We start from the raw sequence: 99182 nt of genomic DNA, 5'->3' as shown, positions 1-99182 counted from the left end.
AGCAAGACTAATTATAGTTTGGTCATTAAAAATTAAAATGATGTCTAAGTTTATTCCAATGATTACAGAATACAACAAATTTAGCGATCGGCTATTTAGTGGAAGATAATTTTCTGAATTATTATTTAAATTAATAATATCAATTTTTTTTATTTTCATTTTGGTTAAATTGTTTGAAATGTCAACTTTTAAGCTATTTAATTTTCTAAGCCATTCTGCTGTCTCAAAAGACTTTTTTAGATCTACAAAAGTCGAATTCATATTTTTCTGTTTTACTTTTTCGTCTTTTTTTTGCTTGTCCTGTTTTTTAAATTCTGGTTTTGGCTCCCCTACTCTATTGCTTTGCTTTTTAGAATGGTTATTATCACGAGAAATAATATTTTCGTTTTTTAATTCATCCCCTTTTTCCGTGTTGGCTAAATATTTTGTGATTACATAATGAAATTTGTTGTTATCTTCATGATGTTCTCTTAATAACTTATAGAGGTAACATTCATAATAGCTTGCTAAAGTAGACTTGCTGACTAAGTTCACAGTATCTCTCCCTAAATTTTTGGATTTAATACAGTGTAACAATTTTACACTTTAAATTTTTGTTTTCTAGAAATTTAAAAAATTACATACTAGAAATAATATAATTTTGTTATTCAAACTATAGAAAGAAAAGCATATGAAGGAAAGAACAAGAGTAGATATTAGATTAGATTCAAGAAGAGATAAAGATATCATAGACTTTCTAAATAAACAAAGAAGCTTAAATATAACTCAAGTTATAAAACTAGTTATTAGATATTTTATAAAGGATTATGGGAATAAAGATCTTCTTTTATCGACTATGTTTGCAGAAGAAATAACAAAAACTAATAAATTATATAGTGAAAAAAGAGAGAAAATAATTTCCAAAAGTCATACTAAAAAAGAAAACACGCATGCAAAAGAAATTTGGGATGAAAACAACACTGAAGAATACTAATGAGTAAGATAATATAGATTACGAAAATTTATTAACATTGATAGTTTATCCCAGTACTAAATAAGTATAATTGTAAACATCTGTGTAAGTATAAATGTAAGTATAATTATACGTGTAAGTGAGATAATTTTTTACAGATTATTAGCGTATCCTGCATCATTTGAAAATATAAAGGAACGTTTATTTTTTAAATTTGTAGCCACTTATATTCATAAAGTTATTCATACGTATAAATATAAATAAAAACTGGAAACAATTTAAGTATGAGTGCTAAAATGTTCTTAAGATTTTAAAGTTATATTATAACTTTAATCACTGTTAATTTTATTTAGAAGCAAATGAAAGGATAAGAAGAATGAAATTTATTACATTTTCAGCTATCAAAGGTGGTGTAGGAAAAACAACACTAGCGTTCAACTATGCAGAATGGCTTGCTCAAGAAAATAATAGTAATGTTTTACTAATCGATTTAGATCATCAATGCAATCTTTCTCAGATATATGATCATTATGAAACTGACGGAACAGTTGGTGGTATCTTTTTGGAAAATAGTACCGCAGTAATTAGAAAGGTTAAAGATAATATTAGCTTAATCACAGGAGATATGCATTTAGATCAGATTGAAACATCAATTGAAAATAAGACCAATAAAAACATGCTTTTGTATATGTGGCTGGCCGATAATTATGATGCTCTGCATTTAGATAAATTTGATTACGTGATTTTTGACACTCGTCCGGATTTTGATACTGCAATTAAAAATGCAATTATTGTAAGTGATATTATTTTAAGTCCGATCACCCCTAGTGAACACGGGTATAATGCAAAGTTCAATTTGGAAGAACGGATAAAGGAATTAAAGAAGGAGGCTATCGATTTTAGTACTAGAAAATCATATGTAACAGCTAATCTATTTTATATTGCTAATATGGTAAGGCACAATACAAAGTCATCTCATGAATTATTGAATGTCATTGAAAAGGAAAAAGATGTACTCGCGGTTATACCCCAAAAAGAATTATTTAATCGATCTACTTTAGATAAAATTTCAATTACATCGATGAGTAAGGACCATAAGACCTATATTAGAAATAGAAAATTTTTTGATGAGATAAATTCAACCTTTACGAAACTAACAGATAAAATAAGTCACACATAATTTGCTTTGTTATAAAATATCAAATATACTTACATTTATAAGTATAAAGATACTTATAAATATTATAATATGATTTAGCTATAATTAAGCTAAAGATCTTTGTTTGGTAATAAAAATTATAATTTATAAATATAAATTTATTTATAAGTACAAGTATAAATAACCTTATATTTATAAATATCTTTATAGTAGTACATATAAGGGGGAAAATTATGGGCTTCGATCCAAAAAATAAGCAAATACAAGAAACTTTAAAAGAGGGCAGTAAAAAAGCTGAACAACTAAAAAAAGATAAGAATAGTCAATTTTCAGTTATTCCACCGATTAACTCAGTAAAGATAGAAAATACAAAAAATTATACTTTCAGTCTTAAGCCAAGTGTAAGAAAAAAACTAAAAGAAGTTGCAAGTATGAGGAATTATAGATCTGATTCTAAATTTCTTTCTGATCTCATTGAGAACTTATAATTAAAAGTAAGCAATCAGTATATACAAACACTTTGCCACTATGAAATGTCCCATAAAAGTTAGACAATAATCTGACTATTAGGAGCACTTTTTTATGAGTAGATATTCGACTGCTTTGAAAATTGAAGTTGTTTGTAACTATCTAGCACGCCAAAATTCTTTGGCGGGGTTAAACGAAAAAAGGGAAGGCTGTTAAATCAGTCTTCCCTTTTGCTATACGGCTTCAAATTCACAAACAATTATTTGCTGCAGTTTTAAGCCGTACAGCTCTAAGTTTCGTAGTAACTTCGCTAAATGTACACTATGTTAAGCGAAGTTGCTTTGGTATATATGGAATTATTTTTTGATTGGGTATTTAATTTGCTTAATTTGTAATTAATTTGCGTATTTGGGTTGCTTATTTTTTGTTATTTCTGAAGAATATCATCCACTCATAAACACATGTAATAACTGTTATTAGATAATCATACCAATGAAAAGCTTTTGCAAAGCCCACTAGAGAGAGGAGAAACACGGCAATCAACGCTAAAGTAAAAAAGATAGGTATAGCAAGCGTCATATTATATCTGGCAAGCCAAGTATCGATTGGCAGAAGCTCTAGAGCCAAGATAATGATTATTATTAAAGTAGTATTCATGTTGTAGTCACACCTTTAGATTATTTATAGATAAATAAATACGATTGTTCGTGCCGTCCAGTAAGCGACTGTGCTGTTAAAGTGAAGATAATGAATTAGTGCATATCGTATACCATCTTCAGCTTTACCTTCATAATCAGTTAGAAAGTTTACAAAAGCTTTTAGTGATTTAGCTTTTAAACTGTTACCAGTGATTTTAGCAACATATTTGGCAATTTCTTTAATTGTTTCTAACTTTAAACCACGCGTCAGGTTATTGTTTTGTTCAGTAATTTTGTCTTGTAAGAGAGTATTCTGTTGCTCCTCATTAAGTCCAGCACCATTAACAATTTGATCAAACTCATCTTGTTGATCTTTAGTTAATGAACCGTACAATGCCTCATATGAACTGTCGTTTTGATTTTCATTGGAATTACTTACGGAGTTATCCGTAGCAGCAAATGTATTTACTACAGTTGTTGCCATAGTCGTTCCTATAAAACTTGCTGCCGCAAGAGAAATTCCCAATTTTTTAATGGTACTTTTCATAATAGTACGCCTTTCATAAAATTTTAGATCAATGTCGACATTGATATTAAAACTATAATTCAGTATAAAAATTTGTCAACAAATAATATTAAAAAATATTTATGTATATATAAACATATAGTTCATTAAATATCCAGTTAATTTGTGCTTGATAATATGAACTTATCAAATTTTTCAAAGATTAATAACTAGAAGATAAAATAAAAAATGACTCTTACGAGTCATTTGAAATATTGATTACTTATTTAAAAAAGACAGTGGAAATTAATATTATAGTGGGTGCAAATATTGCCAAAATAACTTTAAATACGTTACTTTTAAACGTTAAGTTCCCTATTGTTAGTGAATAATTATAAGCCAGTTAGAAGTGAACTTAATATGTCTCAAGGTCTTATGCCCAATTACTTAAAAATTTTTTGCCACCAGTGTTCATTTTTTCGAACTGGCTCTTTTAGGCCATTAGCAATATTTTTTCTTTATGTTTTAAAGAGCCCAGGCAGTTACCCAACTAAGACGTGAGCTTAAAGTCAGCGTACCTTTTATTCTTGATACCATTAATGCCAATTCCAATCTGCTGCACTTATCCCGCAGTAATTACTACTATAATTTTAGAGAAGAAGGACCAAGAGCGGGATAATCGAGAAATAATGGCTGAAATCAAAGCTATTTATGAAGAACACAAGCACCGCTATGGCTATCGCCGCATTACTGCAGAGCTTAATGAATAAGCTGAAATTATTTGACATAGTCAGTAAACGCTAGCACAAATACAGCAGCTATCGCAGCACCCAGGGTCCGATTAAGCCTGACCTGATTAAACGCAGCTTCAGTGCGGTTTATTCCAATCACAAAAGGTATTCAGATATAACTTAGTTTAAGTTTAAGGGTCAAAAGACCTATTTATCACCGATCATTGACGGCTGCACCCAAGAGATTGTTTCTTATACCATTTCCCGCAGTCCTAATCTTAACAGACTATGGATATGTTAAAAAGGCCTGGCAAAAATATCCAGCCTTGAATGGCTTGATATTCCATACTGATCAAGGCTGGCAATACCAAAATGGACAGTTTCAAGCGTGGCTGAAAAGCCATGGCATTGACCAATCAATGACACGCAAGAGCAATTCCCTTAATGAAGGGTTAATGGAAGGCTCCTTCGGCATGCTCAAACGAGAAATGTTTTATGGTTTTTAAAAGCAGTTTAACAGATTTTAGATTATTTAACTAATAGAAATTTGCGATAAGATTAAAGCCCACAGCTGCATCAGCATAATCTGTGTTCTTATCCCACGCTATGCCTACTCCCATTTTTGTATAATTGGGATTAAGCAATAAATCACGGTGTTGCCAGTTAGAAGCAGCATCATAATAAATAAAACAATCTAAAATTTCTTTTGCAGTTATTTCAGGTGAACCATAAGCACTCGCTGTGCCACCAGCTAAAACTTCACCAAACTTTGTTTTTTCACCGTTAGGTCGAACATGGCTATAGTTTCGAAGAGTTTCCTTAGCACGCAATTTGGCGTATGAGTGTAAAGCCTCATTGTAAATAAAAGGCCTCATTCCCTTATTATTTCGTAAAGCATTTAATTGGCTAAGAAAGCTGTCTTCAATAGCCTTTGTGTAACTATCATTTTTAATTTCAGTGATAGTTTTTTTAGGGCTACTAGACAATATAGATCTATTTTCTTGGTCTGCATCATCCTTATCTTTTTTACTTGAGTTTTCAACATCAGTTTTTAATAGCCAATTATCTTTATTTACTGCTAGCCATTCATTACCGTTTGAGTCCCTTTGTTTTTCATATATTTTCTGTTTACCAATAAAATCATTTCCAAACGCACTGTCTTTTTGCGGTATAACGTGCGCACTAACATAATTTTCGAGGTTAATAGTAAACAGATACTTTTTTATTTTTCTAACATTGGACTTTTTTATGTACTTATTTTTACCGATTCTAATAAACTTTTTTCCTTTTATTTTTTTCCTATTATAGACTTTTATTAATTTGCCCTTTTTTAAAGTAAAGTCAATTTTTCTTTTTCCTTTGTTATTGTAAATAAAGGCATTATGAGTAATCTTTGCTTTCTGATAGCTAGAAGCTTGGACAACATTATGAAAACTGTTTGTTTCCACATCAACACAACTAAATAATGCCAGGGATAAAGCAATACTACTGTTTAATTTAATCACTTTCCTTTTGAAATTCATTTTTCCTCCTTGTGATAGTTAAGAATATTGTTTACATGACTATCATAATAAAAGTAAAATTTTTATTCAGAAGTTTTCATGTAATGAATTTTATAAAAATATGAATGAATTTCTGTAAATTTAAAAAGTAAAGCATAAATTTAAATTCCCTCCTATTATGTTTCTATACAGACTAGTAAGTTTTTTCTGTATATTGAATAAAAGTGAAGGGAATTGTTGATGAAATTAAGCAAAGTAATTAGTGAGAATAACGTAAAACCTCACAAAAAAATAAAACTTTCTTCGGCTATTGGTTTAGCTTTATCTGTTTTTTTAGGATCAAGTGAACAAGCTTTTGCAGCTGGACATCATTATATGAGGCTTGATGCAAAAAAGCCACCATCTTCTGTACAGATAGTTAAAGATTCTTTTGGTACAAGATATTTTGCTGATGTTAATGGACCAGGAGGATTTGATGACCGACATGAAGCAATGCATTCAAGCAAAGGGTTTCGTTTTTATTGCATTAACCCGGGAAAATATACACCTTATGGAACATCAAAGAAAATAGCTACCCAAGCTTCTGTTGGTGTAAAAAAAGTTTTACGAGCAGGGTTTGGTGTAAATAGTGCAGAAGAAATGGGATTTAAGGGATATAGTTCTGAAGCTGAATATGCGACACAATTAGCTGTTTGGGTGGCTTGTGGTGCAACAACCCATATTACCTGGCACAACGATGCCCATGGTAAAAAAGTCCATGAAATTTATAACTGGATTCAGAAGCATAAGAACGATAAAAAATACAATACATCAGGTAAAACAACCTTAAAGATTAAAGCAACTAATGTTAATAAAGAAAAAGGTACAGCAACACTGACACCAATTGTCAGCGAAAATGGTTCTCCCATATCTGTGGATGTTACATTAGAAGCTGCAAATTTAACGACAGCTGATTTGAAACCGATTCCCAAATCAATTAAGTCTAATAAACCAATCAATGTTAAACTAAAAGAAAATGGTGAAAATTCGGATGATATACCTAAAGCTTCAATTACTGCAACTACACCACGTTTCGTTTTAATAACGCCAGTATATAAGTCATCTTCTGCTAATACCCAGAACACCGTAGGAATTGTAGGATGTAAATCGGGGAATGCACAAGACACATGGTCTTTTAGTAAAATTTTTGAACCTAATACACCGCCAACGCCGCCAGAAGTTAAAAAAATCAAAGCACAATTTGATCTGGTAAAAAAAGACGATGAAGGGAATCCTGTCAATGAGGCTAAATTTGATGTGTATACAGCAGATGAAGGTTGGTCGATGGATCGATTAATTGGCACTATTACCACTGATAAAAATGGGGTTGCTCGTTCGGGTATCATAGATCCAGGACATTATATCGCTATAGAAAAATCAACGGGAAAGAATCTAGATGTAGATGCGACTCCAGTAGAAATTGATCTAACTGAGGAAAACTTAACTAATAATGCCAAAATTACTAAGGAAGTGATAGATGGCGAAGAAATAATCGTCTATCACTTGACCGTGCAGGGTCCGATTAACAATCACAAAAAGCCGCTTTTGACCTCGCTTTTGACCAATTTAGAAGACAATACGAAATATAGTCAGCCGATTCATGGGCCTCAGATCTTAAACGAGCATTTGTATTTTAGTCACTTAGTCGGCACTGTTAGCTATAACGTGCATGCATGGCTGGTAGACAAAGCGACTGGTCAACCGCTGGTAATTAATGGGCAGAAAATTGAAGCTCATAAGACGATCGGTTCTCCTAATAATGACAGTAACGACGGTGGAATAGAAGCTGTAACTGACCTTCAATTAAGAATACCCAACGCCTCCTGCTTAGCTGGGAAAGACCTAGTAGCTTTTTCAGAAATAGCACGCAGTGATAAGCCCGAACATTGGACAGCTGTCCATGAAGACTTAAATGACAAAAACGAGACAGTGCATTTTTCTAATCCAAATATCCATACCAATGCTGTTAACAAGGAGACTTTAGGTAAGCAGCTACAGCCAACAGACGGCGAAACTATTACTGATGTAGTCAGTTATCGGGAACTAATTCCAGGTAAGCAGTATACCCTGAAAGGTATAATTATGGATAAGGATAGTGGAAATGCAGTGATGAATGATGGTAAAATGGTAAAATTCATACACAAATTCACTCCAGCGGCCTCTAATGGTCGAACTAGTGTCAAGGTTAGATTTGATGCGCATCATTATCGGAACCACAGGCTTGTAGTCTATGAAAGTCTGTATTACAACGACTATCTGCTTACAGACCACCGCGATTTAAATGATATTGGTCAGTCACTGGATACGACCAATCCACAGCTACATACGACACTAAGCGATAATACACAGAAAGTTCTAGCACCGAAGAAAGAAAACACAGTGGAAGATATTGTTCGTTACACAGACTTAATTCCAGGCGTGACATACAGCGTGCGCGGAAAACTGATAGATCAAGTAACAGGTATGCCTGTGGTTAAGCAGGGAGTACCAGTCATGGCAACAGCCACGTTCAAGCCCAACCTTGCTAACGGGACAATAACGCTGACCTTTGTATTTGACGGGACGCAATACAAGGGACACAATATTACAGCTTTTGAGAGTATATATACCAATGGTAGAATTGTCGCGGCTCATGAAGATTTGAGCGACGCAGCACAGACTGTTGCAGTAGATCATACAAGTGGCACAGTGATCCCATTGCCACAGCCTCGCCCGGATACCAGTCACAATAGTGCTCAAGTTATTGTTAACAACAATAACAACAATAATAACAATAACAATATTACGAATGAAAATAGTAATAACATCATAGATGACACGGGTAATACTGCCTGCAGGCAAACTGATAGCATTGCAGACATAGAAAGCAAATGTTTTGACACAAATAAAGTTTCAAGTTGTAGTGAAGGAACGGTGGGGAAAAATTGTCAAAAGAGCTCAATTGGAGAAGATCTATCCAAACAAAGTGAGACCGACGAACTAAATCGTGATAAACGGGTACCAATAGAGGAGAGCAAATCCCAAATGGATATCCATACCATATTGCCAGTAATGCGAAAGCAAGTAGCCACAAATAAAGCACAGCCGCTACAGACGCAGAAAGAAATCCTGCCACAAACAGGAATAGGAGAGGATAGGCCTCTGCAAGGGGTAGGAATAGCTATGTTTGTTACCGCTATGAGTAGCTTAGTATATGACGCAAGACGAAAACAAACTGTAGCATAAAAAGCGATAACATATAAAAAAATCTATATTATATACTATATTTTTTGAAAACCAGGTAAGTCAATAACTTGGTTTTTTTATGCTATTAGGAATCTAAATTGTAATTGAATCAATATATAAAATTTATAATTTTATGATTACAAAGATTTTTTACTTATTATGTTAAGTCTAGGCTAAAAACTTTTTGACAAGTAAACTTTGAAACTCTTTTGGATAACAATTAAGTAAGCATTTTGTACATTATTTCTGGATGCTTTTTTTATACAGTGAAAAATTAGAAAAGAAGCCATATAATTCTGGCTAGTATAAATATATTTATATTTATGCTTATATTAACATTTATAAATATAAGTAATTAAATATATAATTATCTGTAGTGGCATTCTTTTTACTTGTTTAAAATTTTTAGACCAGATTTAAATATATAATTTCCCCAAAGTTGATTTTATCGTTTTTGGAAGAAAAAAATGTATTTTGAAAAACTTTGATAATCTAAAAGAACAATTTTTGTATTTGTTAGAAGGAAAGTGGAAGCATATGAGCATAGATAATTTATCTGATGAGTTAGGTAGGGAAAGATTAGGAGACAATATTCAAGATATTCCATCTGATGGAGATGGTAAAAAAAGTGAAGAAAATAAAGTTAAAGGGAAGATAGCATATGAAAGTGGTGACAACACTATCCCAGACTTTTTAAGTAAAGCAGAAAAAATACCAAGTTATATGCAAGAAGAAGTTGCTGAACACCGTCGTCGAATGAATTCACAGAGTTCCTTAAGTGAAGAAGACTTAGTTGAAGCTGAGGGTGAATCTGTTAATACATTTAAAATTGGAACTAAAAATCTAACAATGTTGAAGATGAGAATCTACGAGAATAATGCTCCTATATATATACCTATGAACCATGCTGGGACGTATTATAGACATCTAGATGATTTAGTTGGACAACGAAAAAAAGTAGCGATTGATCAATTTGTTCAAACTAATGAAGGAGAGGCTGACTCCGAATATATTTTACTTGGATCAATTCAACAAGCTGAGTTCACTGTGGGCAATCCTCTTTATAATCAATACATTAAGGAACCTAAGCAAGTTACCTCAAAAGTCCGAGAAGGTGTTATAACACGAATTGTTGAAATTCCAGAAAAAATTATTGACTCTAATGGTGAGCGTAAAGTGGTACCACCTCGTGACATAGTTTTCTTTGATTATCACGGGATATCGTTAAGTATGCGTGGGAATGATTTTTGTTACTTGAGTAGAGTAGAACCGTTAAGTAAAAGAGCTTTTATCGGTCAAAAAATAAAATTTTCTATAACAAGAGTAATAAAATCTGACTATCGGGAATCTCAACGTGCAAAAGATGATGTGGAAACAGGTTTGTCTGTTCCACGTGGTATAAGATATATCATTAATACAACACGATTACCTTTTATTCCTGACCCAGCAGATGAAATAAGAAATAAATTAAATAGTAGGACAGTCTTTAAGGCTTATATTATTGGCGTTGATCCAGTTAAAGGAATTTTAGTAGAGGTAGCTCCAGGTTGGTCAATAAAGGGCGACTTATCGGGTAGATCTCCTTTCAAACCCACCTCTTTAGATGCAGCTAAGCACACCCCGGTAACAGTTATATTGACTGGCATAAACTTTAAGACACGAAGTGGTCGTTGTACAATAATTAAATTTCCACAAGGCGTTGCAAGAACGGATATTAGTAAGATGATGTAACAAATGAAAATGAATAAATTTTCTAAAAACAATTATTTTAAACCACCAGAAGATAGTATTCCAACCACAAATCTTAATGAAAATCCGTTTATTGATATTAATAATGGAAAGTTATTTTTACCGTCATTATTTACAAAGGAGGAAGAAGAACAATTTGAAATTCATCGAAATTTCATGCAAGAAGGCTTCGTTCGAATTCAAGATTCAGTAGCACATATTTATAGTTATGAAATTGCTGACGATTTTAATTATGTAATATGCCAATTAAATGACGAGGATTTATACTGGTTGAAATTTATTGGTCGATTTAAAAGCGTTCAAAAACTGCAAATCTATCGTCAAACTATTTTATATCCAGATATATTTACTCGTTCCAAAGTTGAAAAGTCACTAAAAAAACTATTTAGATACGGTCTAATTTGGCAATGGGACTTTAATAGAGATTTTTTGAAAAAAACAGTAAAGGTGTTTACGTTATCAGTGAACGGCTTTCGCTTTTTAGAGTACTTTTTTAGCAGCGAAAGACGTTATTTTCAACCGCAAAACTATTTTACAATAAAATCTATTTATCATATTCGTTTTTGGGAAACAGTTGACATATATCAGCTGTTATTAAGCTTACCGATATACAAAGGTTTTGAAACTTTTTTTAACTTAGGTAGGGTTGATGAAAATATGAAAAAAAATATGACATCCCCGTTGCAAATTGCAATTGAACTTGTTCCTAATCAGATTGAAAATTTGGTTTTTTTTCCAGCTTTGCAAAGCGACAGTATTGATTACTACAAAGACGTAATAATTCGTTGGAATAAGTTTACTGAAAATGGTAGTGATCTGACTAAGCCAATAAATAAACTAAGTGGAAACCAAAATATCTTGGTCTTTTATACTCCTACAGTGAAACTAGCTTCACAATTAAATGTTCAACTAAGTTTAGCAAAATTTAGATTTCCGATATTACTATTAGTAGGCTCGGTTATTCAAAAGGATGGGATTGTTAATGCATTCTATCTTTCCAGTGACGATAGTTCATCTGGGTTGAAGCAAATAATTTTACCTAATTTAATTGATACTAAAAGAAAGAAAGAAAATGATGGTTAACTTTCTAAAACTTCTCAGCACTTTGACTATGTTTGGATCAATGGTTCTATTTTTAACTGCATGTGGTGGTAGTAATGCAACTACTCCGGTTGCGCAGCAAAAAGTTAATACGAATGAAAAGCTAAAAAGCATTAGTTTAGATTTCTATATGGGTGATATAGCTCAAGCAGAAGGAGTTTTATCAATACCAGTAATTTTGACTAACTCCGGAACTGATAGAACCGTTATTAGTTCTCAAAATTTTTTTCTCAAAATTGAGAACCATACCTTTAAAAGTTTACAAGTACCAAATGAGCCAAGTGATTTTCATTATGCTCTGGGAAGTAATCAAACTTGGGGAAATACAATTTCATTTTATATAGGAACCGAATTATTAAATAAAGATTTAAAAAAAGTTTCTTTGGTCTATCGTAATGACAATGGCATTTATGTAAAAGCTAAATTTATTGATAGTGCAAATGCCCAACAAAAAACTCAAAATATAAATAATAGCCAATATCTATCTGTTGGAGACTACTATTTAAATGCTAAAAACTATATCAAACAAACTAAAGACATTGTAAAAAGTGGCGGAAATGCTAACTCTCTAATGTCACAATTTCAAGATTCAAAGTTTGACCAATTCCGATTATGGATAGTTGTATCAAGTAAATTTCCCGAATACATTATTATAAAAGCAATAAATAATACTAATTCGAATCTTATTTTTTCTTTTTCAGATATCGAACTTCGAGATAAAAATAAGAATGATTTTTTAGTTCATCCTACGTACCGTGATTACAATGCTTTAATTTCTCATGGAAAAGCAATTAATATTATTGTTCCAATGGAAAGCAAATTAAAAGCTAAGAATAAACCATATCAAATTTATTTAAGATCGTCTGAGGACAACGAATTCAATTCAACACAGAATAGTTTTAATCCTGCTGAATTTTCATATAACAATAGTAAAGACTTTTCCTCTGTATTATCAACAACGCCTGATCAATATCCCAAAAGTGGTATAAAATGGCTTTTACCAAAATTAGATAAAAACAGTTTAAAGATTCGTGTAAAACTCTATGACTATTTTTATGTAACATATACAAAATCTAGATTTGAACTGGTGGGATTAAATAATGATGGAACGGTAGGAGAAAATGTTAAGCCCTATAAAGTGACACCAACTAAAATTACTAATACTGGAAGTGATGTTGAATTTAAATTTAGTGATTTAACAGTTGTAAAAACGTATAAGAAAATAGCGCTTAGATACAATAATAAAACGCTATGTACAATCAAATAAACTTTTTACTAAGTAGAAGTAGTTACTTATATTTATATAATTGACATCCCGTATAGTATTGCTTATAATTTCTGTGAAAGTTTAAGTTAAAAATAATTAAGTTATAAGATGTGGAGCAATGCTATGGATACTTTGTATAAACGGAGAGCTATAACTTTCCTAAAGAATCTGCACAGGATAAAACTTGGGCCAAGTAGAGAACCTCTAATGCAACATGTTAAAACTTGCTCAGGATGTAGAGACTGCTTGATGTATCGACCGTTAATAAAAAAAAGGGAAATACTTTTAAATGCTACTGAAGTAGCAGCTGGTATAAGCGTTGCACAAGCAGAAGAATTAAGGGCTGTACATCCTATACATTATTTTTATCCTAATGGTGATGAAATCCGCTTATCAAATGGAGATTTGGATCCTGATGTGTATTTTTATCTGAAAAACGTTGATGGATATGACGGCAGAGGCTTTACAGATCAGCAAATTTGGGATTATTTTAATATTAATAAATCAGAAGCTCAGAAGTTTAAATCAAAGCTTTTTGACGGTATTAAAGAACCAAAAGAAGATTACATTAACGGTCAAGGACTTAAAGCAATTAATAAATATAAAGAACAACATGGTGGACATTTTGCTACAAAAATTAAGTATCATAGCAAAAGTAATAAGTGACATCAGTAAAAAAACTTGAATCACTACTTAGAAATAAGTAGTGGTTTTTTATTCAGAAAATATAGAAGATATGGATTTTTACTTTACTAATAATGAAACAAATGAGAACCCTATTGATCTTGGTCTCACAGATTTAGTCAGTTACAGTGTCAACACTCAACACTCAATAGAACATGTTAAGGTCATTTATGACCTTAAAAAAAATAATTGTCTTATTGATGCAAAGCTATCAAATAAAATTTTGCTCACCGAAGTATCGCCTAAACTGATTAATCAATTAGCCTATTTGATCAAAAGAATGTTAGATGATTGTTTAATGATCTACAAAAAAAATTTTTTAACGAAAATGATTTTTGAAACTGATTTGGATGTGCTGGGAGTTGTTTATGACACCGTTAAAGTCTCTTGTTTTATAAAAACAAATAACCTGCCAGTTTCAGTAACAAGTTGGCAGATACTGAAGAATGCTCTTGAAAAGAGTATACAAGCCGAAAGAGCAGAAATTATTGAAAGACCGGCAACATTGCTAATTTTAAATTTAAAACGTAAGAAATTGCGTAATTTTACTATTATTTATGATTTTGCAAAAGATTCGAATGTTTTTCAATTGCCTTTTTCAACAACTTTGACTGATGCTTTAAGGGGGTTAATAGAGAGGTATTGTAATTTTAAAGGCACACATGAAGTCAGTTTGTATTTGCAATTTGATCTTTTGCAGCGCAATACACTTCAAATTAAAAAAGGTAGATTATATCCATCTCGTAAAATTCGAGAATTATCAATACCAGAAACTAAGTTTATTATTTCTCAGGTTAACCAAATGATGTCGTTAGTTTCCAACGCAAAGATATCAAGTTTTGAATTATCTAGGCAAAGAGATGGAACATATGGATCAAATTTTGAAGTAATTAATGATGAGCATCTCTCAAAAAAATATTCAAATATGTTTTGTGTAGATTATTTTACCAGTTGTGAGATAGCACAAACATTTCAAAGGGTATTAGATAAATATTCTTTACCTAAGTTATACAGAGAATGGATAAATACAGTTGCTGTTAATATATCTGTTAAATCTGGTAAATGGATAGATACTTTCAAATATTATAAGTTGCAGCATCAATTTGATAAAGATGAGAATGCTGTGGACCATGCAAAACATTTGGTAAATATAGCAAACAAGGAAATAAAAAATTATGGTAAAATTTGTGACTTTGACGTGGTTACACATCACGGAATGTTAACAGAACTAGAACTGCTAGTAAGTGATATTAATAAACTGAATTATCGGCCATTTAAGCCCATGAAATTGCCCTTAAATGCTTTACTAACTATAGAGCCCAAAGTTTATTATCGATTTAGATTAAGCCCCAATGGATATTATTTACTATCAGAAAGGTATTTGGGTTGGTCTAAACTATGAAAAGACTGTTTATGTTTTTAGTTAACGGTACTAACAAACTACCAGGTTATTTTAGCCATAAATTTAATTCAAATACAGATCGAATAATTCACCACACAGTTGAAAAAAACCATTTTAGTTTAAAGCCAACTTTAGCGCTTGTTAAAACGTTAGGAAATATAGCTAGGTATGTTGACTGGATAAGTCTATTTAGTATTCTAGCTGGAGTAATTATAGTTTCTACTAGTTTAATTGGGAATAATGGTAAATGGCGAAAAAAGGGACGCGGTTTAATAATTGCTGGTTATATTTGGATAATAGGCGCTCACTTTATAATAATTAGTGTGCCAGCAATGGGAAACTTTGGAAATATGAGAATCATAAGTTTTGCCCTAATGCTTATTGGACAAATACTGTTCTATGTGGTTTCAGCTGTGTTATATGCAATAGGTTCACATCAAGCGGAACTTTATGAAATGTCTTCACAATCGTCTAATCGAAGAAATGCAACTTCAGCTTATCATTTTATGATTGTAGTAATGCTTATAGGTGCATCGTCTTATTTTGTAGCTGGAATGTTCTAAGGAAAATAAAATGATGAAAAAAACTCATAACTTGATTGATTTATTTACTGAATATGGCCTAATTTTATTTATTTTTGTTTTACTTGTAGGAATAATTATGGTGATTTTCAATATTTGATTTAACAATTTTTTTTAAAGTTTTATTCAGTTAGTACCGTGAAGTAATATAGAAATTTATATTGTAATCTATTACGATGAATTTAATTAACTTATGGAGGAGATATTGTTTAAAAATTTATTAACGAACAAATCATATGACAAGCTATTGCTAAACGTTGAGGGAACTGCGTTTGGCATAATGATTTTTTGTGTTTTAGTATTTTTTCCTATTGTCCACTTCTTTCCAAAATTTAAATTATTAATTGTTTTTATTTTTCTAATCGCGGGAATAATCGGGTTTAGTATTTTTTTACTATGGAAATTAAGAGATTTCAAAGATTTTAAAGATCATGCTTATCCGTTGATATTTGAAGCTAGAGAAAAGGAAAGAGAACAGAAAAAGGGAAAGAAAGATGAGCGAAGGGCAAATAATGAGTTTGAAAACTTATAAGTTATATAGAACTATTAAAACGTTAGTTTTTGGGATAATGTTATATGTGGGAATTACTTTAATGTTTCTTGGCTCTGGAATAGGTCAATCGTATATTGTAAGAGAGAATGCTCAACAGGCGAGTAAGAGGTTAACAATTAAGAGCGCAGATAAAAATAGAAGAGAAGTTACATCATATGATGCTTCAAAAACAAAGTCGATCAATATTACCGAATTATGGCGAGCAAAAAAATATCCTGCTAATCCAATTGGCAGGATGTCTATCCCTGTTGTAAATATTCATAATCCATTATTTCAAGGATTTGGCTCACATAATCAAAATTTGAGCTATGGTGTTGTTACTGCTGTTAATGGTAGGACATTAGGAGCTAAAAATAATTATGTTCTTGCAGGCCATTACATGGGTAATTACGGGCCAGCAATCTTAGATAATCTTCATTATATGAAAACAGATGATATAATCTATGTTACTGATATGCACAGAATCTATGCATATCAGGCAAAAGTGATATCCTTTACCGTGAACCCTAATCAAATTGAAGTTGAAAATAATCAACCTGGGAATAGTTTAATTACTTTGATTACTTGTTCTGATTTTAACATCCCAAAATATGGTTATGGAAAGCATAGAACAGTTGTACAAGGCCAACTTATTGGCTCTGTACCCGCAACTAAAAACAATATGGTAAGGTGCGAATTAACAGATCGGGATAACCAGGCTAATAAAATAAGAGCGAATCAAGCTAAAACAATTGATCCTGCTACTAAAAAGGTAGTTTTGGTAAGAAAACCTGCTAGAACGAAACTTTATCAAAATATTTCTTTTAAACATATAGCAGCTTTTTATACGGGAGCTTTTCTATTGATAATGATAGCTTTTTTAATAAAAATATGGTTACCATTAAATTAGAGTGGGTAATAGTTTTAGAAGTTTAATTTTTATAGCTTATATCAAACTAAATGATATAATTAATTTGTAAGCTATATAGGTATTGACATGCTACACAGATATAATTCTGTGTGAACTTCAAAATTGAAGTATAGATAGTTTATTTCAAAGAGCTTTTAATAAAGCATGAAAGTATAACGAATTTTGACCTAAGAGTCATGCGAAATAATAAAAATACGGATTATAAAGGGAAACATTGAACAATTTCAATGTTCCTTTTTTGTGTAGGAAAGAAGGTGATGAATATAAGATAACAACGGGAAGAATTGATTGGTGAGTTTTATTAGAAAGGGAAGAAATGTTGTCGAGTAAAAAAACAGAGTCGAAAATTACTGATTTAGAAAGCAAATATGGGCATCTCACGCCAAATGGAATGAAAGATAGTGACTATCCTAATGAAAATTGCGTTAGATTTCTTCGATTTGCTGGTGGACAATGTCCAATTTGTGGTTCGGATCATTGGTGCCAAATCAATGTGACAGGCACAAAGGTTGTTTGTCAACGGGTAAAAAACGAGACGGATGTCATTAACGGTTTTAAATATAAATATACCATCAAGAAAATTGAAGGATATGTTTATCAACTGGTAGATGACAGCAAAGCAATAAAACTTGATAAAACAATTTTTAAAAGAAATTCAGTTTTTGAATTAGCTCCTACGTTTAATTTAGATACTATGTATCGATTAGTTTTAGCAGCTTATCCTTTACAGGATAAGCATAGGCAAAATTTAATTAATCGTGGTTTAACTGATCAAGAAATTGAACTTCATGGAAGTCGTGGTTTTGGCTCCTTTTATTATGCTGATGAAGATGGAAAAAGTATATTTGTTCAAGTTAAAGGTACAAAAAATAAAGACGGTAAAAGCGTCGTTATTTCTAGATGGACAAAGGCCTTAGAAAAGCTGAATTTGCCAAAAGATTTATGGCATGGTGTACCAGGTTTTTATAATGGTCAAGCAAGAGTGAAGGACGAAATAATTAAGTTTCCTGTGTTTTCTACTGCTAATGGCAAAAATTTTGGTGTTCAAGGGATGCTTATTCCATACTATAATGAATATAATCAGTTAGTAGCATTTCAGATAAGAATTGATGAACCAAAGAAATATGGAAGAATTACTAAGCCTTTAGAACGTAACCAAGGCCACTTAGAAGTTTATATTAAGAGTGATAATTATAAAGTTAACTTATACTCGTCCTTTGAGCCCTCAGGCAAAGTGATAGCAAATGGAAAACTTAATGGTGAGAAAGAAATTACACTTCATTACGGTGAAGATGTAATGAAGGAGAAATATACTTTCAAAGTTTTAACTCAGCCAAAATATTATTGGGTTTCGTCTAGTAGTGCGTGTAATGGTGCGGATACATACGGTAAATTACCGGTTCAAGTAGCATACAATCCTCGCGTTGCGAAGCTGAACCCTGATAATCCTGACGAGAGAAAAGAACTTGAAAAATATATTAATAAGCCAAAAGCTATTTGGGTCACTGAAGGAGGATTAAAAGGCTATATTGCCGCAAATTATTTACCTAAAGTATTTTCTGAAAAAGAACTAGATATTTTTGGTCGTGATGTTCTAGCGGTAGCTGGCGTTAATTCATATCATAAATTTTTACCAATGCTTAAAAAGCTTCACGTTAATTCAGTTACTATAGCATATGACATGGATATGTTGACCAATGACCAGGTAGCTCAAAATTATGTTGACCTCTTAGACTTTTTAATTGAAAATAAGTTTGGAGTCAATTTGGCTGTATGGGGCCCAGATCTAGCAAAAGGTATTGATGACGCTTTAGTTAACGGTGTTGATATTGAAATCGTAGGTTATGAATGAATAAATATAAAAAATTATTGGAAAGATTTAATAGCAAACCAAATGATTTCACTTTTGAAGAAGCCAAAAAGTTATTATCATATTCTGATTTTAAACTGGTTATGAAGGGACATTCAAGTGGTTCACGTGTACAGTTTAGATGCGATAATGTTAAAATTGATTTACATAGACCACATCCTAAGAACTATTTAAAGAAATATCAGCTTGAGGATATTGAAGAGAGCTTAAAGAAAGCAGGTAAATTATGAGTTTATTATCGTACAAAGGTTATACAGGCTCGATTGAGTTTTCTGCTGAGGACAATATCATGTATGGTAGAGTTTTAGGCCTTAAAAACTCAATAATTTCATATGAAGGAAAATCATTTCAAGAACTTGAAAATGACTTTAAAGATGGAATTAATGATTATCTGGCTAGCTGTATTGCGGAACACGAACAACCAGAAACAAGTAGCAAAGATAGCGTAAGAAAAGATTGGAATGTATTGTTAGATCAAGAACTTGCCTAGACTACTTTGTTTATAGAAAATAAAATAATATTTAATGAGGGATTTACTTTTTAGTATTTCTCTTTTTGTTTGGAGAAAAATGGATAAGAAGAACTGTAAAGCAAAAAAAGATAAAGGAATTAAATATAAAAAAACTGTAGATTTGAACAATCTTTTGGCCATACCTTTTCCGTGTGACACAGAAAACTTCTGCTTTTACATTATAAAGACAAGGGTTTTTATTGATGAACTAAGGCATGACACTAGGCTGCAGAAAAAGAATATAGACAGTTGGAATAAGTATGATTTAGATTACGAATTTAGAATTTGTGATCCTGAAGAAGTGCTTCATAATATGCTAGATTTTAACTCCGAATATGGACTTTTAATAAGTTGCAATAAAGTAAGTGAAATGGAGCCTTCATGCTTTTTACTTACCATAACAACTACTCAATTAGACTTGTTTATTAAGAACAGTAATTTTGAAAATGACACTTCTGCAAAAGACTATTGCAAAAGGATTATGTCTATTTGCAATAATAATGCCAAAGCCTGCATAGTTGAGTGTGATGAAGCTATGCCTAACAAGAACAATAAATGTGTAATAAGAACGAATTTTTAAAGGAACTTAAAAAATGACAAAAAAAGATGTACTAATTTTGGCTTACCATTATCATTTTGAAATTTGGACGAATGAGGTAGCTAGACACATATATTCTATTAACTATCGTGAACTGTTTTTAAACGATATGGATTTGGATAACATTGATAGTTGGGATTTAATTGCTTGTGAAGACAATAGAGACCCTGAAACTCAAAAATATAATCTTGAAGGTATTTTTAACGATGAAAGCTTTACTTATAATAATTTAACTTACAAAGAGCTTTTCGAAAGATTGAATACCATTTTTAAAGATGTTTCACAAACTAAAATACAATTAGCTGATAAGTGAAGATTAGAGGAAATATGAAAAATTATTGTAAATATTGTGATCCTGATATATTTGCTGACTTATCAGGAGATGAAAATGACCCATACAGAATACAAATTTTTAAATATCAAAATGATAATAAAAATTGGTTAAATATTGTGGATAAATCAATAACTAAGTTCACAGAAGCTGCAATTGAAGCTTCTATAAATATTAATTTCTGCCCTATATGTGGTAGAAAGTTGAATTAGGTTAAATAAAAGAAAAGGAAGAAAATATGAACTTTGTTGAGAATAAGGCAACTATTATACAAAAGGATCTGAAAAAAAAGAATATAACAAGTGTTGATACATTGTTTGAAGAAATAAAAAAAGGGGACTTGTTTAGGAAGGCTTCGTTAAATATGCAGCAACTTTTTCTTGAATTTTTACGAGAAGAGCTCTCAAAAAACTCAGGAAATTTGCCGATGCTTTCTACAAGCGAGGTAGTAGGAAAATACTTAGCAAATAAGTATAGTGTGCTTAAACAAGAAGAATTACACATTATCTCAGTAAATAACCGATATAAACCTACTGCTGATTTTCTGATTAATATAGGTAAAAAAAACGCTAGCCAGGTCGATATTGGAGAGGTAATAAAAAAAACAGTACTAAGTAATGCTTCTGGCGTTTTTCTAGCACATAATCATCCATCGGGTGATTTAACACCTTCACATGCAGATATGGAAGTCTGTAATCTTTTGATAAGCATTTTTGATAAAATTAATGTTACTTTTTTGGATAACTTAATTATTGGTGAAGGCGAATATTTTTCTTTTCGAGAAAAAGGACTATTCATTGCCGATGAAAACTAGCATAAGCTTATTTCAAGATGTCAAAGAAAACTGGAAAATTATTCAAGCCAAATATTTTCCTATAAATTTTAATTCAGAAGTTTTTTCCTTTACTGACGTTAGTGAGGGGTTCGGCATTGAATTTACATTGCCAAATAGCCACATTCATCATTTTTTTATTAATGTTAAAATTACTCAGAGGAAGTTATTGACGTGTCAACGTAAATACTCTTTGCATAGAATTATCTTATTAGAAGTTGCAAAAAGTATTATCTATCAAATTGGAAATTATCAGATCGATGAAGCTATTGATCCAAAATTTTGCCAAATAAATCATTATGGTAGTTTTGAATTGAACTGTTTACATACTGATGAGGATTTTATACTTGAGATTGCCCAAGCAATGGCGGTTGGAGCAAAATTTTCTGAATATGATCAAAATGTCGATGCAAGGTTTAAGCTATTGGAGCCCTTTAATAATCATCAACTTTTTTTGATTAAAGAAATATATAGAAGAATTGCTGAAAAATTTAATTTTGTAGTTAAAGATCTAATATTAGGATCTTTTTATAAAGAAATGCAATTACAAAAGTATCAAATGGCTACACTTAGTTTGCAGTTTAAAAATGGAATTAATTCTATAAACATTAATATATTTAGAAATCAAATACAGAAACTTGTTAGAAATTATGAAATGGATGAAGATCAGGCAATTTATTTTATTATTAAAAATTTTTTTAAACAGAGGGTTTTGAATCTCGATACTACTCCACTAGCTAATCGAGAATGTAAAGAAAAAGAAGAAAGTAATGTATTGATAAAAATTGCAAATAATTTTCCGAATAATTTTTTCGAACTAATGAACTAAATTAATGAATGTGTCTATGGCTCGGTTATGTATGACTTATTAAATGGGGCATAGAACATGGAAACTAAAAATCATATTGAACAGCTGGAACTTTTTAGTTCGTTAATGGCCAAGACAAAGCAGAGAAAAAAATTGTTGGTTGATCAAAATCAGTTTGATAAATCCCCAACCCTTTTTCATAAGTTTAAGCAATTGGCTCGAGTTATATATCACTCTTATTTGTGGGATGATGAACAGATACTTAAAGCGGCTAGAATTTTATACCCATATATCGGCTTTAAAACGTGTGCATCCCAGGAAAATAGGAAAGTAATAGAAACACGATTTGTTTCAGATAAGACCCAAATGAAATTAAAATTATTTGGAAAAAGCGATCAAACTTATTGTCGTTCTATTTATTATAAATTAGAGAGGAATCAATATTACAAACGCTTTTTAATCTTATCTGATGCTAAAGAACTTGTCGCACATTATACTGACACTTATTATCGATGTAATAAGCCTTTTGTGCGTTACTCCTATATCTCAAAAGAATATTTACTAGGTTATGCTTATTTAATTTCGAATATTAAAGCAAAAATATATGGTAAAGACGCCCATTGGATAAGTCTTATAAATTTTGAACTTAAAGATGTATTTAAAGGATTGATTGCGGGGACAAGATCTAAAAATTATGCTTACTATGATTATGTATTGGCACATCTTAATATTGCTGATAAGCGACAGCAGGAGATTGTAAGGGATTATAAATTAATGCAGGAGCTATATCTTTCAATAGGTAAAGAAAATAAGTTGGTTAGATGGAATGGACTTGTAAGTTATAAGCAATTGATTGATTACATCCATAACTTTTTGGACAGCAACTTTATAGTTGTTCCTACTAAACGTAGCTTAATACCAAAACCAAAAGAAAGAGCATTCTTTTAAGTTGTTAAAATGAAGATTTATCTTTTATTATAAAAGATAAAAAGTTTATTTAATATCGTGGTTAAGAAAATTAATCACAAAAAGAGTCCTTAGAAAGGAGGCCATTAGCCTTACTTTTTGAGGACCCTTTTTATTCTATTTGAACAATGAGTATGTTATTAAAAAATTTTGACACACGACAGATTTGCTTGCTGTCTACTATTAAAACTTAAAAAAATATTTGATATTTGTCCAGAAAAATACTTAGAGGTTTGTAAATATTTTTGATTTTAATTGATAGATATAAAAAAGACTGTCCCACGAATAACTTTGGCGAGTTATGGAATCAGTCTAAAAATAGTCCAATAATGAAACTAACCAGCTTTAAAGCGGTTGTTTAACATTTAGAAGAGTCTTTTTTCAAAGATTCTTTTATAAACTTATTATATCATGTCTAGGTTAGCTTTGCCTAGATACTTGGCTGAAATTATATATTATATTTTTAAATCTGTAAATCTGACTTGTTTAATTCATTTTTATATTATTCAATGGGAAATAAAAATCTGTTATAATAAAAACGAATTGAAAGCGAATAGTTTTGAGGGCGACTGGCTGTTTACACACGAAAAAGGAGAGGTTGCTTATGGCAAGAAATTCTTTAAAGGGTTGTATAGCTGTTGAGCGTTTACGAAGCACTGAAATTAGCGCTAGAATTTGCAACGTTTATTATTGTTTTGCTAACCTATATAGGCAACAACAAGAAATAAAAAGAGCCGTCCTTCATTACTTTGGCGAGTTATTAGGATAGCTTTTAAAAAAGTCCAATAATGGAGCCGACCGCCTTTAAAGCGGAAGCTCGATATTCATTGAAGTTTTGTTTTTACAGAACTTCTTTTTTTATTTTACAAATATATTATATTATTTATTAATTGACTTTGCATATTAATCTGATTAATTTTTGAAAAAATTTTTAACAGTGGGCAAATGGTTTACTTCAATGATAACTGGATATTGGCTATTATACGTAAGTTAAGATACATAATATAACTAAAGTAGATGCAAATAATACTGACTATAAGAATTTGTTGCTGATTAGGCTTTCAATGAATAGAAATGATTAAGTTTAATTATCAAGAACCACGACTATTGGTGTATGCATAGCCGATTTTGTCAATAACGAAAAATGTAATAAAATAAAAAAGCTAAGTTTTTAAACTAAGCTTTTTTTGTATAATAAAGTTTTATTAGACGGAATATAGATGTGTATTAAACATGAGTATATATAAAAATAGATAGTTAATTAAATATATAGTTTCACAAGAAGGTTGGTAAATTTGAAAAAATAGCTATCGTTCATATCCACAATCTGTCTTGTATATACCGAATTAATGGTATGAAGATAGTATAACATTTAATAGATAATAGTGGAAGAAAAAACTAATAAATATTTTACTATAAAAAATTTAAATATTTGCATATATTGAATATTTTTACGCCTAATTCGTTAAAATAATAGATAATTTTTATTTAAAAAAATCTATAAATAACATGTGTTTTTAACAAAATATATCCTTGGAAGAAGTGATTTTGTTTTATTCTCTCAAACATTAGTATTTGTAACAATACTAAGAGTTTTTAGTGAGACTGTAGAATTAATAAAAATTATTATCGAACAAAACCATGTTCTATTTTGAGTGAAATGAAATTATTCAAATGTAATCAAATAAATTATCGTAGACTTTTATTTGACAATGCAAAGAAAGAAGGAAAGATAAGATAAGTATGGCTTATTTGAGACGAGCACCGAAGGTAATAGAAGAAGAACTACTTGATCGCACACGTAAAGTTAATCAAAGATTTAATTTTCCAACAGATAAAGATCTCAAAGTTTATTTAAGACTTAAACCAGATGGCTCAGTATTTCTAAATAAGGATAAATCAATAGGGATGATTCTTTTATCCGACCATGATTTATTACAAAAAATTTACTCTGGGATACCTTTTTCGATTGAAGAAAGAATATAAAGTTTTTTAGTTAGCATTTTCCAAAAAATGAACTTATCAATGTTAGAAGTCTTTAACTAGGTATTATTATAGGTAGCCTATTTATAAAAAGAAAATGTCCATCAATTCTTTTATTGACAAAAATATAAGGCTTATAGAGAGCTGCAATTCAATTTTTCTTTTGAAACATAAAGAGAAAAAGGATTTGTGGCTTTTCTTTTTGTTTATATGGTTGAAAGATAGGAAGGAGGAATAAATATGTCAGATACAATTAAAACCTCATATGCTAAATTTATAGAAACTCATGCCAAATCAATTAGATACTGGGCAGGCCTATTTGCTACTTATTTTGGAATGAAAGCTTCTACATTAATTACCCTGGCTGCTACAAAATATAATCCAGACCCACGCACTTCCGGCGATGCCGCAGGTGCCAATACTTTTGCTGATATATTTTTTGGCTTTTTAGCGCCAACACAAGATTTTGCAACGGTGATCTTAATTATAGCTGCAGTTATTTGTGGGATGAAAATTGGAGCTTCTGCTGTGACCAGTGATCCAAGAAGTCGTACTAACTCTATTGTTGGTTTGTTTTTTATCATAGTCGGAGAAGTAGTTGTTCTTCATGCACAAGCGTTAGTTGGTATGGCTACACACATTTCTGTTAATAATTCTTAGCTATGATTATAGATTTTCTAATTAGAAAGGAAGTGTACAGGTGGGAGTTACTAGACAAGAGCTAATAGTTAATCTTTCTGGACCGCAAAAAAAAGTATTAGGTTTTGCAACTTGGCTACAAGTAAGTATTTCAGCTGCAGGCTTAATTATTGGAAGTATCATTTATACAATTTTGAATAATATTTTGACTGCTATAGGAGTAAGTTCTGGAACTGCAATTGTATTTTCTGCAATGTTCTTTGTAGCTACAGTTGTACCTTTTGCCGTTATTGCTTTTAAACCAATTAGGGACAAGCAAGGGGATCTACTGTATTACGAAGACACTCAGCTACTTATTAATTACCGCTTTCTAAGACGGGAAGTAGGAACTTATATTAATATTCAACCTAACCGTCATTTTGTTAACGAGCGGTTGCCATATTTTAAACAGCATCCTATTGATTGAAAGAAAGGAAAATAGCATGTCAAACAAGAAAATACAACGATTAAATGGCAAGAATACTAAGCAGAACAAGGCAGGAATGGTTTTTGGATTGACTTTAGCTTTTTGGATTATTGCTATTTTAGATATGGTTTTTGTGGCACACGACAATATTTTTTTAATTATTATAGTTTCTATAGGAATATGGGCTGTTGGTTTAACCATTGCAAAGCCTGGCCAGATTGCTGTTAGTTTTCAAGAAAATGGATTTTGGAAAACCTTATTAGGTCAGGGCTCAAGCCAAAGTAGACTAGGACAACGTAGGAGACGTTAAAAACGCTAAATTTAGCAGCCAACCTTTATAGGTTGGCTGTTTGCTTTAACGTATTTTAAGAGAGGTGTTTAATATTTTATTACTTATATCTTTACTTGTTATTATGGTAGCTCTTATTGTAGGAGGAATAATTATTTACCATCATTCCCAGCAACAAGATTTTGATATGACGCCTAGAGATAAAGCTGGAGATAGCTTAGGTAACAGTGAAGAAGATGTGGAAAACAATCCTGCCGAATCACCTGTTTATGAAGAGGAAATTACATATGATGACTGGGTAAATTGGGAAAATTTATTACAAGAAGCAGGAATAATTGATATACGAGATGGAATGATTGAATACGAAACTGGTGATAATTCTAGGATGTTTATTGCCTTAGCAGAAATGCAACAATCTAATCCGTATTTAAAGACTCCAGAAGAATTACTACAGCAAAATGCTATTCAAGAGGTTTTTTTTAATAGTATTCGTGAGCCTTTAAAAATTACATCTCAAAGTCAACGAGTTGAGATGACTAATTTTTTAAATCAACTTAAGGAAAATTCACAAAAAATTATTGGTTCAAATACTCAAATGAAGAATTATGCGACTGAGGTAATTGAAGATACCCTTAATTATCAGCAACAGGCAGAGCGATTTGAAAATAAAGCTTATTTGCAGTTCATGGCAGTTATTAAGCCAGAAGAGGTTTATGGTGATTCTGTTGAGACATTAGAGGAACAAATCCATGAGAAAGCTTTTGAAAAATTATCTCGACAAATTGAACGAGCAAATGGTTTGTTGCGCAGAGCAGATCATGCGTTAGCACCCTTAGCATCTTTTGGATTAATTGAAGTTCTGTACAAAACTTTTAATCGAAAGTCTTCTGTAAAAATTCGTCTAGAAAATATTATAAAACAGCAAAAATACCAAATATTCACTAGTGCCAAGCAACCAGATAAGTTCTACAAAGAAGTGCAGCAGCGAATACATATTGAAGAAAAGGCGATAAATCATGCCCGAGATATACTTTTGAAGGAACAGAAAGAGAAAAATGACGAATTATTGGCGAAAGGTAAAGATTATTATAGTGAAGAAAATAATGAAAATAGCACGAATAAGGATAATGTATTAGAGACTTTTGATTTTAAAGATTTAAATTAATAAAAGAGGTAGGGTTAGTATGAGCTTAAGTTCATTTTTACGAAAAAATAAGTTTACTAAAGATGAAGTAGATAATAGCGAATCAGAAGTTAATGAAACCGCAGGTGAAACTGACAATGAAGATATGGATTACTCTTATGTTGATCTAAGCAACGAAGAGAATTCTGATGAGGAAATTGAACAAAATGAATATGATAAAAAACATAAAACTCCAAGTTCTATTCTGGGTCAGCCATCATTATTTAATATAATTGGTCCATCTTATTGGTCGACAGATGACTTTATGCAAGATGAATTCGTTATGCGAGAAAATATGAGGTCAAAGACGTATGGTATTGCAGCCTATGTGCCTCCATCTGGCTATCCACGAACCCTAGATACAACAGTTTTCCAAGACTTATTAGCACAAGGTAATGTAGATGTGACTCTGGACATAGTGCCTCAGTCACGTAGGTTTACCATGAGAAATTTATCAAATATGCTTAATATTATCGAAGCTAATGCCGAGTATCAAAAAGAAAAAGGACAAACATTTCAAGAGAGGGACAATATTGCTAAGTATAGCGATATTGATAATTTTCTTGACCAAGTACAATTTGATGAAAATAGAATGTATGATGTGGCAATTAGCGTAATAGTATATGGATCAAGCGATCGAGAAGTAAACCAAAATTTTGGAATTGTAGCTGATTTATTGGCCAATGAAAATTTGTCAATTACTCCTTATGCTAAAAGACAAAAAAGTGGTTATTTAACAACCATTCCAATCGGCGCAAGGATTAGCTATTTAAATGATACATATAGAAATGTTGATAGAAAAGCTTTAGCAGTTATGGATGTAGCTAGAAATGCATCAGGCAGATTTAATGGCGGCATCCCTTTCGGCAACAACCAGGCAACACCATCACAAAACACAGAATTTTTAAATATTTTTGGTACAGATACTCATCGCCCCATTAACTACAACATGGGTATAGTTGGAGAAGCAGGTAGTGGTAAATCTGCTGCAAACAAAATAAAAATGGCCAGAGAAATATCTATTTTGGGCTTGGAACACAGATCAATAGATCCAGACGGCGAATATATACTTTTAGCTAAGCGATTAGGACAGCTGAATCTGACAATAACTGCCAATGCTCAGTTTGTTATTAATCCATGTGCTCTGTCTTTGTTTGAAACTCCACTAGAAGAAGAAACTATGACAGACGAAAATGGACAACAATTAAGTATTGATGAAATGGAAGAAAGAATACGTCTAGACGACAATGATCATCGCATAGTTACAACTCACAAGGACGGTGGAAGATATATACAACAAGTGAATATTTCTCAAATGCTTGCAAACATTAAAGGCTTTGTAAATGTAATTCTTACAAGTAATGAAAGTGAATCAAAAATGAGCGTTGGTGAGGAGAAAAGACTAGAAGATGCTGTTAATTCAGTTGTCAATAGCATGGGAATAACTACGGACCCTAATAGCCTTTTTTCAAATAAAGCAGGCATGGTTGACGACGTATATCATGATAGATTACCTAAGCTTGAGCCAACTTTAACTGACATTTATAAAGAGTTAGAAATTCAAAATACAGATGAAAATGGAGAAATTGATCCTAAGGTTGAACGTCTGATGGATGCGCTTAAACTCTATTTGCGTGATGGAAAGCGTCCTATATTTGACGGTCAAACATATTTTGGTAAAGGACGATCTCAGTTACTCAATGATTATAAGTATGTAAATTTTAATATTTCCCAACTGGATGGCTCAATTAAAAGGGTTGCCTACTATGTTATTACGCAATATCTGTGGGAACGATGGATGAAAAATCCAGCCAAAGCAATGGTTAAAAAAGTTCTTGATGCAGACGAGATACTTCAATTTATTGATGATCCGGAAATGTCATCTTTCTTTGAAACTATTGTTAGACGAGATAGAAAAAGGAATGGCTCTATTACTTGGCTTACACAGGATATTGAACGTTTTCAAGGGAACCCGCAAGCTAAAGCATTAGTGACTAATTCAGAGTTTATGTTTGTTTTGGCTACAAAGCCTGAGCATAGAAGACTAATGAAAGAAACTGTTGATTTAACTGATGGAGCTCTAGACATTTTAACAGGTAACCCTGAGCCTGGTGAAGGAATTCTAAGACAAGAAGGGGAGAGTATATGGATTAGAACTAATCCAAGTCTTAAGGAAATGCAATTTGTTGAGTCGAATCGTGCTATTGGCCAAGCACGAAAACATAGAATGGAAATTGACGCTATAAATAAAGCCATTGGCTAGGGGATGCTAAAATGACTAAAAATAAGGTAAAAAAGAAATCGAAGGGGAGGTTATTATTAAGAATTACAGCTTGGCTAACTTCAATAGTAGTAATTCTTGTTGTGACAATTACAATTTCAGGTATTGTAACCTTAGCTTCTAATAATAGAAACCACCTCAATGTTACTGACGGCCATGGCAACATACAGTGGGGAGCTAACTTAATTGTTGAGGGTTGGAAGGAAGGTATTAATGGAATTAAAGGTAACTTTGCAAAATTTGGTAATCATTCCTGGGCTAATTCTTGGGGAAAAAATGCAGACGTTCTAAATGCTTGGTCTAAACGAAAAGGTAAGCTAACTTCGCAACAGTTACATGGCTTACGGGGCACAGGGATTAATGCAACTTCTGTTGAAAGTCAAGGATTATATAATTATGCGAAATCACTCGGGATTGATCCGAAAGCATTTAAAAGTAACAAATCCTTGCTTAAAGTACTTACAAAATACGTTAATAACAAATCTTTAGCAACTGACGGTGCGGGTAATCGACGAATTAGCAAATTTGGAAGCATGGGAAAGCAAGCAACTGCGGAAAAAAATGCGTGGAATAAATACACCAATAATCTGCTTAAGGCATACAACGATTTATCAGGCAGTGCAAAAGAGCAAGTTAGCGGCTATCTTAAAAAGTATGGTGGGACTAGAGGCTCAGAGAAATGGTATGAGGCTTTAAAAAATGCAATGCAAAAATATGCTACCGGTAAGGCGAAAAAAGAATTAGGTTCCGCCAATAAAAAATATGCCAAAGAATATGCCAATTCCGCTCAAGGCGATGAAAAGGTATCGGCAGATGAAGTTGAAAAGATGTTATCTAAAGGAGAAATGCCTGAGCCTACCACCTTTTGGGGGAAAATAGGAAGAGCGATAATGAATCTATTCTGGTCTTCATCAGTAGGTAGTTGGCTAGAAAAAAACGGAGCTGGTGCTTCAATTTTTGCAGGTGAAACGAATATAAACCATTTAGCGTCTGATATTCAGTCACAACCTCTAACTTTAATTTATCCCGTTTCTGGTAACTATAGTTCTATGAAAGAAATTTCCTCCTGGCTTCAACCCGCAATGATTGCATTAGGTGGAGCTTTAATAACTTTGGCATTGGTTATTACTACTATGAGAATGGGCGTAGGACAAGCCATCGATCCTGTGCGTTCTAGGATTAATTGGTATAGGAATGTAGTAGATACAGTAATTTCTGTTATAGGGGTTGCTGCATTTCCAACATTTGTAACAATGATTTTACAACTTGATGGAAGTATTTTATTGGCTTTTGCAAAATTTATGACTTCTGTCACTCCTTCAGGAGCGAGTGAAACAATTTTTAATACGGCATTAAAACTAGGTTTTGATAAAACAACAGTTAATGCAATATCAACTGGGATGTTACTGGGTGGATCAGACTTTTCTGGAGTAATATTTGAGATTATATATTTGTTGGCTTATGTAGGATTAGCAATTTATATTAAATATTTCTATTTTATACGAGCAGTAGCTTTCACAATTATTATTTCAATTGGTCCAATTTTTGTAGCTCTTTGGTCACTGAATTGGGGCAAAAGTAAATCAATAAATTGGATTAAAGATTTTATTGGAACTGTCTTCATACAATGTATTCATGCATTGACTTTAACCTTTATGGCAATGTTTATGGATTGGAATAATGGAAGAATAACAGGACAAACAGCACAGCAGATTGCGGCGATGATTAACTGGCAAAAATCTAATCCAGGGAAGCAATTTCTTAATGCAATTACTTTAGGCTTAGCTAATCAAGGTCCTGCTCAAACTACCAGTGGTGCCTCTGTCTTTGAAGTTTTGGTTGTTGGCTTTATCGTTATGATTCTGTTCCAGCCATTATCAAATTCACTTGCAAATTTATTTGGTATTAGTACAAATATGCTGGACAATATTCATCAAAGTACTTCAAGAACAGTTAAAGCTGGAGCCTTGGCAGGAGGCGCTGCTATTGGTGCAACTGCTTTAGCCCCTGCAGGCCTAGCCTTAGGTACTGGTAAGGGTATATTGGGTGCAGCAAAAGACGGAGTTAAGAATGCTGCTAAGGATTCAGATAATCTTAAGGAGTTTAAAAGCAACTTAAAGAATGGCTTTCATGAAGACTTTAAAAATAGTATGGCCAAGCGCATGCCTTTTCGTTCTTCAATTGCAAAACTAAATGGAATAGTTGGCCCAGGGGCGGGTCGCTTAATAGGTATGGCCCCTGGTGCAGGAGCAAGTGATGTGCAGGCTATGTTAGCTGGGAGTGCGGCTGGAGGAATTATTGGAAAAAGAGCTGCTCGATTGGCTAATAAGCCCTTGGCTGCTTTGGGGTTGGGAAGCTTAAATAAAATAAAAGAAGATTTTAGGAGAAATAACAATTCTGGCTTCACAGATTCAAAGATAAAGCAAGCGAATGCAAAAACAAATAAGACCTTATCTAGACAGAATAAAGCTGTATGGGATGCAGATAGTGGACATGAAGCAGTAGACCAAAATATAGCAAATATCCAGAAACAAAAAAAGGCAATTGAAGAAGCCTTTAATAATGGAAATATTACTGCAGATGATAGAGATGGTCAGATTGCAGAATTGAATGCTAAAACTGACATTGTAGATAAAGTGTTAAATGATGAAGACCTAGCTAATAGGATGGCTCAAGCGGATGCCAACAAACAGATAAATGGTTCCTATTGTAATGCTAATAAATTAGCTCGAGCATCCCGAAAAGCGCTAGGAAAAGAAGCTACAAAATTATCGTCAAATCGTAAAGGAGAGTCAGACCAAATACAAAAATCATTGGCTATAGCAGGTGCTGCTACCAATGGATCTAATAGATCAAGAATCGATGGTGATGCAATTAATACGGCAGCAAAAAACGCTAAACAAAAATATGCAGAAATTAATGGTGATAAATTTTCTGAAAATGGTTTTGTAAATAGAAAATCATGGATGGATTCTAATCAATATCGTCAAGGTGAGTCTGAAGCAATGAAAGCAGCTCGAGAGCATAGGGCTATTGAAACCAATGGTAAAATCTTTTCAATGCCTGATCAAACGGATAATCCAGCTTTTGGCAATTCGATGGTAAATAAGACTCTTTTTAAGCAGAGCCTTAGTGAACAAATGCAAAAGGCTGGAGTTTCTAAAGATGTTCAACAAGATACTCTTAATGCTATAGATGGGGTTTCAGGACAAGCATTAATATCAAATACAAAGATACATGGTTCAAATACTCCACTTGAAACACTAGATTATGGGCTAAACAACAGACTTATTAAACAACGGACTTTTTCAATCAATAACGAAGCAAACTCCGCAAAAGGGGCCATACCCATTTCAGCATATGAACTTGAAAAAGCTTTTAATGATGACACTAATCCCTCAACAATTATCGGTGGGCATTCTAGTGATATTTTTACCGCAAAAAGTTTTCAAGACTATTTAAGTCGAAATAATTCGAGAAAAAAATATCAGAAAATCCAGAAAGATTTGGCAGAAGGCTATGCAGACTACCAAAAATCCCAAGCTACACTTAATAATGAGTTTGATAAAGGTGCAGAAGTTTCTGGTATAAAAAATTGGCTTAACGTAGATAAGTCAACAATATCAAAAGGTGCTGATATAAATGATGGCACGTCATTAACTCCTAATGATTATATTGCATCTTCAAAAATTGCTAATTATAATAAAAATTTTGGCCCGTCTGGAATATCTCCACAGAAAGCCATAGAGGAGTTATCTTATAATGTCCAAAATTCAACAAGTGCTAACTTTAAAGATGGCTCAGGAATTAAAGCTGGGGATTTACAAGTTGTTACCAATAACACAGGGTCATATGTTAGAGCAAAAATAAAGGATGGTGAGTACCATCTAGTAGGTAATTATGGATTAGGTGATCCGAGCCTTGCTGGGGATGAAACTGTCTTTCAAAACCTTGATTTTTATCCTGATGGTAGTATAGGTCCGAGATATGATCCAGCTACTCATAGAATCGAAGAACCATACAGTATTTCTGATAATTTGAAAATTACTCGTTCATACACGAATGGAGGACCAGATCTGCACGATATGGTTGGAAACTATGCTTCTAAAGTTCCATCTACCTCTTTTGACATTTCTGATTATAGAACAATGCAACAAGCTCCAGAATTGATAAAATCAAAATTTGATGGGAGCCCAATTACTTTAGACAAATTATCTAATTATAGTGATTATCATTATTATTCTGATGGAAATCATGGTGTCATTGTTGGTAAAGATAAAAGTGATGATTTATATAAGCAAGTATCTAATATTGTGGATGACGATATTTTAGATACGCATGTTATCGGTCAACAGTATAGCATCCCACTTAAAGATACAGGTAACGGACTCATTCCCGATGATGTTAAAGAGCCGATAGTTTATTCTAAAAGTCCAATTACTAAACAAAGTGAAAAACAGGTTATCGATAACATAAAGATACATACTAATACGACTAAAAGTCGGTTAGAGTTTAATCAATATTTAAATGGTATTCTAAGTCCAACAGAAAAAAATCTGCATAATTATATTGCTGCTAATCCTGCTCATCTTTCTATAGATGACTTGGACATGACCAATTTATAATTAGGGAAAGTTACAATGAAAAGAAACCAATTATATCTAAAAGACACACTTTTTTCATTTATAGTTCGATGGGTAAGCCGTATAACCACAATGTCATGTTGGCTGGCAATTATACTTGATATTAGTTATTTTGCTAGGTCTAATAACTTGGGCTTAACTATTTTATTCAGTTTATATACACCTCTCAGATATTTTCTTTTTGATATTACTCGTGAAAAAATGCAAAAACGACCTCCATCATTAGACAGAATAATACCTTTAACTATTTTTGTTAGATATTTAAAACTCAAATTTCCTTTACCACAAGGAAATTTTTTGGCTAGCTTAGTTGGTCTTTTTCTTGCCTGTTGTAGAGCAATAGTAAACGGTTATGCATTATTGCTATTTGATACTTTTACTTTTTTTTATCAAATAAAAAATGATTCTTTTGGTAATCCTTTAGATTGTAAAGATACTATAAAAGAAAGATTTGAGTTTGTTGAAAATGATAGAAAAATTGATTTGTCAGATATGGACGAAAAGGCAATTGCTCACTTAAAAATTTCTTGGGAGCAAACAAGAAATTATGATTACTTAAATATATGGGATTTTCCAATTCAAAGATATCTGAATCATCCGACATTTTATTTTAAAAATAATGAAGTAGGTAATACTGTCATAGATAGAAAATGTTTAGTAGAGAATGAACAAATTGACGTTTGACCAATAATATCTAAAGTAATTTATACCAGTTATGGTGAATAAGTTAATTGGGCGTTATAATATACAAGCAAACTATATTCTATAAAATACAATGCAAGATAATTCTTGTAAGAGTCTCACGTTTGTGAAAAATGTAGTTTATTTCAGAATTACTTCTAATGAAGAACGAACACCGAAAAAATTGATCATAAAGATCATATGAATTAAGAAAAAGATTTTTAAAGAAGGAACATTGAGCAATTTCAATGTTTCTTTTTGTATGGAAGGGAGATGGTTTTAATAAGAAGACATCGGAGAAGTTGAGGATAAGCTAATAGGGAGTTAGCTATTTAGTTGTGTTATCAGAAAGGAAGAGTTAAATGAATACAAGAGAATAATGCTGCATAAGAAATTTTATTATTAATGGTTACTAACTTATGAAATAAAAGAAAAAGGTAAAAAGCAAATATTTTAATACATTCAATTAGTGGGAACATAAAAGCTATAATTTTATGTTCCCTTTTGTTTATAAAAAATACTATACAGGGAGATTAAGTAATAATGGAATTGTCTAAGGAAGATATACAAAAAGTAAAAAATAAGGCTAATGAACATTATTCTTTTTTTAATAGGATAATTGATTCAATGTCTAACGGAGTAGAGGCTGAAGAATTTATTATTTGTATAATAAATGATTATTTGTGGGATGTTAATCTTACTGTGGTTAGAAGTCTGGAATACCCTGAGAATGATATTAAAGATCTTTGGGACAATAGTGCCGATCAATATGTTAATGAACTAGCTAAGGAAGAACTGTTAGCTAGGGATTTTATTATTAATACTTTTATTGTTTACACTTGCATTAAAGAAAAAATATTAAACAACAACGAAAAAATTAATGATATTTCAAATGATTATTATTTGTCAGAAGAAGAAGTGGATCAACTTAATAGTATTCTACAAAAGGTTAAGCAACCGACGATTTCTAATGAAAAATTGAAGCTTATTAAAAGTCTTCTTTATAAAATTTAAAACTAAGTAAAAGGCTAAAAAATGGAATTACAAACACAATTATTTATTAATTTTGAAGACGAAAAGGGTCAACAAATTTTTGGTACAGTGGTTAACTACGATTGGATAGACGAACGAAAATTGTTAATGAATGTTTTGAGAATAGTATTGAATTTAACTGATTTCGAATCTTATAGTGACATTCAATATGGAAATGAAATGTTTAATGCAAGAGGATTAGAAGATTTTTATTCAATTCTTCGAAATGAATGTAATTTGCCATCTCCCACTACTGCTGTTGAAATTAGAACAAATATTATTAACAATTTTTTTACTGAAGGAGAAATGAATGTTGACACTTCATATTTGGAAACAGCTATCCTTAAAAAGGATGAGGGAATACATAAGAAGCTTTGTGAACATAATCGTTTATTTTCTATTGAGAGCTTAAAAGATGCTTATGCAGCAAATTTTTCAAACTTTAATCATCAATGGAGAATTGGTGAAAATTTTATAATTGTAAATATAACTTCTCCAGAGTCTATAAATAGAAGCTACTATGACTTTTCTTTAAGCAGTGAGATAAAACTTGGCTTTATTTTGGGTTCAGATTATGGTGAAGGTCTTTTTGCAGATTTCATTACTCCTGTTACGTTCACAGACTATATTACTAGAAAAGGAAATTGTGGCAGCATAGATAAAACTTTTATTGAAGGATATAAGAAGATTATTAACTCTTATGGAATTAAGATGTTTTCGGTAAGTGAACTAGAAGAACGAATCAAGTGATTACAGAAAACTTCTTGGTTCAAATAAATATAAGGTACCTGATTAAATGGAGAGAAAAGAAAAAAGTAAGATTTATGGATCTATAGAAGAACAAATGAAATTTTTAAAATTAATAAAAGGAAAGCATCTTAATTTATTTTTTGAAATTAGGAATTCTATTTCTACAGAAATAAAAGTTGGGAGATTTATTAGAAGCTTAATTAATGATTATCTATACGATATAAACTATGATAAGAATGCTGAACTAGAAATTAATCAATACATTGATGAGATATTTTGGTTTAAGTTGTATCATGCGGAGGCCGAACGATTAAAAATTGAAATAAATTTAGCAGATAATTTTGTAAAAAATGCATTCATTTTATATAAGGAAAATGAGTCTGATTTCGACGATATTGCAATTTTTGATATTAGTCTAATATCTCTTGATTACTACAATAGCGTAGGTTTGAATTTTTTCTTTAGCAAGTATTACACAAAAAGACTTAATTTTTTATCAAAAAAAGAATTAGAATTACTTAATTCTTTTAAAAGGAGCCAAACATAACTTTTAATAAGCTAAATTTTATGTTTTCTTTATTATAAGCAAAATACTTTAATTTAGACATGAGGTTAGTGTGAGAAAAACTAGTAATTGATCTTACTAAAAAGAGGACAAATTACAATTTTGATGGGACACCTTATTAGCTACTAAGTGAGGACTAACTTTCGATATTCAATCGGAGTTAGTCCTTTTATTTTGATATAATTCTTTATTTAAAAATCAGTAATACTGTCTCACAGAAATTAAAAATAATTTATTATAAATATTTTGATGAAGTATTAAAGCGCTTGCATTAATTAAAATAATATTTTAAAATACCATATAACAATTAATAACTATTTAATTGTTAAATAATTATAGGGAGGTAAGAACCCATGGAAGCTATTGACTTATCATCTTTAGAAGTTAGTTCCGCTATTGGACAAGCAGGTACTTGCTGGACACTTTGGAACTAAGTAACCTTTAATTTAAAGTGAGTCTTAGGGATAAGGCTCACTTTTTTAATTTGAAAGTGGTGAGTATAATATTTGTTATATGTGATGGGATTCATGTATTTGAATCATTAGATGGTAAAAAAATAATAATTAGAAATTATCCTTGTGGAACAAAAATTGAAATTAATAATCAACAATTATTAATGCAATTATTGATTTACTTAAAAAAGCAACATAGTTTTAAAGAAATTTGTACTAAGTTTTCTCAGATGGACAATCAAGAGCTAGAAAAAGTATTAAATACTTTAAAAAAATATGGAATTTTAACAAGTAGTAAGGAAATAAGTAAAACAATAAATGTTATGCTGATTGGTCTAGGAACAACAGGCAGTCATATAGCAAATGATTTAAAAAACTTGAGTTGCATTGATCAACTTATTGTTGTTGATCCCGATATAGTTGATTATTCAAATATTTATAGGCAAGATTACTTAGAAAAAGATGTAAATAAAAAAAAGATAGATGTAATTAAAGATAGAGGAAATAAATCTAATAAAATTATAGGAATAGATAAGGATATAAAAAATTATAAAGACATAACGGAAATTTGTAAAAAGTACTTCATAAATTTAATAATTCAGGCAGGAGATATTCCATCTACAAGGGAATTAGGAAAGATAACTGAAAAAGCTGCTAACATAATTGATATTCCATACATAATAAATTCTGGCTATGTAAGTGATGTAGTATCACTACCTGAGTTTTATTATCCTAATAATGATTATGATTTTAATTATAAACATGAAACTAATAATGAAAGAGAAATATTTCTTCAGTCTAATAAGAAAGTACCCTTCCGTATTGCTGCTAATGTGGGGCATATAGTTGCGCAGCAGGTAGTAGACTATAGCCTAGGGAAGGAACCTATAAAATATCGAGAACGTGGATTTTTCGATATGAAAAAATATGAATGGAGAGTACAAAAAATTGATTAAAGAAATTGAACTCAATTATAATAGCACAAAAGTATTTCAAGGATTTAGAGAAAATGAAAAGTTTATTTCGGCACATAAAAATTTGTTAACAGCGCTTTCTGATAAAAATTGGCGTAGTGCTAAGTATATGAATACGGAAAAAAACATATCTTCGCCAACTGGTAAAATTATCGAAAGATATTTTGTGAATATTTTTTGTTCAATATTATTTGAAAATTCAAGTAACGACTTAAATAAAATTATTATAAAAAAAGCAAAAGAATATTCTTTAGATGATTATAGTTATAGACTTCTGAAATTAGTTGAGCTGACTACTAATATTAAAATTGAAGAAAAAGAAGTTTGCGGTGTACAGGCAAATATTCTGACGCCTTCAATAATGAGAACTGCTGTTAAGCGTGGATTGTATGATGAATTTACTTACCAAAGTTATCCCCTAGAATATATATATAGGTATTTTAAGTCAATTTTTTTGACGAATAATTATTCTTTAGAAGATTTAATCCAAAAATATAAAGAATTGAGTAATAAATCGGATAAGTATATAAACTGGCTACTAATTAAAGCCGTAATAAATAGATCAATAAGAGAAAAGGATAAGACCATAGCAAAAGAATTTATACAAAAGCTAAAAATAGTAAAAGTAAATGAATTTGATTACATTAATAGCAAAAGCTTTTACATATTAGTTTTTGAATCAAGAGAAAAGGCAATTGATTATTTAAAAGATAGGCTTGATATACATAACTTTTTGATTTCGGAAAAAATTGATTATAGTGAATCACTTGCTATGAAAAATTTTGCTACAATACTGAATGATGATGAACCAATCAAAAGAAAAATTTTAATTAAATGTTTAGAACAAACACCTCAAGATGTTGATCTTTGGAAACTTTGGTTTAAGCACTTTGCTTCTAAAATAGAGATACAAAGAAAATCTTTAGATATGATTGATAACGGTTATAGTGATTTACCTTTATACAAGAATATTGTTTTAACCCGTGATATGCAATCTGCTTTAATCAGGCTTATAATATTGTCTGATACTCCAGAGAATAGGAAACTAGGATATAGTTTAATAAATAAGGTTGATAATAAAGGAATAGGAAAGAGCTTAAGCTTACTTTATTCGAATATTCCTAATATCAGTGAATATATATATAGGGGCATGTGAGTGAAATATATTTTTAAAAAAGACTCCAAAAGGGTAATAGTTTACTTCATTTTAACCATTATTTTGGCGCTATTAATGGTTTCGAACTCGCTTGTATTAAAGTACATTATGGATGTAGCTTCAACCAAGGGTTTGAATAAATATGTGTCTTTGGTTATAAATGTATTGTTATTTATTTTGGTTCAGTCTCTGGCATATTATTTGCAGCAGCTAAATTCACAATTTTTAGCAAAAGAAGCTGTTTCGGTCTATCGTAATGTGGTTTTTGAACGTTTGTCAAAGCAAAGGCTGCTAACACTTAATTCAAATGAATCTGGTCAATACATTTCATTATTAACTAGCCAAATGGACAATTTAGGACAAAACTACTTTTATACATTTTTTTGGGGTTTATATTTACTACTACAATTTCTTGCTGCTAGTTTGCTATCTTGGATAATAAATCCTGTTATGGCAATTTTTGCCATTATTTTAAGTATTCCTAATATACTTATCCCAGTAATTTTTAAGACAAAACTACAAATTAAAAAAAGTAAAACAATAGAGGCAACTAATAATTATGTCAATGAAGCAAATGACTTATTTTCTGGTTTGACAGATTGGAAAGTGAATCGTTCTGAAGCTGCAGTGGTTTCAGAAGAAAAAATGATTAACAAAAAGTTGTTACATTGTGAAAAAGAAGAGCTAAAGACTGAAAATACAGTGACGGTTTTCAATAAAACTTTTTCTGACTTTTTATATTTTGGTACCTGGTTAATTGGAACTTTTTTTATCATAAAGAGCAACTTATCAATTGGTCAAATTGTGGCGTTTACTCAACTAGTTACGAATATTTCTTTTCCTATTTATAGTTTTTCTGATCTTTTTTCTCAATGGATTGGTGGAAAAAAAGTATTTGATTCAATTGAAAATGAAACAAATAAAGAAACAATTACAATTAACAATGAAAAAAATATTGATACTTTTTCTAGTATAGAGTTAAAGGATGTAAGTGTTTCTTTTAAAGAAAAAAAAGTTATTGATTCACTGAATCTTAAAATTAAAGCTGGGAAAAAATATTTAATTGTTGGTAAAAGTGGTAGTGGTAAATCAACTTTCATTAAACTTATTACCAAACAATTAGATAATTATCGAGGAGAGATTTTGTTAAATGGAATAAACATTACAAAACTTACAGATAATCAAATTTATCAAAATTTCAGTTACTTACCACAAGATGGCCATGTTTTTGCAACCACATTACGTAATAATCTGACTTTATATAAAAGTTATCCGGACGAGATTATAATTAAAGCTTTAAGATTTGTAGAATTGGATAAGTGGGCCAATGCTGAATCGTTGAGCATGAAACTAGGAAATTCAGACACAAAAGTATCTGGTGGAGAGGCTAAAAGAATTGAATTAGCAAGATTACTACTTCGAGAAAAAAATGTGTTAATATTGGACGAGTTCTCTTCTGGAATCGATAAAACAACTTTGCAAAAAATTGAAAGCAAACTTTTAAGTTTACCTATTACATTATTATACGTAACCCATACTTATAATAATGACTTGATAGCTAAAGCAGATCAAGTTATTAAATTTTAAAACTTATACAGTATTAAATGTGAAACAGGCTTAATTTTGGAGGTCATATCAAAACAGAGAAAGAATTATATTAGTTATAAAAATTTAATAAGAGAAACAAGTGAAAGTTTTTATAAAAATTTATGCTATAATTAATTTGTAAGCTATATAAGTATTGAGATGTAACACGGGTATATTTCTGTGATAATTTCCAATTGGAAGTTGTAGGTAGTTTACTTCAGAAATTCTTCGAATGAAGGACGAAACTTGAAAAAATTGATCATAAAGGTCAAAGGAACTAAGAAAAAAGATTAAAAGAAGGAACATTGAATAATTTCAATGTTCCTTTTTGCGTGAAGGAAAGAAGGTGGTTTCAGCAACGAAACAACGGAAAAATATTAGTTAATGAGGGAAGTAACATTATTGTTATTTCCCTTTTTATTTTGAGGGAAAAGATGAAATATTTATTTATTTTAATGATATTGTTATTTTTGCTTTTTAAGAAAAAAGGTTTAAAGGTTTTGAAAAAGATAAGAGCAGCTTTTTCAGAAAAATCTATTTCAAAAGAATTAAAAGGTGATGTGTTGGATAGTAGTGATATTGATGAAATTTCTAGCTCCATCCCTAGCAACATTCGAAAGGATATAATAAACCGGCAATATTTACGTGTGATTCAGACTAAGCAGTCTATTAATACATTTACTGACTATTCTGCGGGTAATGATAAAAAAAGGTTTGAAGAAACAGATACTATTAATTTAAATTCAGATAGTATTTTGGTTGATACAGATGGAGAGATACATAGTATGTATGACCTATCATCAGCTAATGTTGATCAATCTCATTCTTCAAGTAATAAGTATTCGTTTAAGGAAAAGCAAAAATTTGAAAGCTTAAAAAATTCATTTCCCGACGACCTGGTTCAACAAGTTATGTACAGATTGAAGGAGGTGAAAGAAAATAAAAAAATTAATAGGTAAAAAGAAATAGCTATTTAAAGGAATGACTTTCTTTTTGTTAGCAAACTTATAGATTATTAGAAATTGAATGAAATGACAGGTATGAAAGATAAAATTACAAAGGAAGCAATTTATAAACTTCTTGATATAAAGGACATAGAACCTTATAAAGTTCCCAGGAAATTATTCCAAATTTTGTTAAACAAAAGTGAACGTGTGAGAGTGTTTGAAAAATTTTTAAGTGTTTCTGATGATCTTACAAAAGACTGGTTTTTCGATTACTTTCAGACTGAACAAGCTGAAATGAACAGGCAAAAACAGGACTTAACACCTTATAATTTGAGCAAACTATTAGCACAATTATCCCACAATGATCGTAAATGGAATAATAGTGGCATAAGGCTTGATGTTGGTGCAGGAGCTGGTACTTTAACAATAGCTAAGTGGGTAGAGGATCAAGTTAAACATGATAATTTTGTCTATAAGCCACACAATTATTTATATTTTTGTGAAGAAAAATCAGACCAAGCAATTCCTTTCTTGATTTTTAATCTTGCGATTAGAGGTATGAATGCTGTTGTTTGGCATGGAGATTCATTAACACGTAAGTGTAAAGGTGTGTTCTTTATTGAGAATTGCTTAGATGACGCTCACAGTTTTAGCGATGTTAATATAATGCCCTATACTAAAGAAGTTAAAGAATATTTTTCAGTGTCTGACTGGAGTAAAGAAAGATATCCAAAACATATTGAGACATTTTTAAAAATTGAAACAACACTTAATGGGAAAACAACAGCACTTGTTTATGGAGATAAATAAATAGAAATTAGTAATAGGGAAAAGCAGCATTTTTAAAGGCTGCTCTTTTTTATTAGGAGAGGATTTATAATGATTAAATTTTTTAATGATGAAGAGGGCAATACAACAGGTTTAACACCAATTAAAGCTATATGTATGTGTATTTTTATTTTATTTATACTCTTTGAACAATATTATCGTCAGAGCTGAATGGTTGCTAAATATCCACATTTAGTGATTCTAAAGTATTTACCTTAATATTTTTATTTAGGAAAATCAAAATGAAACAAATTTCAAAGATTAAAGTATTAATAATTGATCCTGAAAAAGGTATTACTGAAAAAGTAATCGATAATAATTTGAGGAGCTTTTATAGGGAAATCAACTGTAATTATATCGACATTAGTTCTTGGTCAATTACTGGTCAAGATTATGATTTTATCATCGATGATGAAGGGCTTTTAAAGCCTAACCCTATGGTAAGTGTAATTAGTTTAAACAATAAGCCTATATTTTTTGGAAGAATAATTTTAACTAGGAACTGTGAAGGCTTGCAGACTAGTTTAACTGACAAAGATATCAAGAAAATTAAAAAGCATCTTGAAAACTATTTTAATTACAAAGTAATTCAGGTAGATCAGTTAATTTTTTAAGTTAAGGAAAAATAGTCATGAAAAAGGAAGATAGAGTAAAAGTTTTAGAAATTGATTCAGAGACTGGAATTGAAACAAAGTATTTACTTAATAGCTATAAATTCATTGCGGAAGAAATTGAAGACAAATATTTTTATATTGATACTTTTTCAGTTTGCGGACAAAACTATGACGTTATTTATAGAGATGAGAATAAAAGTATTTTTGTTGCCCACCCGAAAGTTAGTTTAATTAATTCAAAGGGTAAAGAACTTTTATATGGATCGAGATTTATCTTTTCTAGAAGTACAAATCCTAGAAAAAGTGATTATCAGATCAGTTTATCAAATGAAGACATCAAAATATTAAAAAGTCGTATAAAGTTTCATCTAGATAATAAAACCGGGCGTACTAATATAATTATTAAAGTAAGCCAAAAGAAGAAAATTTAATTTAAAGGGAAAAATGCAAAACATAAAAAGTTTATGTAGTAAAATTACTAAATTATTAATAATTATTATATTTTTATTACCATCAATAAAGACTATGGAAGAGATAAATTTACAAACTATTCAAGCAGTAGGTTTGAAGTCTGATAAAAATATTCGGAAGAAATATCTTTTCAAAGTTTTAGCTGGTGTCGGTAATAGAGTTTCTGTTTATGCCAAACCAACTTATTTATATAAAAAGGCTGAAATGTCTTTATCTACAAAACTTTATAAAGTTTTTGTAGTAAAAAAGAAAAACAAATTAGTCTGGTACAAAATTGGTAAAAACCAGTGGATTATGGCCATTGATACAGATAAACCATTACTTTTAGTATCAGCAACAAATACTTTTCCCATTTATAAAAAAATTTGAACATTAAAACTATTGGAATACCGGATAAAGATATTAGGATTTTTCGAACTATTGGTCAGTATACTTTCGTTTATAAAGCCAATATAACTAATGGCCAATATGTTTATTCAAAAACTGGAGTGTTTTGCTAATTTAAATAGAAAGGTAAGATATGCTTAAAAGTAAAGGATATAACGGCTTTAATAATTATGAAACATGGAATGTAGCAATTTATTTAGATAATTCTCTGTTAATTCAGCAAGTTAAACATCTATTTAGTTCCTATGCAGAAGTTGTGGAATTTTTTAGGTTGTTTGGAATTTTTGATACGCCAGACGGCGTGAAGTTAAATGATCCAAAGCTTGATTATAAAGAACTTGACGCTGTTTTAAAGTGAGTTAATAAATTAACTAGAATGATTTTTCATTTTTAGAAAAGCATTAAGAAGTAATATTAATGTGACCTCCAAATTTATTCTAAATTTGGAGGTATTTTTATGGCTAAATTATGTAAACAAGATAAAATTGAAATCTGCGATATTTATGTGCATCCCCGAATCGAAAATAAATTGTCTTTTTCTATTTTTCAATAATAACTAAAATTCAGCTACTTCAGAGAAAATATTAAATTTCTTGGAAAATAATTTAATGCAATCCTTTATTGCTGAATGAACTCTATTTATTCTATGACGTTTAAAGGTAGATTTATTAAATATAATTAATTGTGCACGTTTAAGGTCATTTATACTGATTCGATAGAACTTTTAGAGTTTACTACTGGGATAATTGCTGATGTGGTTTTAGATTTTCTATAAAAAATAATCTAAATTTTTGAAATGAAAATTAAAAAATTTGATTAATTTTAAAACAAATGTATAATAAATTAAAAATAATAAAAAGGAGATGATAAAAATGACTAACGAAAATTTAGATTTAGATTTAAATTTGAATGTTGAAGATATTGAGATGGAAGACGCATCATCTTTATTTGGACCTCGTAGAAACACAGGTGTTACTTCTTCTGGTTGTTGCATGCGTTAAATTTATTGTTTTATGTAATAAGTTAAAGATCAATATGTTTACAACATATTGATCTTTTTATTTTATGAGGAAAATTATATTGAGCAAATATATTTTAGAAGAATATTATACAATTAGAGCGCCTTTTTATGGCATGGAAGAATATAAAGACTTTTTTACTGACCAAGCCCAGCATAATTTTCAATTAATGGATTTGTTGAAAAATAAGCAATTTATGGAAATTTTATTAGTAAACAATAGAAAACTTTTTAATGAAGCGTCAAAAATTAAATTTTTGAAATCGGGAAGTAAAAAATATCGACACATAACAAAGTCAATTTTTAACTATTTTAATAGATTGTGTGCCCGTGCAACACCCTATGGGCTAAATGCCAGCATATCACTAAATAAGATAAACGATAGTTCTAAACGGAATGACTGTAAAAAATATAAATATGTTAGACCTGATTTAGAATGGCTAAGTAGAGTAATTAAGAAAATCCAGTCTAATCCAGAAAATATAACAAAGCTATATGTGAAATGGAACGAATTAGCAGTTAAAGATGGTTCATTTTATAAATTGCTATATGTTGCCAATTCATCCAAAAACGATTTATTGAAACGAATAAAAGAAACACCTATTGTTAAGTATATTTACGAAGCTTCCCAAGATACTGTTTTAGTAAAAAGTTTAGTAGATGATTTATGTGATTTCTATAAGATCTCAGACAGTCAAAAAGTAATAATATATATTAGTAAATTGATATCTAACGAATTTTTGTTGACAAATCTATCCATTGACACTTTGAATAATAATCCATTTAGTAGTTTGATTAAGAAACTGTCTTTTTTAGATATTGAAGCAGATTTGAAGAATAAACTAGTTTTTTTGAAAAATGAAATCAATAAATATTCTCTTATGAAGATTGGAGAGGGTATTGATGAGTACAATAAAATAATAAGTATAATGGAAAGTATAGCCAAAACAGATAATTATTTACAGGTTGATTTAAAAAGCAATGAAAATGCGCCAAAGTTAACAGAAAAAATAAAAAACTTAACGGAAACAATTGACTACTTAGAGAAAATAACACCTAGTTATATTAAGTCTTACTATTTAGAACAATATAAAATAAAATTTTTGAAGAAATACGGGCTGTATACAGAAGTTGATCTGCTTGAATTGTTGAATCCTTCTATTGGATGTGGCTTCCCATATTCAACTAAAATTCTGTCTAATTTATCAGATGATGAAACACAAACTAGTATAAAACTTAAAGAAAATATATTAAATACAATAAAGGAAGGTAGAAATTATTGCGACATTGAGAAATGTAGTTTGCCAGAATATAAAGAACCAAAAGAAGATATGTATTTTCCTTCAAGCCTCGAAGTATTTATTCAAACATTAACAAGTAAACAAATAAATAATTCGAAAATAGACGCTTTTTTTGTTCCTAATTCTGGCAGTGATATGAGTGGTAAAAGTTTTGGCCGGTTTAGTTACATGTTTAATGAAAAAAATTATTTGATGGAACCAAATGAAATTGAAATTTTGGATAATCCTAAGAATAAAAGAAATTTAAATATATTGGCAAACTACAATATGCGAAGTAGAGCTGTCAGTGTTGGAACTCTAATAGATAGTTATAAAGATACAAATATTGTAAATCTGAAAAATATATTAGTTGGACTTGAAAGTGTAAATGATCACTACTTTTTTTATTTTAAACTAAAAAAACGTGCGCAAAAGGTAAGATTTTCTTCTACATCTATGGTTAATTATAGAAACGGTGAAATTTTATCATATATTTCCAGTTTTTTAATAGAAGCATCGCATGAGAAAGAAAAAAATCCATTCTACATAATTCGGTTACTTGAATCTTATGAAAATTTTCCATTTATACCTGGCTTTTTTTATAAAAACGTATTGCTAACTCCTAGACGGTGGAACTTAAACGCAAACACAATAGATTTAAATCAGACAGCACAAGCTTTGCTTAAAGAGCTAGAAGTTTTTATGGCAAAATGGGAAGTCCCCAATATGGTTTATTTAGAAAAAGGAGATAATAGAATATTATTAAATTTAAAATTAAATGATCACAAGCAAATGCTGGTAAAAGAGTTGAAAAAAGCTAGGAATAATATTTCGATTTATGAATGCTTAGCTAATAAAAGCTCTGATTTAAATGAATACGTTTTATCTTTTTTTGCTAACACTAGAAGTCGGAAACAAACAAGTTTAAACATTTCTAGTGAACAGATAGTATCACCTAATGCAAGAAACAGAAAATATATTTTAGGTGATGAATGGGTGTATATGAAATTATATTGCTTAAAAAGTGCTGCATCAAAAATAATAAAAAATGATTTGTTTAGCTTATATAAGCAGCTAAAGGCAAATAGGACCATAAGTAGTTTTCACTATTTATTATATACAGATGACGACTTTCATATACGAGTAAGGTTCAAGTTAGTAGATAAGGATAAATTAATATACTTAATTAATGCAATTAATTCATGGGCACACTATTTACTAGAGGAACATATGATTTCTAATATAGTATTTGATAGTTATGATAGAGAATTAGAAAGATATGGTGGATTATATTCTATCAATAAAATTGAAAATATTTTTTATAAAGACAGCTTGGCAGCTATTGAGTTCTATTCTCTGCCCAAAAACGAATACACAGATTTAAATATAGTTGAGTCTTTAGAAAACTTTTCGCTTCAATTAGGAGTTCCGCAAACGATCCTTTCTGCGACATTAGAAAAAATGTTTTATAACACACACTTACATAAGGAAGTTTTTAAAAATAGCCAGTCATATGTACAAATGCATAAACAATCTTTTATAAATTTTGTAAAAGAAAAGTCACTTAATTCCAATAAAGTTTCTTTTTATAAAGCTTTACTTCAAACAGACGATAAAGTTCTTAATAAATATAATCAACAATTATTATTTAGCCTATTTCATATGCATTGCAATAGACTTGGCATAGAACATGGAAAATCTGAGCAACGAATCATGTGCTTGTGGACACAATTCGCTAAAGAAGCACAGTATTATCTGGGTAATTAAAAATGGCAAATAGTAAAATTAATCATATAGTTAAAAATTATGCTAATTTAGTTTTGGATTGCAAAGACTTTGTAGAATTCTTTTTGAACGATACTAAAATATATGCAGATGAAAACAAAAAAATAGAATTTTACATTAGTGTTTTACTATTTTTAGCCAGTTATGAGAAATATAGTAAACAAAGCTTTGCTGCTACAAAAAAATATTATCTTAAAAAGCTCATATTTTTAATGAAACATGCAACTTTGTCAATGAATACATTTAATGGTCTATGTGGAATAGGGTATGCATTTCATTTTTCAAGATTGGAAGATGAGAAGTGGGGTATTTCGATAGAAAACCAATTCGATAGTATATATTTCAAAATATTAAAGAACTATAAAAAAGAATTAAGTGATACGATAGATAAATTTGGCTTGTGTGAATCAAATTACGATTTAATAGATGGATATGCCGCTATAATATCCTTTCTGTTTAATAGTGGAATTTATAATAAAGACTTTAAACTTTTCAAAAGCATAACAATGGATTTTATATCTATGCTTAGTATTAGTTCTTGGGTTATACCACCATCGAATATGATACTTCCATATTTGGCTAAAGAATTTCCCTACGGTGCGACAAATTTTAGCTTATCTCATGGTATGGCTGGGCCGTTGTCTGTATTAGATTTATTACAATTAAATGGGCTAAATTTTTCAAATGAAACATCGATTGTAAATAAATTGATTAATCTCTACAAAGAAAATATTATCAAAAATAATTCAAATATATGGTGGCCAACCAGAAAAGCTGCAAAAATTAAGAGAACTTGTGAATTTCCAAGAGCAAGTTGGTGTTATGGAACACCAGGAATAGCTAATGTTTTATATAATGCATCAATTGTGACAGGTGATACTGATTTAAAAAAAATAGCCATGAAGAGTATTTTTACTCTATGCAAGAAATCTGTTTCTGATTTGTATATAGATTCTATGACCATATGTCACGGATTATCAGGTCTAATTTTATGCATTCAGAATATAAACAAAAAGCTTAAAAGCAATGAACTAAAAGAAAAACAAGATTTTTACGTTGATCTTTTATTAAAAAATGCTGAGAGTGACTATAAGTATATGTACCATAATTATGACTATTTAACACCTTTCAAACCTAATAGTCGTAAAACTTATCAAAATGATATAAGTTTTTTAACGGGATCAACTGGTGTAATTATGACTTTAATGGCAGTATCAAGTGATATAGAATTTAACTGGCTTAAAATTCTTTCTTTATATTAAAAAAGTGAGGAATTATATTGTGGAATATCTAAAAATTGCTAGTTTACAGGTAAATAACAAAGGCACTTTAGTTATCGACGCTTCAAATCTGACAATTAATCAGCAACAAAAAATTGGACTAATAGGTATTAATGGTTCTGGTAAGACTACATTACTAAAAATAATTAATAATAAACCTGTCAATATGGAAATAAATGCTAATATAATTAACAACTGTAAAACTTTTATGGTAACCCAAGTTATGAGCCATGATCACCAAAGTGGTGGAGAAAAAGAAAAAGAAGCTATTTTATCTGCAATAAAAAGAGCAAATCAAAGTAAAAAAGCTATTTTATTACTTGATGAACCTACTTCAAATTTGGACTTTGATCAGCAAAACTGGCTGGTAAATACGTTGAATAGTTTCAATCATCCACTGTTAGTAGTAAGTCATGATCAAGCATTCCTTAGCAAAGTAATAAATACCGTTTGGTACATAGAGAATAAAAGAGTTATTGAATTTAAAGGAACATATACCGATTATGAAAGAAAAAAAACGGCTGATTTGCAACGAACAAGAAAAGATTATCAACTAAAGAAAAAGAAAATTAACAAATTAAGACGTGTACAAAAACAATTGGAAAATAAAGGACATAATGCTATTAAAAAGAAACAGGGAATTTCTTGGTCTGATTGGAAAATAAAAGACTCAAATAAAATCGAAAAGAAATTATCACACTCTAGCAAAGTTTTAAATAAAAGGATAGATAAAGAGTCAAATCAACTAAAAAAGCCTCTTACCCGACATCCAATAACATTAAACAATTTTAGAGTTTCCAATTTGGAAATGAAAGCAAAAGATAGTTTAATAAGAATCAATGCTCAAAATATTTGCAAATCTAATAAAATGTTATTTGAAATAGCAGAAACTATAAAAATAAAAAATACCAATAAGATTATTTTGACTGGAAAAAATGGTTGTGGGAAATCTGTATTTTTATCTAAATTAGTAGATAAAAATCTAAACGGATGGATTAATCCAAAGACTAAAATAGGCTTTTTCTCACAGGATATTTCGAAAGAGATAACAAACACAAAAAAAGTAGGAGAAGAAATTAAAAAGTTAAGTGTTTTTAACACTACTACTACTAGACAACTTTTAGGGGATTTACATTTAGGTAGTTGCTTAAATAATTCAATATCAACTTTAAGTGGCGGGCAATTGGTTTGTTATAAACTAGCAAGAATTTTGCTAGGAGAGCATAATATTCTTGTACTTGATGAGCCTGATAATTTTTTAGACATAACTTCTGTAAACGCATTAATAGAATTTCTTAAAAATTATCCTTTTTCCATAATTATTGTTACTCATGACAAAAAAATAATTAATGAATTAAATTTTCAAAAGTGGAGTATAAATAAAAAAAGACTGTTATTGTCTAATACGACAAGTAAAAGTTCAAATAATGAATTGGATCTATTAAAACATAAACTGGATGAATTAATTGCTGATACTTCGATTCCTATATCTCAAGTGCAAAAAGTGTCTAAACGAATATCGGAATTAGAGAAAACACTAAATCACGATTAGTTTGTGTTTTATTGTTAAAGCTAAGATTTATTATTAATCTGAAGAAATTCAATGGAGAAATATGTTTAAACAGTTTGTTAATATTAGTCGAGTAAGATTTATTATTATTATTATTGTTCTTACGATATCACAAATTTTGAATACTGTAGCTACTTACGTTACAGATATACAGATGAATTTCATTATTAAAGGCCGTATTAATGCCTTTATTATAATTACAATAATTCAATTATTACTATTCACAATTAATGATTTTATGTATAACTTATCTAGTTATCAATGGAAAAAGCAAACTCAGGAGTATTTCCATGACGTGCGCAACAAAGAATCTCACGTTTTTTTACAAAATCAAAATAAATCGGTCAGCTCAATGCAGAATTCTTTAGGTAATGATCTCAATATATTAAATGACGATTATTTTGTTAGAATTTTTGACTTAATAGCTAGCATTATATACCAGTTTTTAGCTATTAATACACTGTTAAAATTTGATTGGGTTCTTGTATTTTTCACAATAGTAATGGCTTTGATTTCTTTATTGATACCGAAAATCTGTCAAAAATATACAGTTACTCAAACTAAAAATGTTTCTGATAACAATAATATATTTTTAAATTTAATAAAGGAATGGACGTCAGGTTTAGAAGTGGCAAGACAATATAAAATTGGTCGAGCTTTTAAGTTGGCTCTGGGGAAGGGAAGTCAGAAACTTGAAAATAGTCAAATTGCTCGGAAAAAAGTTTTGACCTGGGCCGAGTTTATCCAAAGCATTGCTGATGCTATAGGGCGTGTTGGTATTACAGTAATAGCTGGTCTCTTATATTTCGGTAATCGTGTTGGCTTCGGTGTAATTGTCACGGCTAGTGTATTCGCAGATGGTATTTTTTCGACTTTATTAGATATTGTTGAAGATATTAATTATATTAAGTCCACGAAAAGCATTAGAGACCAAACTTTGAAAAAACAAGTATCATTACCATCTTCGCAATCTTCAAATGCCAAAATGCAAAGCATAGAAAAAATCAAATTGTATAATTTATCCTATTCGTATAATGGAGAAAGTATACTGCATTATCCTGATTTAACAATTACAAGAGGTGAAAAAATACTTCTTTATGGCGAGAGTGGTTCAGGAAAGACAACGCTCATAGAACTAATAATGGGGCTTAAAAAACCATTAACAGGTACTGTATCTTTCTTTAATACTAAAGGTGAAAAAGTTAAACCCGATTTTGCTGAATTTGCATATCTTCCTCAAGATCTAGTCTTATTTCCAGGTAGTGTTATAGAAAATATCACTATGTTTAAAAAAATGCCTTTAAAAGTAGTACAAGAAGCTGCGAATTTAGTGGCACTGCCAAATGAATTTCTGTTTAAAAATATTAAAGTTTCGAAATCTATCCTTTCAGGAGGACAGCAACAAAAAGTAGTATTAGCAAGAGCCTTAGCTCATAACAAATCTATTATGTTACTAGACGAACCAATCAGTGCTATAGATAAAATATCAAGTAATAAAATTTTATCTGAGTTGCTGGCAAGTAATAAAACTTTGATTATGATAAGCCATAATTTAACTGAAAAGGAGAAAAGCCAATTTAATAAAAAAATTTATTTGGGAAAAGGAATTAACAATGAAAGTTAAAGATATATGCAAACTACATCCAATATATTTTTGGATGTCTCTACTTTTAGCTATTGCAAGTGCAGGCTTGTTTACTAATGCTAATCAAGTCCAATCTTTGCTATTTGATGCTATTAAAGAAAAAAATTTGATTAACTTTGGTATTTTGGCTGGTATCCAATTTTTATGGATTCTGGCTGGATATGGTTTTTTACAGTTTAGCAAATATTTTTGGAAGTATGCTGTTCTGAAATATTTTCACCAAATACGTCAGAAACTTGCCGACCATTATTTTTTGAAAGCTGGCAATAATGAGACAAGTAATATCCAGAATCGAATGACTACGGATTTAAATTTATTAGAAAAAAATCTATTTTATCAGATTAGATTATTAGCTTATAATTTTGCTCTGCTTTTTTTCAGCATTGGTCTGCTTTTATCATATCACTGGTTGTTATTATTGACGTCCTTATTAATCGTTGCCATACAGATTTTGGCTCCTTATTTTTTTGAAAGACCATTGAGTAAAGCGATGAATAATTTGTCGAAAGAAAACGAACATTATTTAAAAACTTTGGGACAATGGTTAATTGGATTAAACGAAATTCGCCAGTATTTTTCTGGTCAAAAATTTTTCAAAGTTTTATCTGATACTAGTCAAAATATGGAGCAAGCATATATAAGTAATGATAAGGTTAACCAAATTTTTGATTATGTTAGTAGTTTGCTTTATCTAGTAGGGGATGCAATTATGCTAATTCTAACAAGCGTTTTGGTAACACAAAATATAATTCGCTTTGGTGTAATTTTTAGTATAAGTAATTTTGATTCTTATCTTTTTGGATCAATTAAGAATATAGCTACCTGCTGGGGTTTAATTAAATCCGTTCGCCCACTCAGAGAAAAGATGGAAGATTCATGTAAAAAGGTTGTTACTAAAAATCAAACTGGTAAAGTAGTAACGGGAGTGCAAGTGACAAATTTGAAAGTTACTTTTTCGAACGGGCAAGTAATTAATTATCCGAATTTTACAGTTAAACCTGGAACAAAAGTTTTGTTGACTGGAGACAATGGTACTGGAAAATCAACTTTATTGAGAGTTATTAAAGGGCTAACACATCCAACAAGCGGAAAAATAAGTTATATTAATCACGAAGGTAAAATAATAAAACCAGATTTGAGTAGTATTGATTATTTACCACAAGAACCGGTTATTTTTCCAGCAACTATAGGTGAAAACATTACAATGTTTTCACCTCAATCTGACCACAATATTAAGCATATATGTAATCATGTAAAACTAAATCAGGATATTGATGATTTACCTATGGGACTTGAAACGGTAATTAGCTCAGAAAAAATTTCAGGTGGTCAGCGTCAAAAGATTGTTTTAGCAAGAAGCTTATTTAACCATTCTACTTTTCTATTGATTGATGAGGGTACTAGTGCCATTGATTCTAATGCTATGTACAGCATTATGCAATATTTAACAAAACAAAATATAACTATCGTTTTTATTGCTCATAAAGTTGAACAAAGGTTAAAAAATATGTTTGACGATGAAATACACCTTGAAAACAGAAAGAAAAATTGACCTATTTTGGATTTAATTACTATCTAGTTTATATACTGGACCCAAAAACTTAGACAAAAAGTTAATATCATTTCTTTAAGGCTTGTGCTCGATGTTCTTTCGAGATCGGGCCTTTTGGTCTTTCTTTAATACTTTCTTCGTTTTAGTAGCGAATGCATTTTGTGAATGCTTTAGTTAGTTTTTGCAGATTATGGCACTTATATTCTTGACCGTAAAACATTTCCATTTTAAGCAAGCCAAAGAAGTTTTCTATTAAGCTGTTGTCCATTGAATTTTCCTTGCATGACACGCTTTGAGTAATGCCATGTAATTGAGTAGAAAACAATCTCCTCAGCTCAGCCATCTAGAATCGGTGACAGGTAACAAATAAAGCTTTTGCCCCTTAAGATAAAATTTAGTAATATCGGCGTACCACTTCATATTTGGTCTTAAAGCAAGAAGGCTGGGTTTAATTAAAATGGGTGTAATCTTGCCCACTGTATCGCGATAACTAGAATATTTATGTCGATTTCATTTATTAGCTTTTAAACCCAGTTTATTCATAATCCTTCTGACCACTTTAATTTAGCTTGCTAGCCTTCTTTAATCTGTTGCAGAGCAATCCGTCGGTAGCCATAACGTTTTTGATGATAGTCATAAACTTCTTTAATTCCAGCGGTTAATTTGGGTTGCTTATTTTGTTTAACAAGTGAGAAATAGCATAATAGTAGATGCTGCGGGCAAATAAGGGTAAGTCTTAAAAATATAATCTAAGCTGACTTTAAAGATGCACCTTAGCTTAGTATTCGTCTAAATTATTTCTTGGGTGTTTTATGCTCCAAGGCATTTATTTTTTTTGTAGGCATTGACGATACACAATTGCAAGCTCTCTTCTTCTAGATGCTGAATCTTCTGTTGCAGTTGCTGTCGCAATAGTTCCTTTTTTCTTGTTTATGAGCAGTTCGTCCTTTGGGTTTGATAATGATATCGTACCCGTTTTCTTTGTATTCGCGTAGCCAATAGTTTAACATACCGTAGATTCTCAAGCTCAAATATAGTGATACTTGAATAATAGATTTAGCGCCAAATAGTGCATGCTTAATTGCATTTTCCTTGAATTCTTAGGTATAAGTTTGGTGAGAACAATCTAAAATAACTGGGCCGTTACGATCAATTAGTTTAATTTTATAATTTAAAGCTGTAGGATTTAGATTTTCTCTTCTAGCAATAGTTAGTACCGAAATACCCTTAATTTTCCAATCTTGTTAAAGTTCAATTTTTTCGGTTTAGATAGTTTAGTCATAAAAAACCAAAAGTTTGTCCAACTTTTGGGGCTCAGTACATTAAGTTCCTTCTTCATATCATATCGTTTAACAACATAAAATATTATGATATACTTAAAAGTTTTAACAGTTTTTTTACAAATCTATGGTGAACAGAAAGTATTTTTATTAAAGAATATAAAAATGTACCCTCTTAGCTTTTTTAGCTTTTAGTACACGGTTCCGATTTTTAATCAGTATCTTGTATTTTAGTTTAGTTAGATTTTAGAACTGCTTTTCAAAGACATAAAATATTTTTTGTTAAGATAATTTAGTAGTAATAATAGTTATGGCATTTTAGTCGGTTTTACGGCATTAAGTAATAGAAATAAGATACTATTTTGTCCGATTTAATGCTTCTTTCTGTTTTGTCTGATCTACATGAGTATATAAATCTGTTGCTGTAGTTCCTCGTTGCCCTAATTGTTGAGAAACTAGAACCTTATCTTTAGTTTGCTCGTATAATTCTGAAGCTAAAGTATGTCTTAGTTTATGTGGCGTAAGCCTTTTTCCAAATGCAGCAGAATATTTACTTACAAAGGATTCTATAGCATTTGAAGTAATTCTTTTTGCTTTATCTTTGTAACGGACTAGAAATAGAGCCTTATTATCAGCTGCTGGAGAATATATTACCTTTCTTGACTTATAATAGTTTGAAACATAGGGTATAACCCATTCCGATATTGGAACAGCGTCTTTCTGACCACCTTTTCGGGTTACTTTTATCATTGCGTTTTTTAAATCTAAATCGCTTGTATCCGTATTAGCAGCTTCTTGAACTCGAATTCCTGTTCCTAACATCAAAGCAATTATTGCAATGTCTCTTTTCTTATTTTTAATAAAATGACCTTTAACATAATTATTTACGTGGTTTTCATACTCGTTTTCTAAGAAGTTAAGAAAATCGTGTTTTTCCTTTCCACGATACATATGTGAACGTAGTTCATGCGCGCGGAAATTCAATGTCTTAGATGCAGGAAGTGCCTCTATTTTGGCCATAGGGTTTCGATAAAAATAAGGTTCTCCTTTGTTATTATCAGCAATGACAGTTAAATAGTGAAACAATGAACGTAATGCAACTATAGACCTGTTCACCGTAGTAGGGGAATTAAATTTTCCTTGTTTATTCCTACTATTACGTAAAAAATCTATATATAGTTTAATATCGTCTCTTTTAAGATGTTCAAGCGTTGTAAGCTCAACATTTTTGTTTGCCGATGCCGAACTAATTCCTTCTTGTCTTAGCCAAGTAAAAAAACGTCTAATTTCAGTTAAATACTGATATTTAGTAGTTATTGATAGATTTTTTTCTAGATAAAATTCTTGAACATAAAAGGGAAGTTGTCTCAATTCTACATTTATTAATTTGACATAATGAGCTCTATCCATTGAATCAAAACCTCTTTGCATAAGAACTTACTTCTAATTATACAATATTTTAGCATTATTTAAAAAGTGGGAAGAAAAAGTTACACTCAAAAAACATAAACCAAAGCCTAGCAGTAATTTTAAACTAAAATTACTGCTAGGCTAGCGATTTTGCAACAGCAACCTATTTTCGAAATCTAATACCAATTGTGAACCATCCAAAATTGTTTGGCATTTTGCCATGAACCATATCTCGCTTTTACATATGTATCAGCTGTTCTTTCCTGATTTGCAGCTGAATAGTCACCTTGTAATTTATCTGGCGTCAACTGATAACGGCCGTAGGCGCCTGATGATGGATTGCGTGCTGTGTAACTACCGCCAGACTCTCGTTGAGCGATCCATTCTTTAGCTTCTTTTTCATTACTTAAAAAAATACTCTTTGTTTCTTTATTAATGTTTATTGAAGTTGAATCATTCACATTAGCAGTCTGACTACTATCATAATTACTTCTTGAAGAGTCGTATTTTTGTTGTATCGAATTTGGAACACTTTTGCCAGAATGTGGACGTACTTTCAATTCATCATTAACATGAATTAAATTTCCACCATTCTCAAGCTTATTATCATTAACTATTTGCTGAACAGAAGAGTCGTATTTTTGAGCTATGTCCCAAGTTGTATCTCCGTACTTAACTCTAACTAGTTTGACTTTTTTTTTCTTATTCTTGTTAAAATTAGTTTTTTCATAAGTTTTATTTAGATTTGATTTTTGAGTAGTAGCAATTGCGGTATCATGACTTTGAGTTTCGCCAACCATAAGCATTGCTGAACCTCCTAAAAAAAGAAGAGTTCTGCCCTTTTTACTAAACTTTATTTCCATACTTGTTTACCTTTCTCAAAAAAAGTGTTCCATTAATGTTATAAATAATACTTTATCGTAAATTTAAAAAATTATTGGTAATACTCCATCTTTATGAAAATGAATGTTTCCTAAAAATTTAACGTAGAAAAATCAGTTAACTCAACTTTTAGGACTCACTTAAACTTGAAGAAAATCTAAGAAGGTGGTAAACAGCATAGAAATGCCTTATCATGCTTACTTAAGACTTATTAGTTAATTTTTTAGCTAAACTATTAGTAGTGCTATTTATGACCACTATAGATTACCATGCAGTAATAAAAAGCATAAATCTATTCAGTAGTTATACTTGCAACAAAAAACTTTATCTTTACAATGTTTTATAGTATCATGTAAGCAGGTTTACCGTTTACTTCTTAAGATAAGGCGGTTTACCAAGAGGAGGTTTGTTGCCATGCAAAAGCAAGGTTATGTCATGAAAGTAAGCCAGAAAGGGCAAATTACTTTGCCAGCAGAGCTAAGAAAGAAGGAAGATTGGAATCCAGGTACTTTATTGACTATTGAAAAGGATCAAAAACATAGTAACTTCAAGATCTCAAAAAAAGTAAATCTTTATGATACTGATTTTGGTAACTATGATTTTCAATCTGAACTAGTAAATAATCCTGAGCTTTCGGAAGTTAAATCAGTAGGAAATGAAGGTTGGGGATTTGAATAAAATAAGGTGAGTTCTTTTATAAATGAGTAAAGAATTTGATTTTCCAAGTCAAGGAGACGTAATAATCATAGATGCTGAACCACACGCTGGTAGAGAATACGGAGGACATGATCCACAAAAAAATAATATTAGAAGGTATATGGTAGTAATCAGTAACTCTTCATATAACAAAAAGACAGGTATGATTGTGGCCATGCCGATTTCTACTGTATCTAGGCTAAAAAATGATAAAAGATTTTATCCTATTTTGATCCCAGACAAACAAAACGGAATAAAGGGCTTTGTTTGCTTGTGGCAAATTCAAAATTTTGATTTTGTTCACCGACATGGAAAAGTTGTAAATTGCGTTAAAAGGGAATATTTAGAAACTTTGATCAATTTCGCGAATGCAATTATAGAATTAGATCAATAATTAAATTTACCCAAATTATTTCTATAAGTCAGTTATTGATATTAAACTTCAATGAATCTAAAAGCATTGAAGTTTTTTTATACTATTTTTATGCTGAGATCGCAATTCTAAGGCCAAGTTCAACTTGAGTTATAGATAATTATTAATTTAAATTGTTTAAATGCTAATTTGCGTTTTTGCTCTTAATTTACTTTTCTTCGAATCTTACTAGTGTTATTTTGTAAAAATAACACTAGCTGATTAAGTGAAAAAAGCTATTATATCAGTACTTTTATAAGTTAGCAAAAACAACTAGTGCTATAATATAGATATTTATAAAAATAACACTATTAGGATTTTAGAAAGAAAGAGTAACTTATGAAGCAGATAGTTAAGCCAATTAAAGACTCGAATGTATTAGAACAAGTAAAAGATTGTCTTCTTCATAAATTTGACACAGGCAGAAGAAATTACACTATTTTTCAGGTAGGTAAGGCAACTTTACTTAGAGTGAGCGATGTTCTTAGGCTTAAAAAAGAAGATGTTTTCGATCATCATGGTCGTGTTAAGAGAAATGCGTATACTATTGATAAAAAAACTCAGAAAAGGAATATCTTATATCTACGTCCAATTGAACGAGATTTAGAAGATTATTATGATTGGCTTGAGAAATACGAATCTGAACATCCTAAGCAAACTATTTTCACGAGTGAGTGGTTATTTCCTTCAATGACGCATCCTAACAAGCACATCGATGAACGTAGATTCTACATGATAATGCATAAAGTTGGTGAAATACTACAAATTGATTACCTTGGCACACACACCATGAGAAAAACTGGTGCTTATCGGGTATATGTACAATCTCATTACAATGTTGCCCTAGTGTCTGAATTATTAAATCATTCATCGGAAAAAGTAACATTTCGATACCTGGGGTTAGACCAAGAAACACGTGAACATATATTAGACACAATTGATTTTGGGTAGTAGCTAAAATTTAAACCAAACGTCTGTAGATTTTTGCATGCAATACTATCTAAATATATATTTGCTCGTATTCCATTCTTGCAATTGAGTATAATTTTCTTTTTTTACTTGTTTTAATATGATATACTTTCTGTGGGAAATCCCACAGAAAAGGAGAAGATATATTATGCAAGTTATCAACAATTACAATGCTCATACAGATAGTAAAAAACGGATTACACTTCGTAAATCTAAATATGACTATTACCACGTAAAAGAATATGACAACGGCTGCTTAGTTCTGGAGCCTAGAGAATTAGTTAAACCAAAAAATATTTCCGATAAAGCATTAAAAGTAATGGATGAATCTGTTGCTAATTTAAAAAAAGGAAGAGTGTCTGCACCAGTAGACTTATCGGACTTTTAAATGCGGTTTAACATTATAATGGGAGTGCCATACATGGATGAGTTATGGCAAAAGTTACAGACATCTTATCGTAGTAAATCAATTAGTAAAGCTGACGCAAACTTATATAAAAAATGGGGTAAAGCTTTAAAATTTTTATCCGAAAATCCAAAACATCCTGGTCTTCATACACATGAAATTTCATCACTAACAAATAGATATGGAATGAAAGTGTGGCAGTCTTATTTAGAAAATAAGACTAGCAATGCAAGAAGGATGTTTTGGGTTTACGCACCTAATGTAGGAGATATAACCATTATTGGATTAGATCCACATCCTGAAAACAACAAAAATGGCGCCTATGATAGAATTGATTTATCTAAAATACCTAAATAGACCATTTAAAATTCAAAACAATTTGGACTAATTTAATTCTTCGTAATAAAGCACTAAACAGATAATGCATATTTATTCAGAATAATTTCTTTCCGCATAAGTTTTTCTAAACTTAGACTTATTAATAAATTATCAAACAAAAAGGTGGATACTACATAAAAGTATCCACTTTTTTGTTATTACAGTTCGATTTTTTTAAAAATCTTTATACTAAACTTATTCATATTATTTTTCCAAAATTCATTTTGCTAAACTTATATTTAGTTCTATAATTTAGGTTATATTATATGGTTAGTATAAGGTGTTAAAGGGAAAAATGACAAAAAATAAATGGCGTATCCCTACTATTTCAACTGATATGTATGCTGAAGAATTTGCAAATTTACTTAGGGACGAAAGTAATAAGACTTTTTTCTTACAAGGTAAGTGGGGGAGTGGAAAGACAGAATATTTAAAAAACGTAGAAAAAAAAGCAAAAGACAATTTAAATTTTATTTATTTAGAATTATGGAAGCCAAACTTTAACGAAAACTTGAGTAAGCAACTTTTTGATGCAACCCATCCAAAATTGGCTAAGAGAGCTACAATAGTAGGTCATACATTGGTTGCCTTGACAATAGTTTGCAGTCTTATTTTAGCTATAAAAGGAGTTATTTCCATAAATTTACCCAATTATGCATTTACAATCACAACTATAATAGCAACTGTAGTAATTAATTTATTCAGTCTCACAAAGAACAAAGTGATAAATGTAGATAAAATCCTTATGTCATCAAGCATAAAAATGTTGAAAGGAAACCCCAAAATCTGTCCTAACGTCCTAATTATTGACGATTTTGATCGTTTAAGTCAAAAAACGCAAGGGGAACTTTATAGACTTTTCAATGCTATTCAACAAGGTAGGAGCTCATGTCGAATTATTTTTGTGGGTAATTTGAACAATATAAAGGACAATAAAAATAATTTTTTAGACAAGATTATTGACCAAGTGATTGCCCTACCGTTTGTTTTAAATCCTCAAAGTTTTAGTAATAGACTTGTAGAAATAATTTCAAGTAATTTAAATGAAGATTTGAGCAGAGTTGAAATAGGAAAGTTATTCATATACGAACACAGGACTCTACGTGAAGCTAATCATTTTCTATCGTATGTTGAAGACGAATTTTGTAGACAAAAGAAAAAAGGAAGAGTACAAACCGACCAAGAACTACTTATTATCTATCTTTATCTCTTTCATAAAGATAGATACCAAAAACTTTATGAAGATTGGCAAAAAGAAAAAAATAAAAAAGAATTAAGTACTATTGCTTACTGTATGGACTCTAATAATCTAACTAAAACTGCTACTAAGCAGGATGATGAAGATGAATTAGAACAATATATTAATAAAATCCTTGCTGATACTGTGAAATATCCACCAGAGTTTCAAAGACATCAAGTTGCTTATTTTTTAAACGAAAAATCTTATATTCCAACTGTCAACAATCTAATTATTTCCATACAAAATGATGAAATAATTAAGCCACTAGCATATTCTAAAGATAGTGATCAAGCTTTATATCAAGAGATTTTTGAATTTTTAAGCTCTGTAAACTTGGAAGATTATATTGCGGAAATAATTCCTCAGCTAGCAAAGGCAGCAATTTTTGCAATGCATTCTGAGCCACGTCATGAGCCTAATTCACTAGTTATGAAAATACTTGAGAACTGTGAAATAAGAATTGAAAATTCATTACCGGAATCTTCTTATGATAAAAGGGATTCAAAACCTATTAAGGATATTCTTTCCGAAATGCATACAATAATTTCTAATATTACAAAAAATTTGGATATCGAAATGTCCCTAACAGAGCAATTTTATATTTACAGATCCTGCTTATTAAATTTTCGTTCTCCCGAATCTGATTATAGTGTCACTCGTATTTTTAATAGTAAAAATAATCGCTTAATCAGTAAGTATGCACTTACAAAGTATTTCTCTAAAAAAGCAGATGAAATAGAAAATCAAAAAGATTTTGGTAAAAAGCTATATGATGCTGAGGCTTTACTTGTCCAATTATGTTTTTTTAAACCGACATCTTCAAATATTTTAGATGTATCATACTACAGTTTGAAGATTCCACCAATAAAAACAAAGGTTGCAAAAATAGAACAACTTGCAGATTTTGAATATGTGGCTTTTTGGGATTGCTATCTTGGACTTGGAACAAGAGCAAAAGGTGAAAGAATTCTCAATTTTGAATACAAAAATGAGATATATGGTGATTATGTATATGACCGATATAAAAAAATTAAACAAGCTGTTTGCAACTTGATCCAATCGAATAAAAGTTCAGAACTTGTTGATTTATTTGATTCAAAAGAATGGTTCCATTTCATCTTAAGAATTGCTGCCATTACCCATCAATATGATTTACAAAATATTTCTTCACAGCAAACAATATTTATACATATAAATCAGTTGCTAAGTTCGTATAAAAGCACTAAAGCTGAAGCTATAATTAAACACAGAAAAAATTCAATAAGTAATGAAAGACTAAAAGAAATTATGCAAAAATTACTGGTCAATGTGGCTAATGATCCTTATTGGACAAAAAAGATTAAATAAAATCTAAGCCACTATATTTTTTAAAAATTCTTTGAAAAAAGGTTTTACTTTGGTTAGAAGTAAAGGAGCAAATTAAATGAAAGATACCGAATGGAAAATCAAGGAGATTGATACATCTGATTGGGCAAAAAAGTTTGCCGATTTATTAGTAAATAACGGTAATAAAACTTATTTTTTACAGGGCAAATGGGGTAGTGGAAAAACTAGATATTTGCAAAAAACAGAAACTTTATCAAAGGATACACTAAAATTTATTTATTTAAGTTTATGGCATCCTAAAAATGAAAAAAGCTTAGCAAAACAAGTATTTTCTAAGGTCAATCCTATATTAAATTTCTTCAAAGGGCTTTTCACTTCTGCACTAGTCGGTTGGATGATATTTGGTAGCGCTTGGCTAACAGGTATAGGTATTTTTAATTATGTTAATTTTGACGCATGGTTTTTATTAGTTACTGTAATTACTGTAATTGTGACTACTTTGTTTAACTTATCTAAGAACAAATTAATAAATGTTGATACTATTCTAATGAATTTGAGCCTTTTTAAATTACGTTGGCCATTTTACAGAAAAAGTAGAGTTTTGATAATCGATGATTTTGATCGGTTAGATGAAGTTACACAAAAAGAACTCTATAAGCTTTTTAATGCTATCCATGAAGAAGGTCTAAAATACCCTCAAAAGATTATTAAGTGGTACGATAAAAAACCAAAAAAATTATTTAGACCGATAATTTTTCTATGTAAAAAAATTGTTGAATTTAGTGAAAATAGGAAAGCAAGAATAGTATTCGTAGGGGATTGGAAAAACATAGTCAAAGTAAAACATAATTATTTAGAAAAAATAATTGATCAAACAGTATCGCTACCAATCATATTAAAGCCTGAATTTTTTGGAGAGGAAATAATGCTAATTATTTCTGAAAACTTAAAAGAAGAAATAGATGATATGGAAATTTTCAAGCTCTTCGAACTTGAAAACCTTACGTTACGTCAAGCAAATCATTTTTTATCTTATGTAAAAAATGAATTCTTTAGACAAGAAAAGATAGGTAGAGTACAAGTAAATCAACAACTTTTTATCATTTACTTATTTTTATTCCATAGAAATATGTATGAGATTTTAATTAATAATTGGCAAAAGATTCAGGAAAAGAAAAGTATAGAAACTTTAAAAGCATTTGAAATATCAAGTAATGATGATCAAGCCCAAAAAGAAATAAAGCAATATGTTAACAATATTTTTAAAGAAGATAGTGATAACATATCATTTCCTGAACCTTTTGTAAGTTTACCTGTAAATTATTTTATTAATGATTTAACTTATACTCATTCAGTTAGAGAATTAAATAAAATTATTAATAACTCGAAAGAAATTCGTCAACTGGCTTTTGGCCATGATACTGATAAAGCAAGTCTTATTGATGAGCTTTCATTATATTCTGTTTCAATAAACAATGAAAGTTATTCGAATAAGTTATTGATAGCTGCTATTTCTGCAATGTATGCTGAGCCACGGCATAAGCCCAACTTGCTGATCAAAAAAATATTTCTTAATTACGAAATTAAACTTGAAAAAACCGAGTTTAACACAAATCCTATGAAATCACCGTTAGAGCGAAATAAGATCGTTTTTTCTAAAATGAGTAAAGCAATAACTGAAATGGCTAAAAAACCAAATAACGAAGCCTTATTAACAGAACTACTTTATATTTACAGAGCCTGTTTACCAATTTATGGAACTGTTACGCACAGTTTTAACAATGCCGATAGATCTATTTCAGATATACAGCTTAACAATATTAATAGATACTCACTTACTAGGTACTATTCTAAAAGAGCATATGAAATAGAAAATCAAAAAAATTTTGGTAAAAAGCTATATGATGCAGAAGCTTTGCTCGTTCAATTATGTTTTAAATCACCAAGTCCAGATATTTCAGACGAAGCATATGACAACCTAAACATCCAACCAATAGAAAAAAAGGTTGAAAAAATAGAGCAACTTGCAGATTTTGAATATGTGGCTTTTTGGGATTGCTATCTTGGACTTGGAACAAGAGCAAAAGGTGAAAGAATTCTCAATTTTGAATACAAAAATAAAATATATGGTGATTATGTATATAACAGATATAAAGAAATTAAACAAACTGCTTGTAACTTACTTAAGTCAAATAAAGGTTCTGAACTTGAAAAAATGCTTAATTCTCGTGAATGGTTCGCCTTTTTCTTAAGAATTGCCGCTATTACACATCAATACAATGTGCGAAATAATTTTTCCCAAAAGGTGATATTAAATAAGTTAGCTCAATTATTGGATTCATATAAGTTGATGCACTTACAAGATTTATTAAGTCAAGTTCAAAATGATCCCGACTGGATATCATTCATAAAAAAAATATTGTGAAAATATATAGAAGATAAAGCTATAGTCTAATTTCCTAGTAACAATAGTTTTTATACCACTTTGTAATTAATAAAAAGTAAGCAAAATTCTAATAGGTAAGTCTCAAACTCTTTTATTAAAATTAGTGTTTTAATAAAAGAGTTTGAGATTTGAGATTTTGAACTTAAGTTTCAGTTTATTTGATATGAAAGTTTGTTGATCTAATAAATTTACCAATTATAGACCTTAATTATTTATTTGTTTGCCTACAAAGACAAATTAATTAGCTTTATAGCCAGTAAAACATGCAAAAAAAGAAGTCATAAATCAGTAAATATCATTCACTGGGACTTATAGACCAGTATCTGTCTCTTCTGTATAGGTAAAAAATTAATTTAAAATAAACTTAGGCCTAAAAGCAATTCACTACTCTTTTGATTTAGATAATTATTTTCCTTATATATAAAAAACTCTTTAATTAAAGTTTTTACTTTAATTAAAGAGTCATCTTATTACTTGAATTTTATATTATTTCTTAACTTCTATACCAGTTTAATTTTTTTCTACATTTTGTAAACTCAACTTTTGCCCTTACTCATATAACTCTTTCTGCTTAGATAAAAAAGTAGCACTTAATTTAGTGCTACTTTCCTTTATATGATTAACTATTTACTATTTACAACAATTTTTCTCATTACAAAATACAGACCTAATAGTACAATCACTTGAACTATTCCCAGAGTTATACTTACGGTAGTTAAAGCCGTAAAGTTCTTGAATATCAAGTAATATATGATCGGTGGTACAGCAATAATTACAATTGCTGCTGGAACAAATATTTTACTTATTACATGTCCCCCATATTCCATACCTGCAAATAATATAGCTAATAGAAAAATAATCCATAACATCTTATTAACCTCACCTATAATTACAAAACACCAATGGTATAATTTCCTACCCATTGATTAATATCCATGTAAAGATAATTGTGAGGATGAGTGTTGTTCATGTAATTTAAATCACTTTCAATTTTTGCATAATATGCAGAAAATAAGCCTAGTGAAAGAACACCACCAACTACTTGCATAGTTTCAAGGTCATGATCCATTTCATAAACTGCTGCATTACTTCTAAAGTAGTAACGTGTGCCCCATGCAAAGCTCTTCCATGTATAATGCCTATTAGAGCTTCTTAATAACGGAGTAGAAGTATAAGATAGATCTTTACCTATTACAGCATTACTCAGTTTTACATTTGAATTAGATTCACTAACCTTATCCTGTAATGCTTGATATTGCTGTGGGTTCAATACATTTTTAATAGATGGGTCCAAAACATATTGGTTATCTTTTACACTAATATATTTTTTAGCTACATCTACAGTTTCTGGAGATAAATTTGCGGTGGTTCCAAGTTCTCCATTAACTTGATTTTGAACAGTACTCTTACTTGGTTGTGAAGTTTCTACTGTGTCAGCAAAGGTCTGGCTTACATTTGAAATAGCAAATGGAGCAACCATACTTACTGCAGTAACAACTTCAGTTAAAATATTAATTGACTTTTTCATTTTGTTTACCTCATATATTTTTCAGCCCTTTTGATTTAAAGAACCCAAACTTTTCTATTAAAAAATAAATTAGAAAATATATTTTTGTTTTTCTAGGAATTAATCCAGTGCGCACATTTGATTTATTCCTAGCATTAGGATATCATTAGTTTACAATTAATTGTGTGCAATTTTTGCACATTATTTTAAGACTTTTCTTTTTACAAAAGAGTGAAACTATGAGTAATTTTGGAAAAACTATACATAATATGAGATTAGCTCAAAAAATATCTCAACAAGAATTAGCAAAAGATTTATTTGACCGTAGTGAAATTTCTAAGATTGAAAATGCTGAACTTTCCACTACTTATGAAAATGAAATCAAATTAATTAAACGTCTTGGATTAACGCCGAATGAGTTTGAATATATTTGTAATGGCTATCATATTAGTACTAAGAGTCAATTATTACATCGTTTTTTAAACCTTGCTGGCAGCATTGATAAAAATAAAATCAATAATTTATTAAATGACTGTCTGCTAGTGAAAAACGATAACGATATTAAAAATATTTCAATTATTCTTAGATCCTTATTGATGGTGGATAAGCCTAACGGCCTTAATAAAGCTCGAGAACTCGTTCAACCGATTTGGTTTAGTTCACTTAGAAATGTCAAAGTTCTTACAGCCACTGACATTACAATTTTGAACTCAATCTTATTTGCGTTTGATTATCAAACAGCAAAGGAGATTATTTCAAAAATTATTTCAGATATAAATCAATACTACCCATTTTTGAGGTCATTAAAAGCCGATACACTTATTAATCAAGCAATTATGGAAATAACAAAGCATAAATTTAAATTGGCTATAACTACCCTAACTAGCTTAAAGCCACTTCTTAAAGATTTGAAACAATACGATAAGTTGCTTGTAGTTAATGCTAGATTGGCAATTTGTCAAAATAATAGGAAAGAAGCACTAGACCAAATTAACTTACTACATAAGATTGGTGCAGATGCATTAGCTAAAAGTTTAAGCCGAGAGATAAAAGACTCTTTATAATTAGCTTTAAAACATTAATTATTGTCCATATTTCTAACTTGAATAAACATGTAATTTTTTGCTTTTTATCATTTCAACATTTACAAAGCTAAATTTAATAGCTTTTATTTTTTTGTTTCATTATAAACATGCTGAATCAAATCATTCGCAAAATCTTTGTTAACAGGTACTTTCAAATTTGCTGCATGTTTAACTAACTTTTTTGTGGCAGAAGCTTTTTTTTCTGCTCCTGTTTTGTTTTTGCTAGATTCATCCTTAACTATTTCTTTAGCAATAATATACCAAACTTTTAATTTATCAGCCAAATTTCTGTTATGAATTTGGATATAAGGATAAATTCCTACAAATAAAAAAGCCAATACAACTATTAATATGCCTATTATATCTAGTAGATTTTTGAAATTAATCATTTTTCCATCTTCCTTCTTCTTCGTTACCATGAGACATTTTTAATTCTCTTATTTCATTTTTTAATAGGTCTATTTCATCTTCATCTTCTTGATATTTTTGGTGATAGAATTTTATATCACCATATAAGCGTTCCCTCTCCTTTTCGTAACTTTCCAGTTTAGTTTTAACATGCCATTGGTATAAACCAATAAACATTGATATAAGTATTCCAAAAGCAGTAGAAGTTAACAATATAATTATATTGTTTGTCATATTTCTCACTTCCCCTTCTTCTAAACAAAAAGCCTATTGGTAGAAGAACCAAGAGGCTTACGTTTTAAACTTCGAATCTATCATTATCATCTTAGTTTGAGCAATTACCTCCTTTTTTGGTTTTTATAATTTCCACAAATATTTAAATAATAAATCTATACTAATGGATAATATAGCACTAAATTCCGCAAAAAGCAAACGTACGTTTGCTTTTTATATAAAATTATGCTATATTGGTATTGGAAAGATATGTTAATATTAATGTTTTTTATGTTAAAGGACGTGATATTTATGAGTAAAGCACTAATTATACCTAAATATAAAATAAGTAAGTCTTTATATAGTAAGTTGTTAACAGATAAAACTACTCCTACAAATTATATCGAGTACGATTCGAGTATTGTTTTAAAGCATCTATCAGGTTTAAATAAGGCTGGTAACTTTAATATTGAAAAGTCTGACATACTTTCTTCACGTATTACAATCACACCAGACTATGGCTCTTTTGTTTTGATGGTAATTGACAAATGTGGCACTGCTTATTTCGTTTCTTACGATTTAAATAATATAGCATCACTTATTGATGATAATGAGGATGATGTTCTTAACCTTGAAAATGTAGATTATTTTAGTAAATTTATGATTAAAAACTTTAGTAGTTTAGTTGGCTCTTTCCAAGGTTTTGGAATTGATAATAGATTTAATATATATATCGCTAGCGAATATCCTCCAACCGTAAGTAATTATTTTTCGCATGACCGTAAAATTATCAAAATAGCTTGGAACAGCACGGATCCTTCTGAATGGAGAATCTTAGATATGCTAGATGACACTATTTTGGATCATGAGCACTGCACAACTGAATTTAAAAGTATCCAAGTAATTAGTGAAGATCATATTTTTTTAACTGTTTCTTATTACAGCCTCAAAATTGACAAGCACTTTATTAGATCAATCGTACCAGTTTGTAACCGGGTCTTTGAAGTCAGATGGTGCTCTGATCCAGACATTATCTAACTGTGATATCTTATGATTAACTAGCTTGATACTTTAGATAAAATCTTTTACTCTTAATTTTACTCAAATAAAAGCGTTATAATTAGTTTGGTTAGTGCCTTAAAGAAAGAAGTAAAAGTTATATGTATAAAAAACTTTTTCGCTACTTACTAGTTGCTATCTTAAGCGCGTCTGTAAGTTTGATATTAAACCAACATGTTAATACTGTAGACGCCAAAAGTATTGTTAAGACTATAATGCATAATGCTCAAGCTTGCGACTTATACGGTGATAAAGTCAAAGGAAAATATACGGCTTATACTCAAGTTACGGTGGACGACGATCCAATTTCTTTTAGATTTAAACCGTTTGCACCAGGTTACGAAATTAGCGGTAAAAATAAATATATCAAGGCCAGCAACATAGATGGCGTTAAACGTAAAATCAAACATAATTCCTTTGTTTACGCTACGAGTTCACGTAGAGCCGATTCTCGCTTACTTAAAAAAGGTAAGACGATTACAACTTATGGCAATTCCTTCAAATTTAAGAACGGTCTAAGATATTACCGTATTGGTGGACCTAAAAAACAATACGTCAAAGCTGCTAACTTGGGTAAAATTATTGGCTCTAATACAGAAGAAACAACTGTGACAGTAACTGCAAAAAAAGGTGCTGATATTACTGATTATGCTTATATTGATAGTGACGATGAAGACATTGTAAAGAGAGTCAAGAAAGGAACCAAATTCAAAGTTGATTATGCTCAATATTCTTCCATGGATATAGACGATCCTGATGGATATGAATATCATATTAAAGGTACAGACTTTTGGATATGGTACCGCGATGTCAAAGCGGATAAGAAAATACCAATACATGATTATAAATTTGAACATTATACTTATATTATGTTTTATAAAGATACTGATGTTTATAATGCTGACGGTACAAAGCAAGATCATCATGGGCAAAAAATTATCAAACAAGGAGGTTTTATAAAAGTAAACAAATTGCTTTATATATGGGTGCAAAATGATAACAAAGTAGAGCTGTTTTATCATTTAGCAGGTCATCAATTTTATGCTACAGATTTGCCAAACGGAAGCAGTGGATCTGATGTAATAAATGTAGGTCAAGGTTATGTTAAGAAAAAAGATGTCAAATTTATTGATGGCCTAAAATTAAGTCCAAGTAATACTCCTGAAGAAGCAATTAAAAATTTTCATAAAAAATAAAAATTAGTGAAGTTATGTAAAAGTGAAATGAGGCTCGGAAGTTGTCTAACTTTCGGGTCTCATTTTTTAATAAATAAGTATTTTCACACTTTTATATTTCCCCAAATTTAGATTTGCTTTTAACCCAGAAAAATGATATATTCACATATAGGAACACGTGTTCGTATATTTTAGAAGGAGATATTTAAAATGGTAGAATTTAAGTTTAAGTCATATGCAACGCACATAAATAAAATTAAAAAGTTTGAACTAGATATAAAACATCATTCTGTTGTACAGAAAGGTAATATTGGTACATCTTTTATCTATGCTCTTCAATTGAGAGGTCAAAGTAAAAACATTTATATTTTACGAGGCAAACGGCCAAAATCAAATGAAGAAGGAACAAACTTTAAAATACCAATGAATGAATCCTCACCTTTATTAATTCTTAAAAGTAAGGCTGGAGGACATTCAGAGACATGGGAATATTCTGGTATTACAAATAAATGGTTTGTTGGAACAAAGAGTAGTAAAGGTTCAAGTAAATGGGATACTCAAATAGCTAGAATTGATATCAAAAATTCCAAGCCTGTATATAGTTCTAATGCTCAGCTTACACGATTAGGATATTTAAACAGAGCAGGAAATGAAAAAGATAGATTTGCTGGCAAATATATGCATCGAGTTGAAATTGCCCTTTCACCTGATTATAAAAAGTTTTTAATTGCCAGTGTAGAGAAAAATGGTACTGGACATTTTGCAATTTATCCTACTCATTGTATTAACGAGGAACTTGATAAAAAAGAAGGTGAACATGGTCTTATTAATATAGGTGATTTGACGGATAAATTAAAAGATCCAGATAAAAGTGAGATAGAAAGTTTTACTGTCAAACCCTTTTTAAACATGTATAAGAAGGGTAAAGACAAAAAAACTAAGCAACCTATCGATGTAATACGCTATCAAGGAAATATTGAGTCTGTTCAGGGATACGATTTAGACAATGACGGTAACATTTATATTACCAGTCAAAAATCCCCATTTTACGATAAAGTTAAAAAGAAATTTACAACATATCACAAACAAATTATAAAAATTCCTTCAAGAAGTGAAAATGGGGAAAAATTATCAGAAGAAGAAAGAGCTGATATGTCTAATTGGTTTGCAGTCAACCTAAGTAAATGGAAAAAAATCGACATCGCCGGTAAGCATAGTGAAGTTGAAGGTATTCAAATAATTGATGAAGATCATGCTTATGTAACTGTTGCTTACCATGCTTTAGTAAAAGGTAAAAACACGACAGTATTAAACGTGATTTACGAATTAAACTGGGATTGGGTCCCCGTAGAAAGTGTGACAAATTAAATATAAATAAAATAGAATAATCTATCTATATTGAGAAGTGCATTGCTCACAATGCACTTCTTTTTTATCTCATTACACTCTGGTTCAAGCTTTCTAATTCAAATTAAAAGTAAAATTTGCCTTTTGTTTATTATTTAATAACTTAACTATTGTGTACAGACCTCGCTGTAACTGGCGCGTCTTAGAAATAAGACGCGCTCCTTTGTTTTTTTATAAATTGAGTGTAACTTTTTCTTCTTTTAAAATTAACCAAAGACTTAAATCTCGTTTACTTTGAATTCAACCAAAGATCCTGTATTTTCCTTTGGTCTACAGTGTTATAACTTAGGTTTTTCAGTCTAAATACCGGCGTACTATTGACATCTAGTCTCTTTAATTGCCTTTTAGTTAAATTATTGACATTAATTATGTATACATACTTTTTGTCTAAAGCATGTTTTATCATTAGCCTAGGTAAAGTTTTTTTACACCGAATACAATCTTTACGGTAAATGATTGCTAATTTATTCGAATTAGAACTAATTTTATTAAAAGTAGTATTTTGCTCCCAAATTACATATCTTGTATAAGGCAAAAAAATATATCTAGTTCCTATTACAAGCAATGCTATTTCAATAAAATGGTGCATATTTTTTACTTTTCTAAAGATTTTTACATTATTTTTAAATTTCATATTCTGCATTTAATATCTTTGGATTATTTTCTTTAAACTTTAATCCCTCTATTTGCCTGCCAATATCTGTTAAAACCCCAATAACAATTAATAAACTTGAGCCACTTAAACCGGTTCTTAGGTTTGGTGAAATACTATTTGATAATATTATTGGAATTACAGAAATTGTTGTTAAAAAAATTGATCCTGGCAAGTCTAAATCATATAAGAGATTACGAATATAGATAGCTGTGGGTTCCCCAGGCCACACACCTGGTATATAAGCTCCTTGACGAGAAAGATTGTCTGCTAGAATATTTGGGTCAACTTGAATCAGAGAATAAAGATAAGTAAAAAATATTATTAAAATAATATATAAAACAATGCCAGTAGTTGTACTTAAAGAAAAAATATTATTGACTACTCTAAACCAATTATTTTTTTGGTCATTCTGAAAAAACATTAAAAATGTTTGCGGAATCATTAAAATACTGTTGCTAAAAATAACCGGGACAACCGACGGCACAATTATTTTCAATGGTAAGTAACTGTAGGGAGAAGTTTGACTTATCCTTCTGGTGTACTGTATAGGAACTCTATATTCAGATCGATTAAACCAAGTAATAAAAACAACCAAACTAATTAATAAGAAACACACAAAAAAAATCTTGTCCCAGCTTGTGCCAGCTGTATCAGACACATTTAATATGAATGATTTAACGCTTTTCGGCAATTGCTTGACAATACCTGCTGCAATAATTACTGATATCCCATTTCCTAATCCATATTGTGTAATTTGATCCCCTAGCCACATTGCAATAAATGTGCCAGCCGTTAACAAGAAACCAATTACTAAGTAGTTCCACCAACTATTTATTAAAACAAAACCATAGTTGGTTAAAGTATTAATCCCGGAAATTATGCCAACAGATTGCACTAAGCCTAAAATAACTGTAAAACTTCTTACTAGTTGGCCTAATTTTCTTCTTCCTATTTCTCCTTGTTTACTCCAATCAGTAAACGTTGACACTACGTTTGACTGTAAAAGCTGGACTATAATTTGTGATGATACATAAGAACTGACCCCCATTGACATTAGTGAAAAGTTTTGAAAACCACCTCCAGATAACAAACTAATCATGGTAAGAGTTGCATTATTGCTTAGTAGAACTAGCTGTCTAGGATTTACGCCAGGAATTGTCACATATGTTAAAAGATCGTATATAATTAACACAAATATGGTAATCGCAAATCTCCTTATCAAATTTTGGCGACTTTCTTTTTTTGGAGTAACCATCTCTTATTGAACACTTTCTCTTATTTCAGCCGTTAAGAAAAACTCGCTAACGTCTTTTTCTATGTTATTAACCATTTGCTGATACAAAGTATGAGCCATTTTTTGATATTCAACTAATGGATTATATTGGCCATATCCACGTAGAGTCACTGCTTCACGCAATTGCTCTATTTCATAAATATGACTTTTCCAATTGTAGTCAAATTGTCTTAACATTATTATTCGCTCAAAATCATTTAAGCTTCTCTCATCAACTAATAATGATTTTTTATCATTAACTTCTTTTTTGACTTGTGAAAAAATATATTCTCTCAACTCTTTTTTACTAAATGTTTTAAGTCTGCTTAAACTTATTCGATGGAACCTCTTGTTTTTTTCAATTTTTTCTTTAAGATTGCGCTTAATTTTTTCGCCCCGTTTATCTGCTAATTTGAATTCTTCAAGGGTCCCCTCAGGATCAAGGTCTAAATTTAAGCTTTCTCTTACGTATGTAACTAGGCCTCTATAATTAGCATGTTCAAAATCTAGGTAGAATTTATCAACTACTCTTATTATTGTTCTAGCTAGCATTCCTATAATGAAAGAAGTCAGATCGCCTTTGTAGTCAATAATTTTCTGACGTTCGTTATAAAAATCTTTTCTTTGCTCATTCAATACATCATCGTATCTTAATGTTTCTTTACGCTGATCAAAATTATTTCCTTCAACTCGTTTCTGAGCCTCTTCTATTGTTCTATCAATTATCCTATTACTTTTTATTGACTGCATTTCTGTATTATTGCTAATGCATTTTTTTTTGATTTTTTCTGCTTGTTTTCCACCAAATCTAGTTACCACCTCATCTTCTAACGACATATAGAAAACAGTAATTCCTGGATTGCCTTGTCTTGCTGCTCTTCCTCTCAGCTGCTCATCAATTCTTCTTGACTCATGTTTTTCGGTTCCCAAGACAAATAACCCTCCGAGTTGTTCTACCCCAGGTCCCAATTTAATATCTGTACCTCTACCAGCCATATTAGTAGCTATAGTCACAGCGCCAAGCTGTCCAGCCATTGCTATAACCTCGGCTTCTTTTTCATTATTTTTAGCATTAAGCATTGTATGTGGAATGTTTTTACTAGATAACAAATTTGAAATCAACTCTGAATGTTCAACTGATGCCGTTCCTACTAGAATTGGTTGACCGCTTGCGTGTACCTTTTCTATTTTTTTAACCACAGCTCTAAACTTTGATTTTTCGGTTGGATAAAGCTCATCATTCATATCTTTTCTAATATTTGGTCTATTTGTTGGTATAGAAATTACTTGCATCCCAAATGTTTCATAAAATTCCTGGCTTTCAGTTGCAGCAGTCCCTGTCATTCCAGCTAATTTTTTATATAATTTAAAATAATTCTGATAAGTTATTGTTGCTTCTGTTTTATTAGCATCATTGATTGTTAAATTTTCTTTCGCTTCTAGTGCCTGATGGAGTCCATCGGAAAACCGCCTACCTTCCATTACGCGACCAGTGAATGTATCTACAATTAATACTTGACCATCTTTAACGATATAGTCCTTATCTTTATCCATTGTATAATTAGCTTTCATAGCTACATCAAGATAGTGAGCTAATACATAAGAATCTTTACCGTAGACATTTTTTAATCCTAAAGCATTATTTGCTTTTAAAATACCTGAACGCTTTAGAGTGACAGTCTTAGTTTCTCGATCAATTTCATAATCTTCTTTTGTCATTCGTTTGGCCAACTCGTCAGCCTGTTTATACATAGTTTTATAGCTTTTTGCATCACCAGCTATGATTAACGGTGTCCTTGCTTCGTCTATTAAGATTGAATCTATTTCATCAACAATTACATAATTTAAATGTCTTTGGACTTGATTGGCTTTAAATAGAGCCATATTGTCTCTCAAATAATCAAAAGCCAAAGCATCATTAGTAGAATATGTTATGTCACAGTTATAGGCTTTCTGCTTTAATTCAATTGACATATCATTTCCATTTTGCCCAACAGTTAATCCCATAAAAGTGAAAACTGAACTCATTTCTTCAAAGTCTCTTTTTGATAAATAATCGTTCACAGTTACTACGTGAACTCCCTTTCCAGCAAGTGCATTTAAATAAGTAGGCATAGTCTCAGTTATCGTCTTGCCTTCTCCAGTTTTCATTTCTGCTAGGTTTCCCTGATGAAGAACTATACCTCCCATTAACTGCACAGGGTAAGGATAAATACCTAAGACGCGCTTATCAGCTTCTCTTATAGCTGCAAAGGCTTCAGGTAATAATTGATCAAGACTTGTTCCGTTAGCATAAAGTGTTTTAAACCTATCCGTTTCTGTTTGTAATTGATTATCACTCAGTTGCGAGTACTGGCCAGATAATATTTCGATTTTTTCAACTAATTTCTGCAGTTTCTTTATCTTTGACCTATTATTTTCTATTAATGCTCGTAAACTCATTTCTAGTTATATTTCATCCCTCATTTTAGTCAACGCTCTTATCTCACTATAAATCTCATAACTATTAAATCCAATAATATATATAGGAATGCTAAAACTACTAAAACGCCAATTTGTATCACTGCAACTTTTACCGCAATTGTTAATTTCTCCCAAATTGCTATTTTGAGTGTTTTAAAAACTCTAGATAGATAACTCATTCATTACCCTCCCTATTTCCTATTTAAAATCAGCAAAATTATTACCAACATAACTATTAATATTGCTGTACTACGGTTAACTAATAGATCGTACCCTCTAAGACTGGGATGCTGCGAATTATCAATCAAAGCATACCCATTATCTTCTGATTTATTTGGTTGCAAAAATATAGTGGTAATTAACAGAACTGTTATTATCAAGAGGATTATTCCTGGACCTAAACTAATGTCTACTTGTCTAGTTTGAGTATTTTTAGTTTTAGAAGCGATACTATGGTTTGGCTTATTCATTTTATAAACTTTGCTTTTTTTTACAAAATTGTCATAGCTTGCAATTGATGATACGTACCCTTTAATTTCTTCATTTAGCTTCTGATTTTCTGACGAATATTCTAAATCACGCTTTGCTTTAATAGCAGCCAATGTTGCATTGTGATAAAGGCTTTTTTGCTTTTTTTTATCTACTTCATTCAACTTATCAAGCTGTACTGATTTAATATAGGCTAAAACTGCTCTATTGAATCTATAAATATCTTTGGAATATGAACTATATTTGTTAGATTTTTTTAGAAAGTTACTTGATTTTTCAACTTTTCCTTTTTCGAAAACAACCTTCTTATCAAAATATTTGGTAAAGCCTTTAGACTCCTTCGTTTTCAAGCCTTTTTTTGCTAGATTGTATCGATGAACATTCATTAAGCAAATAGTGTTTTTATTGAATTCTTGAGTTGCTTTTTTATTAGACAGAGGCTTTGCTAAATTTAAATCACATGCTGACAAGAAAAAAGTAGTGACTATCAATATGAGGATTAATCTAGATTTCTTCATTAGCAGTACTTTCCTCTCCAAATTTACTGTCAAATTTACTCTCATATTCTTCAAGATAGTCATTTAAAATTCGTTTTTGAAATTTTATATCACCGAATAAAAGGGAAGCCTGTTCCCTACGTTTGACATTTTTTAAGGTGTTAGGTTCAAGATATGCCTGAATTGTCAGGTATAGGACTTCAAATGGCGATAAGATTTTGTTTTTCTCTAAATAAAAATTGTTGGTTGTGGCCATTAACTCATTTACTATTTCATCACTTTTGGCATTACCAGCTATAACGGTTGTTCCAAGCTGATTTTTGATATAGTAACTATCTATGAACGATCTAAGCACCTGCACATGGTACCTCAAAGGTACAGCTTGAAATACTTTTCGTAGTTCTTTTATATCATCTTCATTGTTTTCTTGTTGGCCCATCTTCAACATCACGTCATATATAACATCGGCTATATTACTTTTATTATCAGAATCACTATTAATTAATTTTTCTGAATATCTAAGTAATTCATTTTTTAGCACAAACACGCTATTTTGTATTGAATCTTGTTTATCTCCCGACATGGTCAACTTTCTCACATTCTTTAGCACTTAACTTCAAAATTAATCTTCCAGTTAAATTGTCTTTAATATCCTATAAATATTTATAAAAACTGTGGGGATTTTTTATTTTTAAACAAAATTCATTCATTTTCGTGTTATTTAAGAATTCATTATATTTATTTTGTATTGTTCCATAATGATTAGCGGATACAAAAAGAAAGTAGGTCTGCTTGATTTTTAAATTTTTAGTACCTTTCATCTAAATTGTTTGTTCTTTATTTAAAAATAACAAAAGTACCTATGATTTTCTCCGTATTAGCAAGATGAAAAATTAAACTGTCTGTAATTATTGTCATAATCTATTCAAACTAATTTCTGACATACTTTACTCATACACTGTGGTATATAGAAATACTATGGTACAGTCTTTTAAAAGTCAAAATAGCCCGGCTTACATCACGGTTTTAAAAAATTTAATCGACAATATTTTATTTTTAGTATGACTAATACCGACTTCTACTATTTCTGTTTGAGACTGCTATTTGCAATAACTGCTATAAACAGACAATAATCAAGGTGAGTCCAAAAGTGTCGCTCTAACATTAATGATTATGTTAATTATCAAACTGTTTTCTTAAATCAAATACTATCCATTCTCTTTTTTAGATGAAAAAGCAACAGTTATCAAAAGCGTTCTTGATGACTGTTGCTTTTCTACAAAGCTGTTTAATAATTTATAGATAATCAGAAAGGAATAATAAATGAAATCATATAGAAAAGCGCATAGTTCTTTTAATCTAGCTTTTGCTCTGACCAGTGGTGGTTTAGTTTCGCAATTACTTACTTCCCCTGTAGTACAGGCTGCCACTGTGACAGTTAAAAAGAGTGAATCGCCCAGCGAAGGGGTTCAAAAGTATCCATCGGTTAAACAATTAAAAAAATCTGATAACTTAAATGAAGATACTACATTACATGTTAGTTCAAAAATCAGCGTACCAAAATCAGAAAAATACACAGTTAAACCGGGTGATAATGTTTCAGAAATAGCTAATAAATATGGCTTAAAAACTGAAGAAGTTTTAAAATGGAATAATCTAAACTGGCAAAGTATCATATTAATTGGCCAAGAATTAAATTTACAACAACCTTCTGAACAGATTTCAAATTCTAACTTAATAGACAAGAACAAAAATACTGTTTCTACAGTTCACTCACAAGCTACTCAAGCTGTTAATCTAGCCATTAAATATGCCCAACTAGGTATTCCTTATGTTTGGGGTGGTAATTCCACTGAGGGTTTTGATTGCTCCGGATTAATTCAAAATGTATACAATAGTTGTGGTATTACATTAGGGCGCACTACAACCGAACAAGAAAATTACGTTTCTACTAGCAATGTTTATGATATTTCAGATGTAATCAATAAAGCAAATCCTGGTGACCTATTATTTTGGGGAGATCACGGCAACACCTACCATGTAGCTATTTATATCGGAAATGGACAATTTGTCGCAGCGTCTCATCCTGGAGCAAATGTTGAAATTGAAAATGTCTCCAATTATTTTAAACCTTCATTTATTGGAAAATTAAATACTCAATAATCATTTACTTTCGAAGTAACATCAAAAAAGAAGATAGATCATTAATTTTACAAATTGGATTTATCTTCTTTTTTGTTATTTAGTTAATTGAGCAAATACAAAAATCACACTTTTCCCTGGATTTTGATTTTTAATCTGTTTTAAAGAGCTAGGCTTTGGTTTATTATTAGCGGAAATTAAATATTTTTCTAAATTTCCTTTAGCATTCATAAACGCCTCTGTTTCACTATTTCCGTGTCCACTTACGTTCTTATCTGGAATGTCTGGAAAGGTTATATAATACTTATTTATCTTGTCTTGCTTTTCAGTGATTATAGCTGGATATAAAAAATAAGTATTTTCTAATACTCCTTTATTTTCTTCAATATCAAAACATTTTTTTAAAATCTTAAGAAAGCACCTGTCTCCTTTTAGTAGTTGATCTACTAAACTTAGTTTTACAGATTTTAATGTAGATATTGGCACAATAGCCATAAGAAAAGAAAAAGCTAAAATAAAAAGAGAAAAGGTAAGAAAATTGGGATGGTTTACAAAAATACATGAGATAACCCAACTTAAAAGAAGCGCACCAATAAAAATAATAACGAACCTATAAAAAGCTTTTTGTACCGCCCCTTGCTCTGTAATTTTCAGCAAATCATCAAAACTATAGTTTGAAATCTCCTTAAACGCCATTCCATAAGTATATAGGAAAGTAGATATAAACAATAAAATGAACGATAAAATAAAAGTAATAAAGTATCTATATTGCTCTTTAATTAATGAGGAATTTGCTAAAATAAGAAACGTATTTAGAGATAATGCGAAAATAGTAGTGAATCTCTCTATCAGTTCACCTAATAACCCATATTCTTTTTGCTTTTTCATTAACTTTTGATTTATTTCTTCTGAGTCATTTCCGTTCATAGCAACTCTCCTTATAATTTCTATCATTTGATGTTTTTTTTGGGGGGAATCTTCTGTCTTTAATATCCAACTCATTACAATAGTATTTACCTTACAACACAAAAGCATTAAAGTTATCAAGTAAATTACTACCAGAATAATAAACTTTTCAGAAAGATTGGGGTTTGAGTAAACAAAACAAATAAAAAATAAGACTTCAAACACAATATAAGAAACTTTTTTACATTTTAAATAATGTTTCTTATCGTAAAGTTGTTTAGCACGAATCATAATATTATCAAAATAAGGAATTGGGGTTTTACTTTTGATATTTCCTGAATTTTCTTTTAATGCTAAATAAATTTCGTCCTTGAATTTACATAAAATTTCTTTCGGCGCTTTACATGAAATTAATGTTCCTGTAATTCCCGTAATTAATAAAAATGTTATGAATATTATAAGAATCGGATGAGTAATGGAAATTGATGCTTCAGGTTGAGCAAAAGCACGAGTTATTGGGCAAAAATTGTTAAAGATACCATACAAGAAAGTCGTTATAGTTGCAGTCTGTATTAACAGATTACTTATCTGATAAATTTTTTTCTGCTTTTTTTCAATTAATTTCTGAATTTTTGGGTTTAATTGGTTCATATTTATTCATCTCTTCTTATACTTAATTCGTTAACTTCCTTTTGAATATTGGTTTCTCAATGATAATCTTAGATGAGGAACTTAATTAAACAAGCTTTTCAAATCTCTAATTTATTCAAAATACTGAGTAAATAATTTTCAGGTTTAACACTATCGTTATAATTAAGAGCTAGATTTTTCCTAACGCTTTCAAAGGTTTTCTCTATGAATACAAAAATACTTAGTATAATTTTCTTATCGCTTTCATATTCAATTATATATTTCTGGTTACCTATTATACATTCAACGTCACTATTTATAGCGTGAACTTTAAACATTGCACCTTTTTCTAGCTTCTCTTTTAAGGTCAAAATGAAATTAGAATATAGAATGATATCATTTAAATTTGATAGTAATGCAAGATAATCATTTATAGCTATAGTTACATCGTCTAACATGCTTTTATTTAAAATAATATATTGATCCACAGATATCCTCTTTATGCGTCAAAACTACAGCATTTTAAGTATTTATCATCCATATATTCAAGCAACATCAAATTATCTGGAGGCATATATAATAATGCATCAAAATCTTGACGTTTAAAACTTAAGCCATGTTGCTTTAATTGCTCTAAAGAAATGGAACTCCTAAACAATTCATAAATAATATCATCTATTTTTTTCTCTTTGGCTACATCAATCCCTGTATCACTTAGCTGCCATTTTGTTTTTCCATCATTCTTATCATTTTGCAATTTATGCAGAGCAATTAATTGACTTTTTTCTGTTTGTAAGAAATCAGATAAATACACAATCCATCTGTCTAAGTTTCTGTCTCCTGCTATTATTTCTTGCGAATCAGATTTAATATTTTTAACATCAGTTGTCATTAGTTACGCCTCATTCGTTAAATTCGCTATGATTTCAACTATAACTTTTTTATCTTTTAGAATAATTTCCTTTATAGTTTTCCCGATTCTATCATCTGGAATGTTTTCATTTACCCATTTTTTAAAATAATTCCAATTATTTAGGCTTCCAAGATTATTAGCAATAACGCTATCGTCATATAGACGAGCTAACTTGTTAATATTCTCCCATTTACCATCTTGTAATGAGCTTTTTTTCATTCCATATTTTCTTATTGTACTTTCGCTGATTTCTGTTTTTAAGGCTATTTGCTTGTATGTTATTTTTCTATTTTTCAGAAATTTTTTAGCCTTATCCATATCACTCTTCATTTCACACCTCACTTATTGATAATTATACACTTGTGTTAATTAAATGAACAAAACCGTTCCTTATTTTGAACACATTAAGGCAAAAAATATATTTACTTTTCTTCCTCTTCTCCCTGTCGTAGCCAATAAGACAATATCTCCTGGTTAGAACCACTGCAACCGACCTCTAATTTATATGAAGCTGATATAGCTTCATACCATTGCGTCAATAGTTCCCCAACTAAAATATCAACAGGTATCCCTGTCAAACCCTCTATTTCTTGTAATCCCTTCATTATTTTTATATCTTTTTTTGGTAACCAACCAGCTTGTATTTTTACACTATTTGATACCACTATTGCTTTATTTTCACGAAAATTCTTTTTGACAAATATATATTTTTTGGAAGTAAAAAAATATATATCCTCTTCTGTATTTACTAAGTTCGGGATGCCATATGTTTTAATCTTTGATTCTTTTTCTTTTTTTGTGTCAGTTTCACTTACATTAAACTTATTTATGTCAAAAGTTACGCTATCACTCACTATTTTTATATAAGGATCCCTAGGACTTCCGCCATTTGTAAACTCGCAAGATATTTTGTTGTCATTTAACGTCTCCATTAACATATTAATAAAGTGGAACAACCGATGGTCTTGGCTTGAACATTCTTTCTTTTTATGATCACTTGCTGAATTAACTAATTTGTTTATATTAAAAGCCCATATTACAGGCTGCTTTTTTCCTTTTTGTCGTGGAATAAACGTAAAAGGTTTTCTATTTCGAGGATCATGTTTTACTGCATCGACTACCTCAATATTGCCATTATAAAGTGCAACAATTGGCAGTGTATCTTGATGTTTTAAATTATAAAAACCTACTACTTGCCCTTGCATCCATGTTTTAGTTCTAATACCTTCAAGTAAGTGAATATTTATTTTAGCTCTTACTTTCTGCTTTGTTTTGGAATCGAAAGTATGCACAAATGCTGAAGTATAAATATTTTTACTGATTTTACTTTTTAAAAATAGTGATACGAGTTTTTTGATTTTTGTTTTCTTGATTGCATCAAACTCTGTCTTTGCAAAAATATTATCTTTTAGGAAAATAAATTTTTCGTTTTTATTTAATCCTTTAACAAAATCTCTAAAATCTCTTTTACTCAATAAATTTTCTTTTGCAACTTCTTCTGACGATACAACTTTATGATACTGTTCAAATTGGTTTATGATAAATTTACAAACAGGTTCCGGTACTATAGCCTCTTTACTAAAATAGCGAATTAGGATATTAACTTGTTTTTGATCTAAATCTACCCCTATATTTCTCGTCTTAAGTCGATTTATCGGTAATTTTAGTTTTAAAAAATCTAGCCCTAACTTTCTTGCCAAGTCATTAATTGTCATTCCTACGTTTTTTGCAAGCATATGCTTACTCTCCAATCATTAAATGTACCTAAAAGTACTATCATCGTCATCAAAAAAACTAAAATCCAACCCTGAATTATTTTTTGGAGACGAAGTTTTTTTCAAGTTGTTAGGTCTTATTTGGGTGCTTTTTTTGTTTCTTAATTTCATTCATATCAGCATTATTCAGTATAGTATTTGTTGTTCCCTTTTTGTTATTTTGAGTACTTTGGAGAATATTTTGAATTCTTTTTCTTATGCATACGACTTTTTCTTGATTTGATAAATTATCAATATCAATTTTATTATTATTAAAATTTAAAATTTTAGTACCATAAATTGTTAGATTGTACCAATTTTTATTTTTCTGTATATTGTTATGTGCCACTATTACGCATTCAATAATTACATACTCTTCAGTATTAAATTCGCTATCAGCCTTTAATGCTTCTTCTTTATATAGAATAATTGGAATTTTATTATTGTTATTATTACTTACTTCTTGTAAGATAATCTTAATATATATACTTCCTTTTTTAGATCTGCATAGTTTACTTTTTTCAAGAATTTTTCCTGAAAAAATTACGATCTGTGCCATATTAATCAACTCTTTTCATTTTTAAGGTAATATTTATGACTACTAATTTATTTCCCTATCAAGATATTTTTATTAATTATTGTAATCAGCAAGCTTTAAACAAAAAATCTGTAAGCCAAATCAATTCAACTATTACTTCTTTCTGGTCTTTTTACAAAGAAGAAATGTCTAGTAATAATCCAGACATAAAGAAAGTAACTTCTTATGATATTTCTAAATATCTTCAGCGAATTAAGTGTTCAAAAAGGTTTAGCGCTAGTACTTTTAATAGGCTATTAAGCTATATGAGAAAATATTTTAGATACTTGACGGCTGAACGTTACATTGATGCATATCCTTTATATAGTTTCAAAGGTAAAAGTATAAATAAAACAAAGACCGTTATTATAAATTGGATGAGATATATTCCTACTTTTTTGAAATATGATTTAAAACCTGAGACTATAAAGGTTTTAACGTTGATTTCTTTAAACTATACTCCAGAAGAGTTATTGCTAGTTTCTTGGCATGACATTGCTGATAAAATTAATAATAAGGACTTGCATAATTTTTTTGTTCACCATTTAAATTTCGAAAAAACCGAAAGTCCCCAAATATTGAATGGGAAAAAACACAATAAAATTAAAAATATTGAAACTATCATGTTTCAAGTTAGAAAGGATAAGAAAAAGTTAGATATACCGTTAACATTACGACAATTACGTCAGAGCTATATTTTATCAATAGTTTCAAAGAAAACTTTAACGGACACCGATCTTTTAAATATTTTGAATATCAACCAAAAATCTTTAGCCTATTATAAATGGTGCGTTGCCAATTACAAGTTAATTCCTTATGATGTAAAAAAACGTAGTAGATAGACCTACTACGTTTTTACAATGTTTAGTTATATGAAATAAGATACACAGTATCTGGCCATTGCCATAGTTGCTGCGATTGCCCATTAACCAAATCTGACAGCTCATACCCATCAGGAATGCCATCAATTAGAACTTTTCCATTACTTTTTGATAATATACCTTTGCCCAGGTCTCTTCCATAACCATCTTCAAACGTCACAAACTTTTTTGTGCCATCTGGAATACCAAATATTGGAAAACTCATGGCATTTTCATCTCTTACTACCATTATCTGATCTGGCCATTGTAATAATTGTTTTGACTTTCCTTCCTCATCTAAATCTGCCAGCTTGAATCCTTCAGGTATATTTTTGACGGTAACTATATTATTATTTTTCTCTAGCAGTGCATATCCTTCAATTTTTCCATCACCTGTGGTGCAGGGAACTGTTTTAGTACTACCATTTGGTATTTCTTGAAAAGGATATTCAGCGATAATATTGGAATTAGAACCAATTTGATTATCGGATGGTGGTATGGAGGGATCTTTGTTTAGCTCAGTTGGACTATCTGTCGGCGTTGCTGGCGTATCCGTACCTGGCTCATTTGGACTATCATCTGTTGGCGTTGCCGGTGTATCCATACCTGGTTCAGTTGGATTATCTGTTGGCGTTGCTGGTGTATCCATACCTGGTTCAGTTGGATTATCTGTTGGCGTTGCTGGTGTATCGGCGCTCGGTTCTTCTGGCTTGCTTGTTCCTGGTTTAGCCGGCTTATCTGTATCTGGCTTGCTTATTCCTGGTTTAGTCGGCTTATCTGTATCTGGTTTAGCTGGCTTATTTGGCTTCACTAGTTGGCCTGCTCCTTGATGTGAGATATTTGTTGTTTTATTAGGTTTTGGACCTACCAACTTATTTTTTTCATTATTTCCATCCAAGCTTGTGCCTATTAGATTGTTTCCCATAGTAGCTTCATTTAATTTATTGCCATTAACATTAGACTTACTGTTTAGGCTTTCTAATTTTTGTGGTGTATTCTTCTGTAGATTATCTGACAAATTAGTTTGTTTTTTCCTTCCATTTTTTTTATTTTTCAAATCCATATTTTTTCCCAATTCCGCTGCGCTTTTCATGCTCGCATTTGCTTCATGAGAAAGCTTATCTAATTCTTTATTACTTTTAGGCGTCGCTTTGCTAAAACTTTTGGTTACAGAATCTATAGTCTGGCCTTTACTATTTGAGGAATTTGTTTTTTTATTATTACTCCCCAAAAATGTTTCTAGGGTATTTTGGGCCTCCTTTTTTTTACTTTTTCGTTCAGGTAAATGACTGTTATTCTTGCGTTCACTGTCCTTCTCAGCTTTGAAGTTTAAACTGCTGTCATTTACATTTTTTGTTGTTGGATGAGTACTTGGATCTGATTCTGCATTGTGAACAATGGCAAATGCCGTGCCCCCTATAATTGTAGTGGCTCCTATGCCCAAGCTTATTTTGGCACTTTTTGATGAACTTGATTTATCTTTTTTGTTTTTAATCTTTCTATCCGGAATATGAGCCTTTGGTTGGCTAAAAGCACGCTTTTTTGTGTCTAAAATTGGCTTAGCGGTTGGTTTATGAATTTTATTTAGCTTTATCCTAGCATCATCTTTTCTTAGTTCTTTTTCTTTATTTCTTGGTCTCATTTATAGCTCCTTTAAATTTTTTCCATTGCTTTTTGATTTTTTTTGATTTGCTGTTTAGCCTTTGTTCTTTCTTTTTGTGTTAAGTCCCCATTTTGAATTTTATTATTTAAAATTTTATTTGCGTTTAAAAATTTTGAATACGCTATAATTCGTTTGTTTAATTGTTGATTATTTAATGGTTCAGCTATATCTTTAGCCTCTTTAATTGATCCTGTTTTCATTAAGGAATAAGCGACCATTATCCTTCTTGTATTAGTCAATTTAGTTAGCTGGGGAATTGACGACTTTTCATAAATATGTACTGCTCCTCGATAATTTCCCTGGAAATATTCATAGTCCAATCTAATTACATCATTTTTCGAGTACTTGAGTATTTTTTGGATCATTTTATACTTGTCTTGAATTCTTTTATCTTTTAGCATTAGATCTTCAATTTTGATAATTTTTTTTGGATAATATTGAGCCGCTTTTTCATAGTTACCTAAACTTATTAGTCTTGAAAATATCGGCTTTTCACTCTTTTGCTGTCTTTGATTTAAGTCACTATAAATTTTATTTAATAAGACTGGACCGGGTGTCAAAATTAATACAGCGGGTATAAGTAGAAACCACTTACTTTTTTTGATTTTCTTTCTTTGCGGAATTACCATTGTTTTAGAAATTCTTTGATTGTTAAGTATTTTTTTTTCTTGTCCCTGCTTTTCCTGCATATTAGTTTCTAACTGTTCTATTTCTGAATTTAGGTCAATAATAGAATTATTTAACTTTGTATTCAGAGCGGATATATGATCCAAATCATCCTGCTTATTTTGACTTATTTTTACGAGTTTTTCGAATAAATCTTTTATTGCTTGATCTGTTATTTTACAGTTTTTGATTTCTCTTAATTTAGCTAGTATTTCATCATAGTTTTTTTGGGGAATACTATTTATATCCAACTTTGACTGTAAAAAATTTTTTTCTTTTGTCAAAATTTTAACTATTTTTTCTAGTTGTTTAATACGCCCCATTAGAATATCGTCTTGAGGTAATTGACTACCGATCTTTAAACCTCCAAAAGTCAAAAAACTTTGGATATTTCTAATATTTGCTTTGACTGATAGCTGCTTTGCCAATTTAGCCATATTAAAACCAGCCGGATTTTGATCAGTGCCACAAAAAATGTCTTGAATTTGAATTAGTGCTAATGAACTTAAAAATGGATCTTTAGGTTCAGCATCAATTTGGACAGCCAAACGGACCTCACTAGTAATTTCGTCCATCTTAATATCTAACAACCCTTTTAAAAGCTCTTCTTGGTATTTATTTGAATCAAACCTAATATGATTAGCCGAAACTAAAAATATGTCAGGTAAAGGATTAATTAATTTAATAGCTTGCTTAGCATTATGAAAAATTGAAACGTTTTTTTCTATGACTTCTAGTGAACTTGAATATTTTATTAAACCTGGTCTAAATATATCTGCAGTTTCATCATCCATTCCTAACAATATAGTAAAACTCATTCAAACATTCCTTTCTTTTTCGTGTTATGAATGAACTAGAAGAATGTGCTGTTCATCTACATGATATTTTTGTAATTTACGGCTAATTGTATTAGCAATAGCTACCCTCAGAGCTTGGTATTCAGCTTTTCTTAAAAGTCTAGATGTATCAGCTGGATTAATGAGTGCAAAATTGATTTCAACTACAAAAATTAAATCTTCTTCTCTATAATTATTTATTCTTAAAACGGATTGAAGCATTTTATAAGCACTTGCATTAATTTGTGAATATTTTTTTATTTGGGCCATCGTTAAACTATGAACAAGAACTTTTGCAACCAATGTATTTGAATAACTAATATCATAGGTTGCGTCCCAAAAAATATCCCATTCTTCAAAATTAGGAGTTTCAAAACAGAAAGTTCCTTTAAATGCTGGTGTAACAATAAAATCTTGATTATAAGGAACAGAAAGCATTCTAGAGTAGCCAGTGATCTGATAATCGGTATGCATAATATTGTCTCTAATTTGCTCAAAGGCTACTGCTATCCCTTTTTTAAAAAAAATTCTACTTAATTTCTCGACTTCCTTACGACCTTCAACAAAATTCTGCAAAGTAAAGTTAATCAAGCTTGTATTTGCATCTCTATTAAGATTTTTACTTATAACCGTATCTCCAAAGCTTTTATCAATTGAATATAAAAAATTACTAAGTGAATTAGGGTTCGAAAAATAATCTGCATCATATACATGATTATCTTTTGTATTCTTTAATAAGATAAGGAATCCAGTTTTATGGCCTTTGTTAAAAGAGAACTGCATTGCCATTTGAAATTTATCCATTTCTTTTTTTAAAATGTTATTTTGCTTGTCTAAATTCATTAAAAAGAATTGAGGATCAGCGTGATTATATAAAAACTCTTTAAAAACTATTGCATAATATTCTATTCCTTCACTTAAGAATGGATTATCACTGGCATAATAATTTACAAGGCTTTCACTCTCTTTTTTATGTATAGAAGCAATATCAAATTTTTGTCCTCTAATCAACATTAGACCTACTTTCTCCTACTGATTGACAAACCAATCATAATTTCAATTTGTTTTTTTTATTTATTTCTTCCAGAAACTATAAAATTGAAGTTAATCCATATACAAAAAAAGCAAGCCACAAAAAAGTGACTTGCCTTTTTACTTTCTATTCACATTTTTTCAAAATTCATCTTCAAATGCTCTACTTAGTAAACTATCATTTACAACAGTAATTTTGCTTGTTTCAACATTTTTGTCCGAATTAACTTCTTCTTCAATTGTATTTTGATTCTTTTTCTTTTCACTATTATTATTTTTAACTTCAGAATTATTTTTTTGCTCATCACTCAAACAATATTCTTTTCTTGCTAACGCAATAAGCAATTTGTCTTGTTGTTCTCTTGATATGCTCCTGTCATTTAAAACTTCCTTAACTGTTTGATACTTAGTTTCAAACTTTTCATTAAAAAACTTATCTTCAATTTGTTTTCGTATATGTGTTCCGGGATTAGCTGAAAAGCTGGTAACAACCATATATTGAACATTAATTTTTCTGGTTTTATCAAGAGGATTAACCTCTAAATTACTTCTTAGATAGCCATTAACTATCAATCCATCCCCTTGCCGATAATGTTTAATCGCATACTTAGCTCCTCGAGTACAAAAAATCAAATTTATATAGTTGTTAATAGCATGACGCTGCCCTTCTTGTTTGTCCCAGTATACATTGGTTTCATAGCAAAACTCTGATAAATAAATGTAATTCTTATTATTTACATAATCTTCTTTTTTGCTATCAACCTTTTCTTCTTTGACCTTGATTGGGTCAACCATTGGCTTTGGATTTTTTGATAAATTTCCAATTAAAGTAATACTAGATAGTCCTTTAGTAGTATAGCTCTCTGTTCTTTTTTCTAATAGATCTGAATCAATTTCATAAACTGAGTTACTGCATCTTTTTAGTACATCAGCTAAATTTTCATTTTCTAAATTTACTGCAAGTATTTTTACCTTGTTTTGCATAATACCTTTCCTCATTTTCTATTTCCCTAATTAATTTTTCTTCTGTCGTTTTCCTTGTAATCACAACCTTCCCGTATAAAAAAGGGAACATTGAAATTGCTCAATGTTCCCTTTTTACTTACTATTTTGCTCATTTCGTTTGACCTTTAAGATCAACATTTGCTAATTATTCATGCCTCATTTGAAGCTATCTGAAATAAACTATCTTTAATTTCTATTTAGAAATTCCACAGTTTTAATCTGTGCATCATGAAATTTGATATAGTTTACTTTATCATTATACATCTTCTATTTGATGGCTATTATCTTTCTTGTCATAATTTTTTCGAAAGTCCTTCCAATCAGGATCACCATACAATCTTTCAATATTTTTTTCAAAATAAGCTTGTGCAGATTTGCCACCTTTTATTCTTGCACGATGGTCTTTGATTAACTGCTTCTCTCTATCCAACTCATCAGACTCTTTAAACAAACTATGCAGAATTTCTTCGGGTGACATAAACCCCTGACATATTTTTTCTCCATCAATATTCTCAACAAGTCTGTCTGGTGAATCTAAATCATATTGTCTAGCTAAGGCTTCATTAAACCATGATGAACGCATATGATTATCTTTTTCGTTCCAATTAGTTTTAGGATCAATATTTAGTTTTGATCTATTTTCTCCATCAGTTGGAATTATAGAAACCTCAGCATTTGGAATAATAATTGCTGCACTTTTAATATCGTCTGATGGAAGATCATGTACCAGCACTTCCGAAATATCAGTAGTTAAATAGTCTAATGCTTCTTTTGTACTAGAAAACTTTTCTGTAGTAAAAATCCCATCATTAACAAAGAACGTAATTCTCATATTAAACTCCTTTTCATTTTCTTTTATTGACACTATTAATTTTATCAACGATCCTTTTAGTTTTCAGAATTATTCCTGTAAAATCATAATTTTTTGGATTCTTTTATCATAGTTGAATTGCCCTTATTTTCTTTATGACCGTACTCCATCAAATAAGCCTTGAAATTTCTCGGATAATTCCATAAAGCATTACTTAATTTTGCTGTAGCAACTGCATAATCCCATCTACCTGGCTTGTTTCTTTTTTTTATCGGTATTTCCTTTAAATGTATGCCACCTTTAGATAGATTGATAACCTCATTACTAGATAAAGTTGCATAGACTAAATAGCCGTTCTTGCTTTTTTGTTGAAGCAACAAATACCTTAAAGCTTTTAGGTCGTCAAAGCGCAAAGGTAGCAGTCCTTGCTTTTTTCGAATTAACCTAAAAAAGTTATTAATAAAACTTCTTTCTTTCACAAAACTTACTTCAAGAGACTTTTTGTTTACATCATAATCTCCATCATATAAATGCCAAGTTTCAGATCCGCATTTAGCATCAGAAAAAAAGTAAAACTTTTGTACAGCCTCATCAGAATCTTTTTTCATTTGATGACTTTTAGCATTATTCCAATAATTACAAATTATATACAAAAACAAACACATACTTGAAATGTTTAAAGACAATATCTTAATCGTGAGTTCCGGGAACATCCCTAAAATTCCAAATATTATTCCTACTTTCAATATTATTTGTGCGATCGTACAAGTTCTTCTAAAAGCATGGTAGTTTTTGTAATGCGTCATTTTATAAGCTATATCTATTAATGTTTGTCTTACACTCTTTTTGTCCATTTACTTTTCTTTCTTAATTACAAAAATTAATTGCAGTAACTAACTGCTGGTAATTAATTTTTATCTTCTTTATTTAAGTCATAATCTCTTGTATTACTGGCCTTTTGGAAAAACCTCCAAATTATTTTCTCTAAGTGATACTTTTATATATATTTCAAATTAGACAAGGCGATTATTACGTATATTTACAATTCTCAAAGATACAAAGGATCTATATCTTTAAACCAAAATGACTTAACTCTGCTACACATGATTTGTGATTTAGGTTTTGTATCATTGCAACAGCTGAATATGCTCTATTCAGTAATACGGCGTTATCCTGCACAATTATCACGTTCTATTTTAGCTAAATGGTGCCAATTTTCTGGATTACTCCTTAAACATAGAATGCCTAAGACTAATTCATTATCAGCAATTACAATACCAGTTTACATACCAACCAAGGGTTGCCGCTCCTTTCTAAAAACACAAGGCATCTCTTTAAGTTCAGATTCTAATGTGAGTGTTAATAGTCATAATTTGCAATCTATTGAAGTTGTAGTTCAAGCCATTTATGCAGCGACTTTTAAATGCTCTTTATATGCTACTCCTAATAATTATTTTCTTTTTGATGATATATCCGCTCTATTAATTGATCCAGATAGCTCCATCAAAGTAATTAATCCAGAAATTAATTACCAGACACGCTACCAGAAGCTTTTAAAACAACAAATTTCAGAGAACTATATTCAGAATGATCGAGCCCATTCTTTAATCCAGAAAAGAGAACCAGAGATACAAACCAGAAACAAAATGAACAGCACACTGACATTTAGAGAACAAGAATGGTTAACAAAGTATTATGAGATTTTATCAAATATAGATGTTACTGATACGAATACTTTAATTTCTTTATCAATGAAAATCTTGCTCGACTCTTTAATAGATGGAGGTATAAATAATACTCTTCTATCAAAGCTAAAAAACAATATTAATTTGTCCCATGAAGAAGCTAATGATTTACTCAAAAATAATTTTGATCGAAATACTATAAATGCAAATATAGCAATTAAAGATAAAACCGAAAAAAGTAAAAAACAAATTAGTAACACCTACAAGTTAAAATACGAAAATAATGGGCAAAAGTTTCTAGATTTTATTCTTTCTTCAAATGAACCAAAACAAAACTGTATATCAAAAGCCGAAAATAATCGGAAAATGTATGACAATAACGGAAAAGAGACACAAATAAATCAAAATGAAACTAAGCTGAACTATGTTGAAGTATGTAAATGTCATACTAATAACCACACATTACAAAATAAGAGCCAAATTAGTAGTAATGAAAATATTTCTAAACTCTCAAAAAATAAAAAAACAAGGTATAAATTGATTACCTCGATTAGTAGTTATAATTTGCTATATTCAGCTGGCCAATCCTGCAGTGTCCAACAAAATAGCTATCGATACCCATTAGCAAAAATAGATAATATTGGGCGAAATCTTAATTTAATTAGTAATCCTCAAATAAATATAAATAAGTTCGATTTTAGTAGTTTTAAAAACCAGTATAATTATCACCAATACACTTTTGTTGCAGATCAAGTAATTAGCTTTACAAGACATGATCGACGCCAAGAAATTTTTATTGAACTGGATAATAGAACAGAAGGTAATGATACTCAAATACAGAAAATACTGAACTATATTAGTTATGCGCTAGATCATCCCCAGAGGGATGTTTTATTGGTTATGGCAATTACAGATGGCTCTTTGTATTCAAAAAGGATGCCTAAATACACTAATATTGGACGTAAATTAGGATCACTTAGTAGTAAATTCCTAATGTCATTTTTAAAGGATACAAAAGAAAAAAAATTTTTTCTTTATCAAATGTACAAACAAGCAAATAACTTAAAAATAGCTCTAACAGGTGTTTCCGAAGCACATATAGACATTAGTCAGTTTATTTTGGGTAGCAACTACTCCCTGGACTACTTAAATTCAATTAACCAGTACATTTGTCAACTTAGTGAAAATACCGAATGGAATGTCTCTTTCAAGCCCTCTAATGAGTTTAAGACAATCTTGCAAAACCAAGAACTATTGAATAGCTCTCTTAACGATTTAAAAATTGAGTACAAGAAAAATTCTCAAGGAAATGGTATTTGGCGCTACATTAACACTTCTTCTTTTTCTCCTTTTTTGGGACGATTAAAAATAAAACATAAGTTAGAACGTAAGGAATTCTATCAGCCAATTATTGCTGGGGATGAACATAGCTTAGACACCATTATCAAGACATATGAACAAATTTACAGCACCAAAAAGGATTCAAATGTCTGTCCTCCAATGATTCTTTATCCAACACGTGAGCGACCCGTAACAGCTATCACTCTTAATCAATACAGAAAATTATATAAATGGACATCAACATGGAATCCAACTATTCCGGTCCTTGTTCAACCAAGAACGTCAATAAACAACAATGTACAACTTCATCGTGAACTAAGATGGCTCACATTACAGTTTGATCTTGATATATATAACTATTTTAAAATTGGCGCTGTCAACAAGGCAGCGTTGAAGCAATATCCTGACTATGGTCATAATTTTGTTAAGCCTTTAAAGTGGTCTATTGGCAGTAAGCCTCGGAGTTATGCTAATTTACATAAATTAGCAATTAGATTAAATAAAAAAGAATTCATAGATCAACTACGACTATCAGAAGTGCCGCTCGGTTTATTCAAATTATTACTTAGTCGCTGGCCGAAAGGACAATATTCGTTGCCTTTAATTTCTCATTTAGACTATTGGGATAATACCCAATGTATAAATAACCGCCCTATTTTATCGGAAAATATTTTTAATCATGTATATGGACTAAATGCAATTACTCCTAATGCTAGAACTAAGTTAACTTTACCTAAGTTAGAAATTTAAAAGAATAAAAGAAAAACCCTAGGCAAAGCCTAGGGCTGAAGATTGTAGAATTATCTTTCACACATTAATTTTTATACTAATAAATAACTGGAGTATATCTTGCTTAATTTACACTAGTTAATTTATAGTATTTCTACAATCTACTCGCGTATTATATCATTCAATTATTATTTTATTCATCAAAAAAGTTCGAAGTTATTTCATTTTATCTAATCTTAAAAAACTTAAATAAGCTTTAAAATTACGGCCTTTTTGTCAAGTATACAATGGTATCTTTATATATTATTGTATTATTTTTAACATTGAAATATATTTTTAAATTCATTGATTATTATACTTGCTGCTACCTCTATTAACATAAATACAAACCTTAATCTTGCAAAACTTTTTAGGTTTTTGGTAATTATGAATTATCAATTCTTATTTTCAATTTCCTTTTATCATTAATTTGTAAAAACTATAATTTATAATTTTTGAGAGGAAACAACAATATGCAATCAAAAACAAGAAAAATTTTTTTACGCACCAGCACCGCTATGGGAGTGACCCTAATTTGTGCCGGCACTATTAATAACTATACACAAGTAATGCACGCTGATGAAACTGTCACCTCTCAGCAAAATGGTATCGACACTGGAAATTGGACTGCTGTTGATAAGGCTAAAACTATAACACGTACTATTCATTTTATTGATGAAAATGGTAAATTAGTAGCGCCTGACGTTATCGAAAGACACACTGGGGAAATTTTTTCTGCTAAAAACGGTTCTGACAAAAGAGCTTTCGCAATTGTTAATGGCAGTCCTATAAATGTTATACCTAAATTCACTGCTGTAACATCTCCTACTATTCGAGGATTCCAACTTAAAGATAACAAATTTAAAAATATACCTGAACAAGGCTGGTCTTTAGATGGAACACAGACAACGGATCCTAAAACGGGATTCTATACAAACTTAGCACAAGATGAAGTTATCAATGTTGTTTATACAAAAGATAACAGTCAAACAGACAATTCATTACAAAATGCTGTTCCTGTAGCCGGCTATACCGTATTAAACGTAAAGACCTTGACAAGAACTATTAACTATGTAGACGGAATTGGAAACAAATTGGCCACTTCTGTTGTTGAGTCAGTTAAATATGAAACTGTAGCATCCTCAAGTCTTACACCAAAAGAACAAAATGAAACTAAGAATCAAAAAGTCGCCATTGTTAATGTAATACGTGACACTGCTGGAAATATTACCACTCAAAACACACATATCTTAAGTACACCAGCATATAGACTTAAAGATGTAGCATCTCCAAAAATTAATGGCTACAAATTACAAAATAGAAATTTTAAAACTCTGTCCGGTCAATATATGTGGTTATCTGATAAACCATACGTACATGCAATACTAGATAATGGACTGCCTCAATACATGGTTCAGGATGAAATAGTCGATGTTGTATATGTACCAGGAAAAGAAACTAACGGCAAAGAAAATAGTCAAAATTCTTCAGCTATAACCGGTAATGATAAGACAGATAAAAATAATAGCAACGATTCAGAAAACAAGTCAAATGACGGCAGTTCTTCCAGGGATGCTAAAAACAATAGCACTAATAATTACGACAATACTTCTTCAACCAATACTGGATTGGATGATAATTCAGAAAATGTATTACCACAAACAGGTAATACAAAATTTTCAACTTCTTTATTAGGATCTGGACTAGCTCTGCTTTTCACTGCTGCTATAGGCTATTTGTCAGAATTTAAGAAAAAAATATAAGATAAAAATTTACTTCTTTTCCCATTTCAAATACTACTTATAAATTCCAAAAAAATAAAAAGGCACTTGTCATGATATGACCCCCAAATTTAGGACAAATTTGGGGGTCATTTTTATGTCTAAATTATCTAAACAAGATAAAGTTGAAATCTATCATCTTTGGCACGATTATCAAATCAGCCCTGCTGAGCTAAGTCAGCGTTATCGGGTTGGCAAGACTAATATTAATTACTTGTTAGCTTTAATTAGCCGTCACGGTCTAGCTGTTTTAGATCAGCCTTTCACTGCTTATACAAGTAATTTTAAGGAGCAGGCCCTTAGGCGAATCATAGTTGAACATGAGCCTGCCCGTCGAGTGTCTATTGACTTGGGCTTAAAAAGTAGTGGCATGTTGTACAACTGGCTGCGCGAATACCGTAAAAATGGGTATAATATCGTTAACAAGCAGAGAGGACGACCGCCCCATGACCAAAAGAGAACAGCTGATCAAACAGGAAAATCATCGACTCAAGCAAGAGAACGAACGCTTACGCCAGCAGAACTTGAAGCTGAAAATCGAGAACGAATTCGTAAAAAAATTGAGCGTCTTAGTCGACCAGCGGACCAAGAACCGCAAGCCGCGGAAATAGCCCAGGCAGTTACCCAACTAAGGCGCGAGCTTAAAGTCAGCGTAACTTTTATTCTTGATGCCATTAATGCCAATCCCAATCTGCC

The 99182-nt window shown here is 30.4% G+C and carries 92 protein-coding genes and 2 pseudogenes; 66 read left to right on the top strand and 28 right to left on the bottom strand.

Annotated features, from left to right (window positions below; all coding sequences use genetic code 11):
• Window positions 1–534 (bottom strand): hypothetical protein (locus tag JF73_RS09760; RefSeq protein WP_046327895.1); only part of this gene is annotated, 534 nt, incomplete at its 3' end.
• 136 nt (window positions 535–670) lie between these two features.
• Here JF73_RS09760 and JF73_RS09170 point away from each other — a divergent pair.
• The 3 genes from JF73_RS09170 (at window position 671) to JF73_RS09160 (ending at window position 2599) form a co-directional block, all read left to right on the top strand.
• Window positions 671–973, top strand: a complete 303-nt coding sequence (locus tag JF73_RS09170) for a hypothetical protein (protein ID WP_046325872.1) — start codon at window positions 671–673, stop codon at window positions 971–973.
• A gap of 355 nt (window positions 974–1328) precedes the next feature.
• On the top strand, window positions 1329–2132 hold the full coding sequence (locus JF73_RS09165; protein WP_046325871.1) for a ParA family protein: 804 nt from the start codon (window positions 1329–1331) through the stop codon (window positions 2130–2132).
• 212 nt (window positions 2133–2344) lie between these two features.
• On the top strand, window positions 2345–2599 hold the full coding sequence (locus tag JF73_RS09160) for a hypothetical protein (protein ID WP_046325870.1): 255 nt from the start codon (window positions 2345–2347) through the stop codon (window positions 2597–2599).
• Window positions 2600–2996: 397 nt separating this feature from the next.
• Here JF73_RS09160 and JF73_RS09155 read toward each other — a convergent pair whose 3' ends face one another.
• Together JF73_RS09155 and JF73_RS09150 are read right to left on the bottom strand one after the other, a co-directional pair.
• Complete coding sequence (locus JF73_RS09155) at window positions 2997–3236, bottom strand: hypothetical protein (RefSeq protein WP_046325869.1); 240 nt, start codon at window positions 3234–3236, stop codon at window positions 2997–2999.
• Between the two features lie 24 nt (window positions 3237–3260).
• Window positions 3261–3764, bottom strand: a complete 504-nt coding sequence (locus tag JF73_RS09150) for a hypothetical protein (protein WP_046325868.1) — start codon at window positions 3762–3764, stop codon at window positions 3261–3263.
• A 557-nt stretch (window positions 3765–4321) separates the two neighbouring features.
• Here JF73_RS09150 and JF73_RS09575 point away from each other — a divergent pair.
• Together JF73_RS09575 and JF73_RS09400 are read left to right on the top strand one after the other, a co-directional pair.
• The gene (locus JF73_RS09575; RefSeq protein WP_084608724.1) at window positions 4322–4492 is read left to right on the top strand and encodes an IS3 family transposase; all 171 of its coding nucleotides are present in this window, start codon (window positions 4322–4324) and stop codon (window positions 4490–4492) included.
• Between the two features lie 206 nt (window positions 4493–4698).
• On the top strand, window positions 4699–4959 hold the full coding sequence (locus tag JF73_RS09400) for a DDE-type integrase/transposase/recombinase (protein WP_052724696.1): 261 nt from the start codon (window positions 4699–4701) through the stop codon (window positions 4957–4959).
• Between the two features lie 30 nt (window positions 4960–4989).
• Here the strand turns inward: JF73_RS09400 and JF73_RS09140 are convergent, their stop codons facing one another.
• Entirely contained in the window at window positions 4990–5976 is a 987-nt protein-coding gene (locus JF73_RS09140) for an SLAP domain-containing protein (RefSeq protein ID WP_046325867.1), read from the bottom strand.
• Between the two features lie 219 nt (window positions 5977–6195).
• Here JF73_RS09140 and JF73_RS09135 point away from each other — a divergent pair, with 219 nt between their 5' ends.
• The 45 genes from JF73_RS09135 (at window position 6196) to JF73_RS08925 (ending at window position 55440) form a co-directional block, all read left to right on the top strand.
• Entirely contained in the window at window positions 6196–9219 is a 3024-nt protein-coding gene (locus JF73_RS09135) for a VaFE repeat-containing surface-anchored protein (protein WP_046325866.1), read from the top strand.
• Between the two features lie 474 nt (window positions 9220–9693).
• Entirely contained in the window at window positions 9694–10950 is a 1257-nt protein-coding gene (locus JF73_RS09130) for a hypothetical protein (RefSeq protein ID WP_046325865.1), read from the top strand.
• A 3-nt stretch (window positions 10951–10953) separates the two neighbouring features.
• Window positions 10954–12051 (top strand): hypothetical protein, encoded by a 1098-nt coding sequence (locus JF73_RS09125; protein ID WP_052724695.1) that lies wholly within the window; start codon window positions 10954–10956, stop codon window positions 12049–12051.
• A complete protein-coding gene (locus JF73_RS09120) occupies window positions 12041–13336 on the top strand; it encodes a hypothetical protein (RefSeq protein WP_046325864.1) in 1296 nt (431 codons plus the stop codon). Before JF73_RS09125 ends, JF73_RS09120 begins: the two co-directional genes overlap by 11 nt.
• Window positions 13337–13543: 207 nt before the next feature.
• Window positions 13544–14002 (top strand): hypothetical protein, encoded by a 459-nt coding sequence (locus JF73_RS09115; RefSeq protein ID WP_143435154.1) that lies wholly within the window; start codon window positions 13544–13546, stop codon window positions 14000–14002.
• Window positions 14003–14042: 40 nt separating this feature from the next.
• The gene (locus JF73_RS09110; protein WP_046325862.1) at window positions 14043–15422 is read left to right on the top strand and encodes a hypothetical protein; all 1380 of its coding nucleotides are present in this window, start codon (window positions 14043–14045) and stop codon (window positions 15420–15422) included.
• Between the two features lie 11 nt (window positions 15423–15433).
• Window positions 15434–15985, top strand: a complete 552-nt coding sequence (locus JF73_RS09105; RefSeq protein ID WP_046325861.1) for a hypothetical protein — start codon at window positions 15434–15436, stop codon at window positions 15983–15985.
• Between the two features lie 223 nt (window positions 15986–16208).
• Window positions 16209–16535 carry a hypothetical protein gene (locus JF73_RS09100; protein ID WP_046325860.1) on the top strand — a complete coding sequence of 109 codons (327 nt, stop codon included), beginning with the start codon at window positions 16209–16211 and terminating at the stop codon, window positions 16533–16535.
• The gene (locus tag JF73_RS09095; RefSeq protein WP_257011528.1) at window positions 16498–17445 is read left to right on the top strand and encodes a class A sortase; all 948 of its coding nucleotides are present in this window, start codon (window positions 16498–16500) and stop codon (window positions 17443–17445) included. The genes JF73_RS09100 and JF73_RS09095 overlap by 38 nt, the downstream gene beginning before the upstream one ends.
• A 337-nt stretch (window positions 17446–17782) precedes the next feature.
• A complete protein-coding gene (locus JF73_RS09090; RefSeq protein ID WP_046325858.1) occupies window positions 17783–19318 on the top strand; it encodes a DUF3854 domain-containing protein in 1536 nt (511 codons plus the stop codon).
• Complete coding sequence (locus JF73_RS09085; RefSeq protein ID WP_046325857.1) at window positions 19315–19566, top strand: type II toxin-antitoxin system HicA family toxin; 252 nt, start codon at window positions 19315–19317, stop codon at window positions 19564–19566. Before JF73_RS09090 ends, JF73_RS09085 begins: the two co-directional genes overlap by 4 nt.
• The gene (locus JF73_RS09080; RefSeq protein ID WP_046325856.1) at window positions 19563–19826 is read left to right on the top strand and encodes a hypothetical protein; all 264 of its coding nucleotides are present in this window, start codon (window positions 19563–19565) and stop codon (window positions 19824–19826) included. Before JF73_RS09085 ends, JF73_RS09080 begins: the two co-directional genes overlap by 4 nt.
• Window positions 19827–19905: 79 nt before the next feature.
• On the top strand, window positions 19906–20427 hold the full coding sequence (locus JF73_RS09075) for a hypothetical protein (RefSeq protein ID WP_046325855.1): 522 nt from the start codon (window positions 19906–19908) through the stop codon (window positions 20425–20427).
• Between the two features lie 13 nt (window positions 20428–20440).
• Entirely contained in the window at window positions 20441–20758 is a 318-nt protein-coding gene (locus JF73_RS09070; RefSeq protein ID WP_046325854.1) for a hypothetical protein, read from the top strand.
• Window positions 20759–20772: 14 nt separating this feature from the next.
• Entirely contained in the window at window positions 20773–20988 is a 216-nt protein-coding gene (locus JF73_RS09065) for a hypothetical protein (RefSeq protein ID WP_046325853.1), read from the top strand.
• Between the two features lie 26 nt (window positions 20989–21014).
• Entirely contained in the window at window positions 21015–21590 is a 576-nt protein-coding gene (locus JF73_RS09060; protein WP_052727806.1) for a JAB domain-containing protein, read from the top strand.
• Entirely contained in the window at window positions 21574–22437 is an 864-nt protein-coding gene (locus JF73_RS09055) for a hypothetical protein (protein ID WP_218838188.1), read from the top strand. The genes JF73_RS09060 and JF73_RS09055 overlap by 17 nt, the downstream gene beginning before the upstream one ends.
• A 57-nt stretch (window positions 22438–22494) precedes the next feature.
• On the top strand, window positions 22495–23364 hold the full coding sequence (locus JF73_RS09050; protein ID WP_046327892.1) for a hypothetical protein: 870 nt from the start codon (window positions 22495–22497) through the stop codon (window positions 23362–23364).
• Window positions 23365–23986: 622 nt separating this feature from the next.
• Window positions 23987–24151, top strand: a complete 165-nt coding sequence (locus tag JF73_RS09990; RefSeq protein WP_167334251.1) for a hypothetical protein — start codon at window positions 23987–23989, stop codon at window positions 24149–24151.
• A gap of 974 nt (window positions 24152–25125) precedes the next feature.
• Window positions 25126–25368, top strand: coding sequence for a hypothetical protein (locus tag JF73_RS09045; RefSeq protein ID WP_046325850.1), 243 nt, complete (start codon window positions 25126–25128; stop codon window positions 25366–25368).
• Window positions 25369–25605: 237 nt separating this feature from the next.
• Entirely contained in the window at window positions 25606–26025 is a 420-nt protein-coding gene (locus JF73_RS09040; protein ID WP_052724693.1) for a hypothetical protein, read from the top strand.
• Between the two features lie 40 nt (window positions 26026–26065).
• Window positions 26066–26470: a hypothetical protein gene (locus tag JF73_RS09035; protein WP_046325849.1), complete on the top strand. Its 405-nt coding sequence runs from the start codon at window positions 26066–26068 to the stop codon at window positions 26468–26470.
• Between the two features lie 16 nt (window positions 26471–26486).
• Window positions 26487–26780 (top strand): hypothetical protein, encoded by a 294-nt coding sequence (locus JF73_RS09030; protein WP_046325848.1) that lies wholly within the window; start codon window positions 26487–26489, stop codon window positions 26778–26780.
• A 64-nt stretch (window positions 26781–26844) separates the two neighbouring features.
• The gene (locus JF73_RS09025) at window positions 26845–27924 is read left to right on the top strand and encodes a hypothetical protein (protein ID WP_244885272.1); all 1080 of its coding nucleotides are present in this window, start codon (window positions 26845–26847) and stop codon (window positions 27922–27924) included.
• 19 nt (window positions 27925–27943) lie between these two features.
• Window positions 27944–30205 carry a VirB4 family type IV secretion system protein gene (locus JF73_RS09020; RefSeq protein ID WP_046325847.1) on the top strand — a complete coding sequence of 754 codons (2262 nt, stop codon included), beginning with the start codon at window positions 27944–27946 and terminating at the stop codon, window positions 30203–30205.
• Window positions 30206–30216: 11 nt separating this feature from the next.
• Complete coding sequence (locus JF73_RS09015; RefSeq protein ID WP_046325846.1) at window positions 30217–34848, top strand: hypothetical protein; 4632 nt, start codon at window positions 30217–30219, stop codon at window positions 34846–34848.
• 15 nt (window positions 34849–34863) lie between these two features.
• Window positions 34864–35550, top strand: a complete 687-nt coding sequence (locus JF73_RS09010; protein ID WP_052724692.1) for a hypothetical protein — start codon at window positions 34864–34866, stop codon at window positions 35548–35550.
• Between the two features lie 540 nt (window positions 35551–36090).
• Window positions 36091–36561, top strand: a complete 471-nt coding sequence (locus JF73_RS09005) for a hypothetical protein (protein ID WP_046325845.1) — start codon at window positions 36091–36093, stop codon at window positions 36559–36561.
• Window positions 36562–36582: 21 nt separating this feature from the next.
• The gene (locus tag JF73_RS09000; protein WP_046325844.1) at window positions 36583–37329 is read left to right on the top strand and encodes a hypothetical protein; all 747 of its coding nucleotides are present in this window, start codon (window positions 36583–36585) and stop codon (window positions 37327–37329) included.
• A 46-nt stretch (window positions 37330–37375) separates the two neighbouring features.
• Window positions 37376–37876 (top strand): hypothetical protein, encoded by a 501-nt coding sequence (locus JF73_RS08995; RefSeq protein ID WP_046325843.1) that lies wholly within the window; start codon window positions 37376–37378, stop codon window positions 37874–37876.
• A 508-nt stretch (window positions 37877–38384) separates the two neighbouring features.
• Window positions 38385–39302: a ThiF family adenylyltransferase gene (locus JF73_RS08990; protein ID WP_244885274.1), complete on the top strand. Its 918-nt coding sequence runs from the start codon at window positions 38385–38387 to the stop codon at window positions 39300–39302.
• The gene (locus JF73_RS09570) at window positions 39295–40476 is read left to right on the top strand and encodes a hypothetical protein (protein WP_052724690.1); all 1182 of its coding nucleotides are present in this window, start codon (window positions 39295–39297) and stop codon (window positions 40474–40476) included. The genes JF73_RS08990 and JF73_RS09570 overlap by 8 nt, the downstream gene beginning before the upstream one ends.
• A complete protein-coding gene (locus JF73_RS08980; protein ID WP_046325842.1) occupies window positions 40477–42063 on the top strand; it encodes an ATP-binding cassette domain-containing protein in 1587 nt (528 codons plus the stop codon).
• Window positions 42064–42368: 305 nt separating this feature from the next.
• Window positions 42369–43022, top strand: a complete 654-nt coding sequence (locus JF73_RS08975; protein ID WP_143435150.1) for a hypothetical protein — start codon at window positions 42369–42371, stop codon at window positions 43020–43022.
• 81 nt (window positions 43023–43103) lie between these two features.
• Window positions 43104–43820: a hypothetical protein gene (locus JF73_RS08970; protein ID WP_046325840.1), complete on the top strand. Its 717-nt coding sequence runs from the start codon at window positions 43104–43106 to the stop codon at window positions 43818–43820.
• Between the two features lie 260 nt (window positions 43821–44080).
• Complete coding sequence (locus JF73_RS08965) at window positions 44081–44452, top strand: DUF3846 domain-containing protein (RefSeq protein WP_046325839.1); 372 nt, start codon at window positions 44081–44083, stop codon at window positions 44450–44452.
• A gap of 17 nt (window positions 44453–44469) precedes the next feature.
• A complete protein-coding gene (locus JF73_RS08960) occupies window positions 44470–44883 on the top strand; it encodes a hypothetical protein (RefSeq protein ID WP_046325838.1) in 414 nt (137 codons plus the stop codon).
• A gap of 13 nt (window positions 44884–44896) precedes the next feature.
• Window positions 44897–45292 carry a hypothetical protein gene (locus JF73_RS08955; protein WP_046325837.1) on the top strand — a complete coding sequence of 132 codons (396 nt, stop codon included), beginning with the start codon at window positions 44897–44899 and terminating at the stop codon, window positions 45290–45292.
• 151 nt (window positions 45293–45443) lie between these two features.
• Window positions 45444–45668: a DUF7249 family protein gene (locus tag JF73_RS08950; protein WP_046325836.1), complete on the top strand. Its 225-nt coding sequence runs from the start codon at window positions 45444–45446 to the stop codon at window positions 45666–45668.
• A 514-nt stretch (window positions 45669–46182) separates the two neighbouring features.
• Complete coding sequence (locus JF73_RS09890; protein WP_257011527.1) at window positions 46183–46311, top strand: hypothetical protein; 129 nt, start codon at window positions 46183–46185, stop codon at window positions 46309–46311.
• Window positions 46312–46390: 79 nt separating this feature from the next.
• Complete coding sequence (locus JF73_RS08945) at window positions 46391–49375, top strand: lantibiotic dehydratase (protein ID WP_046325835.1); 2985 nt, start codon at window positions 46391–46393, stop codon at window positions 49373–49375.
• Window positions 49376–49377: 2 nt separating this feature from the next.
• The gene (locus tag JF73_RS08940) at window positions 49378–50655 is read left to right on the top strand and encodes a lanthionine synthetase LanC family protein (protein WP_046325834.1); all 1278 of its coding nucleotides are present in this window, start codon (window positions 49378–49380) and stop codon (window positions 50653–50655) included.
• A gap of 19 nt (window positions 50656–50674) precedes the next feature.
• A complete protein-coding gene (locus tag JF73_RS08935; RefSeq protein ID WP_046325833.1) occupies window positions 50675–52225 on the top strand; it encodes an ATP-binding cassette domain-containing protein in 1551 nt (516 codons plus the stop codon).
• A 61-nt stretch (window positions 52226–52286) separates the two neighbouring features.
• Window positions 52287–53867: an ATP-binding cassette domain-containing protein gene (locus tag JF73_RS08930; protein ID WP_046325832.1), complete on the top strand. Its 1581-nt coding sequence runs from the start codon at window positions 52287–52289 to the stop codon at window positions 53865–53867.
• Window positions 53857–55440, top strand: coding sequence for an ATP-binding cassette domain-containing protein (locus JF73_RS08925; RefSeq protein WP_046325831.1), 1584 nt, complete (start codon window positions 53857–53859; stop codon window positions 55438–55440). The genes JF73_RS08930 and JF73_RS08925 overlap by 11 nt, the downstream gene beginning before the upstream one ends.
• 67 nt (window positions 55441–55507) lie before the next feature.
• Here JF73_RS08925 and JF73_RS09985 read toward each other — a convergent pair.
• The 3 genes and pseudogenes from JF73_RS09985 to JF73_RS08910 all read right to left on the bottom strand — a co-directional run.
• Window positions 55508–55750: pseudogene (locus JF73_RS09985) on the bottom strand (IS3 family transposase); the annotation flags it as partial.
• A 1327-nt stretch (window positions 55751–57077) separates the two neighbouring features.
• Window positions 57078–58130 carry a tyrosine recombinase XerS gene (gene xerS, locus JF73_RS08915; protein ID WP_046325829.1) on the bottom strand — a complete coding sequence of 351 codons (1053 nt, stop codon included), beginning with the start codon at window positions 58128–58130 and terminating at the stop codon, window positions 57078–57080.
• A 176-nt stretch (window positions 58131–58306) separates the two neighbouring features.
• Complete coding sequence (locus JF73_RS08910) at window positions 58307–58936, bottom strand: LysM peptidoglycan-binding domain-containing protein (RefSeq protein WP_179853393.1); 630 nt, start codon at window positions 58934–58936, stop codon at window positions 58307–58309.
• Window positions 58937–59426: 490 nt separating this feature from the next.
• Between JF73_RS08910 and JF73_RS08905 the strand changes: the two genes are divergently transcribed.
• From JF73_RS08905 to JF73_RS08875, 7 genes are all read left to right on the top strand, one after another.
• Complete coding sequence (locus JF73_RS08905) at window positions 59427–59690, top strand: AbrB/MazE/SpoVT family DNA-binding domain-containing protein (RefSeq protein ID WP_046325828.1); 264 nt, start codon at window positions 59427–59429, stop codon at window positions 59688–59690.
• 22 nt (window positions 59691–59712) lie between these two features.
• The gene (locus tag JF73_RS08900; protein WP_046325827.1) at window positions 59713–60102 is read left to right on the top strand and encodes a type II toxin-antitoxin system PemK/MazF family toxin; all 390 of its coding nucleotides are present in this window, start codon (window positions 59713–59715) and stop codon (window positions 60100–60102) included.
• Between the two features lie 357 nt (window positions 60103–60459).
• Window positions 60460–61071: a tyrosine-type recombinase/integrase gene (locus tag JF73_RS08895; RefSeq protein ID WP_046325826.1), complete on the top strand. Its 612-nt coding sequence runs from the start codon at window positions 60460–60462 to the stop codon at window positions 61069–61071.
• A 166-nt stretch (window positions 61072–61237) separates the two neighbouring features.
• Complete coding sequence (locus JF73_RS08890) at window positions 61238–61477, top strand: hypothetical protein (protein ID WP_046325825.1); 240 nt, start codon at window positions 61238–61240, stop codon at window positions 61475–61477.
• Window positions 61478–61852 (top strand): hypothetical protein, encoded by a 375-nt coding sequence (locus tag JF73_RS08885; protein WP_046325824.1) that lies wholly within the window; start codon window positions 61478–61480, stop codon window positions 61850–61852.
• A gap of 316 nt (window positions 61853–62168) precedes the next feature.
• Window positions 62169–64460, top strand: a complete 2292-nt coding sequence (locus JF73_RS08880; protein WP_046325823.1) for a P-loop NTPase fold protein — start codon at window positions 62169–62171, stop codon at window positions 64458–64460.
• 76 nt (window positions 64461–64536) lie between these two features.
• Window positions 64537–66864, top strand: coding sequence for a P-loop NTPase fold protein (locus JF73_RS08875; protein WP_046325822.1), 2328 nt, complete (start codon window positions 64537–64539; stop codon window positions 66862–66864).
• A gap of 644 nt (window positions 66865–67508) precedes the next feature.
• Here JF73_RS08875 and JF73_RS08870 read toward each other — a convergent pair.
• Both JF73_RS08870 and JF73_RS08865 read right to left on the bottom strand, forming a co-directional pair.
• Complete coding sequence (locus tag JF73_RS08870) at window positions 67509–67754, bottom strand: hypothetical protein (protein WP_046325821.1); 246 nt, start codon at window positions 67752–67754, stop codon at window positions 67509–67511.
• 20 nt (window positions 67755–67774) lie between these two features.
• Window positions 67775–68413: a hypothetical protein gene (locus JF73_RS08865; RefSeq protein WP_052724688.1), complete on the bottom strand. Its 639-nt coding sequence runs from the start codon at window positions 68411–68413 to the stop codon at window positions 67775–67777.
• A gap of 218 nt (window positions 68414–68631) precedes the next feature.
• On the opposite strand from JF73_RS08865, the gene JF73_RS08860 reads away from it, so the two are divergent.
• On the top strand, window positions 68632–69456 hold the full coding sequence (locus tag JF73_RS08860) for a helix-turn-helix domain-containing protein (RefSeq protein WP_046325820.1): 825 nt from the start codon (window positions 68632–68634) through the stop codon (window positions 69454–69456).
• Between the two features lie 104 nt (window positions 69457–69560).
• Here the strand turns inward: JF73_RS08860 and JF73_RS08855 are convergent, their stop codons facing one another.
• Together JF73_RS08855 and JF73_RS08850 are read right to left on the bottom strand one after the other, a co-directional pair.
• Entirely contained in the window at window positions 69561–69866 is a 306-nt protein-coding gene (locus JF73_RS08855; RefSeq protein ID WP_046325819.1) for a phage holin, LLH family, read from the bottom strand.
• Complete coding sequence (locus JF73_RS08850; RefSeq protein ID WP_046325818.1) at window positions 69859–70119, bottom strand: hypothetical protein; 261 nt, start codon at window positions 70117–70119, stop codon at window positions 69859–69861. Before JF73_RS08850 ends, JF73_RS08855 begins: the two co-directional genes overlap by 8 nt.
• A gap of 291 nt (window positions 70120–70410) precedes the next feature.
• Here JF73_RS08850 and JF73_RS08845 point away from each other — a divergent pair, with 291 nt between their 5' ends.
• The 3 genes from JF73_RS08845 to JF73_RS08835 all read left to right on the top strand — a co-directional run bounded on the left by JF73_RS08845 (window position 70411) and on the right by JF73_RS08835 (window position 73700).
• The gene (locus tag JF73_RS08845) at window positions 70411–71136 is read left to right on the top strand and encodes a helveticin J family class III bacteriocin (RefSeq protein ID WP_046325817.1); all 726 of its coding nucleotides are present in this window, start codon (window positions 70411–70413) and stop codon (window positions 71134–71136) included.
• Between the two features lie 122 nt (window positions 71137–71258).
• Complete coding sequence (locus JF73_RS08840) at window positions 71259–72353, top strand: SLAP domain-containing protein (protein WP_046325816.1); 1095 nt, start codon at window positions 71259–71261, stop codon at window positions 72351–72353.
• 189 nt (window positions 72354–72542) lie between these two features.
• Complete coding sequence (locus JF73_RS08835) at window positions 72543–73700, top strand: helveticin J family class III bacteriocin (protein WP_046325815.1); 1158 nt, start codon at window positions 72543–72545, stop codon at window positions 73698–73700.
• 662 nt (window positions 73701–74362) lie between these two features.
• Here the strand turns inward: JF73_RS08835 and secY are convergent.
• From secY to JF73_RS08810, 5 genes are read right to left on the bottom strand one after another with little or no spacing between them, the layout of a single operon-like run.
• Window positions 74363–75649: a preprotein translocase subunit SecY gene (gene secY / locus JF73_RS08825; protein WP_046325814.1), complete on the bottom strand. Its 1287-nt coding sequence runs from the start codon at window positions 75647–75649 to the stop codon at window positions 74363–74365.
• Window positions 75650–75652: 3 nt separating this feature from the next.
• Complete coding sequence (gene secA / locus JF73_RS08820; RefSeq protein WP_046325813.1) at window positions 75653–78109, bottom strand: preprotein translocase subunit SecA; 2457 nt, start codon at window positions 78107–78109, stop codon at window positions 75653–75655.
• A 38-nt stretch (window positions 78110–78147) separates the two neighbouring features.
• Window positions 78148–78309 (bottom strand): hypothetical protein, encoded by a 162-nt coding sequence (locus JF73_RS09750; protein WP_167334252.1) that lies wholly within the window; start codon window positions 78307–78309, stop codon window positions 78148–78150.
• A gap of 12 nt (window positions 78310–78321) precedes the next feature.
• Complete coding sequence (locus JF73_RS08815; RefSeq protein ID WP_046325812.1) at window positions 78322–79137, bottom strand: preprotein translocase subunit SecG; 816 nt, start codon at window positions 79135–79137, stop codon at window positions 78322–78324.
• Window positions 79124–79699: a hypothetical protein gene (locus JF73_RS08810; protein ID WP_046325811.1), complete on the bottom strand. Its 576-nt coding sequence runs from the start codon at window positions 79697–79699 to the stop codon at window positions 79124–79126. Before JF73_RS08810 ends, JF73_RS08815 begins: the two co-directional genes overlap by 14 nt.
• A 740-nt stretch (window positions 79700–80439) precedes the next feature.
• On the opposite strand from JF73_RS08810, the gene JF73_RS08805 reads away from it, so the two are divergent.
• Complete coding sequence (locus tag JF73_RS08805; protein WP_052727804.1) at window positions 80440–81279, top strand: C40 family peptidase; 840 nt, start codon at window positions 80440–80442, stop codon at window positions 81277–81279.
• 75 nt (window positions 81280–81354) lie between these two features.
• Here the strand turns inward: JF73_RS08805 and JF73_RS08800 are convergent, their stop codons facing one another.
• The 6 genes from JF73_RS08800 to JF73_RS08775 form a co-directional block, all read right to left on the bottom strand.
• Window positions 81355–82815 (bottom strand): type II toxin-antitoxin system HicB family antitoxin, encoded by a 1461-nt coding sequence (locus JF73_RS08800; RefSeq protein WP_046327891.1) that lies wholly within the window; start codon window positions 82813–82815, stop codon window positions 81355–81357.
• A gap of 98 nt (window positions 82816–82913) precedes the next feature.
• Window positions 82914–83282, bottom strand: coding sequence for a hypothetical protein (locus JF73_RS08795; protein ID WP_046327890.1), 369 nt, complete (start codon window positions 83280–83282; stop codon window positions 82914–82916).
• 11 nt (window positions 83283–83293) lie between these two features.
• Complete coding sequence (locus JF73_RS08790; RefSeq protein WP_046327889.1) at window positions 83294–83686, bottom strand: hypothetical protein; 393 nt, start codon at window positions 83684–83686, stop codon at window positions 83294–83296.
• Window positions 83687–83689: 3 nt separating this feature from the next.
• Entirely contained in the window at window positions 83690–84037 is a 348-nt protein-coding gene (locus JF73_RS08785; RefSeq protein ID WP_046325807.1) for a helix-turn-helix transcriptional regulator, read from the bottom strand.
• 92 nt (window positions 84038–84129) lie between these two features.
• Entirely contained in the window at window positions 84130–85443 is a 1314-nt protein-coding gene (locus tag JF73_RS08780) for a hypothetical protein (protein WP_046325806.1), read from the bottom strand.
• 109 nt (window positions 85444–85552) lie between these two features.
• Complete coding sequence (locus tag JF73_RS08775) at window positions 85553–86020, bottom strand: hypothetical protein (RefSeq protein WP_046327888.1); 468 nt, start codon at window positions 86018–86020, stop codon at window positions 85553–85555.
• Window positions 86021–86055: 35 nt separating this feature from the next.
• Here JF73_RS08775 and JF73_RS08770 point away from each other — a divergent pair, with 35 nt between their 5' ends.
• Window positions 86056–86880, top strand: a complete 825-nt coding sequence (locus tag JF73_RS08770; RefSeq protein ID WP_046325804.1) for a site-specific integrase — start codon at window positions 86056–86058, stop codon at window positions 86878–86880.
• A 22-nt stretch (window positions 86881–86902) separates the two neighbouring features.
• Here JF73_RS08770 and JF73_RS09390 read toward each other — a convergent pair whose 3' ends face one another.
• From JF73_RS09390 to JF73_RS08740, 6 genes are all read right to left on the bottom strand, one after another.
• Window positions 86903–88540 (bottom strand): hypothetical protein, encoded by a 1638-nt coding sequence (locus tag JF73_RS09390; protein WP_052727803.1) that lies wholly within the window; start codon window positions 88538–88540, stop codon window positions 86903–86905.
• A gap of 11 nt (window positions 88541–88551) precedes the next feature.
• Window positions 88552–90045, bottom strand: a complete 1494-nt coding sequence (locus tag JF73_RS08760) for a hypothetical protein (protein ID WP_046327887.1) — start codon at window positions 90043–90045, stop codon at window positions 88552–88554.
• Window positions 90046–90069: 24 nt separating this feature from the next.
• Window positions 90070–91077: a hypothetical protein gene (locus JF73_RS08755; RefSeq protein ID WP_052727802.1), complete on the bottom strand. Its 1008-nt coding sequence runs from the start codon at window positions 91075–91077 to the stop codon at window positions 90070–90072.
• Between the two features lie 159 nt (window positions 91078–91236).
• Window positions 91237–92094, bottom strand: a complete 858-nt coding sequence (locus JF73_RS08750; RefSeq protein WP_143435142.1) for a hypothetical protein — start codon at window positions 92092–92094, stop codon at window positions 91237–91239.
• 262 nt (window positions 92095–92356) lie between these two features.
• Window positions 92357–92932 carry a hypothetical protein gene (locus tag JF73_RS08745; RefSeq protein WP_046325794.1) on the bottom strand — a complete coding sequence of 192 codons (576 nt, stop codon included), beginning with the start codon at window positions 92930–92932 and terminating at the stop codon, window positions 92357–92359.
• A gap of 83 nt (window positions 92933–93015) precedes the next feature.
• Window positions 93016–93765, bottom strand: a complete 750-nt coding sequence (locus JF73_RS08740; RefSeq protein ID WP_046325793.1) for a hypothetical protein — start codon at window positions 93763–93765, stop codon at window positions 93016–93018.
• A gap of 249 nt (window positions 93766–94014) precedes the next feature.
• Here JF73_RS08740 and JF73_RS08735 point away from each other — a divergent pair, with 249 nt between their 5' ends.
• The 3 genes and pseudogenes from JF73_RS08735 to JF73_RS09740 all read left to right on the top strand — a co-directional run.
• Window positions 94015–96687, top strand: coding sequence for a hypothetical protein (locus tag JF73_RS08735; RefSeq protein WP_143444040.1), 2673 nt, complete (start codon window positions 94015–94017; stop codon window positions 96685–96687).
• A 491-nt stretch (window positions 96688–97178) separates the two neighbouring features.
• A complete protein-coding gene (locus JF73_RS08730; protein WP_046325791.1) occupies window positions 97179–98468 on the top strand; it encodes a mucin-binding protein in 1290 nt (429 codons plus the stop codon).
• Between the two features lie 115 nt (window positions 98469–98583).
• Window positions 98584–99182: pseudogene (locus JF73_RS09740) on the top strand (helix-turn-helix domain-containing protein); the annotation flags it as partial.

Source organism: Lactobacillus helsingborgensis, from assembly GCF_000970855.1.
Taxonomy (GTDB): Bacteria; Bacillota; Bacilli; order Lactobacillales; family Lactobacillaceae; genus Lactobacillus; species Lactobacillus helsingborgensis.
The sequence above is the reverse complement of the archived record's forward strand: the minus strand, read 5'-3'. Positions and strand labels throughout refer to the sequence as shown.

Coding starts and splice junctions, on each gene's coding strand:
- JF73_RS08965 (WP_046325839.1), top strand. CDS start 44,081: ATGAAACAAATTTCAAAGATTAAAGTATTAATAATTGATCCTGAAAAA.
- JF73_RS08845 (WP_046325817.1), top strand. CDS start 70,411: ATGAGTAAAGCACTAATTATACCTAAATATAAAATAAGTAAGTCTTTA.
- JF73_RS09095 (WP_257011528.1), top strand. CDS start 16,498: ATGAGCGAAGGGCAAATAATGAGTTTGAAAACTTATAAGTTATATAGA.
- JF73_RS09090 (WP_046325858.1), top strand. CDS start 17,783: ATGTTGTCGAGTAAAAAAACAGAGTCGAAAATTACTGATTTAGAAAGC.
- JF73_RS08745 (WP_046325794.1), bottom strand. CDS start 92,932: ATGAGAATTACGTTCTTTGTTAATGATGGGATTTTTACTACAGAAAAG.
- secY (WP_046325814.1), bottom strand. CDS start 75,649: ATGGTTACTCCAAAAAAAGAAAGTCGCCAAAATTTGATAAGGAGATTT.
- JF73_RS08970 (WP_046325840.1), top strand. CDS start 43,104: ATGAAAGATAAAATTACAAAGGAAGCAATTTATAAACTTCTTGATATA.
- JF73_RS08815 (WP_046325812.1), bottom strand. CDS start 79,137: ATGAAGAAATCTAGATTAATCCTCATATTGATAGTCACTACTTTTTTC.
- JF73_RS09060 (WP_052727806.1), top strand. CDS start 21,015: ATGAACTTTGTTGAGAATAAGGCAACTATTATACAAAAGGATCTGAAA.
- JF73_RS08740 (WP_046325793.1), bottom strand. CDS start 93,765: ATGGACAAAAAGAGTGTAAGACAAACATTAATAGATATAGCTTATAAA.
- JF73_RS09065 (WP_046325853.1), top strand. CDS start 20,773: ATGAAAAATTATTGTAAATATTGTGATCCTGATATATTTGCTGACTTA.
- JF73_RS09030 (WP_046325848.1), top strand. CDS start 26,487: ATGTCAAACAAGAAAATACAACGATTAAATGGCAAGAATACTAAGCAG.
- JF73_RS08960 (WP_046325838.1), top strand. CDS start 44,470: ATGAAAAAGGAAGATAGAGTAAAAGTTTTAGAAATTGATTCAGAGACT.
- JF73_RS08875 (WP_046325822.1), top strand. CDS start 64,537: ATGAAAGATACCGAATGGAAAATCAAGGAGATTGATACATCTGATTGG.
- JF73_RS08905 (WP_046325828.1), top strand. CDS start 59,427: ATGCAAAAGCAAGGTTATGTCATGAAAGTAAGCCAGAAAGGGCAAATT.
- JF73_RS08730 (WP_046325791.1), top strand. CDS start 97,179: ATGCAATCAAAAACAAGAAAAATTTTTTTACGCACCAGCACCGCTATG.
- JF73_RS09020 (WP_046325847.1), top strand. CDS start 27,944: ATGAGCTTAAGTTCATTTTTACGAAAAAATAAGTTTACTAAAGATGAA.
- JF73_RS09135 (WP_046325866.1), top strand. CDS start 6,196: ATGAAATTAAGCAAAGTAATTAGTGAGAATAACGTAAAACCTCACAAA.
- JF73_RS08785 (WP_046325807.1), bottom strand. CDS start 84,037: ATGAAGAGTGATATGGATAAGGCTAAAAAATTTCTGAAAAATAGAAAA.
- JF73_RS09150 (WP_046325868.1), bottom strand. CDS start 3,764: ATGAAAAGTACCATTAAAAAATTGGGAATTTCTCTTGCGGCAGCAAGT.
- JF73_RS08790 (WP_046327889.1), bottom strand. CDS start 83,686: ATGACAACTGATGTTAAAAATATTAAATCTGATTCGCAAGAAATAATA.
- JF73_RS08865 (WP_052724688.1), bottom strand. CDS start 68,413: ATGAAAAAGTCAATTAATATTTTAACTGAAGTTGTTACTGCAGTAAGT.
- JF73_RS08900 (WP_046325827.1), top strand. CDS start 59,713: ATGAGTAAAGAATTTGATTTTCCAAGTCAAGGAGACGTAATAATCATA.
- JF73_RS08850 (WP_046325818.1), bottom strand. CDS start 70,119: ATGACAAACAATATAATTATATTGTTAACTTCTACTGCTTTTGGAATA.
- JF73_RS08810 (WP_046325811.1), bottom strand. CDS start 79,699: ATGTCGGGAGATAAACAAGATTCAATACAAAATAGCGTGTTTGTGCTA.
- JF73_RS09010 (WP_052724692.1), top strand. CDS start 34,864: ATGAAAAGAAACCAATTATATCTAAAAGACACACTTTTTTCATTTATA.
- JF73_RS08890 (WP_046325825.1), top strand. CDS start 61,238: ATGCAAGTTATCAACAATTACAATGCTCATACAGATAGTAAAAAACGG.
- JF73_RS08955 (WP_046325837.1), top strand. CDS start 44,897: ATGCAAAACATAAAAAGTTTATGTAGTAAAATTACTAAATTATTAATA.
- JF73_RS08880 (WP_046325823.1), top strand. CDS start 62,169: ATGACAAAAAATAAATGGCGTATCCCTACTATTTCAACTGATATGTAT.
- JF73_RS08995 (WP_046325843.1), top strand. CDS start 37,376: ATGGAGAGAAAAGAAAAAAGTAAGATTTATGGATCTATAGAAGAACAA.
- JF73_RS08840 (WP_046325816.1), top strand. CDS start 71,259: ATGTATAAAAAACTTTTTCGCTACTTACTAGTTGCTATCTTAAGCGCG.
- JF73_RS08925 (WP_046325831.1), top strand. CDS start 53,857: ATGAAAGTTAAAGATATATGCAAACTACATCCAATATATTTTTGGATG.
- JF73_RS09085 (WP_046325857.1), top strand. CDS start 19,315: ATGAATAAATATAAAAAATTATTGGAAAGATTTAATAGCAAACCAAAT.
- JF73_RS09140 (WP_046325867.1), bottom strand. CDS start 5,976: ATGAATTTCAAAAGGAAAGTGATTAAATTAAACAGTAGTATTGCTTTA.
- JF73_RS08860 (WP_046325820.1), top strand. CDS start 68,632: ATGAGTAATTTTGGAAAAACTATACATAATATGAGATTAGCTCAAAAA.
- JF73_RS08855 (WP_046325819.1), bottom strand. CDS start 69,866: ATGATTAATTTCAAAAATCTACTAGATATAATAGGCATATTAATAGTT.
- JF73_RS08885 (WP_046325824.1), top strand. CDS start 61,478: ATGCGGTTTAACATTATAATGGGAGTGCCATACATGGATGAGTTATGG.
- JF73_RS09075 (WP_046325855.1), top strand. CDS start 19,906: ATGGATAAGAAGAACTGTAAAGCAAAAAAAGATAAAGGAATTAAATAT.
- JF73_RS09750 (WP_167334252.1), bottom strand. CDS start 78,309: ATGAGTTATCTATCTAGAGTTTTTAAAACACTCAAAATAGCAATTTGG.
- JF73_RS08950 (WP_046325836.1), top strand. CDS start 45,444: ATGCTTAAAAGTAAAGGATATAACGGCTTTAATAATTATGAAACATGG.
- JF73_RS08805 (WP_052727804.1), top strand. CDS start 80,440: ATGAAATCATATAGAAAAGCGCATAGTTCTTTTAATCTAGCTTTTGCT.
- JF73_RS09890 (WP_257011527.1), top strand. CDS start 46,183: ATGACTAACGAAAATTTAGATTTAGATTTAAATTTGAATGTTGAAGAT.
- JF73_RS08755 (WP_052727802.1), bottom strand. CDS start 91,077: ATGTTGATTAGAGGACAAAAATTTGATATTGCTTCTATACATAAAAAA.
- secA (WP_046325813.1), bottom strand. CDS start 78,109: ATGAGTTTACGAGCATTAATAGAAAATAATAGGTCAAAGATAAAGAAA.
- JF73_RS09155 (WP_046325869.1), bottom strand. CDS start 3,236: ATGAATACTACTTTAATAATAATCATTATCTTGGCTCTAGAGCTTCTG.
- JF73_RS09125 (WP_052724695.1), top strand. CDS start 10,954: ATGAAAATGAATAAATTTTCTAAAAACAATTATTTTAAACCACCAGAA.
- JF73_RS09080 (WP_046325856.1), top strand. CDS start 19,563: ATGAGTTTATTATCGTACAAAGGTTATACAGGCTCGATTGAGTTTTCT.
- JF73_RS08780 (WP_046325806.1), bottom strand. CDS start 85,443: ATGCTTGCAAAAAACGTAGGAATGACAATTAATGACTTGGCAAGAAAG.
- JF73_RS08775 (WP_046327888.1), bottom strand. CDS start 86,020: ATGGCACAGATCGTAATTTTTTCAGGAAAAATTCTTGAAAAAAGTAAA.
- JF73_RS09015 (WP_046325846.1), top strand. CDS start 30,217: ATGACTAAAAATAAGGTAAAAAAGAAATCGAAGGGGAGGTTATTATTA.
- JF73_RS08735 (WP_143444040.1), top strand. CDS start 94,015: ATGATTTGTGATTTAGGTTTTGTATCATTGCAACAGCTGAATATGCTC.
- JF73_RS09000 (WP_046325844.1), top strand. CDS start 36,583: ATGGAATTACAAACACAATTATTTATTAATTTTGAAGACGAAAAGGGT.
- JF73_RS09170 (WP_046325872.1), top strand. CDS start 671: ATGAAGGAAAGAACAAGAGTAGATATTAGATTAGATTCAAGAAGAGAT.
- JF73_RS08800 (WP_046327891.1), bottom strand. CDS start 82,815: ATGAACCAATTAAACCCAAAAATTCAGAAATTAATTGAAAAAAAGCAG.
- JF73_RS08910 (WP_179853393.1), bottom strand. CDS start 58,936: ATGCTTATGGTTGGCGAAACTCAAAGTCATGATACCGCAATTGCTACT.
- JF73_RS09115 (WP_143435154.1), top strand. CDS start 13,544: ATGCAACATGTTAAAACTTGCTCAGGATGTAGAGACTGCTTGATGTAT.
- JF73_RS09160 (WP_046325870.1), top strand. CDS start 2,345: ATGGGCTTCGATCCAAAAAATAAGCAAATACAAGAAACTTTAAAAGAG.
- JF73_RS09990 (WP_167334251.1), top strand. CDS start 23,987: ATGGCAAGAAATTCTTTAAAGGGTTGTATAGCTGTTGAGCGTTTACGA.
- JF73_RS08870 (WP_046325821.1), bottom strand. CDS start 67,754: ATGTTATGGATTATTTTTCTATTAGCTATATTATTTGCAGGTATGGAA.
- JF73_RS09005 (WP_046325845.1), top strand. CDS start 36,091: ATGGAATTGTCTAAGGAAGATATACAAAAAGTAAAAAATAAGGCTAAT.
- JF73_RS08835 (WP_046325815.1), top strand. CDS start 72,543: ATGGTAGAATTTAAGTTTAAGTCATATGCAACGCACATAAATAAAATT.
- JF73_RS08940 (WP_046325834.1), top strand. CDS start 49,378: ATGGCAAATAGTAAAATTAATCATATAGTTAAAAATTATGCTAATTTA.
- JF73_RS09575 (WP_084608724.1), top strand. CDS start 4,322: ATGCCAATTCCAATCTGCTGCACTTATCCCGCAGTAATTACTACTATA.
- JF73_RS08930 (WP_046325832.1), top strand. CDS start 52,287: ATGTTTAAACAGTTTGTTAATATTAGTCGAGTAAGATTTATTATTATT.
- JF73_RS09040 (WP_052724693.1), top strand. CDS start 25,606: ATGTCAGATACAATTAAAACCTCATATGCTAAATTTATAGAAACTCAT.
- JF73_RS09105 (WP_046325861.1), top strand. CDS start 15,434: ATGTTTTTAGTTAACGGTACTAACAAACTACCAGGTTATTTTAGCCAT.
- JF73_RS09050 (WP_046327892.1), top strand. CDS start 22,495: ATGGAAACTAAAAATCATATTGAACAGCTGGAACTTTTTAGTTCGTTA.
- JF73_RS08750 (WP_143435142.1), bottom strand. CDS start 92,094: ATGAGGAAAGGTATTATGCAAAACAAGGTAAAAATACTTGCAGTAAAT.
- JF73_RS08760 (WP_046327887.1), bottom strand. CDS start 90,045: ATGAGTTTTACTATATTGTTAGGAATGGATGATGAAACTGCAGATATA.
- JF73_RS09070 (WP_046325854.1), top strand. CDS start 20,441: ATGACAAAAAAAGATGTACTAATTTTGGCTTACCATTATCATTTTGAA.
- xerS (WP_046325829.1), bottom strand. CDS start 58,130: ATGGATAGAGCTCATTATGTCAAATTAATAAATGTAGAATTGAGACAA.
- JF73_RS09390 (WP_052727803.1), bottom strand. CDS start 88,540: ATGAGACCAAGAAATAAAGAAAAAGAACTAAGAAAAGATGATGCTAGG.
- JF73_RS08770 (WP_046325804.1), top strand. CDS start 86,056: ATGACTACTAATTTATTTCCCTATCAAGATATTTTTATTAATTATTGT.
- JF73_RS09165 (WP_046325871.1), top strand. CDS start 1,329: ATGAAATTTATTACATTTTCAGCTATCAAAGGTGGTGTAGGAAAAACA.
- JF73_RS09120 (WP_046325864.1), top strand. CDS start 12,041: ATGATGGTTAACTTTCTAAAACTTCTCAGCACTTTGACTATGTTTGGA.
- JF73_RS09045 (WP_046325850.1), top strand. CDS start 25,126: ATGGCTTATTTGAGACGAGCACCGAAGGTAATAGAAGAAGAACTACTT.
- JF73_RS08895 (WP_046325826.1), top strand. CDS start 60,460: ATGAAGCAGATAGTTAAGCCAATTAAAGACTCGAATGTATTAGAACAA.